This is a genomic window from Massilia sp. (assembly GCF_046293535.1).
Taxonomy (GTDB): Bacteria; Pseudomonadota; Gammaproteobacteria; order Burkholderiales; family Burkholderiaceae_D; genus Telluria.
The window spans coordinates 1-84,160 of record NZ_JBKBOV010000018.1; the positions used below are offsets into that span (position 1 = coordinate 1).

The following is an 84,160-nucleotide window of genomic DNA, read 5'->3' on the forward strand; positions in this document are numbered from 1 at the left end:
CGAGCGTGCCGCGCGCTGGCACCGCGGCGATCGTGGCGAACGTGGCGAACGTGGCGACCGTGGCGAGCGCGGCGAACTTTCCGCGGGCCGCCGCGCGCGCCCGCAGCCGGTGGTGGCCATGCCGCAGCCGGCCGCGCCGAGCATGCCGCCGCCACAGGCGGTCGCTCCCCCGCCGCCACGCGTGATGGCGCCGCCGCCTGCGCCGATGGCGGCTCCGCCCGCGGCGCCGCCGGCGCGCGCCAGGCTCGAGCACCGCGCCGACACCCTGGACCGCGGCCGGCCCCACGAGAGGGAGCGCTGACGCGAAGGGAGCGTGCGGCGGCGCCGTCCATGCCGCCGTTTGCGCCGTCCGTCACGCCAGAATGCCGTTCGTCACATGGCGCTCGCGATGTGGACGGCGGAGGAATACAGTGGCATCACTCGCTCGCAGGCAGCAGCGCTGCTCCGAGCGACCCCATGTCCCGCTATTCTTCCCATTCCAAAAAGAATAGTTCAGGCCGGCCACAGCGCCGGCCTTTTTTTTCGCCGCTGCAGCGCCATATGGGATTGGCTACAATGCCGCTTTACACAGGACAAATATCATGGACCAGAAAGAATCCCTCATCGAATACCCGAGCGACTTCCCGATCAAGGTGATGGGTGCGACGCATGCCGATTTTGCTTCGACAATTGTCGAAGTGATTACGCAACTGGATCCGACTTTCCATGCTGGCAAGATGCAAAGCCGTCCTTCGTCCAAGGGCAACTACACCGGCCTGACCGTCACCGTGCGCGCCACCAGCCGCGAGATGCTGGACGACGTTTACCGTGCACTGTCGTCCCATCACATGGTGAAAATGGTCCTGTAAGAATCGGACGGGACCGACGGCCGGCGGGCACGATGCATCGCGCTGGCTTATAATGACAGGGCTGTCCATATTCCCGCCCTATACCCACATGTCCGCTACCCGTCCCGCCACGCCGCTGATCCGTGAGCTCGGCCGCGCCGACTACGAACCGACCTTCGCCGCCATGCGCGCCTTCACCGACGCGCGGTCGCCCGATACGCAGGACGAGCTGTGGATCGTCGAACATCCCCCCGTCTATACGCTGGGCCTGGGCGCCGACCGCGCCCACGTGCTGGCGCCCCATGACATTCCCGTGGTCCAGACCGACCGCGGCGGCGAGGTGACCTACCACGGTCCCGGCCAGGTCGTGATCTACCTGCTGATGGACCTGCGCCGCAACAAGCCGGGCGGCAAGCTGTACGCCCGTCAGTTTGTGGCAAAAATCGAACAGGCGGTCATCGAGGTGCTGGCGGCGTATAATCTTGCGGGCGAACGCGTTGCCGGGGCGCCCGGCATCTATATCGCGCAAGGCCCGCGCAAGGGCGCGAAGATCGCCGCCCTCGGCCTCAAGGTGCGCGGCAACGGCTGCACCTACCATGGCGTGTCGCTGAACGTGGCGATGGACCTGGCCCCGTTCACGTGGATCAACCCGTGCGGATACTCGGGCCTGGCCACGGTCGACATGCGCACCATGGGTGTGGAAGCCCCGCTGGCGGATGTCCAGCAGGCGCTGGCGCAGGAACTCGTGCGCCAACTGGCATCGACCGAAGCGGTCGAGCTGGAACCGAACAATCTCTGAATGGAGCCCGCCAGGGCACAAGCCAATGACTACCGACACCAGCAACGTCCCTGCTCAAGCCTACGACGCCACCGAGAAGCAGAAGGGCGCCAGCAAGACCTCGCGCATCCCGATCAAGATCGTCCCGATCGCCGACACCGAGCGCCTGAAGAAGCCGGACTGGATCCGCGTGAAAGCGGCCACCGCTTCGTCGCGCTTCTACGAGATCAAGGACATCCTGCGCGCCAACAATCTGGTGACTGTGTGCGAAGAGGCGAGCTGCCCGAACATTGGCGAATGCTTCGGCAAGGGCACCGCGACCTTCATGATCATGGGCGACAAGTGCACCCGCCGCTGCCCGTTCTGCGACGTCGGCCACGGCCGTCCGGACCCACTGGACATGAACGAGCCGGGCAACCTGGCCAAGACCATCGCCGACCTGCGCCTGTCCTACGTCGTGATCACCTCGGTGGACCGCGACGACCTGCGTGACGGCGGCGCCGGCCACTTCGTCGAGTGCATCACCAAGACCCGCGCCCTGAGCCCGAACACCAAGATCGAAGTGCTGGTGCCGGACTTCCGCGGCCGCCTGGAAAAGGCGCTGAACATCTTCGCCGACGGCCTGCCGGACGTGATGAACCACAACCTGGAAACCGTGCCGCGCCTGTACAAGGAAGCGCGCCCGGGCGCCGACTACAAGCACTCGCTGGTGCTGCTGCGCGACTTCAAGAAGATGTACCCGACCGCGGTCACCAAGTCGGGCCTGATGGTGGGCCTGGGCGAGACCGACGAAGAGATCCTGGAAGTGATGCGCGACATGCGCGAGCACGACATCGACATGCTGACCATCGGCCAGTACCTGGCGCCGTCGAACTCGCACCTGCCGGTGCGCCGCTACGTGCACCCGGACACCTTCAAGATGTTCGAAGAGAAGGCCTACGAGATGGGCTTCGTGCACGCCGCCGTGGGCGCGATGGTGCGTTCCTCGTACCACGCCGACCAGCAGGCGCACGAGGCGGGCGTCGCAGCGTAAATATCTTCACACCCCGTTACGAGGGCCGGCACCGCGCAAGCGGCGCCGGCCTTTTTCATTCTCCGCACTCCCGTTTGACTTGCTGCCCCGACAATAATAGACTCTGATGATTGCGCTAACATATTAATGTTTGGCCATAACATACGGAGGGGACATGGCAGCACCAGCGAAACGCGGCAGCGGAATCGGAAAACGCATCATGGGACGGCTGCTGTGCTGCCTCGCGCTCGGCCTGAGCATGGCCCTGCCGGCTGAAGTCCACGCGCTCGGCACAGCGCGCTTCGTCGACGTGCAGGGCAAGGAAGGCGTCCAGCTCGTCGCCAATGGCCGCGCCGCCCCCATCGTGGTGGGCAAGGACGATTACCCCGGCGTGCTGCGCGCGGCGCGCGACCTGCAGCGCGACATCGAGAAGGTCACCGGCAGGGCGCCGCAGTGGCAGACCAGCGCAGCGGCGGCCAGCGACCTCATCATCGTCGGCACGCTCGGCCGCCATGCCCTCATCGACGAACTGGTGAAACAGGGCAGGATCGATACGCGCGCGCTGGCGGGCCAGTGGGAAGGTTTTCTCATCCAGGCGGTCGAGAACCCGCTGCCGGGCGTGAAGCGCGCCCTGGTCATCGCCGGCAGCGACAAGCGCGGCAGCATCTACGGCATCTACACGCTGTCCGAGCAGATCGGCGTCTCGCCCTGGCACTGGTGGGCCGACGTGCCGGTGTCCCGCCATGCCGCGCTCAGCGTCCCGCTGGGCACGCGTCTGGTGGACAAGCCCGCGGTCCAGTACCGCGGCATCTTCCTGAACGACGAGGCGCCCGCGCTCACCAACTGGGCCAAGGAACGCTTCGGCGGCTACAACCGCAAGTTCTACGAGCAGCTGTTCGAACTGATGCTGCGCATGCGCGCCAACTACCTGTGGCCCGCCATGTGGGGCTCGGCCTTCTACGACGACGACAAGGGCAACGGCGAGCTGGCCGACAGCATGGGCATCGTGATGGGCACCTCGCACCACGAGCCGATGATGCGCGCGCACCAGGAATGGGTCCGCTACGGCAAGGGCCCATGGGACTACGGCCGCAACGCCGACACACTGCGCGCGTTCTGGGCCCAGGGCCTGCGCAACACGCGGGACTACGAGAAGGTGATCACGATGGCGATGCGCGGCGACGGCGACGAGCCGATGTCGGAAAGCGCCAACGTCGAACTGCTCGAGCGCATCGTGCGCGACCAGCGTTCGATCATCAGGCAGGAACTGAACCGCGATCCGGCCACCGTCCCGCAGTTGTGGGCGCTGTACAAGGAAGTCCAGGAATACTACGAGAAGGGCATGCAGGTGCCGGACGACATGCTGCTGCTCTGGTGCGACGACAACTGGGGCAACATCCGCCGCCTGCCCACGCCTGAAGAACGCAAGCGCAGCGGCGGCGCCGGCGTGTATTACCACTTCGATTACGTGGGCGGCCCGCGCTCCTACAAGTGGCTGAACGTGACCCAGATCGCCAAGGTCTGGGAGCAGATGAACCTGGCCAACGAGTACGGCGCGAACCGGCTCTGGATCGTCAACGTGGGCGACCTCAAGCCAATGGAAGTGCCGACCGAGTTCTTCCTCGCCTACGCCTGGAATCCGCAAGCCTGGCCCGCGGAGAAACTGCCGGACTACCTGCAGGCCTGGGCCGCGCGCGAGTTCGGCGCGCAGCAGGCCGGCCGCATCGCCTCGATCGTCGAACGCAACACCCGCTACAACGCGCGCCGTCGTCCGGAACAGCTGGAGCCGACCACCTACAGCTTGAGCGCCTACGACGAAGCCGAGCGTGTGGTGAACGACTACAACGCGCTGGTGGAAGAAGCCGGCCAGGTCGGCAAGGCCCTGCCTAAGGCGATGCGGGACGCGTACTTCCAGCTGGTCGAGTATCCGGTGCGCGCTTCCGCCAATGCGCTCGACATGTGGGTTTCAAGCGGCAGGAACGCCCTGTACGCGCGCCAGGGACGCGCCACCACCAACGACATGGCCGCGCGGGTGCGCAGCCTGTTCGACCGCGACGCCGAGCTGACCCGCCAGTACCACGGCGTCAATCGCGGCAAATGGAAGCACATGATGTCGCAGAACCGCTTCGGCTACACCAACTGGGCCCAGCCCTACCGCGACGTGATGCCGGCGGTGTCGGAACTGCGCCTGCCGGAGCCGAGCGCGCCGGGCGGCATCCGCGCGGCCGATCAGATGGGCGTGGTGGTGCAGGGCAGCCAGGCCGTGTGGCCGGCCTATGGGCTGCAGCACATGAGCGTGCCGGCGCTGGACGTGTTCGACAGGCAGCCACGTTATATTGAATTGTTCAACCGCAGCAGGGAACCCTTCGACTATGCGGTCAAGGCCAGTCATCCGTGGATTCGGCTCAGCCACGCCGCAGGACGGATCGACAAGGAGCAGCGCATCCTGGTGGACGTGGACTGGAACGCCGTCCCGACCGGCAGCCTGGAGGCCGAGCTGACGGTGACCGGACCGGAAGGGGCGAAGGTGCTGGTCAAGGTGCCGGTGCACAAGCCAGCGGACCTGTCGCCGCAGTCCGCACAGGGACACGTGGAAAGTGGCGGCGTGGTGGCGATCGAGGCCGAGCATTTCAGCCGTTCGCACGCCCCGCGAGGGCGCACGTGGCTGAGGATTCCCGGCTACGGCCATACCCTGTCGGGCATGACCACGATGCCGGGCGCCGCGCCTGCCTTGTCGGTCGACGACGGCATGCGCCTCGAGTACGACGTGCACCTGTTCCGCGGCGGGGAGGTGAAACTGCACACGGTGCTGGGTCCGACGCTCAAGTTCCAGCCCGGTAAAGGCTTCCGCTTCGGGGTCTCGATCGACGACGGCCCGGTCCAGGAAGTCAACGTGCACGCCGACGAGTCCGAGCAGTACTGGAACAAGCTCGTGTCCGATGGCGTGGCCAAATTCGTCACCACGCACCGCGTGGACCGGCCGGGACGCCACACGGTCAAGTTCTGGGCCCTCGACCCGGGCTTGGTGCTGCAGCGCCTGGTGATCGATGCGGGCGGGCTGCAGCCGAGCTATCTCGGCCCGCCGGAAAGTCCCTACTATCCGGCCAAGCGCTAGCGGCCGGAGCAGGGCTTGCGCAGGGGAACGGAGCCATGGATGTTCGCGTGCTGCGATATAGTGATGGCAACATGACATCACGCAAGCAACCATGAATCCATCCCATCCTCCTTCGGACGACACCGAACACGACGACGCCTTCCTCGAACGCGAGCTCGACTTCGCCGAGCGCGGCATCGAACTGGTCAAGATGGAAGGCCGCGTCTTCCTGCGCTTCTCGGGCGAAGTACGTTACGAGGGCCTGCGCGTGCCCTACCGCCTGGTGCCCGCGCGCGGCGTGCTGGCCAAGCCGAGCAAGTGGCGCAAGATGGACATGCTGGCGCGTCGCGACCTGCTCGAGGAACGCGCCACCCCGGACGCCATCGAGGCGCTGCAGAGCGAAGCCGAAGCCTTTGTGCGCGACATCGCCGAGGAGGCCGACGATTTCGGCTGGAACCCGATGCTGTTCCTGCACGTGCTCGACGAGCTGGAGACCTCGGAGCCGGCCGAGTTCGTATTTCAGCGCATCTCGCAGCGCCTGACCCACGCCATCGAGCGCGAGCAGGAAGAACGCCATGCCGCCCGCACCAAGGAAAGCATCAACCTGGCCGAGTATCCGGAATCCTTCGAGGTGGCCAGCCGCATGGGGCGCAAGTTCATCGCCCTGCTCGGGCCGACCAACTCGGGCAAGACCCACCGTGCGATGGAAGCGCTGGCCAAGGCCGCGAGCGGCGTCTACCTGGCTCCCTTGCGCCTGCTGGCGCTGGAAAACTACGAGCGCCTGCAGAACGCCCGTCCGCATGGCAAAGAGATCAAGGTCAGCCTGATCACCGGCGAGGAGCGCCGCATCGCCGAAGACGCGACCCACGTTGCCAGCACCGTCGAGATGCTGGATACCAAGACGCAGGTCGAGGTGGCGGTGATCGACGAGATCCAGATGCTGGCCGACCGCGACCGCGGCGCCGCCTGGACCGCGGCCGTGTGCGGGGCGCCGGCCTCCACCGTGTTCCTGGTCGGCGCGCCGGAAGCGCGCCGTGCCATCGAGGCGCTGGCCGAGCGCCTGGAAGTGCTGCTCGAAGTCCACGTACTGAAACGCATGGCGCCGCTGGCGATGGAACCCTCGCCGGTGCGCAAGCTCGGCAACCTGCGGCGCGGCGACGCCGTCATCGCCTTCTCGCGGCGCGACGTCCTGATGTGGCGCGACATGATCACCGAGAAGGGCCTGTCCGTGGCCACGGTGTACGGCAACCTGTCGCCCGAAGTGCGGCGTGCCCAGGCCGAGCGCTTCCGCGAAGGGCAGGCCGACATCGTGGTCGGCACCGATGCGCTGGCCATGGGCCTGAACATGCCGATCGCGCGCATCGTGATGACCACCACCGTCAAGTACAACGGCTATGAGGAAGAAGAGATCTCGGCGGCGCTGGCCAAGCAGATCGCCGGCCGGGCAGGGCGCTACGGGGTGCACGAAGAGGGCTTCGTCGCCGGATACGACGAGGACACCCATCAGGTGATGCGCGCGCTGATGAAGGAAAAGATTCCGCCGGTGGCGGCCACCGGCTTTGCGGTGGCGCCCTCGCTCGAGCAGCTGCACCGCATCTCCTCGGTGACGGGCGAGACCTCGCTGGTGAAACTCTTGAAACGCTTCGTGCACAACATCGACGTGCCGGACGGCTTCTTCTATCCGCGCATCACCGAAGAGCAGAACGAGCGCGCCGAGTGGCTGGACACCTTGCCCCTGAGCGTGGCGGAGAAGTTCATGCTCTCGCTGGTGCCGATCTCGACCAAGGTGCCGGTGCTGCAGAGCGCCTGGGAGCACTGGTCGCTGTCGCTGGCCAAGAAGAAGGTGTGCAAGCTGCAGCCGCATCCGCAGGAGCTGTTCTACATGAACCTGCAGGAGGTGGAGGACACCTGCCGCATGTATTCGGCCTATGCCTGGCTGGGCTACCGGCAGCCGGAGTATTTCCCCAGCATCGCCGAAGCGCAGCAGCTGGCGCGCGAGGCCTCGGAACGGGTGGATGCGATCCTGCAGCAGCAGAATGCGGCGGCGAGGCAGCGTGGCGGCTCAAGCGGGGGCAAGCGCAGGCGTTAGGCTTTGTTATGAGAAATTCGGTTCCCGCCTGCGCGGGAACGACGTATCTGGGTATGTGTCCACAAGCGCGTTCGTCGTCCGCGACCTGAAAACCGTCGTACTCCCCACTGGGGCCTACGACTTCCGGCGAAGGCCGGAATCCAATTCCCAAGCACCGCCATCAGCTCCATGCCTGCACAATCGGCACGCCCAGTGTACGATGCCGCCTTTGTCACAACGGCATCGCTCATGAACCCGAAATACACCCCCGAATCCTTCAACGACTTTGGCAAGTCCTTCTTGCCCGGCCACCTCGGCATCCGGATCACCGAAGTCGCCGAAGGCCGCGTCAGCGCCGAACTTCCGGTCACGCCCCAGCTGCTGGCCCCGAACGGCTACCTGCACGCCGGCAGCGTGGTCACGCTGGCCGACACCGCGGCCGGCTACGCCTGCGTCGCCCACCTGCCGGAAGGCGCACAGAACTTCACCACCATCGAACTGAAGTCGAACCACCTGGGCACCGCGCGCCAGGGCACCATCGCCGTGGTGGCGACCGCGGTCCACCTGGGCCGCACCACGCAGGTGTGGGATGCCACGGTCACCGACAAGGACAGCGGCAAGACCATCGCCCTGTTCCGCTGCACCCAGATGATCCTTTATCCGAAATAAGCCAAGGCCTAAGAAGCCAGCTCTTTCTCGATCAGCTTGTGCAGGGTCGGGAAATCCGGCTCGCCCACGTACTGCTTGATGATCCTGCCCTGCTTGTCGATCACGAAGGTGGTCGGGGTCAGGCTGACGTCGCCGAACTGCCTGGCGATGTCGCCGGCCGAGTCGATCGCCACCTTGAAGGGCAGCTGGCGCGTCTCGGTGAAGTTCAGCACGTAGTTGGGCGGGTCGTACTGCATCGCCACCGCCACGAACTCCAGGCCTTGCGCCTTGTACTTGTTGTAGGTCTCGACCATCTGCGGCATCTCCTTGACGCAGGTGACGCAGGAGGTCGCCCAGAAGTTCACCATCACCACCTTGCCGCGCAGGGACTCGGTACTGATCTTGTCGCCGGCGATGCTGATGAAGGTGACGTTCGGCGCGGGCGGGGCGCTGGTGAAGGAGGCGTAGCCGATGCCGGCCAGGGCCAGCACCACGGCGGCAGCGGCGGCGGGCTTGATCCAGGAGCGGGAAGAAGTGGTCATGATGGGAGCGGATGAAGAAAAACGGCAGGACCGCAGTCCTGCCGTTGGCATTAACCCTGTGCCTGGAAGGGCTGGTTGGCGCGCGGGTCTTCGTCGGCAATGTATTCGAAGATCTTGACGACCTTGACCACGCCCGGCACGCCCTTGGCGACGTCGGCGGCGATATTGCCTTCACGCTGGGTGACCAGGCCCTGCAGGTAGACGATGCCGCGCTCGGTGGTTACCTTGAAGGCGGTGGCCGAGACGGTCTTCTTGTCGACCAGGCTGGCCTTGACCTTGGTGGTGATCAGGGCGTCGTTCGAGCGCGAGGTGTAGCTCGACGGGCCGGCGATTTCCAGCTCGTTGATCACCGAGACCACGTTGTCGATCGCGCGCACTTCGCGCTCGGCCGCCTGTTTCATCGTGTCGTCGCGCACTTCGCCGGTCAGCAGCACCTTGCGGTTGTAGCTGGTGACGTTGATGTGGCCGTTCTCGCCGGTGAGCTGGCGCAGCTTGAGCTCGGCCTTGACGTTGATCGCCTTGTCCTCGGTCTGCATGCCCAGGGTGCGGCGGTCGTTGGCCGACAGGACTGCCGTGGCGGCGCCGCCGACGGCCATGGCCACGCAGCCCGACAGCGATGCCGCGAGCGCGGTACCCAGGACGATTTTGGACAGCAGGCCGGCCAGCGGGCGCAGTTTGGTCATTCCTCTTCTCCTCCGAACAGTGCGACGTCGATGCCGTCGCAGATGCAGTGAATCGCGCACAGGTGGACTTCCTGGATGCGCGCGGTGCGTGCGTGAGGCACGTTGATGTGGATGTCGGCGTCGGTCAGCATCTTCGCCAGCGCGCCGCCGTCCTTGCCGGTGAAGGCGACGATGCGCATCTCGCGCTCCAGCGCCGCCTCGACCGCGGCCAGCACGTTGGCCGAGTTGCCCGAGGTCGAGATCGCCAGCAGGACGTCGCCGGCCTGGCCGAAGGCCTGCACCTGCTTCGAGAAGATGTCCTTGAAGCTGTAGTCGTTACCGACCGCCGTGATGATCGAGGTGTCGGTGGTCAGCGCAATCGCCGGCAGCGGGAAGCGCTCGCGCTCGAAGCGACCGACGAGCTCGGCAGCGAAGTGCTGGCAGTCGGCGGCGGAACCGCCATTGCCGCAGGCCAGGATCTTGTTGCCGTTGGACAGGGCGCTGAACATGAGTTCGACCGCCTGCGAAATGGGTTGTGCCAGGGCAGCAGCCGATTTCATCTTGAGATCGGCGCTCTCCTGGAAGTGAGCGAGGATGCGTTGAGTATTCATAACCGGGAATTATAGTGCAGTGGCAACCCGGGTCGGGCAACCACGGTAAAAATTGCTTACATTTAAAAATACGCGCTTAACACCACTTAGTCGATGACATTCTGCAGCCATTCGAGCTTGTCGCCATCGATGGCGACAACGTCGAAGCGGCAAGGCGGTGTGACGGGAAAGCGCAACAGGTACACCTGGGCCGCGCGCACCAGGCGGCGGATCTTGGCGGGAGTGATGCTGGCGGCAGCGCCGCCGTGTTCGCTTCTAGCGCGCTGGCGCACCTCGACGAACACCAGGGTATCGCCATCGCGCATGATCAGGTCGATTTCGCCGCCCTTGCAGCGAAAATTTTCTTCGACCGGCTGCAAGCCGTGGCGGCGCAGGTGGAGCAGGGCGACCCGCTCCCAGTCGCGGCCCTGGGCTTGCCGCGGTGACAGGCGCAGCGGCCACATGGTAGAGCCTGTTCCAGTAGAGGTTCTCAGCGCCCGAAGGCGACCGTTTCGTATATGCCGCCGCGATACACCGTACCGGTCTCGACGCGGCGGAAGCCCCCTTCGCCGGCTCCCATGTCGATCGACAGGCGGCCGGTGACGCCGTCCAGCTCGAACGGGGCGCCGCGGCGCGCGGCCAGTTCGCGGGCGATGCGGAAGGCGTCGATGCCGAGGGCGTACAGACGCTTCATGTCGTAGCCGCCGGTCTCGCCGCTCCAGCGCGGATAGCTCGCCACCAGCGGGTTGTCCGGTTGCACGGTCCAGGGCAGGTCGAGGATGCGCACGCCGGCCAGCTCCGGTCCGCCCATGGCCGGGTCCGGGCCCGGGTTGATCGAGCCGGTGCCATAGGTTGGCAGCGAGGTGCCGATGGCGCTGCGCACCTGGCGCAGCTGGACCGGGTCGAGGGCCGCGAACACCAGTTGCGGCGGGTCGACCTGCATGCGCGCGCGCAACTCGGCCAGCGCGTTGGGATCCACGTAGCCGTCGCTGCTGGGCAGTTCGACGGTGGCGTTGTTCAGGCCCAGCCGCGCCCAGCGCGCGGCGAAGGCGCCGGACAGGCGCTGCTGCCATGCGGCCTTCCCGGTCAGCACCAGGGCGCGCGCGCCCGGCTGTTCCGCGGCGGCCCAGTCGGCCACCTGGCTGGCTTCTTCTTCGAGCGACAGGCCGACCACCAGCAGCTGGCGCGGCAGCGGGCCATTGGTCTGCGGGTGATTCAGGGCAATGGTCGGCTTGCTCACGATGCCGCTGGTAGCCAGCGCGGCCACGGCGGGGCGGGTGAGAGGACCGACCACGATGTCGTTCTGTTCGCTGGCGCGCGCATAGGCATCGAGCGTGGCCTGCGCGGAATCGCTGGTGGGAACCAGGTTGACGGTCACGCCGTTGCGGTCGCGTTCGTAGCCGGCCATGAAGCCGGCGCGCAGGGCTTCGGCAGGCTGGGCGAAGGCATCGGACTGCAGGGGCAGCAGCAGGGCGATACGTACCCCTTGCACGCCCGGACGCTCGAGGCTCGATGCCAGCGGACGGCCATTCGATGGCCCCAGTTCGATCGGATTGGTGCGGACCGGGGAGGGCGCCGGCGGTGGCGTATAGCCGGGTTCGGCAGGTGGCGGGCTTGCACTCGACGCGGCGGGCGCGCAAAATCCGCCCGGTACGCCGCAGCCCGTGTCCGGCGGCAAAGGCGTGCTAGCGCAGGCCGTCAATAAACCAAGCGCGGCCGTCGCCAGCAGCGCCCTGATATTCTTCTTCTTCAACATCGGAATTCCTTATGACAGAACAGCAGACCATCGACATCGCCCGGCTTCCCGTCATGGGCGAAGCGGCCCAGCAGTCCTATCCTACCGCAACGCTGTATGTCGTGGCTACACCGATCGGCAACGTCACCGACATCACGCTGCGCGCACTGCACCTGCTGGCGCTCGCCGATGTCGTGGCCTGTGAAGACACGCGCAAGACCGGTGCGCTCCTTCAACGTTTCGGCCTGAGCAAGCAGACCATCGCCGCCCACATGCACAACGAACGCGAGGTGGCCGACAAGATCGTCGAGCGCCTGCAGGCCGGACAGCGCGTGGCGCTGGTGTCGGATGCGGGTACGCCGGCCGTCTCGGACCCGGGGGCGAAGATCGTCGATGCCGTGCGTGCGGCCGGCCTGAACGTGGTGCCGCTGCCGGGACCGTCGGCCGCGATCGCGGCCCTGTCGGCCAGCGGGCTGGTGAACGACCGCTTCCATTTCGTCGGCTTCCTGCCGGCAAAATCGAAGCAGCGCGAAAACGCGCTGGCCGAGTTGGCGCGCGAGACCTCGACCCTCGTCATCTACGAAGCGCCGCACCGCATCGTGGAGTGCGTCGAGGGTTTGGCGAGCGTCTTCGAGCCGACCCGCCAGGTGGTGTTCGCGCGCGAGCTGAGCAAGATGTTCGAGGAAGTGCACCGCTGCCCGCTGAGCGAGGCCCGAGCCTGGGTCACGGCCGACCAGCACCGCGAGCGCGGCGAATTCGTCGTGCTGGTCGAAGGGGCCCGCCTGGAAACCGAAGCGCAGGACGCCGAGGCGGAACGCATCCTCCAGATCCTCCTGAGCGAATGCTCGGTCAAGCAGGCAGCCGGCCTGGCCGCGCAGATCACCGGACGCAAGAAGAACGCGCTGTACGAGCGCGCCCTGCAGATCAAGGGCGAGTGACGCCGGCGGCCGCCCGGCCGCCACACCCACTCCGGGCTTTCTTCCTGGGCTATCCGCCCAGACATCCTCCCATATTCCTTCCTCCCACCATACCGACGGCATGGCGCGTTGTCGCATTGGCATGTTCGTAAATATTTAGTTAAGCAATTTTTGATTCAGATCAAGTAATTGGTTTGATGAGCACAAATTGCTTACTTACAATATTGCTCTAAATTCACTTAAATATCCTGTGGGAATCATGAGTTAGCTTTCAATCGCGACAACTCGCATCGCTGCCGTCGTTCACTCAAAGCCAGTGGCATTCCCGCTCGTTCGAGCACTTTTCCGGACCGATTGCTGAGTAATCAACGACATGCCTGGTGACATTGGCGTTTTCTCGTCATGCATCCGGCAGTAACAGGCTTTAATCAACGACGATGGGTATCCGCTATGGTGCAGCATGCGCAGCTTGTGAGGTCAATGCCGAACGCATTGGATGAAACGGTCGACACGATCGGACGCGAAATTGGACTCGACCAGCAGGAGGTAGCCGAACGCATGGCTTTCCTCGACCTGCGTGCGGACGACCTGCGCCTGCTGCGCGAGCTGCACGGGCTGGTGGAGGATACCGACACCTTCTCGGACGACTTCTACGAGCACATCCTCGGCTTTCCCGAGCTGCGCCAGCTTGTGAAGGACGACGCCACGATACAGCGCCTGAAGCACTCGCAGGCCGCGTACTTCCGCAGCCTGACCTCGGGCGACTACGACGGCACCTACATCCGCGACCGCCTGCGGGTCGGGCTGGTCCACCAGCGCATCGGACTGGAGCCGAAATGGTATATCGGGGCCTACCGCAAGTACGTGGCGGGCATGTTCGACCTCCTGTGGAAGCAGTTCCACGCCGAGCCGGAGCGCTTCCGGGCGATGTTCAACAGCGTGCTCAAGGTCGTTTGCCTGGACATGGGCCTGGCCCTCGACACCTATGCCCACGCCGACCAGCGCAGCGTGGTACAGAACCAGAACTATCTGGAACAGGTCATCGGCGGCATGCCCGCCGGGCTGATCGTCACGGATGCGTCGGGCCGGATCCGCTCGATCAACGCGACGATGCGGGACATGCTCGGCGTCCCGGACGATGCGCTCGAGGCGCCCCGCTGGCTGGAGTCGCTCCTGCCGTCGCCCGACCTGGCCGACCGCATGGCCGCCGCGCTGGCCTCCGGCGCGCCGCAGGACGGGGTGGTCGTCACGGTCGACGGCCATGCCGACGGGGCGCGCTACCTCGAGTTCAACATCCGCCGCACCCGTCAGGCCGACGAGAACATCCTGCTGCTGATCGGCCACGACGTCACCTTCAAGCGCCAGGCCCGCCTGCGCCTGCAGGAGAGCGAGGAATTCTTCCGCCTGACCTTCTCCCAGGCCGCGGTCGGCATCGCCCTGCTGTCGCGCGAAGGCCGCTTCGTGCGGGTCAACCGCAAGCTGACCCAGATCGTCGGCTTTACCGAGATCGAGCTGCTCCAGCGTTTCTTGTACCAGATCACCTACCAGAGCGACCTGCTGGAAGACCGCGCCCTGTTCCGCCAGCTCATCGACGGCGAAATCCGCGACTTCCAGCGCGAGACGCGCTTCATCTCCAAGCGCGGCAACCCGGTCTGGGTGACGGTCAGCGCGTCGGCGATGCGCGAAGCCGTCAGCGGCCAGCTGCGCCTGATCGTCGCGGTCGAGGACATCTCGCGCAGGAAGGAGGCCGAGGAGGCCTTGCTGCGCATGGCGAACCACGATGCGCTGACCGGCCTGCCGAACCGCATCCTGCTGCAGGACCGCCTGTCGCACGCGATTGCCCAGGCCCAGCGCAGCGGCCGCCTGGTCGGGGTGATGTTCGTCGACCTCGACCGCTTCAAGCACGTCAACGACAGCCTCGGGCACGAGGCGGGCGACCAGATGATCATCGAGATCGCGCGCCGCCTGAGCCGCAGCCTGCGCGAGAGCGATACCGTGGCGCGCCAGGGCGGCGACGAGTTCGTGGTCGTGCTGCCGGACCTGGCCAGCACCGGTGACGCCGCCCTGGTGGCCCAGAAAGTGCTGTCGGAGCTGTTCCAGCCCTTGATGCTGGCCGGGAATGAGCTGTTCCCGACGGGGAGCATCGGCATCGCGCTGTATCCGCGCGACGGGCAGGACCCGACGGCCCTGCTCAAGGCCGCCGATACCGCCATGTACCGTTCCAAGGCGAACGGCGGCAACCATTTCCATTTCTATACCGAGGACATGGGCATGCGCGCCGAGGAGCACCTGCACGTCGAAGCAAGGCTGCAGCGCGCCCTGCAGCGCAACGAACTGAGCCTGCACTACCAGCCCCAGGTCGATATCGCCAGCGGCCGCATCGTCGGGCTGGAAGCCTTGCTGCGCTGGGAGGTCGACGGCGTCGAGGTCTTGCCGGCCGCCGACTTCATCCCGCTGGCGGAAGAGACGGGCCTGATCGTACCGATCGGCGAATGGGTGCTGGCCACCGCGATGCGCCAGCTGACGCACTTCGCGCGTACGGGGCTGGCGCCGCTGCGCATGAGCGTGAACGTCTCCGCGCGCCAGTTCCACCAGCAGGACATCGCCGCGCAGGTGGCCCGGCTGCTGGAAGAGTCGGGCTGCGATCCCCACGCCCTGACGCTGGAGATCACCGAGACCCTCCTGATGGAAAGTCCGGGCGCCGCGGCCGAGGCGATGGTGCGCCTGTCGGACATGGGCATCCAGCTGGCCATCGACGATTTCTGCACCGGCTACTCGAGCCTGGCCAACCTCAAGCGCTTCCCGATCCACGGCCTGAAGATCGACCGCTCCTTCATTGCCGACATTCCGGGTGACAGCGACGCGGCCGCCATCGTGCATGCCGTGATCGCGCTGGCCGGTTCGCTGGAGCTCGACGTGGTCGCCGTGGGTGTCGAGAGCGCGGAGCAGCAGGCCTTCCTGGAAGCGCACGGCTGCCGGCACATGCAGGGCTACCGGTTCGGCAAACCGGTGCCGGCAGCCGAGATCGAGCGGCTGCTGCGGCGCGGATGCGTGGACGCGGCGGCATGAGGACACTGCTGCGCCGTATGCCGGGCGATTCGCGCCTGGTGATCCTGGCCGCCCTGCTGGCCGCGCTCGCCCTGGGGCTGGCGCTGGACTGCCCGGGCATGCTGAGCTTCGCGATCGGCGTGAGCGCCGGCGCGGCGCTGATCCTGGCGCTGCGCACGCGCCGGGCGCCGGAACCGGGCGTGGAAAGCCGGCCGGAACATGCCTTGCCGGCGCCATCTGGCGGCGCCACGCTGGCCAGCCTGCCGGACCGGCGCCATGCGCTCGACGTGCTGGCCGAAGCGATCGATGCCGCACGCCGCGACGGTGGCTCGGCGGCAGTGATCGTGCTCGACATCGACGGCTTCAGGAAGATCAACAGTCACTATGGCTGGGCCGGCGGCGACGAGGTGCTGCACGAATGCATGGCGCGCCTGTCGGCGCGGCTGGGACCGGGCGACACGCTGGCGCACCAGGGCGGCAATGAATTCATCGTCGTGTGCGGGCAGGCCGACCGCGACGGCGCGACGGCGCTCGCCCGGGGGCTGCAGGAGTGCATGGACCTTCCGTTCGCGCCGGGCGGGCACTGCGTGTTCCTGTCGGCCAGCGTCGGCATCGCGGTCCTGCCGTCCGAACCCTGCCAGGCGTCCCAACTCCTGCACATGGCGCAGGTGGCCAGCGCCTGCGCCCGCCACCAGGGGCCGGCGCACCTGTGCTTCTATACGCCCCGCATGGGCGGCGCGATCCGCGAGCGGGTCGACCTGGAAACCATGCTGTGCCATGCCATCGAGCGCAAGGAGTTCGTGCTCCAGTACCAGCCGCGCATCAGCATGAAGGATGGGCATATGGTCGGCGTCGAGGCCCTGGTGCGCTGGCGCCATCCCGAGCTCGGCCTGCTGTCGCCGGCGCGCTTCATCCCGCTGGCCGAGGAAAGCGGGCTGATCAACGAGCTCGACCTGTGGGTGCTGCGCGAAGCCTGCAGCGCCGCCGCCGCATGGCGCGCGCAGGGCCTGTTCGGCGGCCGCGTCTCGGTCAACCTGTCGGCACGCCAGTTCCAGCAGCCCGGGCTGGCAGGGCGGGTGCGCAGCGCGCTCGAGGACAGCGGCCTGGCGCCGGCCGGACTGGAGCTCGAGATCACCGAGAGCACCGTCATGCACGACACCGAGGACGCCGCCGACGTGCTGCGTTCGCTGAGGGAGCTTGGCGTGACCGTGTCCATCGACGACTTCGGCACCGGCTATTCCTCGCTGAGCTACCTGAAGCGTTTCCCGCTCGACGTGCTGAAGATCGACCGCGCCTTCGTCAGGGACATGGACGGCGATGCCACCGGCGCCGCGATCATCCGCGCCATCATCACCCTGGCCCATTCGCTCGGCCTGTCGGCGGTCGCGGAAGGCGTCGAGACGGCCGACCAGGTGGCCTTCCTGAAGGAGAACGGCTGCGACGAAATCCAGGGGTATTACTTCAGCCGGCCGGTGTGGCCCGACGAGGTGTCGCGCATGCTGGCGGAGCAAGCCCCGTCCCTGTGTTCAACCCCGTAACAGTCCATCATTCCCATGCGTCTATTCAATCAACTCAGCATCAAACTGCGCCTCCTGCTCGTGCTCTCCCTGCTCGGGATCGAACTGGTCATCGGCGCGACCGTCGGGCTGTTCAGCCTGGGGCAGGCCAACGACGAGCTGCATTCCCTGTATGCCGACCGGCTGGTGCGCCTGGGCCAGCTCGACCAGATCGTGCGCCGGCTGAACAGCAACCAGTTCCTCGCCTCCGAAGCCTTGACGGCCGATGCCGGCCAGGTGCCGGCCCTGCTCGACGACATCGAGCGCAACAAGGCCGTGATCGACGAGCAGTGGAAGGCCTACGCCGGTCCCGGCCTGGCGGGGCCGGAGCGGGAGGCCGCCGAGCGCTTCCTGCAGGCGCGCTCGGCATTCGTCGAGCGCGGCCTGCAACCCGCGGTCGCGGCGCTGCGCGCCGCGGACCTGGAGCGCGCGCGGCAGATCGTGCACGGCCCGCTGGTCGACCTGTTCCGGCCCGCCGCCACCGCCATCGATGCGCTCATCCAGCTGCAGCTGGACGAGGCCAGGAAGTCGAACGAGGCCTCGCGCTACCGCTTCGAAGTGGTGCGCGCGGTCTGCCTGGGCGGCATGGTCCTGGGCCTGCTGCTGGCCGGCGCCGTCGGTGTCTTGCTGGTGCGCGGCATCGTGGTCCCGCTCGAGCAGGCGGTGCGGATCGCCGGCGCGGTGGCCGACGGCGACCTGACCCGCGACATCGGAGGGCAGGGGCGCGACGAGACCGGGCGCCTGATGCAGGCCTTGCGCGACATGAACGAAGGACTGGCCGCGATCGTCGGACGGGTGCGCGGCGGCACCGACACCATCGCGACCGCTTCCGGCCAGATCGCGGCAGGCAACATGGACCTGTCGGCGCGCACCGAGCAGCAGGCGGCCGCACTGGAGCAGACCGCGTCCTCGATGGAAGAACTGACCTCGACCGTCAAGCAGAATGCCGACAATGCGCGCCAGGCCAACGGGCTGGCGCAGTCGGCGTCGGCGGTGGCGAACCAGGGCGGGCAGGTGGTGGCGAAGGTGGTGGACACCATGGCCGCGATCGATGCCTCGGCGGCGCGCATCGGCGACATCACGGGCGTCATCGACGGCATCGCGTTCCAGACCAATATCCTGGCCCTGAATGCCGCGGTGGAGGCCGCGCGCGCGGGCGAGCAGGGGCGCGGCTTTGCGGTGGTGGCCGGCGAAGTGCGCAACCTGGCCCAGCGCAGCGCCGCCGCCGCCAGGGAGATCAAGACCCTGGTCGACGATTCGATACGGACGGTGAGCGAAGGCTCGCAACTGGTGGAGCAGGCCGGGGCCACCATGGAAGAGATCGTGCGCAGCGTCGGCCGCGTGACCGACATCATGGCCGAGATCATGGCGGCCAGCCAGGAACAGGCAACCGGCATCGAACAGGTGAACCAGGCGATCATCCAGATGGACCGTGCCACCCAGCAGAACGCCGCCCTGGTCGAAGAGGCCTCCGCCGCAGCCCAGGCGTTGCGCGAAGAGGCAGACAGCCTGGCGCAGGCGGTCGGCGCCTTCCGCCTGCGGGCGCAGGGCTCCAAGGGCGCCGCATCGAGCGATCAGGCTGGCGAGCTCCGGCTGGATGTCCCCTTGCTGGGGCAGGCCTGACAGCTGTTAACGATCCTTCAGGCGAGCGCCTCTTTTGCCGCCTCTTCAGGCGTCAAGCCATCGTAGAACTGGTCGGTGAACCATTCGACCTGTTCTTCGATGTGGTCCTGCGCTTGCCTGAGGGTGGCGCCGCCGGCGACCAGGAATTTTTCCACTTCGGTGAGCCACTGGATGAATGCCAGCGTTTCTTCGTCCAGTTCTTCTTTCTTTGCCATCTCGATTCCAGTTCCTGCGTTGCCGGCCGGTCGGTGCGACCAGCCTCCATGGGCATTCTAACGTAGCGATCGGGCGGGCGGCCCGCGTCAAGCCCGATACCGATTCGGATATCGGGATGCGATAAAAAGTTATTGGTCCCTGGTAAGGTCTTGCCGCAGAATGTTAGCGCAACCATCGTGGTGCTCTACAAGGTGAGGACATGCGAAAAGAGAAAGCCGGGACGATGCGTCGGACGGGGATTGCACTCATCCTGGCGGCGGCAATTCCAGCCTTCGTCCAGGCCGCGGAGCTCCGTGCGGAGGCGGACGCGCGCGCGCGGGCCCTGGTGGCGCGGATGACGATGGACGAAAAAATCGGCCAGCTGCTCAACGTCGCGCCCGCCCTGCCGCGGCTGGGTATTCCGGCCTACAACTGGTGGACCGAGTCCCTGCATGGGGCGATCGGGCCGGTGCCGACCACGAACTTCCCGCAACCCATCGGGCTCGCGGCCAGCTTCGATACGCCGCTCGTGCATCAGGTCGCCGCCGCGATCAGCACCGAAGTGCGCGCGCTGCACACGCTGGGGCGCCAGACCGGGCACCTGGGACGCATCGGCACCGGGCTCAATACGTGGTCGCCGAACATCAATATCTTCCGCGATCCCCGCTGGGGGCGCGGCCAGGAAACCTATGGCGAAGATCCACACCTGACGGCGGCCATGGGCGTTGCGTATATCCGGGGCATGCAGGGACCGGATCCGGACCTGCCGCACGTGGTCGCCACGCCGAAGCATTTCGCGGTGCACAGCGGACCCGAATCGACGCGCCACTCGGCGGACGTCCACGTATCGAAACACGATCTCGAAGACAGCTACCTGCCCGCCTTCCGGGCCGCCATCGTCGACGCCCGGGCCGGCTCGATCATGTGCGCCTACAACCGCGTCAATGGCCTGCCTGCCTGCGGCAGCGAATTCCTGATGAGGGACGTCCTGCGCGGCGCCTGAGGCTTCAAGGGCTATGTCGTGTCCGACTGCGATGCCGTGACCGACATTTCGGAGCACCACAAGTTTGCGCCGGATCCCGCCGCCGCGGTCGCCGTGGCCCTCAAGGCCGGGACCGACAACGAATGCAGCACCAAGACCCTGGGCGAGCCCCAGGACCTGGGCGCGCGTTACCGGGAAGCCTGGCGGCGCGGCCTGATCGGCGTGGACGACATCGACCGGGCGCTGGTGCGGCTGTTCTCCGCCCGCTATCGCAACGGCGACCTCGCGGGACTGCCCGGACGCGACGGCAAGGCGGTTCCAGTGGGCGCGATCAACACGGCGGCGCACCAGGAACTGGCGCTGCGGGCGGCGACCAACAGCCTGGTGCTGCTGAAGAACGATGGCGTGCTGCCGCTCAAGCCGGGCTTGAAGCTGGCGGTGATCGGTCCCCTGGCCGACGCGACCCGCGTCCTGCGCGGCAATTATTCGTCGACGATCTCGGCGCCGCCCGTATCGGTCGTCGAGGGCCTGCGCCGCGCCATGCCGCAGGCACAGGTCAGGCTGGTGCACGGTGGCGCATCCATCACCGACGGCGACCTGGTTCCCAGCTCGGCCTTGCGCACGCCCGATGGCAAGCCCGGCCTGCGTGCGGAGTACTTCAACCGCAAGGGCACGACCTTCGACGGCAAGCCCATCGTCACGCGCACCGAGCATGGCCTGCACTCGCACGCGCTGGCCCTGGCCGAGGTCACGGATCACAACCGTGTGATCTGGACCGGTTACCTGGTGCCGCCGGAGAGCGGCACTTACCGCCTCGGCGCGAGCGGCGTGCAGGGCGAGCTGACGGTCGGCGGCAAGCCTGCGATCCGGGCCGCCGCGTATTCGAAGTGGGGCGAGCCCTTGGCACTGGGCGAGGTCCGGCTCGAGAAGGGGCAGCGCTATCCTCTGCGTTTCCATGCCGAGACGGGTTCTACCGGCGTGCCCGGCCTGTACTGGAAGCGTATCTCGACCGATCCCGAAGCCGACTTCAAGGCGGGCACCCTGGATGCCGACGTCATCGTGGCCGTGGTCGGCCTGACGGCGGACCTGGAAGGCGAAGAGATGGCGGTGCAGGTCGAGGGCTTCTCGGGCGGCGACAAGACCTCGCTCGACCTGCCCGCCGACCAGCGCCGCCTGCTCGAACGCGCCAGGGCCCTGGGCAAACCCCTGGTGGTGGTCTTGATGAACGGCAGCGCGATCGACCTGTCCTGGGCGAAGGACCATGCCGCCGCGATCCTGGAAGCCTGGTATCCGGGGCAGTCCGGCGGCCTGGCGGTCGCCAGGGTACTGGCGGGACAATCCGACCCGGGCGGACGCCTGCCGCTGACCTTCTACCGTGGCCTGGCCGACCTGCCGCCCTTCGACGACTATGCGATGAAGGGCCGCACCTACCGCTACTACGCGGGCACGCCCGTGTATCCCTTCGGTGCCGGCCTGAGCTACACGACGTTTCGCTACGCCCCGCTGCGGATCGAGCCCGTCGACGGCGCGTTCGAGAACGGCGTGGTCGTCAGCACCGAGATCGAGAATACGGGCAAGCGTGCCGGCGACGACATCGCCCAGCTGTACCTGACGCCGCCGGCCTTCGAGGGCGCGCCGCGCCTCGCCTTGCGCGGCTTCCAGCGCGTGTCCTTGAAGGCGGGCGAGCGCCGTTCCATCAGTTTCCGCCTGTCGCCACGCGACCTGAGCTTCGTCACGCGCGACGGTGTCCGGCAACTGATGCCCGGCCAGTATCGGCTGAGCGTCGGTTCCGGGCAGCCGGGGACGGGCGTGCCGGGACAGGAATCCCTGCTCACGCTGAACCGCACCGCAGTTCTGGCGCAATAACCACTTGGAGAGGAGAACACACATGATGAGAACAATCCGCACAGGACTTGCCGCCGCGGTCGTCGGCTTGAGCTGCGCCCTGGCGGCGCCGGCGATGGCGCAGGACGACAGGATGACGCCGATCGCGATCCCGGCGCAGCCGGACGCGATCGTGCTGGGGACCGGCGAGTTGCCGGGCGCGACCACGAAGGAAAGCTGGCACAGCCAGTACGGCAGCCTGTTCGCCCGCAACGTCACGCTGGCCACGCTGACGCCCTTCCTGCCGGATCCCGGCAAGGCGACCGGCGCCGCGGTGATCGTCGCGCCGGGCGGGGGCTTTCGCACGCTGTCGATGAACAACGAGGGCTGGGACGTGGCCCGGGCGCTTGCCGACAAGGGCGTGGCGGCTTTCGTGCTGAAGTACCGCCTGAACCAGACGCCGCAGGACATGGGCGAGTTCGCGCGCTCGATGCAGCAGATGTTCTCGGCAGGCGCCCAAGCGGCACGCCGCGCTTCGCAGCAGGATCCGGCCGTGACCCTGGCGCCGCAGATCGCCGATGCGCGCGCCGCTTTCGCGCTGGTGCGCTCGCGCGCCAAGGAGTGGCGGGTGGATCCCGGCCGCATCGGCATGGTCGGCTTCTCGGCCGGCGCCATGCTGACCATGGCGACCGCGCTGCATGGGCAGGACGCCAAGCCCGCCTTCATCGGGAACGTCTACGGACCGCTGGCGCCGATGAAGGCGCCGCTTGACGCACCGCCGCTGTTCATCGCGCTGGCCGCGGACGACCCCTTGTTCGGCAATGCCGGGTATGGCCTGGTCGACAGCTGGCGCACCGCCAAACGTCCGGTGGAGTTCCACCTCTACGAGCAGGGCGGCCACGGCTTCGGCATGTACCCGAAGACGACCACCAGTACCGGCTGGTTCGAGGCCTTCGCACGCTGGCTGGACATGCACGGCTACCTGAAACCCAAACAGGGCGCGTGATTCCTCACCACTTGCAGCCGTGGTCCTTCTTGTCCAGGGCCAGGAGCAGCGGCGCCAGCAGCCCACCCGGCACGCCGTCCTTGCAGTCGCGGCGCTTGGCCTTGCCGATGGCCTTGCCGAGCTGCGTTTCCGTTTCCAGGGGCGGGTCGGGGAACTGCGCGTTGGCATGGCCCTCGCGGCCCAGTTTGGTTTGACCTGCGAGCTGCCGCGCTGTTTGCTTGGCGGCATTCATACTGAATTGCGGCGCTTCGCCTGGCGCAGGAGCCGGTTCCTCCGCCTGTTGCACCGTGAAAGTATCCGGCGCGTCGTCTTGTTCGGGCGATACCGGAACGGCAATCACAGCTTGCGGCGTCGACTTGCGTCTGCTGTGTGTCGCTGGCGGTTCGCTACGCTGTCGCGCCGCCGGCTCGACGCGCGGCGGTTCCGGCTCCAGTTCCGGCGGCGGCGCGGGCGGCGCGATACGCACGGTGATGGAAGAGGGTGGTTCAGGCATGACGGGGGCCGGGGCTGGCCCGGTATGGCGATAGGCAAGCATCAACAGAATGTGCACGGTCAAAGACACCCCGACCCCGGCCAGGAAGCGCCTGTGCTCCCGCGACTTACCCTCGTGCAGGCTGTCCTGAACTGCAAGATTCACAATATTGTCCGCACAATCACGATCGAATAATGCGCCAGAGAATACGGTGGCCTGCTTATTTGGCCCTTAAGCCTTGACCTGGCCCGGCCGACACGCTATTATCTTCGTCTTCGGAGTGTAGCGCAGCCCGGTAGCGCACCTGGTTTGGGACCAGGGGGTCCAAGGTTCGAATCCTTGTACTCCGACCAGCATTAAGAAAAAGGCCGACAGTGAACACTGTCGGCTTTTTTCGTTGTCGGGTTGGTTTCGTAGGGTGGGCGGGTATCCCGCCCACGCGTTCAAATCACATTCGATCAGTAGCCGCGTCAGTTCATACAGGAGTTGAACGCGCGGACGGCAAAGCCGTCCACCCTACGAATTTCAACCGACGCGTTTCGCGGCGATCGCATTGCCCGCCCGGCTCGCCCCCTTGCGGCCCAGTTGCTGCGAAATGAACTGTCCCGCATCCACCACCTGGTCGAGGTCGATCCCGGTCTCGATTCCGAGGCCGTTCATCAGGTAGAGCACGTCCTCGGTGGCCACGTTGCCGGTCGCGCCCTTGGCATACGGGCAGCCGCCCAGGCCCGACACCGACGAGTGGAAGATCGCCACGCCGACTTCCATCGCCGCGTAGATGTTGGCCAGCGCCTGCCCATAGGTGTCGTGGAAGTGCCCGGACAGGCGCTCCAGGGGGAATTCCTGCGCCGCGCGCAGCATCACGGCCTGGGTCTTGCGCGGGGTCGCCACGCCGATGGTGTCGGCGATGTCGATTTCATCGGCGCCGAGGTCGCGCATGCGGCGCACCACGTCGGCCACGCTGTCCAGCGGCACCTCGCCCTGGTAGGGACAGCCGAAGGCCGTGCTGATCGAGGCGCGCAGGCGCAGCCCGTTGGCTTTGGCGGCCTTGGCGACCGGCTCGAAGCGGGCGATCGACTCGGCGATCGAGCAGTTGATGTTCTTCTGCGAGAAGGCTTCCGAGGCCGAGCCGAAGATCACCACTTCGTCGGCCCTGGCGGCCAGCGCCGCCTCGAAGCCCTGCATGTTCGGCGTCAGGGCCGAGTAGATCGTGCCCGGCAGGCGCTCGATGCCGGCCATGACTTCGCTGCTGGTGGCCATCTGCGGCACCCACTTGGGCGAGACGAAGGATGCCGCCTCGACGTTGGGAAAGCCCGCGCGCGCCAGGCGGTTCACCAGCGCGATTTTCACCTCGGCCGACAGCGCTTCCTTCTCGTTCTGCAGGCCGTCGCGCGGCCCCACTTCGACAATCCTGACCTTCTTCGGTAACGTGGGCTGCTGGTTCATTCTTTCAGTATCCTAGATCGCGGTCGACGACGTCGTCGACGGGTTGGCCGCTCTCCAGCTTCGCGATCTTCTCTAGGATCTGGAGCACGGCGTCGTGGCGCACGGTGAGCGCCGAGATATGCGGGGTGATGCTGATGCGCGGCTCGTTCCAGAACGGGTGCGGCGCCGGCAGCGGTTCGTGGCGGAACACGTCGAGCGTGGCGCCGGCGATCTGGCCGGAACGGATCAGGGTCATCAGGTCGGGCTCGGCCAGGATGGCGCCGCGCGAGACGTTGATGAGATAGGCGCCCGGCTGCAGCTTGCCCAGGTTATGGCGGTCGAGCAGGTTGGCCGTCTCGGGCGTGAGCGGCAGCATGCACACCAGCACGCGGGTGCCGCGCAGGAAAGGCTCCAGCCCTTGCTCGCCATGGAAACATTCGACGCCCGGGATGTCCTTGGGCGTGCGGCTCCAGCCGCGCACCGGAAAGCCGAACAGGCGCATCGCCTCGACCACCGGCAGGCCGAGCTTGCCGAGACCCATGATGCCGACCGCGAATTCTTCCTTGGGCGTGAGCGGCAGCGGGTCCCAGACGCCGTGCCTGGCCTGCTGTTCGTAGTCGTCGAAGTGGCGGTAGTAGCGCAGCACCGCATGGGCCACGTATTCCGCCATCTGCACGCCCATGCCGGCGTCGCCCAGGCGCACGATCGGCACCGGCGGCAAGGCCTCGCCCAGCTTGAGCAGGGCGTCGACGCCGGCGCCCATCAGGAAGATCGCGCGCACGTGCGCGAGCTGGTCCAGCAGGGCCGGCGTCGGGGTCCACACCACCGCGTAGTCGCAAGGCGGGAGCGCTTCGCCCTCTTTCCATGCGACCGTCTGCGCCTGCGGCATGAGGGCGGCGAATTCGCGCGCCCATGGCTCGATCACGCCGTCTCCACGGTACAGGAGTATGCGCATGGTCTCCCCTCTTTATTCTTGTGTTGGTGTTACGCCGCTGCCTTGAACGCCAGCAGCGGCGCGCCATCCGCCACCTGGTCGCCGACCTGGTACAGCACTTCTTCCACCAGGCCGTCGCTCGGCGCGGAAATCGTGTGTTCCATCTTCATTGCTTCCATGATGACCAGCGGCTCGCCCTTCTTCACTTCCTGGCCGGACGAGGCCAGCACCGCCACCACTTTACCCGGCATCGGCGCGGTCAGGCGCCCGCCCGCAGCCTCGAGCTCGCCGGCATGCGCCATCGGGTCATTGTACGACAGGCTGTAATGACGGCCGCCGGTGAACACGTGGAACAGGTCTCCGTCGCGGCGCACGCTGCCGTGCAGCGAGGTCTCGCCCAGGCGGATGCTCAGCTCCGCGCCTTCGTGGCGAACCAGCGCCAGGGGCTGGCGCTCGCCGCCGGCATCGATTTCCCAGCCATGGGCGCCATAGGTCAGGCCGACCTGGTAGCCCTTGTCGCCGCTGAATTCGTCGGCAAACGAGAGCACGCGGCGGTAGGCGCTGTTCATGCGCCAGCCTTGCGCCTGGGCCCACGGGTCGGCCGGGTTGCCGCCTTTTTCCAATCCTCCACGCACCGTTTCGCCCCTGCTGAGCGCGAGCGCGGCCAGGGCCAGGGCGCCCAGCGGGGCGCTAGCGGGCGCCGGGAACAGGGATGCTCCGTGGCGGTCGATCAGGCCGGTGTCCAGGTCGGCCGTCGAGAAGGCTTCGCCCTCGACCAGGCGTTTCAGGAAGGCGATGTTGGTGGCCAGGCCGACGATCTGGAATTCGCTGAGCGCCTGCGACAGGCGCGCCAGGGCTTGCGTGCGGTCGGCGCCCCAGACGATCAGCTTGGCGATCATCGGGTCGTAGAAGGGAGAAATCGCGTCGCCTTCGCGCACGCCCGAGTCGACGCGCACCGCGGCCGGGTTGGTGCCGTCTGCGCCGAGCTGGAATTCGACCGCCGCCGGCGTGTCCATGTGCCGCAGCGTGCCGATCGACGGCAGGAAGCCCTTTTCCGGGTTCTCGGCGTAGATGCGCGCCTCGATCGCATGGCCGTGGATCGCCAGTTCGTGCTGCTTCTTCGGCAGCGGCTGGCCGTTTGCCACGCGCAGCTGCCACTCGACCAGGTCGGTGCCGGTGATCATCTCGGTGACCGGGTGCTCCACCTGCAGGCGGGTGTTCATCTCCATGAAGTAGAAGGAGCCGTCCTGGTTGGCGATGAATTCCACCGTGCCGGCGCCCACGTAGCCGACCGCGCGCGCGGCGTTCACGGCCGCTTCGCCCATGGCGGCGCGGCGGTCGTGGGTCATGCCCGGGGCCGGCGCTTCTTCCAGTACCTTCTGGTGGCGGCGCTGCACCGAGCAGTCGCGCTCGTGCAGGTAGACGCAATTGCCATGGGTGTCGGCGAATACCTGGATCTCGATGTGGCGCGGGCGGATCAGGTATTTCTCGACCAGCACCTTGTCGTCGCCGAAGGAGCTGATCGCTTCGCGCTTGCACGAGGCCAGCGCGGCTTCGAAGTCTTCCGAACGCTCGACCACGCGCATGCCCTTGCCGCCGCCGCCGGCGCTGGCCTTGAGCAGCACCGGATAGCCGATGCGGTCGGCCTGCTCGCGCAGGAATACCGGGTCCTGGTTGTCGCCGTGGTAGCCCGGCACCAGCGGTACGTTGGCGCCTTCCATCAGCTGCTTGGCGGCCGACTTCGAGCCCATTGCGCGCATCGAGGAACCCGGCGGGCCGATGAAGACCAGGCCGGCGGCGTGCACGGCCTCCGCGAACTCCGCGTTCTCCGACAGGAAGCCGTAGCCCGGATGGATCGCCTGCGCGCCGGTGGCTTTCGCTACCTCGATGATCTTCTGGCCGCGCAGGTAGCTGTCCTTGGCGGCTGCTGCGCCGATCAGGACCGCCTCATCGCAGACCGCCACGTGCTTCGAGCCCGCGTCGGCTTCCGAATACACGGCGACGGTGCGGATACCCATGCGGCGCGCGGTGGCGGCGACACGGCAGGCGATTTCGCCACGGTTGGCGATGAGGATTTTGGTGAACATGCGTTTGTCTTTCGCTTCTGGTTGTTCGAATTGGTGGATTGCGGCCGTGTCTCCCCGGCCGCATTGCAGCTTGATACGATCAGCAGCCGCAGGCCGCCTTCGGCGCCGACTCCAGCGTCGCGGCGCGCGTCTTCAGGCCCAGCTTCTCGAGCAGCACGCGGTCGTCGTCCGCTTCCGGATTGCCGGTGGTGAGCAGCTTGTCGCCGTAGAAGATCGAGTTGGCGCCGGCCATGAAGCACATCGCCTGCACGGCTTCGCCCAGCTCGCGGCGGCCGGCCGACAGGCGCACGCGCGCCTGCGGCATGGTGATGCGCGCCACCGCGATGGTGCGCACGAATTCGATCGGGTCGAGCTTCTCGACGCCGTGCAGCGGCGTGCCCTCGACCTGCACCAGGTGATTCACCGGCACCGATTCCGGATACGGGTTCAGGTTCGCCAGCTGGGCGATCAGGCCGGCGCGCTGCTCGCGCGTTTCGCCCATGCCCACGATGCCGCCGCAGCAGACCTTCAGGCCGGCGCTGCGCACGCGGCCCAGCGTGTCCAGGCGGTCCTGGTACTCGCGCGTGGAAATCACGTTGTTATAAAAATCCGGCGCGGTGTCGATGTTGTGGTTGTAGTAGTCCAGGCCCGCTTTTTTCAGCTGTTCGGCTTGTCCCTCTTCCAGCATGCCGAGGGTGGCGCAGGTTTCCATGCCGAGCGCCTTCACTTCGCGCACCATGGTTTCGACCTTCTCCATGTCGCGCTCCTTCGGGCTGCGCCATGCCGCGCCCATGCAGAAACGCGTCGCGCCATTGGCCTTGGCTTCGCGCGCGGCGTCCAGCACGGTGTCGAGGTCGAGGATCTTCTTGGCTTCGACGCCGGTGTCGTAGCGCGCCGCCTGCGGGCAGTAGCCGCAGTCTTCCTCGCAGCCGCCGGTCTTGATCGACAGCAGGGTGGCCAGCTCGACGTCGCCGTCCGGGAAGTTGGCGCGGTGCGCCTGTTGCGCGCGGAACATCAGCTCATTGAAGGGCAGCTCGAACAGGGCCAGCACATCGGCCAGCGGCCAGGTGACGTTTTCCGGCTGCTTGATGGCGACGGGACGATGCAGAGCGACGGTATTCGTTTGGGACATCTCGGTTTTCCTTAGGTCTGGACGCGCGCGGAATGCCAGCCCGGCAGTCCCGCGAGGTCGATGTATTCTGCGGCGGCTTGCGCCGTCGGGTTCTCCAGGCGGGGCACGTGGCCCAGCAGCGGCGCCGGAATGCGTTGTTCCAGCGCGTCGATGTTCTCGCGTTCGAAGCGCATCTCCGGATCGACCGTGTTGGCGACCCAGCCGGCCAGCACCAGGCCTCGGGATACGATGGCCTCCACGGTCAGCAGCGCGTGGCTGATGCAGCCCAGGCGCAGGCCCACCACCAGGATCACCGGCAGGTTGAGCTGCGCGGCCAGGTCGGCGCTGTCGAACTCGTCGTTGAAGGGCACGCGAAAGCCCCCCACGCCTTCGACCACGACGGCGTCCGAGGCCGCGTGGATCTCGGTATAGGCGGCCAGGATCGGCACCGCTTCGATGCGCACGCCCTCCAAGGCGGCGGCGATGTGCGGCGCCGCCGGCTCCTTCAGCATGAAGGGTGTGGTGATGCTGGACGGCAGGTGCACGTTGCCGGCAGCGCGCAGCATGTCGGCGTCCTCGTTGTGCAGCTCGCCGTCACGCATGTCGGCGCCGGCCGCGACCGGCTTCATGCCGCAGGCACGGCGGCCGCCTTCCACCAGTTTATGGAGGATGGCGCTCGACACCAGGGTCTTGCCGATTTCGGTATCGGTGCCGGTGACGAAGCAGCAGAAACGCGAAGGCACGCCGTCCACGGGCAGCGCTTCCGGCTGCGGCTCGGCGGGCGCTTCCGCCGCGACCGTGGCGCCGGCGCTTCCCGGCACCGTGAGCACGGGCGTCAAGGCGACCGGCTGGTCTGGTTCGTTCAGGTTCTTCATGCGGTGGCCCTTTCCAGTTCGTTCAGTGCGCGTGCCAGCAGCGCCACTTCGTCGTGGGTGTGCGCGGCCGACAAGGTGACGCGCAGGCGCGCGGTGCCCGGCGCCACGGTCGGCGGACGGATCGCCGGCACCCACAGGCCCTGCTCGTGCAGGCCGGCCGCCACGCGCAGCGCATCCTCGTTGCTGCCGATGATGAGCGGCTGGATCGCGGTGCTTGAGGCCAGCAGTTGCCAGCGCCGCGGGCGCAGCGCATCCTGCAGGTGCGCGACGAGCGCGGCCAGGTGGGCGCGGCGTGCGCCCCCTTCGTCGCCACCGATGATATCAAGGCTGGCCTGCAGCGCATGCGCCAGCGCCGGCGGCGCGGCCGTGGTGTAGATGTAGGGGCGGGCACGCTGCACCAGCAGTTCGATCACGCTGGCATGCGCGGCGATGAAGGCGCCGCCCACGCCGGCCGCCTTGCCGAGCGTGCCGATGTAGACCAGGTTCGGCGACTGCAGTTTGAGATGCTCGAGGGCGCCGCGGCCCGTTTCTCCCAGCACGCCGAAGCCGTGGGCGTCGTCCACCACCAGCCAGGCGCCATGGCGTTCGCACAGGGCCAGCAACTGCGGCAGCGGCGCCAGGTTGCCGTCCATGCTGAACACGCTGTCGGTGACGACGATTTTCGTGCCGGCGGTGCTGGCGCCCAGTTGCTGGGCCAGTGCCTCCACGTCGCCGTGCGGATAGACGCTGACGCCGGCCCTGGCCAGGCGGGCGCCGTCGATCAGCGAGGCGTGGTTCAGCGCCTCCGAGAAGATCTGCGCATCGGCGTCCGCTCCCAGCGCCGTGAGCACCGCGAGGTTGGCCATGTAGCCGGTGCAGAGATACAGCGCGCGCGCCTGCGGGATGAAGGGCGCCATCCATGCGCCGAAGCGTTCTTCCAGCAGCGCATGCGCGCGGCTGTGGCCGCTGACCAGGTGGGACGCGCCGCTGCCGGCGCCATAGCGCGCGGCGCCTTCCTGCAGCGCCGCGATCACGGCCGGGTGCGAGGCCAGGCCCAGGTAGTCGTTGCTGCAGAAGGCCAGCAGCGCGCGGCCGTCGACCACCTGGCGCGGCGCACAGGGGCTGTCGGCCACGCGCAAGCGGCGGATCAGGCTTTGCGCGGCCAGTGCGTCCAGTTTGCGGTCGATTCCTGCGATCAGGTCCATCATGTTCACCCTGCGATCACCGATTCGAACACCTTCTGCGTGCGCGCGGCCAGGCCGGCCACGTCCTCGTCGCCCAGCACATAGGGCGGCATCAGGTAGACCGTGCGGCCGATCGGGCGCAGCAGCAGTTCGTTTTCCACCGCCGTGGTGAAGAAGCGGCGCGCGAAGCTCGAGGCGCGCCCAGGATCCGGCTCCACCGCGTCGAAGGCGAAGATCATGCCGCGCTGGCGGAAGTGGCGCACGCGCTCGTGCTCGGCCAGCGGCGCCAGGGCGATGGTCAGCTTGGTGGCCAGCTCGCGGTTGCGGTTCAACACGTCGTCTTCCTCGAAGATGTCGAGCGTGGCCAGCGCCGCGCGGCAGGCCAGCGGGTTGCCGGTATAGGAATGCGAGTGCAGGAAGCCGCGCGTGATGTCTTCGCTGTAGAAGGCCTGGTAGATGGCATCGCTGGTGAGCACCAGCGAGAGCGGCAGGTAGCCGCCGCTGATGCCCTTCGACAGGCACAGGAAGTCCGGCCAGATGGCCGCCTGCTCGCAGGCGAAGAAGGTGCCGGTGCGCCCGCAGCCGACCGCGATCTCGTCGGCGATCAGGTGCACGTGGTGCTGGTCGCACAGTTCGCGCAGCAGTTCCAGGTAGAGCGGGTCGTACATGGCCATGCCGGTTGCGCACTGCACCAGCGGCTCGACGATGATGGCGGCGATCTTGTCGCCGCGCTCCTCGAACAGGGTCCGTACGTCAGCGATGGCGCGTCTGGCGACGTCCTGCGCGGATTCACCCTCCTGGGCGTTGCGCGCATCCGGCGCCGGCACCACGTGCGAGGCACGCAGCAGCGGGCCATAGGCATCCTTGAACAGCGGCACGTCGGTGACGGAGAGCGCGCCGATGGTCTCGCCGTGGTAGCTGCCCTGCAGGCAGACGAATTCCTGCTTGGCGGAGTAGCCGGCATTGCGCCAGGCGTGAAAACTCATCTTCATCGCGATCTCGACCGCCGATGCGCCGTCGGAGGCATAGAAGGCATGGCCGAGGTTGTGGGCGGTGAGGGCGGCCAGCTTTTCCGACAGCTCGATCACCGGCTCGTGGGTGAAGCCGGCCAGCATCGCGTGTTCCAGCTTGTCCAGCTGGTCCTTCAGCGCCGCATTGATGCGCAGGTTGGCGTGGCCGAACAGGTTGACCCACCAGGAGCTGATGCCGTCCAGGTAGCGCCGGCCTTCGTGGTCATACAGCCACGGCCCCTTGCCATGGCTGACCGCGATCAGCGGCACCTCTTCGTGGTGCTGCATCTGGGTGCAGGGGTGCCACACGCTGCGCAGGCTGCGTGCGATCCAGTCGGAAGAGGTTTGCTGCTTCACAATCGATCCAATACGTAATACTTAAACTCAATTCAGCCAGGTCGGCTTGCGCTTCTCGAGGAAGGAGGCCACGCCTTCGCGGCCTTCGAGCGACGCGCGGATTTCCGCGATGCGGTTGGCCGTGTCCGCCAGCAGCGCGTCGTCGACCGGCTGGCCCACGACCTCGCGCACCAGCCGTTTCGCTTCACGCACGGCATTCGGGCTGTTACTCACCAGGGACTTCACGATGCCGGCCACGGTGGCGTCCAGCGCGTCAAGCGCCACGACTTCGTGGGCGAAGCCGATGCGGCGCGCTTCATTCGCATCGAAACGCTCGGCGGTGAGGAAGTAGCGGCGCGAAGCCTGCTCGCCCATGGCCTTGACGACGTAAGGCGAAATGGTCGCCGGGATCAGGCCCAGCTTCACTTCGGACAGGCAGAAGTGCGCCACGTCGCTGGCGACCACGATGTCGCAGGCCGCCACCAGGCCCATGCCGCCGGCGTAGCAGTCGCCCTGCACCTTGGCCACCGTCGGCTTCGGGCACAGGTAGATGGTGCGCAGCATGTCGGCCAGGCGCGCGGCGTCCTGCTGGTTCTCGCCGTGCGAGTAGCCGGCCATCTTCTTCATCCAGTTCAGGTCGGCGCCGGCGCAGAAGGCCGGGCCGTTCGCCCCCAGGACGATGGCGCGCACCTGCTCGTTGCGTCCGAGTTCGTCGAAGGCCAGCGCCAGCTCGGCAATGGCGTGCTCGTTGAAGGCATTGCGCAGGTCGGGGCGGTTCAGGGTGACGGCAGCCACCTTGTCGTCGATCGCGACGGTGAGAGTCTGGTATTCCATTGTCAAGTGTCCTTTACATCCGCGCTTTACATCCGGAATACGCCGAACTTCGTCTCCTCGATCGGCGCGTTGAGCGCGGCCGACAGGCCCAGGCCCAGCACGGTGCGGGTATCGGCCGGGTCGATCACGCCGTCGTCCCACAGGCGCGCCGAGGCGTAATAGGGGTGGCCCTGGTGCTCGTACTGCTCCTTGATCGGCTGCTTGAAGGCGGCTTCTTCTTCTTGCGACCATTGGCCGCCCTTGCCTTCGATGCCGTCGCGTTTCACCGTGGCCAGCACGGATGCCGCCTGGTCGCCGCCCATCACCGAGATGCGCGCGTTCGGCCACATCCACAGGAAGCGCGGCGAGAAGGCGCGGCCGCACATGCCGTAGTTGCCGGCGCCGAAGGAGCCACCGATGATCACGGTGAACTTCGGCACCGAGGCGGTGGCCACCGCGGTGACCATCTTGGCGCCGTTGCGGGCGATGCCCTCGTTCTCGTACTTGCGGCCGACCATGAAACCGGTGATGTTCTGCAGGAACACCAGCGGGATCTTGCGCTGGCAGCACAGCTCGATGAAGTGGGCGCCCTTGAGCGCCGACTCCGAGAACAGGATGCCGTTGTTGGCGATGATGCCGACCTTCATGCCGTAGATGTGGGCGAAGCCGCACACCAGCGTGGTGCCGTAGCGCGCCTTGAACTCGTCGAATTCACTGCCGTCGACCACGCGCGCGATGACCTCGCGCACGTCGAAGGGCTTGCGGGTGTCGACCGGAATCACGCCGTACAGCTCTTCCGGCGCGTACTTGGGCTCGACGCTTTCACGGAGCGCGCCCTGGACCGGCTTGACGCGGTTCAGGTTCGACACGATGGTGCGGGCCAGCGACAGTGCATGCAGGTCGTTCTGGGCCAGGTGGTCGGCCACGCCAGACAAGCGGGTGTGGACGTCGCCACCGCCCAGGTCTTCGGCGGTGACGACCTCGCCGGTGGCCGCTTTCACCAGGGGCGGGCCGCCCAGGAAGATGGTGCCCTGTTCCTTGACGATGATCGATTCGTCGCTCATGGCCGGCACGTAGGCGCCGCCGGCCGTGCAGGAACCCATCACCACCGCGATCTGCGGGATGCCTTTTGCCGACAGGTTGGCCTGGTTATAGAAAATGCGGCCGAAGTGGTCGCGGTCCGGGAACACGTCGTCCTGGTTCGGCAGGTTGGCGCCGCCCGAGTCGACCAGGTAGATGCAGGGCAGGTGGTTCTGCTCGGCGATTTCCTGGGCGCGCAGGTGCTTTTTCACCGTCATCGGGTAATAGGTGCCGCCCTTGACGGTGGCGTCGTTGCAGACGATCACGACTTCCTGGCCGGCAACGCGGCCGATGCCGGTGATGATGCCGGCGCTCGGTGCGGCGCCGTCGTACATCTCGTAGGCCGCCAGTTGGGAGAACTCGAGGAAGGGCGTGCCCGGGTCCAGCAGCATTTGCACGCGGTCACGCGGCAGCAGTTTGCCGCGGGCGACGTGCTTGGCCGATGCGGCCTCGCCGCCGCCCTGCGCCATTTGCGCGACTTTTGCGCGCAAATCGTCGACGATGGCTTGCATGGCCGCGGCGTTGGCCTTGAAATCCTCGCCGCGCGGGTTCAGTTTGCTCTCGATCTGGGGCATTGCCGTCCTCTGTTGTCTCGCTGTTTTGCTTATTTAGGGAAACTGCCGTCCAGATAGAACCAGCGCGGCGTCCCGGTGTCCGGGTCGGGCTCGCGCAGGAAACGGCTCACTTCGTGCAGCCGGTGCGCACGTCCGCCCACCTTGAAGCGGGCGACGAATTCGACCGTGTCACTGTCTGGATCGTCCGGTGAATTTACTTTACGTTGACGTAAACGTAAAGCAGATTTTACCTCAAGCCCGAGCCAGCGGATTGGTTCCTCGTCATCGATGATCGGTTCAGTCGGGCGGGTGGTCGGATGCCACGTAGCAAGCAGATAAGGCTCGTTTTTCTGCGTATACGCCGTGTAGCGCGAGCGCATCAGGGCCTCGGCCGTGGGCGGCAGGGCTTCGCCGGCAATGAACGGGCCGCAGCAGGCGCTAAGGGACGGCCCGCCGCAGGGGCAGGCGCCAGGAGTGGTCGTTTTGGACATGGCCGCCATTATCCGCCATTTTACTAAGCAAGGCGGACCGGCTGTCTCCACATATCAGGAGCTACATATTCACTAGATGAGCACGTTAGTCACCTCCTGTACAAAAAGTCCCTTTGCCCTACCTGAAGGTGAATGCGTTAGTTCTATCGCTTTTTGTAGATTGCTGTAACTACCTGTAGTCAAGTAAGGTCTTTGTCGTAGGATAATGATTCAACACAACACGACATAAGGGACCGCGAAATGGATACTATTGTTGCAGACATGGACATGAATGTTTCTTACGAGGTATCGCCTTTGACTAATTATGTTGGCGAGTATCGTGACCGTCGCAGAGTAATCTTGGACGCAATCGAAAGAATGCCGTCAAGCACCCCTATAAGTGAAAGATTAGCAACATATGATCTCGAAATGAAGAAGCTTCGAGAATCTTTTGTAGCTGCTCGTCGTGCAGAATATGAATCAAAGTCTTACGAAGGTTCAGTTTCGCATTCTTGCACAAGTGGTAGTAGCGGAGGCAAGAAGGATTGCGGTTGGAAATGGGTCGATAGCCCATCTTCTGATCTTGAAACAGTTCCTTCCTCTCTAAGGGTTGTCGGGACGAATAAAGGGACAACCGTTGAGACTTCACGTGCTGGGCTAAAGATGACCGTAGCTGGAAGTGGGCGGAATGCAGGGACGCTTTATATTACTTTTAAGTACAAACAAGGCGTTATTGAACGACGCCTCAATGATGAAGTTGCTCAGCTGTTCGACTTAATTGGCCGAGCGGGATAAGACCTGGATTGTGTAAGGTTACCAAACCGTAGCCTTACCAAAAACTTTTTAGAGATTGCAAGCGTTCTCAAACGATCTAAAATTTATGCTGTCTAAAAGCCGTGACTGCTGCGCTAATCAGTACTCACCGGTCTGAGATAAATTCTCGCAATATGCGGCCCACGTCATATCGCCGCTCATCCATTACCTTAATAAAGGTTACGTATGGCTACTGGAAAAGCCATCTAGTACCTTGCGATATTGTGTTCCTTATCGCCGATTCAATTTCGCAGCGTTAGCCCGTCCAGCGCGAACGGCGGCGCTTCGCCCTTCATCGCGCCGGCCAGCAGGCTGGCGCTGCCGCAGGCGAAGGTGAAGCCGAGCGGCCCGTGGCCCACGTTCAGCCACAGGTTGTCATAGGGCGTGGCGCCGATGATCGGGGCGCTGCTCGGGGTGGCGGGGCGCAGGCCGGCCCAGACCGAGGTCTGCGAATAGTCGGCCGCGCGCGGCATGGTTTCCTTCACCTGGCGGATCAATCCGTCGACGCGCTTCGGAGTGTGGCTCAGGTCTTCGCCCACCATGTCGACCATGGCCGCCACGCGCAGCTTGCTGCCGATGCGGGCGTACAGCACCTTGCGCTCGAAGTCGGTGACGCTGATTTCCGGCGCCACGTCGTCCGCGCGGATCGGCGCGGTCAGGCTGTAGCCCTTGAGCGGGTACAGCGGCAGCGAGATCCCGACCGTGTCGGACAGCATGCGGCTCTGGATGCCGGCCGCCAGCACGTAGCTGTCGGCCTGGATCATGCCCTGGTCCGTTTCGACGCCGGTGATGCGGCCCTTGTGGGCTGTCAGGCGGCGCGCTTCGGCATGGACGAATCCCTCGAAACGCGGATGCTCGCGCAGGCGCGCGGCCAGCGCCAGGCAGAAGGCATGGCAGTCGGCCACCGCTTCGCCGCCGTTATAGATGCCGCCGGCCAGCAGCGGCTCGGCCGCCGCCAGGGCGGGCTCGCGCGCGGCGCACTCGCTGGCGGACCAGATCTCGCCGGCGCCTGGTTTACCGGCCGCCTTCTCGAATACCTCGCGCGAGCGGTAGACCACCAGCTTGCCGGCGTCGCGCCAGTCGAATTCTTCGAGCGGGACGGTGACCTCGAGCTGCTTCATGCCCTGGCGCGACAGCTCGCCCAGTTCGAGCAGCTTGGCCGTGGTCTTGCGGTTGACGTCGGCGCGGCAGTGCGCGAGGAAGCTGGCCAGCCAGCGGTACTGGCGCAGGTCGGCCTCAGGCCGGAAGTGCAGCGGCCCGGCGTCCTGGAACATCCATTGCAGGGCCTTCAGCGGCACGCCTTCGTCGGCCAGCGGCGACACGTAGCGGTAGCTGAGCTGCCCGCCATTGCCGTAGCTGGAGCCGCTGCCGACGCCAGGGGCACGTTCGAGGAGGCTGACGCGGTAGCCGGCTTCGGCCAGCCACCAGGCCGAGGTCAGGCCGACCACGCCGCCGCCGATGACGAGGACTTGCTCATTTGCTTGCGCTCTTGCTTGCACTACTTGCTGCTGCATCCTGCACTCTTCTTCTTTTTGAACTGGGGTGACGAGCTTAGGCGCTCGGCCGGATGGCGGCCAATGAAACTCGCGCCAAGCGCCATAACCGGCATATATGTACGCATTGGCCTCATGTTGCTGCCTGTTGCGCGAGGTTTGTGACCATGGCATGACGGTGCAGCGCACTCAGGATGCGTTCCTCGAAGCGCGCGCGCGCCGAATAGCGGCCTTTCTGCAGTTCCGGATCGGCCGAGCAGCCGCCGGCCAGCATGATCAGGCCGTTGCCGCGCGCCAGGTCCGCCGCGAACACCGAAATCAGGCCATATGCGTCGCCCGAGTGGCCCACCGCGTCGAAGCCGCCGCCTTCGACCAGTCCGGTGCCGGATCGGTCCGGGAAATGGGCGTTGCCCAGGCCCCAGGCAGGGAAGAAACCGTTCAGCGAATCGCCGTTGCCGCCTTTGTCGTCGATGGTCCAGTGGCGCGCGAACATGCGCTCGAGCGTGGCGCGCTGGAACAGCCGCGTGTTGCCATGCACGCCGCCGTTCATCAGCATCCGCATGACCACGCCCATGTCGCGCGCGGAGATGCGCAGGCCGCCGGTCGGGCTGAAGGGTGTGGCGTTGGCGCCGGGGACGTATCCGGCGATGCCGGCGGGAGGCATCGGCGGCTTGGTCGAATAATCGTCGACTTGCGGGATCCAGGGGCCGTCCGCATTCCAGATCTCGGTGTCGACCGTGCGCTTGCGGTACAGCGTCGCCAGGTTCTCGAGCGCCGGCGGCGGCAGCGCCGACGGGCTGTAGCCCCCCTCGATGCCGAGCGGCTGCAGCAGCAGGCGCTGCATCAAGAGGTCGAAGCGCTCGCCCGTCACACGTTCCATCGCGGTGCCGATCACGCCCCAGCCGAGGTTACAGTAGGTGAAGTACTCGCCCGGGCCGGCACGGGTGGCCCACATCTTGCCTCCGCCGTACAGGGGCGCTCCCGGCACCAGCACGTCTTTCAGGGAGGTCGAGAGCGGCCACGAATAGCCGCTTTCGTCGCGCAACGAAGAGGTGTGGGTGAGCAGGGTGCGCAGCGTGACGACGCGTTGCGGGAAATGCGGGTTGCGCAGGCTGAAGCCCAGGTAGCCGGACACGTCGGCATCGAGGTCGATGCGGCCCGCTTCGCTAAGTCGCATCAGGCCCAGCGTGGTCATCATCTTGGAGATCGACGCGATCCGGTACAGGGTCGCGGGCGTGGCCGGCTTGTCGGGCAGGGCGCCGTTGCCGATGAAACGGCGTCCGAATGCCTGTTCATACACCGGCTGGCCGGCGCGGACGGCGACCACCGACAGGCTGGCCAGCTGCATCGCCGGATCGGCGACGATGGCCGCCAGCTCGGCGTCGAGCGTCCGGCGCGCCGCGGCTGTGAGGAGCGGGACGGCAGCGGAAGAGGGCGGCGCCGCGAACAGCGGCTCGACCGCGCCCAGCAGGGCCATGCCAAGCAAGCTACGCCTGCGCTCGTTCATCCCGGTCTCCTTTGTCCTTGCGACTTGTTATTTGTAAAATATGTGAACCTTTGGTTGAGCATACGGAGTGACAGGAAGGATTGCCAAATGAATAGCCGTCACCGTGGCATAACCGTTTTATATTGGTTTCAAGTGGTATGCCCATAAACAAGGAGCATGCATAGACAATGCTTTTTCATGGCCTGCAATGTGTCGGCAATGAATGTTGCCATTACACTTTGTTTAACTCCCTGAGCATGCTGCCGATGACGACAAGCACCCCCGCCTTCCAGGTCGACCTGACCGACAATTCTCCGCTCTACATGCAACTGGCGCGCAGGCTCGCACAAGACGTGCGCGAGGGCCGCTACCAGGCCGACCAGGCCCTGCCTTCCGAACGCACGCTGTCCGAACAGCTCGACGTCTCGCGCGTCACCGCGCGCAAGGCGATCGACCAACTGGTCGACCAGGGCCTGGTGGTGCGCCGGCGCGGCTCCGGTAATTACATCGCGCCGCGCATCGAGCAGCCGCTGTCGGACCTGTCGAGCTTTTCCGAGCAGCTCCAGCAGCGCGGCTATACGCCCAGCAGCCACTGGCTGCGCCGCGAGCTCGTGCTGGCCAGCGCCGACGAGCAGCTGTCGCTCGGCCTGTCCCCGAATACGCGGGTGGCGCGCCTGGAGCGCCTGCGCCTGGCCGACGAGGTGGTGATGGCGTATGAAGTCAGCGTGATCCCGGCCACCGTGCTGCAGCGCCCCGAGAACGTCGGCGGCTCGCTGTATGCCCACCTGGCCAAGACCGGGCACATGCCGGTGCGCGCGCTGCAGCACCTGCGCGCGATGAACGCGCCGGCCGAACTGGCGGCGCGCCTGAACGTGCCGGAAGGCCGCGCGGTCCTGTTCATCACCCGCGTCGGCTACCTCGAATCGGGCGAACCGGTGGAACTGACCCATTCCTACTGCCTGAGCGATCATTACGACTTCGTCGCCGAACTGCGCCGCCCGAGCGCCTGACAAGCCCTCGAGGCGGCCTTTCACCGTCTTGCCCTGTTGGCTTGTCTGACGCGTGTGCAGCATAACTTTTCGGCATGATGGAAGGCGCAGCATTCATAAGCCACCTGGCGTAATTGGTATTACACTGGTTTCATCGACTACTTTGCACCAAGAAGGCACGGCATGCTGAAAACCGAAACCCCGGCCCAGGACCACGCTTCCCTCGACCAGTACCCGACCGTGGAACTGGTCAACGTGCTGGTCGACGACCAGCTCAACGCGGTCAATGCCGTGCGCGCCGCCGCGCCGCGCATCGCCGCCGCCGTCACCGCCGCGCTGCCGCGCGTGGAAGCGGGCGGACGCCTGATCTACGTCGGCGCCGGTACCTCGGGCCGCCTGGGCGTGCTCGACAGCGTGGAACTGTACCCGACCTTCTCCTGGCCGCACGATCGCGCGGTGGCGCTGCTGGCCGGCGGCCTGGAAGCGATGTTCGTCGCGGTCGAAGGCGCCGAGGACGACTTCGAGCAGGGTGCGGCCGACCTCAAGAAGCTCACTGTTAGCGCCAACGACGTGGTGCTCCTGATCGCCGCCTCCGGCTTCACCCCCTACGTGCTGGGCGCATTGCAAGCCGCGCGCGAGGCGGGCGCGCTGACGATCGGCTTCGCCAACAACCCCGAGGCGCCGGTGGCCAAGGATGCCGAAATCGGCATCACCCTGGACACCGGCCCGGAAATCATCTCCGGCTCCACCCGCCTGAAGGCCGGCACTTCGCAGAAGATCGCGCTGAACACCTTCTCCAGCGCCCTGATGGTTCGTTTACACAAGGTGTATGGCAACCTGATGGTAGACTTGAAGGCTACCAACGCCAAGCTGGTGCGACGCGCCATCCGCCTGACCGTGTTCGCCACCGGCGCCGACGAAGCCGCCGCGCAGGCGGTGCTGGAGCAGTGCGGCTACCACGTCAAGACCGCGGTGGTGGCCTTGATCAAACAAACCAGTGTCGAGCAGGCGCAAGCCCTTCTGGAAGCGGCGCACGGCAGCGTGCGCGCAGCCATCGCCTAGTGCGCGCCTGAGTCCTGCCTGGCGCGCACCCGAGGCGCGCCGCACCTGCCGACCACGAAAGACCTATGCAGACTTCGCTCGACAAACCTTCGTCCACCGCCAGCCCGTCGCAGTCCAATCCGTGGTCCTGGATCCCGTCCCTGTACTTCTCGCAGGCCATCCCCTACGTGGTGGTGATGAGCCTGTCGGTCATCATGTACAAGGACATGGGCGTGTCGAACTCCGACATCGCGTTTTATACCAGCCTGCTGTACCTGCCCTGGGTGATCAAGCCCCTGTGGTCGCCGATCGTCGACATGTTCGGCACCAAGCGCCGCTGGACCGTGCTGCTGCAGCTGGGCGTGGCCGCCTCGTTGGTGGCGGTGGGCCTGTCGCTGCACCTGCCGAACTTCTTCATCGCCAGCCTCGCCGTGATGTGGGTGATGGCCTTCAGTTCGGCCACCCATGACATCTCGGCCGACGGCTTCTACATGCTCGGCCTGCGCCAGCAGCAGCAGGCGGCCTTCGTGGGCGTGCGCTCCACCTTCTACCGCCTGGCGACGCTGTCGATTCAGGGGCCGCTGGTGGTGCTGGCCGGCTACCTGGCGCACCGGCTGGGCAGCGTCAACCAGGCCTGGGCTATCGTGTTCTTCGTGCTCGCCGCCTTCTTCTTCGTGGCCTTCCTGTGGCACGGCTTCATCCTGCCCAAGCCGGACAGCGACCGCAAGGTGCCGCGCACCAGCAACCCGCTGCGCGACTTCTTCACCACCTTCGCGCTGTTCTTCCGCAAGCGCGACATCTGGCTGATCCTCGGCTTCATCCTGACCTTCCGCCTGGGCGAGGCCCAGCTCCTGAAGCTGGTGGCGCCCTTCCTGAAAGACCCGCTGTCCGCGGGCGGCCTGGGCCTGACCACCGAGCAGTACGGCATCGCCTACGGCACCATCGGCATCGCCTTCCTCACCCTGGGCGGCCTGGCCGGCGGCTACCTGATCTCGCGCCTGGGCCTGAAGCGCTGCCTGTGGGTGATGGTGTTCGCGATCCACCTGCCGGACCTGGTGTTCGTCTACCTGTCGCAGACCCAGCCGACCAGCTTCGCCGTGGTCTGCGCCGCGCTGGCGATCGAGCAATTCGGCTACGGCTTCGGCTTCACCGCGATGATGCTGTACATGATCATGGTCTGCGAGGGCGAGCACAAGACCGCCCACTACGCGATCTGCACCGGCTTCATGGCGCTGGGGATGATGGTGCCGGGCATGTGGAGCGGCGACCTGCAGGAATACCTCGGCTACAAGAACTTCTTCATCTGGGCCTGCCTGTCGACGATCCCCGCTTTCGTCATGGCCGCTCTGGTGAAGATCGACCCGGAATTCGGCAAGAAGTAGGGTGGACGGCTTTGCCGTCCGCGCGTTCAACCGACGTATGAATGGAAGCTGGGTTTATTCATGCCATGTTTGAACGCGCGGGCGGGAGACCGTGATCTGGTCCACTGGACCAGATCACCCCTACGAAAGACACCAACGTACAACCATGAAAGAGACCCCGCAGCAATGCCCGACGCACCCGTGCGCCTGACCTCGCTCGACGCCTTCCGCGGCTTCACCATCGCCGCCATGGTCCTCGTGAACAATCCAGGCGACTGGGGCAACCTGCATGCGCAGCTGGCCCACGCCAAGTGGCACGGCTGGACCTTCACCGACTGCATTTTCCCCTTCTTCCTGTTCATCGGCGGCGTCGCCATGACGCTGTCGCTGGGGCGCCTGGCGGAAAACGGCGCCGACAAGCCACGCCTGCTGCTCAAGCTGGCGAAACGCTCCGCGCTGATCTTCCTGATCGGCTTCCTGCTCAACCTGATCCCGCGCTTCGACTTCGAGACCGTGCGCATTCCGGGTGTCCTGCAGCGCATCGCCCTGTGCACGCTGCTGGCCGCGCCGGTCGTGGTCTACCTCGGCTGGCGCGCGCAGCTGGCCGTGATCACCGGCCTGCTGGCGCTGTACACGGTGCTGATGCTGTGGGTGCCGGTGCCGGGCATCGGCGCCGGCGTGCTCGAGCCGGGCCAGGACTTCGGCGCCTGGGTCGACCGCATGGTCCTGGACGGCCATATGTGGGTGCAATCGAAGACCTGGGACCCGGAAGGCCTGGTCAGCACCATCCCGGCCCTGTGCAGCCAGCTGTTCGGCGTGCTCGCCGGCCGCGTGCTGGCGGCGAACCTGCCGCGCGTCGAGCAGACCGTATGGATGCTGTTCGCCGGCCTGGTGCTGCTGGGCCTGGGCTCGAGCCTGGATGCGGTGCTCATGCCGATCAATAAAAGCCTGTGGACGGTATCCTATTGCCTGTGGATGAGCGGCTGGTCGCTGCTGGCCTTCGGCATGTTCTATTGGCTGCTCGACGCCAATCCCTACGCAGCGGTGCGCGAACGCGCGGGCGTGTGGGCCAGGCCTTTCGTCATCTATGGCATGAACGCGCTGTTCATTTTCGCGTTCTCGGGTTTCGTGGCCAAGATGCTGGGGTTTATCAAGCTGGCGCAGCCGGACGGCAGCCAGCTCGCGCTCGGCCGCATGCTGTACGCGCCGATCAAGGCCTTGCCGCTGGGCGCCGCCAATACCTCGCTGTTATATGCCATCCTCTTCAACGCCTGCATGTTCGCGATCGCGTACGGCATGTGGCGCAAGCGGTGGTTCGTCAAAGTCTGAGAAAAGTACAAAGGAGCGGAATGAAGCCGGATCTGAAAAAACGTGCGTTTACCCTGGCCGGGATGGCCGGCATGACTGGTGCGCTGACCATGGGCGGTTTGCTCACCGCCTGCACCACGCAGCCGACCGTTCCCGGCGGCGGCGCGGGCACTGCCGACCAGCCGCCGCCGGCCCCGCGCGAGTTCCGCGCCGCCTGGGTGTCCACCGTGGCCAACATCGACTGGCCGAGCAAACCAGGCTTGCCGGCTGCCCAGCAGCAGGCCGAGGCGATCGCCATCCTGGACCGCGCGGTGGGCCTCAACCTGAACGCCATCGTGCTGCAGGTGCGCCCGTCGGCCGATGCGATCTATCCTTCGAAGATCGAACCCTGGACGGAGTACCTGACCGGCGCCCAGGGCAAGCCCCCGATGCCGTGGTACGACCCGCTCAAGTTCTGGATCGACCAGGCGCACGCGCGCGGCCTCGAGCTGCACGCCTGGTTCAACCCTTACCGCGCGCGCCACGACAACGCCCGTTCGCCGGCGGCGCCGAACCACATCACCAACACCATTCCGTCCGCGGTCAAGCGCTACGGGAAGTTCATGTGGATGGACCCGGGCGAGGAAGCCGCGTCGAAGCAGACCATGGACGTGATCCTCGACGTGGTGCGCCGCTACGACATCGACGGCGTGCACATCGACGACTACTTCTACCCCTATCCGATCGCGGCGCCGGAAGTGGCGGGCAACGCGCAGGCGCTGGACGGCAACGGCAAGCCCGCCGCGAAGGAACTCGATTTCCCGGACGGCCCGGCCTGGGAGCGCTACCTCGCCGCCGGCGGCAAGCTCGATCGCCCGTCCTGGCGGCGCGACAACGTCAACCGCCTGATCGAAGCCATGTACCAGGGCATCCACAAGGAAAAGAGCTGGGTGCGCTTCGGCATCAGCCCCTTCGGCATGGGCCGCCCGGACCGCCGCCCGCCCGGCATCTCGGGCTTCTCGCAGTACGACAAGCTGTACGCGGACGCCGAACTGTGGCTGGAGAAGGGCTGGCTCGACTATTTCGTACCCCAGCTGTACTGGCCGATCGCCCAGACCGCGCAGTCCTATCCGGTGCTGCTCGACTACTGGATCTCGCAGAACCCGCAGAACCGCCACATGTGGCCGGGCCTGTTCACCAGCCGCATCGGCGCGCCCGCGCCGACCCTGAGCTACGAGCCGAAAGAGGTGCTGGACCAGATCGCGCTGACCCGCCAGCGTCCGCTGTCGACCGGCCACGTCCATTTCAGCATGGTGGCCCTGACCCAGAACCGCAAGGGCATCAGCGACCAGCTGCGCGCCACCGCCTACCAGGGCCAGGCGCTGGTGCCGGCCACGCCCTGGCTGGCCAGCGAAGCCCCCGGCACCCCGCTGGTTTCCGCCACGCGCGCCAAGGACGGCGTGGCGCTGCGGCTCAAGGCCGGCCGGGCCAACATGCTGTATGCGATCTGGGCGCGTCATGGCGCCGAGTGGCGCTTCTCGGTGGCCCCGGCCGCGCGCGTCGACTGGACCGTGCCGGACGACGCCAGGCTGGGCGCCGCCGACCTGGTGCTGGTGAGCGCGGTGAACCGCCTCGGCAAGGAAGGCGCACGCGTGCAGGCATGGCGCAAGCCGGCATAATATGGAACACTCGCAGTCCATGTCCCCACACGAAGCGCACGACCATCTCGGCCTCGGCATCGATGCCGGCGGCACCCAGACCCGCTGGGCCCTCGCGGCGCCGGGCGGGCGTATCGTCGCCGAAGGCACGGCCGGGGGCCTGTCGGCCTTGCAGATGAGCAGCCTCGAAGGGCGCGAAAGCGTGCAGGCGACCTTCGGCGCCATCGCGCAGGCCGTGCTGGCGCACGGCCGCCCGGTGGCGGTGCGCGCCGGCGTGACCGGTTACGGCGGCGACGGCGGTCCCCTGCAGCAAGCCCTGGGCGAGGTGCTCGGCCTCGACCCGAAGGCGGTCGTGCTGAGCAACGACATCGAAATCGCCTACCTCGCCAGTTTCAAGCCGGGCGAGGGCTACCTCGTGTATTCCGGCACCGGCTCGATCGGCGCCTTCATCGACGCGGGCGGCGGTTTCCACCGCGCCGGCGGGCGCGGGGTGGTGCTGGACGACGGCGGCGGCGGCTTCTGGATCGCCCGCGAGGCGCTGCGCCACATCTGGCGCCTCGAGGACGAGCGTCCCGGCGCCTGGGAATCCTCGCCGATGGCGCACGCCGTGTTCCAGCACGTGGGCGGCTCGGACTGGTCGTTCTCGCGCCAGTTCATCTATGGCCGCGAGCGCGGCGAAGTCGGCAAGCTGGCGATCGCGGTCGCCGCCACCGCCGAGCGCGATCCGGCCGCCGCCGCCATCCTGCGCGAAGCGGGCCGCGAACTGGCCCGGCTGGCGCAGGCGCTCGTCAAGCGTTTCGGCCCGCGCCCGGTGGCGCTGGCCGGCCGCGCCGCCGAGCTGCACCCGGCGATCGTCGAAACCATGCGCGCGGCGCTGTCGCCCGATACCATACTGAGCCAGACCGGCATGCGCGCCCATTACGCGGCCGCACGCCTTGCCGCTGCGCCATCCCACTAGATGCAAACCACCAGGATTCCACGCCGATGAAACACCTGAACCTTCTCGCCGTTCCAATCATTCTTTCCGTGCTGGCCGGCTGTACCACCGCGCCGGTCGCGCCAAGCGGCCCGAAGATCGATACCACCTACACCGCCAAGGGCCAGTCGAGCCGCGCGCGCTTCCTGGTGCTGCACTACACGGTGTCGGACAACCCGACCTCGATCAAGATCCTGACCGAGCAGCAAGTGAGCTCTCACTATCTCGTCACGAACCATGCCGAGCCGATCATCTACCGCCTGGTCGACGAGAACCGCGCCGCCTACCATGCCGGCGTGTCGAGCTGGAAGAACTACACGCAGCTGAACAACAGCTCGATCGGCATCGAGATCGTGAACCCCGGCTGGACTCCCGCGCCCAATGGCGGCCGGCAGTTCTACCCCTTCCCGCAGTCGCAGATGGATGTCCTCATCCCGCTGCTGAAGGACATCGTCCAGCGCCACGGCATCGCGCCCGAGAACGTGCTGGGCCACAGCGACATCGCGCCGCAGCGCAAGCAGGACCCGGGTCCGCTGTTCCCGTGGGCGCGCCTGGCCCAGGAAGGCCTGGTGCTGTGGCCGGATGCCAACCGCGTCGCCCTGGTGCGCCCGATCTTCGATGCGACCCTGCCGGACATGTTCTGGTTCCAGCGCAAGCTGGCCACCCACGGCTTCGCGATCCAGCAGACCGGGATGCTCGACCAGCAGACCCGCACCGTGCTGCAGGCCTTCCAGATGAAATACCGTCCGGCGGACATCGCCGGCAACCCGGACGCGGAGACCGCGGCCCTGCTCGAGGTGCTGACCACGCCGGCCAATGCGCCGCTGCCGGTGGTCGAGACGCCGGTGACCACCTCGCCGGTGCCGATGCTGCCGCCAGCCACGCCGCCGGCCCCGGTGATCCCGGAAACGGCGCCAGCACCGGCCGCGCCGCTGCCCGTGCCGACGCCGGCCGTCCCGACGCCGGTGCCGACGCCGGTTACGCCGCCGGTCCCGGCGCCGGCGCCAGCACCAGCGCCGGCACCGGCGCCGGCGGCTCCGGCCACGCCGGCCGCACCTGCCGCACCGGCCAACCCAGCTGTCGTGAACACGCCGTGACGGTCGCCGCAGCCGGGTTTTCCCTGTATCCTTCGGAAAATTCGCGTCATGTGTGCGAGTTTTCTACAGAAGGATGAAGCGATGCGCTTGCGCCATATCGAAGTTTTCCACGCCATCATGCAGGTCGGTACCATCAGCGGTGCCGCCCAGGTTCTCCATATCTCGCAGCCGGCGGTGACGAAGGTCCTGCAGCACGCCGAGCTGCAGCTGGGCATGCCGCTGTTCGAGCGGGTGCGCGGCAAGCTGTACCCGAAGCCGGAAGCGCACCGCCTGTTCGCCGAAACCGAGAAGCTCAACCGCGACCTGCAGGGCATCCGCCGCCTGGCCGCCAGCCTGAAGAGCCGCGCGGTGGAGACCGTGCGCCTGGTCTCGACGCCGACCATCGCGATCGGCGTGCTGCCGCAGGCGATGACGGTGTGGCGGCGCGACTTCCCGCAGGCACGCTGCGAGCTGTCCACCCACCACACCAGCGAGATCGTGAACGCGCTGCGCCTGGGCGAAGCCGACCTGGCGCTGTCGCTGCAGGATCCGCGCCATCCGGGCATCGTGGCCGAGCCGATCGCCCACGGTTATCTCACCGTGATGGCGCCGCGCGGCACCTGGAGCGAGGAAGAACTGTCCAAGCCCTTCGGCGCCGAAGGCCTCAGCGGCGAGCTGATCGGCCTGACGGACGGCGACCCGCTGGGCGAGATCGTGGTCGCGGCCTGCGAGGCCCAGGGCGTGCAGCCGGTCTACCATACCGTGGTGCAGACCTACCAGATCGCCCGTTCGCTGGTGGAAGCCGGCGCCGGCCTGGCCGTGCTCGACCCCTTCACCGCCGCCTCGGCCGACCCGGCCAAGGTGCAGTGCCGCCAGTGGTCGCCGGCGATGCCGGTGCACCTGTATCTCCTGAGCGCCAGCCATTCCCCCTTGTCGCATGGGGCGCGGGAGCTGGCCAACTGTATCGGCGCGACCGCGCGCGCCTGTCTCGAAAAAGGCTGTGCATGACCAAGGATGGGCAACTGAGCGTGGCCAGCGAGGATATCGCCGGCAGCCCTGAATTCCGCCATCTCGCCAGCATCGCAGGGATCGCGATCGACCTGCGCTACGCCACGTCCAACAACTTCGTCGGACGCGACCTGTATTCGCCCTTCGATTGCGCCTGGCTGCACCGCGACGCCGCCGAGGCGCTGGAGAAGGTCGTGGCCTGGCTGAAGCAGCGCCGGCCCGGATATACCGCCCTGGTGCTCGACGCCCTGCGTCCGCAGCGGGTGCAGCAGCAACTATGGGACGCGCTCGAGGGCACCGGCTTGCAGATGTACCTGGCCAACCCGGCACGCGGCTCGATCCACTCGTATGGCATGGCGCTCGACATCACCCTGCTCGACGAACAGGGCCGCGAACTCGACATGGGCACCGGCTTCGACGACATGACCAACCTGTCGCACCCGGCGCTGGAAGAAGGTTTCCTCATCACCGGCGAACTCAGCGACGAGCAGGTGGCCAACCGCCGCCTGCTGCGCGAGGCCATGTTGCAGGCGGGCTTCTTCGGCATCAACACCGAATGGTGGCATTTCGACTGCGGCGACCGCGAACTGGTGCGCGCCACCTACCGCCGCGTGCTCTGACATGTCCGGCCTCCTGCGCGCACGCCGACTGCGCGGCGCGATCGCGGTAGCCTGCATCATCCTGACGCCACAACTGCAAGCCCAGTCGGTCGCCTTCACCTTCGACGATGGCCCGGTCCTGGCCGCTACCCCGCACCTGGGGCCAGGCCGGCCACGCGCTCGCCTGCTGCTGGCCATGGGACGCAGCCTGGGACTGTCGCCGGCGGAACTGGGACTGCGCCTGATGGACGACGGCGACTTCGAGATCGAGACCCTCGCGCAGCAGGGTCTTTGAGCCGGCGCGGCCTTGCGCCGGGCCGTTGCGCTGGCTCATAGGAAGCGGGCTGGACAGTACTAAAGTTAGTTCATACGAAGCCGAAAGGAGCGCTCCCATGCCTGCCTTCGATCGCGTACGCCGCCTGTGCGGCGCGCTTGCCGCAAGCTGCTGCTTCCTGTCTTCACCGCTGCATGCGCAGTCGGTGGCCCTGACCTTCGACGACGGCCCCTCGCTGGCCGCGACCCCCCTGCTGTCGCCCCAGGCCCGCAACGACGCGATGCTGGCGGCGCTGGCCAAACACGGCGTGCAGGCGGCGCTGTTCGTCACCGCCGGCTTCGGCACCCACCGGCCCGAAGGGATGGCGATGGCGATGGCATGGGGCCTGGCCGGGCATGCCATCGCCAACCATACGGTGACCCATCCGGACCTGGACGATCCCGCGGTCACCCTGGCGCAGTACCAGCAGGAAGTGCTCGACTGCGACCGCGTCATCTCGGCGCTGCCCGGCTACCGGAAATGGTTCCGCTTTCCCTACCTGCGCGAAGGCGGCACACCTGAAAAGCGCGAGGGCATGCGCGCCTTTCTGAGCGAGCACGGCTACCGCAATGCGCGCGTGACCCTCGACACCGCCGACTGGCGCCTGAACGGCGAACTGCTCGAGGCGCTCGCAAAGGACCCGCGGACCGACCTCGAACCGTTCCGCCAGGCCTACCTGGCGCAGGTCCGCGAGCGCGCGCAGACCTACCGTGACCTGGCGCGGCGCCTCCAGGGGCGCGACATACCCCATGTGGCCCTGCTGCACCATAACTTGATCAATGCCTTGTGGCTGGACGACGTGATCAGCTTGTTCCAGGACATGGGCTGGACCATCACGAACCCGGCGTATGCGTATGGCGGCAGGGTCCATCACCTGGCGCCGAAGCCTCCGGCGCCGGCCCAGACGATGCTCTAGGGCAGGGCTGGCGCGGGCAGCGGCGCCGGCGCCGGCGTTCCTGAACGCGCCACCCAGTCCACCAGCGCATCGAGCACCGCGCGCCCGCGGCCGTTGCCGGCCTGTTCGCTGTTGACCATCGCGACGAACACGTTCTGCACCCCGTCCGCATCCGGCACATAGCCAGCCAGCGCCACCACGTTGCGCAGCGTGCCGGTCTTCAGGCGCGCGCGTCCGGCCGCCGCGGTGCCCTGCAGGCGGCGACGCAGGGTGCCGTCGATGCCGGCGATCGGCATGCTGGCCTGGAACTCGGGAGCCCAGTTGCTGCGCAGGCCGGCCTGCAGCAGGTAGGCCATCTGCTGGGGCGTGACGCGTTCGAGGCGCGACAGGCCCGAGCCGTTCTCCATCACCAGGCCGGTGTCGTCGATGCGCTGGCCGCGCATCCATTCGCGCACGGCGGCATCGGCGCGGGCGCTGGTCGGCTCGCCGGTGGCGGGAAGCGCGAAACTGCCCGCCACCGGATCCGCCTGCAGGCTGCCCAGGCTCAGGAACAGGATGCGCGCCAGCGCGTTGTCCGAAGGCTTGTTGGTGTCGCGGACCAGTTCCGGCAGCATGCGCGAGGTATGCTCGGCCAGCAGCGTCGACGCCGGCGGCGCCGTGCCCTCGACGGCCTTGCCGCTGAATTTCCCGCCCAGCTCCTTCCACTTCTGGCGGAACAGGCGCTCGATGTAGTCGTTCCGGTCCAGCACGTTGATGCTGTAGCTGCGTGCGCAGTCCTTCGGGAAGGTCCCGCGCAGCAGCACCTTGATGCGGCCATCCTTCTGGCGCACCGCTTCCGGCAGCTTCCAGCCGTCTTCCCATTTCGAGCAGTCGGCGTCGACCAGGGTCATGCTCGAGCCGATCGACACGCGGTCGAGCGCCGGTTGCATCTCCAGCTTCAGGCGCTTGGCGGTCGAGCGCATGTCGATCTGGATCATGTTCTTGTTGACCAGCAGCGCATCCGGGATCACGTTGTAATAGGCCTCGGGCGACTCGTCGAAGGGCGGGAGGCCGACGTCCGCGCGCGTCGGTTGCCACAGGCTGCGGTCCAGCACCAGGTCGCCCTCGATGCGGCGGATGCCCTGGTAGTGCAGGGCGCGCAGCATGTTTTCCAGGTCTTCGCCGGACAGGTCGGCGTCGGCGCCGCCCTTCAGGATCAGGTTCCCGCGCAGGACGCCTTTCTCGATCTCGCCCGTGGTGCGCAGTTCGGTGCGGCCGCGGAAGGCGGGACCGAGGCGCTCCAGGCTGACCATGGTCGTCACCAGCTTCATGATCGATGCCGGCTGCATCGGCCGGTCGGCCTGGTGCGACAGCACCACGGCGTCGCCCTTGAGCACCAGCACGCCGAGGGAATCTTCCGGCAGGCCCTGCTGCGCCAGCACCTGGGACACCGGCGCCGGCAGCTGGGCGTGGGCGCTGCCGACAACGGCGACGAAGAGGGTGGCGAGGGCAAAGGTCGGGCAAAACCGGCGCAGCATGATGACTCCCTGATTAACCGAAGAACAGATAGGCGACGAAGATGGCGCCGATGACGCCGGCCAGGTCGGCCAGCAGGCCGTAGCCGATCGCATAGCGGGACTTGCGGATGCCGACCGAGCCGAAATACAGCGCGACGATGTAGAAGGTGGTGTCGGCGGCGCCCTGCAGAATGCTGGCCAGGCGGCCCACGAAGGAGTCGACGCCGTAGGTGGTCATGGCGTCGATCATCATGGCGCGCGAGCCGCTGCCCGACAGCGGTTTCATGAGCGCGGTCGGCAGCGCGCCGACGAAGTCGGTCGGCAGGCCGAGGGCGGTGAAGATCCAGGCGAAGCCGCTCACGATCAGGCCCAGGATGCCCGAGTTACGCACCACGCTGATCGCCACCAGCATGCCGACCAGGTAGGGAATGATCCGCAGCGAGGTCTCGATGCCGCCCTTGGCCCCCTCGATGAAGGCTTCGAACACGTTCACCTTCTTCGCCAGCGCGCCGACCATGAAGGCGGCGATGATCGAGAACAGGATCAGGTTGGCGGTGACCACCGAAACCAGCTGGATCTGCGATTTGTCGAGGAAGACCGTGAAGTACCAGACCAGCAGGGCGATGAGGGCGGTCAGGCCGCCGATCCAGCCGAACACGGCCGGGTGCAGCAGGTTGATGCGCTGGCGCAGGCTGACCGCGATGATTCCGGTCATGGTCGAGCAGTAGGTTGCGATCAGGGTCGGGATGAAGATGTCGGCCGGATTCGCAGCCCCTAAAACTGCGCGCTGGGCCATGATCGCCAGCGGGATGATGGTCAGGCCCGAGGTCTGGATCACCAGGAACATGATCTGCGCGTCGCTGGCCTCGTCCTTGCTCGGGTTCAGCGTCTGCAGGCTTTCCATGGCCTTCAGGCCGAAGGGGGTGGCGGCATTGTCCAGGCCGAGCATGTTGGCCGAGAAGTTCATCACCATGTGGCCGTTGGCCGGATGGTCCTTCGGCACGCCAGGGAAGATGCGCGAGAAGAAGGGCGCGATGATGCGGGCGAACAGGTTGATGGCGCCGGCCTTTTCGCCGACGTTCATGATGCCCAGCCAGAGCGTCATGACGCCGGCCAGCGGCAGGGCGATGTCCATCACCGCCATCTTGGCCGACGAGAAGGTGCCGTCGATGATGCGCTTGAAGATCTCGGTGTCGCCCATGAACAGCCACTGCGCGAGTGCCGCGATGAAGCCGACGAGGAAGAAACCGGTCCAGATGTAATTGAGTGCCATGTGAATGCCGCTGCTGAGATCGTACGATTGTGCAGCGAAGAGTATAGGCCGGGAAACAGCTGCGCAGATGAAAGAATGCGCCTGCGCCATGTGAAAAAGTTATGCCTATTGCTCCCGCAAAGCGGGCGCGCATATGATAGGCAGGCCTTCCACGCACCTCCCTCCCCATGAGATTTCGCCTGACCGCCGCCGTCCTCCTGTTCTCCCTGCTGTGTGCCGGCAGCGCGGGCGCGCAGGAAAAAGTCCTGCGCATGTTCCTGTCGACCAGCGAAACCGGTCTGGATCCGGCCGTGGCCTCGGACAATGCCACCCTCTCGCTGCTGGAAAACCTGTTCGACCCCCTGCTGCGCTACGACTACCTGGCGCGCCCGGCCAAGCTGCGCCCGAACACGGCCGCCGCCATGCCGGAGGTGAGCGCCGACGGCCTGACCTACACCTTCCGCATCCGCCCCGGCATCCATTTCACACCGGACCCGGCTTTCAAAGGGGTGAAGCGCGAGATGACGGCCCAGGACTACGTCTACAGCATCGGGCGCCTGCTCGACCCGGCGACCCGGTCGCCCTGGGCCGCCACCTTCGAAGGCGTGGCCGAGCTGCGCGCGCTCGACCGCCATACCTTGCGCATCCGCCTCAAGGCGCCGGACAACAACTTCCTGTTCTACCTGGCGATGCCCGCATCGAGCGCGGTGGCGCGCGAAGTGATCGACGCCTATCCGGGCCAGGCCGGCAACCACCCGGTCGGCACCGGACCCTTCATGGTGGGTGAATGGAAGCGCAGCGACCGCATCGTCCTGCTGGCCAATCCCGATTCGAGCGCGGTGTTCCATGCCACCCCCGGCGAAGAAGGGAAGTACAGCGCCGAAGACCAGGCCATCGCCGCCGCCCTCGAGGGCAAGCGCCTGCCGCGCGTGGACCGGGTCGAGGTGCGCATCGCCGAGGAATTCCAGGGCCGCATGCTGGGCTTCCTGAACGGCGAATATGACTACCTGGAGCAGATCCCGGAGTCGATGACCGACATGGTGGTGCGCGACGGACAACTGAAGCCGGAACTGGCGGCGCGCGGCATCGTGCTGTCGCGCTTCCCGGTGCTGCAGACCTATTACATGTGGATGAACATGAACGACCCGGTGGTCGGCGGCTATGGGAAGGACAAGGTGGCGCTGCGCCGAGCGATCTCGATGGCCTACAACAACGCCGAGGACATCGCCCTGCTGAAGAAGGGCTTCGCGATCAAGGCCGAGTCGCCGCTGCCGCCCAACGTGCTGGGCTACGACCCGCACTACCGCAGCCCGGTGCCCTACGATCCTGCCCTGGCCAATGCGCTGCTGGACCGCTACGGCTATACCCGGCGCGACCCGGACGGGTTTCGGCGAACGCCCGACGGCAAGCCGTTGACCTTGACCATGCACAGCGAAGCCACGGTCGGCGGCCGCCTGCGCGACGAGTTCTGGCGCAAGTGCCTGAACGCGATCGGCCTGCGGGTCGTGTTCAAGTCCGACAAGAAAACCGAGATCATCAAGGCCTCGCGCCTGGGCACGGTCCAGATGTTCGAGAGCAACTGGATCGCCGACTTCCCCGACGGCGACAACTTCTACCAGCTGCTGTACGGCCCCAACGCCGGCCGCGCCAATTATTCCCGCTTCAACCTGCCGGCGTATAACGAGCGCTACGAACAGGCGCGCCTGCTGGGCGACGGACCGGCGCGCCAGAAGCTGTATTTCGAGATGAACCAGTTGATCCACGCCTATAACCCGTGGGTGCCGCTGACCCAGGTCTTGTCGGGCGATTTGCGCCATCCGTGGCTGAAAAACTACAAACGCCACCCGGTCGAACTCACGACCTGGCGTTATCTGGATGTCGATGTTGCGCAAAGGGCACGCTCTGGCAGAGGCGGGCGCTAGATTTGGTGAGTTTTTCCTAAATAAAACATTCCCCTTAGTTATACTGGCCGCCGGATATTTCATTGGATAGCTGTAAATAAGAAGGCTTACCCTGAAATCGAACGATAACGTAATGCCAAGACATTACAACGAGAAGATCGGCCAGGATGTCAGGGCCGCCAAGGGAAAACGTTAGGAGAAACGCGTGAAGGTAAAAAAGCTCGCTCAATTGATCGCCCTGATGGGCGCGGTCAGCCCGGCCATCGCACAGAACGTGCAGATTTCCGGTCCGGTCCAGCGTGTCGAGATCACCGGCAGTAGCATCAAGCGCATCGCCAAGGAAGGCGCGCTGCCGGTCGAAGTGATCACGGCCAAGCAATTGGAGTCGCAAGGTATCGTCACCGCGGAGCAACTGATCGCGACGCTGAACGTCAACGGCAACGGTTCCGACAACCTGGCTTCGAATGCCGACGTCACCTCGGGTGCGCAGCGCGGCAACAACGGCGCCTCCTCGGCCAACCTGCGCGGCCAGGGCGCCGATTCGACCCTGGTGCTGCTGAACGGCCGCCGCGTGGCGACCCACGGCATGAAGGGCTCGGCCGTCGACCTGAACTCGATCCCGATGGCGGCGGTGGAGCGCGTCGAGGTGCTGAAGGACGGCGCCTCCGCGATCTACGGCACCGACGCGATCGGCGGCGTGATCAACTTCATCCTGAAAAAGAACTACCAGGGACTGGAAACCCAGGCCTTCGTCGACGTCACCGAGGCGGGCGGCAGCGAGATCGGCCGCGCGTCGATCACCGGCGGCTGGGGCGACCTGCAGGCCGACGGCTGGAACGTGCTGGCGACCTTCGCGCACAGCCAGAACAAGGCCCTGCGCGGCAACCAGCGCGACTTCGTGAACACCTTCCAGCCGGACCGCGGCGTCTCGGTCGATACCCGCGGTTCGCCGAGCGCCAACGTGTTCGCCACCACGCTCGCCCCGACCCTGCTGTCGCGCACCGGCACCGGCCCGACCCTGCCGGGCGGCGGCACCACGACCTATAACGGCATCAGCCTGCTCGACCTGCCGGGCGGCGCGGGCTGCAACAGCATCGACGGCATGGGCCCGTACGACGAAAAGCTGTGGAACAGCGCCGGCTCGGCCTATGGCTGCGCCTGGGACACCGGCCGCGCGGCCGTGCTGCAGCAGCCGGTCAAGAACAGCAACGCGCTGGCGCGCGCCACCTTCCAGTCGGGCGAGCACCAGTTCTTCGTCGAAGGCGTGGCCTCGAACGTCGAAGTATCCAAGAGCTTCTCCCCGAACCAGGTTTCGCCGTCCAGCTCGACCTTCGGCCCGACCTCGTTCTACCCGCGCACCGGCGCCGCCTACGACAGCGTGTACAACGCGCTGGTCAAGGTGTTCCCGAGCATCTCGGCCAACTACGGCCTGCCGATCGCCTACCGCTGGCGCTGCATGGAGTGCGGCAACCGCGAGATCGTGACCGAATCCAAGGCCGCCCGCCTGCTGGTCGGCGCCGACGGCCCGGTCAACCTGTTTGGCCGCACCTATGACTACCGGGTCGGCCTGTCGCGCGCCTTCAGCGAATCGGAATCGCGCCTGGGCACCGGCTACAACTACACCGTTGCGCTGGCCAACGTGCTGGGCTCGGGCATCGTCAATCCCTTCCTGCTGCCGGGCCAGAGCCAGTCGCAGGCGGCGATCGACGCGATCCAGGCCACCTCGGCCGCGGGCGTCACCCTGTACGGCGGCAAGACCATCCTGACCCAGCTCGACGGCGCGCTGTCGGGCGAGCTGTTCAACCTGCCGGCCGGCGCGGTGATGGGCGCGGTCGGCTTCGACCTGCGCCGCGAAGAGTACAAGTTCAACGGCGACAAGCGTGCCGCGGCCGCCCGCCCGGCGATCCTGAACGCGCCCTTCGACGACGCCAACGCCCTGGACAACGTGCACCGCGACATCAAGGCCGTGTACGCCGAACTGCTGGTGCCGGTCATCAAGAACCTCGACCTGACCTTCGCCATCCGCCGCGACAACTACAGCGGCATCGGCAGCACCACCAATCCGAAGGTCTCGTTCCGCTACCAGCCGATCCCGCAGCTGCTGTTCCGCGGTTCGTACAACGAGGGCTTCCGCGCCCCGTCGTTCAACCAGCTGTTCAACGGCATCACCGAGTCGCCGTACGCCGGCAAGGACCTGGTCGACCCGGCCAAGTGCCCGACCGGCCTGGTCGATGCCACCAAGCCTGGCTGCGAATCGATCACCCCGAACTACATCACTGGCGGCAAGTCGAACCTGGGTCCGGAAACCGCGAAGCAGGGCACCGTCGGTGTCGTGATCGAGCCGTTCAACTGGTTCTCGGCCAACGCCGACCTGTGGGAGATCCGCAAGCAGAACACCATCGATTCGTTCAGCACGTCGACCATGGTGGCGAACTACAACCTGTTCCAGGATCAGTTCATCCGTGACGCGGCGGGCAACATCGCCATCATCGACCAGCGCTGGGTCAACGCCGGCGAGCGCATCACCCGCGGCCTCGAGCTGGGCGCCCGTTTCAACGGCAAGTTCAGCACCGGTTCGCAGTGGACCCTCGGCATCGACGGTTCGCGCCTGCTGGAGAAGAAGTCGCGCGCCACCACCAATGCCGAATTCGGCAAGAGCGAAGTGGGCCGTTTCGTCTTCACCGGCGACCTGGGCCTGAAGTGGAAGCACAGCGCCTACGCGACCTACAAGCACGGCAACTGGAGCACCATGCTGCAGAACATCTACCGTTCGGGCTATGACGACCAGGTGCTGCCGGGCGTGGCCAACGGCCTGGTGAAGCCGGCCAACTGGAATCCGAAAGTGGACGCCTATTCGATCTTCCACCTGACGACCACCTACACCGGCTTCAAGAACCTGTCGCTGACCGCCGGCATCAAAAACCTGCTGGACGAAGATCCGCCGTTCGCCGTCACCTATGACAGCAACACCGGCGCGGGCAGCACCTGGGAGCCGCGCGTGGCCGACCCGCGTGGCCGCTCGTTCACCCTGATGGCGACCTACAAGTTCTTCTAAGTTGATCGTCTACAGCGGCCCGTTGTCGATGGAGGCGCAAGCTTCCACGGCGCGGGCCGTTTTCTTTGGGTGCTTGAACAGACGATGCATTGTTCCACCCCGTACCCTTTGAGCCGTCATCCGGGCGAAGGCCGGGATCCAGTTCTGCGCGCGCACCGACAGCGCATGCAGAACTTGGGTCCCGGCCTTCGCCGGGACGACGTTAATGAAGGTCGCATATGAACATCAGCCGACGCGGCTTCGGCGCTTCCGTCGCAGCCGCTCTCTCCGCCCCCGGCCTGGCCGCCGCCGCCCCGCGGCGCTCCGCCAGGCGCCTCATCACACCCCCGCGCCTGCGCCCCGGTGACCTGGTCGGCCTGATCGCCCCCGGCGGCTACGCCGACGACCGCCTGATCGAGAAGGCCGTGCGCAATATCGAAGCCCTCGGCCTGCGCGTAAAAGTGGGCACTTACATCAGGGCCGTGCACGGCAACTATGCCGGCTCAAGCCAGCAGCGCCTGGCCGACCTGCATGCGATGTTCCTCGACCCCGAGGTCAAGATGATCTGGCCGATCCGCGGCGGCTCGGGCTGCATCTCGCTGCTGTCGAAACTCGACTACGGGATGATCCGCCGCCATCCGAAAATCCTGCTCGGCTACTCGGACATCACCGCGCTGCACCTGGCGATCTACAACAAAACCGGCCTGGTCACCTTCCACGGTCCGGTGGCCTCGTCGACGCTGGCCGACTACCCGCGCGAGCACATGATGGCGGTGCTGTGCGATCCTCAGCCCAGCTACACGATCCCGATGGCGCCGGAAAACGCCCTGAAGGCCGAGACCATGCCCCACTTCGGCATCCGCACCCTGACCTCGGGCACGGCCACCGGCCCGCTCCTGGGCGGCAACCTGTCGATCGTGGCGGCCCTGTGCGGCACGCCCTACGCGGCGGACTTCCGCGACGGCCTGCTGTTCCTGGAAGAGGTGGACGAGGCGCCCTACCGCCTGGACCGCTGGATGACCCAGCTCGATCTTTCCTTTGGTTTCGCCAACGCGGCCGGGGTCATGATGGGGATCTGCGAGGATTGCGCGCCGCAGGAGGGCAGGCGTTCGCTGAGCCTGGACGAGACTTTCGACCAGCACCTCAAGCCCCTGACCATTCCGGCGGTGACGGGCTATTCGATCGGCCACATCCGCCACCAGTTCACGCTGCCGGTGGGCGTGCGCGCCACCCTCGATACCGAGGCCCGGACGGTGACGCTGCTCGAACCGGCCGTTTCATGATCACTCACGACCGAAACTGAACCTGAGCGGGAAAATCATCGGGCAGGGCTTGCCGGCACACAGCGCCGGCTTGAAGCGCTGCATCATGGCGAGCATGGACAAGTAGCGGGCGAACTCGCGATGACTGACGCCGTAGGTGCTGGCGCTGGTCGGGACGCCGTCGGCGCCGACCGACACATGGAGCAGAACATCGCCGCGATAGTCGGTAAATTGGCCGTACAGCCCGGCGACTCCCTTGAAGAATGCGCGCGTGCCCTTGAGCGGATAGGGCGGTTCATCGCCGTCATCAAGGGCAGGGTACCAGTTCCGTACTTTCGCCTTCTGCGCGGGCGTCAGGGCTTCCCACGTGGCGTCCAGGGGTGTGAAACCGATGGCGACGTTGTGCAGCATGTTGGAGCCGGTGAGGGGCTGGTCGGCCTTCAGTCCGAAACGCTCGGGCTCGCCTTCGGGCGGCGGTGGCGGTGCGGCGCCGAGTGCACGACCGTCCCGGAACCCGCCGGCATACGTGCGGCCACCGTTGTAGACGATCTTTCCACTGCCGTGCATTTTCCCGTTGCGCCATTCGCCTTCATAGCTGCCGCCGAGGGCGAAGCTCGCCTTGCCGCGACCGTGGCGTTTGTCCGTCTGCCATTCGCCCTCGTAGGTGGAGCCGTCCACTGCAACGTACAGGCCGCTGCCTTCATGCAGCCCGTTCGCGACGCCGCCCTCGTACATGTCGCCGCTGGGGTACTTGAAGAAGCCGGTGCCATGCGGCATGCCCTGCCGGAAGGTACCGGTATAGATGCCGGCGCGGTAGGTCAGGGTGCCCGGGCCGGCGACTTCGCCACGGACGAGCACGGCCTCCAGCCGGCGTGTACCCTCGCCCTCGACATGCCATGTGAGTTCGCCCTTGCCGTCCGCATAGCCGTCCTTGCAGCCGCCGTACCAGACGACGTCACCTTTCGGGGCCGGCGCTAAGGGCGCAATGCGGCAATCGGGCTTGCCGAGGAAAGCGGCGGGCTCGGCAGCCCGCGCCGTCGCCGGGATGATCGAGCAGAGCAGCAGCACGTATGGCAGGCGCGTGATCGTCATGACTGGTCCTCGATGCGATGGTCGTGGCCGAAACGGGATCCAGTATGAAAAGAGAAGGCGGCGCTGGTCTGTCGCAGCTCAAACGAACGCCTGGCCGGCGGCGATCAGGCCAGTTGCAGGCTCATCGATACCGCGCCGACCGATTGTCCCTCGATGCGGTACAGGTCCGGCACTTCGCCGGTCTCGTGGAAGCCGCAGCGCACGTAGAGCGCGCGCGCCTTGTGGTTCTGCGACAGCACCTCCAGGTCGACCCAGGCGAAGCCGCCGGCGCGCGCCCAGGCCAGGGCTTCCCGCACCAGGCGCGTGCCAAGCCCCGCGCGGCGCAGGTTGTGGCGCACGCCCATGCCGAGCAGGATGCGGTGGGTCGATGCCGGCTCGGGCCGGCCGCGCAGGTCGATGTGGCCGGCGACCTGGCCGTTTTCGTCGAGCGCGATCCACACCTGGCGCCAGCCCGGCTGGCCGACCGGCGTCGCCATGCCGGCCGTGAAGCGTTCGCGCATGGCCGGCGGCACGCCGCCGGGCGTCGGCGCCATCGGCTGGAACAGCACGCCGTCGCGGCCGTTCTCCGCCAGCTGCTCGCCCAGGTAGGCGAACAGCGCCTGCAGGTCGGCTGCCCGGGCCGGACGGATCGAGAGCAAGGCCTGAGTCAAAGCGCGCGCGCGATCAGGATCTTCTGGATGTCGCTGGTGCCTTCATAGATCTGGCACACGCGCACGTCGCGGTAGATGCGCTCGACCGGGAAGTCTGCCACGTAGCCGTAGCCGCCGAACACCTGCATGGCGCTGGAGACCACGCGCTCGGCCATCTCGGAGGCGAACAGCTTGGCCATCGCGGCTTCCTTCAGGCAGGGCAGGCCGGCGTCCTTCATCGAGGCCGCATGCAGGATCAGCTGGCGCGCGGCCTCGATCTGCATCGCCATCTCTGCCAGGCGGAACTGCACCGACTGGTGCTCGAAGATCGGCTTGCCGAAGCTGGTCCGGTCTTTCGCATAGGCCAGCGCGGCCTCGTAGGCGGCGCGCGCCATGCCGACCGACTGCGAGGCGATGCCGATGCGGCCGCCCTCGAGACCCGACAGGGCGATCTTGTAGCCCATGCCTTCCTCGCCGATCAGGTTCTGCGCCGGGACGCGGCAATTGTCGAACACGATCTGCGCCGTGTCGGACGAATGCTGGCCCATCTTCTGTTCCAGGCCGGCGACGACATAGCCGGGCGTGTTCGTCTCGACCCAGAAGGCGCTGATGCCCTTCTTGCCGGCGGCTTTATCGGTGACGGCCATGACGATGGCCACGTCGCCGTACTTGCCGCTGGTGATGAACTGCTTGGTGCCGTTCAGGACATAATGGTCGCCGTCTTTCACGGCCGTGGTGCGCAGGGCCGACGCGTCGCTGCCGGTATGCGGTTCGGTCAGGGCAAAGGCGCCCAGCATCTCGCCCCGGGCCAGCGGGACCAGGTAGCGCTGTTTCTGTTCCTCGTTCGCGTACATCATGGCGATCGAGCAGACCGGGCAGTTGTTGACCGAGATGATGGTCGAGGTGCCGCCGTCGCCGGCCGCGATCTCTTCCAGCACCAGCGCCAGCGACACGTAGTCGAGGCCCGCGCCGCCGTACTGCTCGGGCACCGCGACGCCGAAGGCGCCCAGTCCGGCCAGTTCCTTCAGCTCGTCCTTCGGAAAATAGTGCTCGCGGTCCCAGCGCGCGGCGTTCGGGGCCAGGCGCTCCTGCGCGTAGCTGCGCAGGGCGTCGCGGATCATCTGGTGTTCTTCGCTCAGAATCATTGTGTCTCGTGTTTGTTATGCGTTATCTGGAATTACCACGGAATCGGGGTGCCGTCGTGGTTCAGGAAGGCGCCGTTGGACGATGCGTCCAGCTTGTCCAGGGTGGCGCGCAGGTCGCTCACGCTTTGCTCCACCGTCAAGGTGGCGCCACTGCCGCCCATGTCGGTCTGGACCCAGCCCGGGTGGAAGGACAGGCAGGTGACGCCTTGCGCGCCGTAGGTGATGGCGGCATCGGCCAGCACCGAGTTGAGCGCGGCCTTGCTGGCGCGGTACAGGGTGCCTTCGGTCGAGTTGCGCGCGCCGATCGACCCCATTTTTGACGACAGCACGGCGAGTTTACCGCGCGTGTCGGCCAGCAGCGGGCCGACGATCGGGATCAGGCGCATGGCCGACAGCACGTTGGTGCGCATGACCGTGTCGAATTCGGGGCCGGTCGGGAAGCTCGAGCCCGAAGGGCCGTAGACGCCGGCCACCAGCCAGGCCACGTCGATCTTCTCGTCGTCGAGCCGCCAGCCCAGCGCGGCGATCGAATCGGCGCTGGTGACGTCGAGCTGGTGGGCGGTCGCGCCCATCCGGGTCAGTTCGTCGCAGTCTTCCTGCTTGCGGGCGGTGGCGATCACGCGCCAGCCGTCCGCGCGGTATTGGCGCGCCATCTCGTGGCCGATGCCGCGCGAGGCGCCGATGATCAGGGCAGTGGGCATAGCAGCTCCTTGTGAATGGCTGTCGTAGGGTGGACGGTGTGTGATTCACGCCACTGGCCTGAATCACTGCCGTCCGCGCGTTCAACTATATCCGGCATATCGTTAACGCATCGGCCGTTTGAACGCGCGGTCGGCAGAGCCGACCACCCTACAATTCGTGATTAATACAGGCCAAATTGGCCGTATTAACCACATTTCGTCATCAAACCAGCTCGATTGCCATGGCAGTGGCTTCACCGCCGCCGATGCACAGCGATGCCACGCCGCGCTTTCCGCCGGTGCGCTTCAGCGCGCCCAGCAGGGTGACGATGATGCGCGCGCCCGAGGCGCCGATCGGGTGGCCCAGGGCGCAGGCGCCGCCGTGGATGTTGACCTTGCTGTGCGGGATGTCGAGGTCGCGCATGGCGGCCATCGGCACCGCGGCAAAGGCTTCGTTGATCTCGAACAGATCCACGTCGCCAGCCGTCCAGCCGGTCTTCTTGAACAGCTTCTGCATCGCGCCGATCGGGGCGGTGGTGAACAGGTTCGGTTCCTGCGCGTGCGTGGCGTGGCCGAGCACGCGGGCGATCGGGGCCAGGCCCAGCTCTTTCGCTTTCGATTCGCGCATCATCACCAGGGCGGCGGCGCCGTCGTTGATCGACGAGGACGAGGCGGCGGTCACGGTGCCGTCCTTCTTGAAGGCGGGCTTCAGGGACGGGATCTTGTCGACCTTGGCCTTCATCGGGCCTTCGTCCTTCTCGACCACCAGTTCGCCGGTGCGGGTGGCCACCGAGACCGGCGCCACTTCCCAGTTGAACCAGCCTTCGTTGTTGGCGGCCTGGGCGCGCTTGACCGATTCGATCGCGAAGTTGTCCTGGTCTTCGCGCGAGAACTGGTAAGTGGCCACGCACTCTTCGGCAAAGGTGCCCATCGAGCGGCCTTCGCCGGTCTTTTCGTTGCGCGAGTAGGCGTCTTCCAGGCCGTCGAGCATCATGTGGTCGAACATCGGCGCGTGGCCGATGCGGTAGCCGCCGCGCGCCTTCGGGATCAGGTAGGGCGCGTTGGTCATCGATTCCATGCCGCCCGCGACGACGATGTCGGCGCTGCCGGCGACCAGCTGGTCATGGGCGAAGATCGCGGCCTGCATCGCCGAGCCGCACATCTTGGAGAGAGTCACGGCGCCGGTCGACAGCGGCAGGCCGGCCTTGATCAGAGCCTGGCGCGCCGGGGCCTGGCCCTGGCCGGCCATCAGGCAGTTGCCGAAGTAGACGTGCTCGACGCTATTGGCGTCGACGCCGGCGCGCTCCACTGCGGCCTTGATCGCCACCGCGCCGAGGTCGCTCGCCGACTTCGACGAAAAATCGCCCTGGAAGGCGCCCATCGGGGTACGGGCGGCGCCAACGATAACGACTGGATCATTCATTGTGTAGGTTCTCCAAAATGGGTGGGGGTGGTGTGCTTGCGTCATGGGCGCAGAAACGGATCTGCTGGGGGTAAGGGAAGACGTCGTCGACGACGCCCGCCAGGATGCGGTCCTTGTGGGATTGCCAATACGCGCGGGTCAACAGCTCCGCGTGGTGCTTCATAAAATAGCGACGAATGGTCGGATTTCCAAGCAGGAAACGGCCGAACTGTTCCGGAAAGACGTCGTGCTTGCCGATCGGGTACCAGGGTTCCGATGCCATTTCGTCTTCTTCGTTGCGCGCTTCCGGAATGTCGCGGAAGTTGCAATCGGTGAGGTATTCGATCTCGTCGTAATCATAGAACACGACGCGGCCATGGCGGGTGACGCCGAAATTCTTGTACAGCATGTCGCCGGGGAAGATATTCGCGGCGACCAGGTCCTTGATCGCATTGCCGTATTCGATCACGCCGTGTTCGATGCGTTCCTCGTCGCCGGCAGCCTGGGCGTCGCCCAGGTAAATATTCAGCGGCACCATGCGGCGCTCGATGTAGAGGTGGCGCACGATGATGCGCTCGCCTTCGATCTCGACCAGCGAGGGCGCGAACTGCTTCAGCTCGTTTAATAACTCTTCCGAGAAGCGCGCCAGCGGGAAGGCGACGTCGGAATACTCGAGCGTGTCGGCCATGCGCCCGACCCGGTCGTGGTGCTTCACCAAGAGGTACTTTTCCTTGACCTGGGTGCGCGTGGTCTCTTTCGGCGGCGGATAGAAATCCTTGATCGCCTTGAACACATAGGGGAAGGACGGCAGCTCGAACACCAGCATCACCAGGCCGCGGATACCGGGTGCGATGCGGAACAGGTCGGAGCTGTGCTTCAGGTGCTGCAGGAAGTCGCGATAGAACAGGGTCTTGCCCTGCTTCTGCAGGCCCAGCACCGTGTAGATCTCGCTCCTCGGCTTGCGCGGCATCAGGCTGCGCAGGAAACTCACGTAGGCCGAAGGCACCTCCATGTCCACCAAAAAATAGGCGCGCGTAAAACTGAACAGCAGGGTGATGTGGTAGACGTCGAGCAGCACCGTGTCCAGCGCCAGCTTGCCCGCGCGGTCGTGCAGCACCGGGATCACGAAGGGGTAGCTGCGCGGACCGTTGATGACGCGGCCGACGAGGTAGGCGCCCTTGTTGCGGAAAAAAGGACTGGACAGCACCTGCAGTTGCAGGTTCGGCTCCGCCTGCGCCAGGCCGAAGGCCTCGCTTAGTCGCGCCTCGACGCTGGCGACGTCGCGCTCGAGGTCGGCGAAGGGCCGGTCGAACTGGAAGTTGGTGAGCACGCGGCGCAGGGCAGTGCTCAGGCCGTCGGCCGCCGGGTAGTAGACGCGGTAGGTCGGCAGCGGCTCCTCGGTCTCGATGTACTCGGTGGAGATCACCGGGCGCACGAAGATGTAGTCGTTATGGTAATAGCTGCGGTGCAGGATGATGCAGCTGACCGAGTTGAAGAAGGTTTCGGCCAGTTCCGGCTGCTTGTGGCCCGAGAGCAGGCCAATGTAGTGCAGCTTGGTTTCGCGCCAGACGCGGTCCGTCAGTTCCTCGGGCTCGTATTCGTCCTGCAGCACGTGGACGCATTCCTGCACGCGCTTGTCGTAGTAATCGATGCGTTCGCGCGCGGCCGCCTGCGCGGTGGCCCAGTCGGCGGTCTCGAAATGGCGCCGCGCGGCCTGGCTGGCCTGGCGGAACAGGCGGTAATGCTTGTCGAAGCCGTCCAGGATGGTGCGCGCGATGTCGAAGGCGATCTGGGAAGACAGCAGTTTGGGGAACGCTTGCTGGGTCATCGTTCGTCTCGCGCCTGGACCAGATAACGAATATTGTAGTGCAACGTAGCGTGGGCGGGGTCCATCGGGCCAGTGGCCTGATGGACGCCCACGCGGTGATAGTTGCTGCATGAGCGGCCGCACAGGCTGCAGCATCGAGATTTGACCGCGTGGGCGGGAGACCCGCCCACCCTACTATTACCTGGATTTACATCGTCTCGCCGAACAGCTCGCGCCCGATCAGCATGCGGCGGATCTCGCTGGTGCCGGCGCCGATTTCGTACAGCTTGGCGTCGCGCCACAGGCGGCCGACCGGGTACTCATTGATGTAGCCGTTGCCGCCCAGGGTCTGGATCGCTTCGCCGGCCATCCAGGTCGCCTTCTCGGCGCTGTACAGGATCGCGCCGGCGGCATCCTTGCGCAGGGCGCGCACCTGCTCCGGCGAGGTGGCGCGGTCGCAGGCCTGGCCCACAGCGTACACGTAGGCGCGGCAGGCCATCATGGTCGAATACATGTCGGCGATCTTGCCCTGCATGAGCTGGAACTCGCCGATCGCCTGGCCGAACTGCTTGCGCTCGTGGATGTACGGTACGACCGCGTCCATGCAGGCCGACATGATGCCCAGCGGACCGCCCGACAGCACGGTGCGCTCGAAGTCCAGGCCCGACATCAGGACGTTGACGCCCTTGCCGACGCCGCCCAGCACGTTCTCGACCGGCACTTCGCAGTCCTGGAACACCAGCTCGCCGGTGTGCGAGCCGCGCATGCCCAGCTTGTCGAGCTTCTGGGCGATCGAGAAACCTTTAAAACCTTTTTCGATCAGGAAGGCGGTCATGCCGCGCGGGCCGGCTTCCAGGTCGGTCTTGGCGTACACCACCAGGGTGTCGGCGTCCGGACCGTTGGTGATCCACATCTTGGTGCCGTTCAGGACGTAACGGTCGCCCTTCAGTTCGGCCTTGAGCTTCATGCTGACGACGTCGGAGCCGGCGTTCGGCTCGGACATGGCGAGCGCGCCCACGTGCTCGCCCGAGATCAGCTTGGGCAGGTACTTGCGCTTCTGCTCTTCGTTGCCGTTGCGCTTGATCTGGTTGACGCACAGGTTCGAGTGGGCGCCGTAGGACAGGCCGACCGAGGCCGAGGCGCGCGAGATTTCTTCCATGGCGACGATGTGCGCCAGGTAGCCCATGTTGGCGCCGCCGTATTCCTCGCCGACGGTGATGCCCAGCAGGCCCAGTTCGCCCATCTTCTTCCACAGGTCCATCGGGAACTGGTCGCTGCGGTCGATCTCGGCAGCGCGCGGTGCGATTTCGGCTTCCGCGAACTGTTGTACGGCTTCGCGCAGCGCGGCGATGTCTTCGCCATGGTCAAAGGTCAAGCCTGGGAGATGCAGCATTGTCGTCCTCATGAACGGTGGTTGAGCAGAATAAGGTGCATGATACTCGCCTCTTACGTTAACGTAAACGTCAACTAGAGGGCGAAAAAATGGGAGGGCTTGCCCTCCCGGATGCTTCAGGCAGCGTCCGTGCTTTCCGTGCTTTCCGCCAGCAGGCGGCGGCATTCTTCCTCATGGGCGGAAATTTCCTCAAGCGCCATCTCGATGTCGGCACGCTGCTGTTCCAGCGTCACGCGCTGGTGCGCCAGTACCCCGAGGAAGCGCTCGATCTGGGCCACGGTGTCGCGTGGCGACTCATACATATCGACGATGCTCTTGATTTCCGACAGGGTCAGCCCGAGGCGCTTGCCGCGCAGGGTCAGTTTCAGGCGGGTGCGGTCGCGCGGGGTGTAGACGCGGTTGCGCCCGCCCACGCCTTCGCGCTTGGGACTGAGCAGGCCCTGGTCTTCATAGAAGCGGATGGCGCGGGCAGTGATGTCGAATTCGCGGGCCAGTTCGGCGATGGTGTAGGTAACCATGGTGGGCAAGGGAAGCAAAACACGGAATGGCTTACAATCGATGTCTGCGCATTTTCCGTTTACGTTAACGTTAACGCATTGTAGCGCGCCCGCTTGTCGACGAATACGAAAGTTTTCCATGAATCCGCTCGAAGCCCAGCTCGATTATCCCTTTGGCGACACCATCCCGGCAGCGGGCACGGTGCATGAACTAGCGCCGGGGCTGGCCTGGATCCGCATGCCGCTGCCCTTCGCGCTCGACCACATCAATCTGTGGCTGCTGCGGGACGAGCAGGAAGGGCGCGACGGCTGGAGCGTGGTCGACTGCGGCGCCGCGACCGACGCCACCCGCGCGGCATGGGAGCAAGTGCTGGCCGAGGGCCTGCGCGGCGCCCCCCTGCTGCGGGTGTTCGCCACCCATTGCCATCCGGACCACGTCGGCCTGTCGGGCTGGCTGAGCGATCGCTTCGAGGCGCCGTTCTGGACCACCGCCGGGGAGTTCGCCTTCGCCCGCATGATGGCGGCGGCGCTGCCGGGCGTCGACGGCCCCTCGGCCATCCCGCACTTCGAACGCCATGGCCTGGTCGATCCAGGCATGCTGGAGCAGATGCGCAGCCGCCGCAACTACTATCCGTCCCTGGTGCCGGCGGTGCCGCAAGCGTACACCCGCCTGCAGGACGGCGACCTGGTCGAGACCGGCGGCAGGAGTTGGCGCGTGATCACCGGCTTCGGTCATTCGCCGGAACACGCCTCGCTGTATTCCGAGGAGCTGAAGGTCCTGATTTCCGGCGACATGGTGCTGCCCCGAATTTCGACCAACGTCTCGGTATTCGCGGTCGAGCCGGAAGGCAACCCGCTGGAACTCTATCTGCAGTCGCTGAAAAAGTTCACAAACTTGCCTGAGGACACGCTTGTCCTGCCTTCGCATGGCAAGCCTTTCCGCGGCCTGCATACCCGTATTTCCCAGCTACATGATCACCATGCAGCCCGGCTGGCCGAAGTACTGGCAGCCTGTGTCGAGCCGAAGTCGGCCGTCGACATCGTCCCCCTGATGTTCCGCCGCCAGCTCGATGCCCACCAGCTCAGTTTCGCTCTGGGTGAAGCGCTGGCCCATCTGCATAAACTATGGCGTGACGGGATGCTGCGCCGTAGCAAGGATAGCGACGGCATCATCCGCTTCCGTCTGGCCTGAGCTTCCACGCAGCGCCGATGGCGTTGCTCATATGTATATTTGTTGCGCGCAATCGTGCGGCAATGTCATACTTTTTCCTTTAGGATATATTGTCGATTCCCCAAATGGGGAATTGCGGGTAATATTTCTTATTCGTAAAACCTGTAAATTCTATTAAATAATCACATCTTTGTTACTTTTTAAAGGTATGATTGTCGTTGAGGCTTCTCAGCAATAGAACGCCCGGCCGTCTCGACTGGCCATCCGCACATCAAAGTAAGCATTGCAATGAATTCAACCAATGAACGGGAGAGCTTCAGTGAGCGCCTGCAGCAAGCGCTGAAGAACGCCCACTATTCCCCCGATAGCCCCACCCGCCTCGCGAGGGAATTCAATATCCGTTTCGAAGGCCGTCCGATCACCGTCCATGCCGCGCGCAAGTGGCTGGTGGGCGAAGCCATTCCGACCCAGGAAAAGCTGCGCATGATCGCCCAGTGGCTGGGCGTGCCCGCCGACTGGCTGCGTTTCGGCGGCGCCGAACATGCCGCTGCCGGCACGGACGCCAATGGCGGCAGCGCCCGCTTCGAATCGGCCGACGTGAAGCTGATTGCAGATTTGCAACGCCTGGACGAGCACCATCGCCAGCTGGCGCGCGAGTTCATCCGCATGCTGGTCAGGATGAACCACCAGAAGCCCAAGCAAAAATAATTTCGCAACTGCACTTTTCGTGATGTCAGAACGGCACAAAACGCCGGAGCTGGTTCATAATCTGTCCAGTGGCGAGCGGATCCGCCGTCACCGGGTCACGTCAAGGAGCAGCTGCCGTATGCGAAACAACTACGCCAACACCGCCCAGCTCAAGGAACTGATGACCGCACCGCCGATGACGGCGGCGCGCCATGCCGAGGTGATGCGACAACGCAATGCCCGGCGGCGGATGCTCGAGGAAGCGCGCGAGGCGAAAAAGGCCGACGAGCCGTTCGACGGCGACAAGCGCTGAACAGGCCGGCGGCAAGCCGGCACAGCGGGATTCAGCGGTCCTGCGCGTCTTTCATGCCGCCCCAGCGCGGGGCATGGGCGTTGTCGAGCCCGAGGAGGTCGACCGCCCGGTCGACGGTGTGCTCGACCATTTCTTCGATCGTCGCCGGACGGTGATAAAAGCTCGGCAGGGGCGGAAACACGATGCCGCCCATCTCGGTCACGGCCGTCATATTGCGCAGGTGCGCCAGGTTGAAGGGCGTCTCGCGCACCATCAGCACCAGCTTGCGCCTTTCCTTCAGCATCACGTCCGCGGCGCGCGTGACCAGGTTGTCCGACAGGCCATGGGCGACGGCCGCCAGGGTTTTCATCGAACAGGGAGCGATCACCATGCCGTCGGTCTGGAACGAGCCGCTGGCGATCGAGGCGCCGATGTCGCGGTTGCGGTGGACGACGTGGGCCAGGCTTTCCGCGTCACGCCGCTGCAGGCCGAGTTCCTGGTGCAGGGTGAGGGAGGCGGCGTCGGAAACCACCAGGTGGGTCTCGACGCCGGGCGTCGCGTGCAGCCGCCGCAGCAGCTGCACGCCATACGTCGCGCCGGTCGCGCCGGTGATGGCGACGATGATCCGACGCGGACGGGCGGCCATTGAATCAGCCGTTCTTCAGCAGGGTCTGCAGTTCGCCCGATTCGTACATCTCGTTCATGATGTCGGTGCCGCCGATGAATTCGCCGCGCACGTAGAGTTGCGGGATGGTCGGCCAGTTCGAGTAATCCTTGATGCCCTGGCGGACTTCCGCGTCCTCGAGCACGTTGACGGTGGCGATGTTGTCGACACCGCAGGCTTTCAGGATCTGGATGGCGCGGCCCGAGAAGCCGCATTGCGGGAATTGCGCGGTTCCCTTCATGAACAGCACGACCGGGGTGTTGGTCACGGTGTCTTTGATCCAGGTTTGAACGTCGCTCATGTGTGTGCCTTCAGTGGGAATGGATAAGATGCCGTCATTTTATAAGAATTCGGCAGGGCGGGCACGGGCCCAGGCCGCGTTCTTCCGCCTGGCGTGACAATCGGCGGATTTTTGCCGAAAAATCCCCGCTATGATGGGCTTTCATGCCACTCGAACGGGTATACCATGAGCGCCTACCGGGGTTTCGCCTCCATGCCGTCGCCGCTGCTGTGGATCATGACGGTGTTTTTCTTCGTTCCGGGTCTGTACGACGTGGCGACCGGAACCTTCCAGCAACCGCTGGAAGACCTCATGCTCGACGTTGCCGAACTGATCACCGGCGTCTTCCTGCTGTACTGCGCCGTGCAGGCTTACCGCGACCGCCGCTCCACGCTCGCGTCGCGCCGCACGACCATGGTCGGCTACGCCTGCTTCGGCCTGTTCTGCCTGTGTTTCGCGGTGAAGGTGGGTGCGACCGCGATGCGCGTCCTCGGCTGACGCGGCCGGCGTTTTTCGCCCGTGGGCGGAGCGGGGCTGGTATGATCGCGCGGATTCCTTTCGTCCGGCACGCATCATGCAACAGACACCCAAACGCTCTCCATCGGCCAACGCCAACTTCGCCATCGGCGCCCTGCTGGGCATTCCCGGCCTGATCAACCTCGTCGAGGGGCTGATGGGCCTGGGCGTCGGCCGCCTCCTGTGCGGCATCGCCGCCCTCGGCTACGGCCTGCTGCTGGTGCGCGAAGGACTGCACATCAAGAAGACGGGACGCCCGGGCCTGCCGCAAAAGCGCATGATCCTGGTCGGCTTCGGCTTCCTGAGCGTCTACATGGTCGGGCTGTTCCTCAAGCACGCGGGCTGACCGGCCCGGCGGCCGTCCCGCCCGGGCAGCCTTACTTCTTCAGCTTGGCAAAAGCCGCGGCCATCGCGCCGCCGGCGCTCGGCGCCGGTTTTTCCTGGCGCTGATGCTGGGCCAGGCGCTTGCCGTCGTTGCGGTCGCCGCGCTGTTCCGGACGCGCGCCCGGCTGCGGCGCGCTGTCGCTCAAGCGCATGGTGAGGGCGATGCGCTTGCGCTTGACGTCCACTTCCAGCACTTTCACCTTCACCACCTGGCCGGCCTTGACAACCGTGTGCGGGTCCTTCACAAACGTGTTCGACAGCGCCGAGATGTGCACCAGGCCATCCTGGTGCACGCCGATGTCCACGAAAGCCCCGAAGGCGGCCACGTTGGTCACCACGCCTTCCAGGATCATGTCCGGGCGCAGGTCCGAGATTGCTTCCACGCCTTCCTTGAAGGTCGCGGTAGTGAATTCCGGACGCGGGTCGCGGCCCGGCTTTTCCAGTTCCTTCAGGATGTCGCTCACGGTCGGCACGCCGAACTTGTCGTCGGCGTACTTGGCGGGATTGAGCGACTTGATCAGCGCGCCGTCGCCGATCACCGACTTCATGTCGCGCTTGATGTCCGCCAGGATCTTCTCGACCACCGGATAGGATTCCGGGTGGACCGCCGAGGCGTCCAGCGGGTTCTCGCCGTTCATCACGCGCAGGAAGCCCGCCGCCTGTTCGAAGGTCTTGTCGCCCAGGCGCGGCACCTTCTTCAAGGCCGCGCGCGAAGCGAACGCGCCCTGCATGTCGCGGTAGTTCACGATGCTTTGCGCCACGCTGCCAGATAAACCCGACACCCGCGCCAGCAGCGGCGCCGAGGCGGTGTTCACGTCCACGCCCACCGCGTTCACGCAATCCTCGACCACCGCGTCGAGCGAGCGCGCCAACTGCGTCTGCGACACGTCGTGCTGGTACTGGCCGACGCCGATCGATTTCGGGTCGATCTTGACCAGTTCCGCCAGCGGGTCCTGCAGGCGGCGTGCGATCGAGACCGCGCCGCGCAGCGACACGTCCAGCTCCGGCAGCTCGCGCGAGGCGAACTCGGACGCCGAGTACACCGAGGCGCCGGCCTCCGACACGACGATCTTGGTCAGCTTGAGTTCCGGGCGCAGTTTGATCAGGTCCGCGGCCAGCTTGTCGGTCTCGCGCGAGGCGGTGCCGTTGCCGATCGAGATCAGCGACACATTGTGCTTGGCCGCCAGTTGGCCGAGGACGTGCAGGGCGCCGTCCCAGTCGTTGCGCGGCTGGTGCGGGTAAACCGTGGCGGTGTCGACCACCTTGCCGGTCGGGTCGACCACCGCCACCTTGACGCCGGTGCGCAGGCCCGGGTCCAGGCCCATGGTGGCGCGCGGGCCTGCCGGCGCGGCCAGCAGCAGCGCCTTCAGGTTGCGGGCGAAGACCTGGATGGCGTCGAGTTCGGCCTTCTCGCGCAGCGCGCCCATCAGCTCGGTCTCGATGTACATGAAGCTCTTCACGCGCCAGGTCCAGCGCGCGGTATCGAGCAGCCACTTGTCGGCCGGACGCCCGAGCGCCTTGATGCCGAAGGCGGCGCAGATGCGGCTCTCGCAGGGATTGTGCGGCGCGTCCCACTTCGGTTTTTCCGGTTCCGAATCCAGGCGCAGGCTCACGTCCAGCACGCCCTCGCGGCGGCCGCGCATCAAGGCCAGCGCACGGTGCGACGGGATGGTGGACAGGGTTTCGGAATAGTCGAAGTAGTCGGCGAACTTTTCGCCTTCATCTTCTTTTCCGGCGACCACCTTCGATTCGACCACGCCGTGCTCGCGCACGTATTCGCGCAGCGACTGCAGCAGGGCGGCGTCTTCGGCGAAGCGCTCCATCAGGATCTGGCGCGCGCCGTCCAGGGCCGCCTTCGTATCCGGCACGCCCGGGTTGGCGCCGCCGTCCGCATTGGTGAAGGCGTCGACCAGGTAGCCGGCCGCCACTTCGTCCGGATTCAGGCCCGGGTCGTTCAGCAAGGCCTCGGCCAGCGGCGCCAGGCCCGCTTCGATCGCGATCTGCGCCTTGGTGCGGCGCTTCTGCTTGTAGGGCAGGTACAGGTCCTCCAGGCGGGTCTTGTCCTCGGCATGTGCGATCGCGTTCAGCAGCTCCGGCGTCATCTTGTTCTGCTCCGTGATCGACGCGATGATCGCCGCGCGCCGGTCTTCGAGCTCGCGCAGGTAGCGCAGGCGCTCTTCCAGGAGGCGCAGCTGGGTGTCGTCGAGGCCACCGGTGGCTTCCTTGCGGTAGCGCGCGATGAAGGGCACGGTGGCGCCCTCGTCGAGCAGGGCGACGGCGGCGGCCACCTGGGCCGGTTTGGCGGACAATTCGAGGGCGAGGCGTTGTTCGATGGATGGCAGCATGGTGCGGTGTCGTGCGCGATGTCGTACGCGCGTGTCTCTAAAAGGTCAAGCGAACAATGATACGCAAACGCGAGCGATACACCAGTCTTGACAGCGTCACTTGAACATGCGAGAACAGTCGGCTGCGCATCGTAATACGCATGCACCCGCGTGGTGCGGAGATGTTTTGTCCGCTACGTGCGATTCCGAACAAAACGGAAGCGTCCGTATGAAGGATAATGTTCGTTATTGTCGTTTTTAATACAGACACACGAGACCCATGCACACAGTCGATGATCAACGCGAGAACGCGACCGACGCACCCGCAGCAGCACCTGCCGTCGCCCGCGCTCCCGCACGCGCTCCCGCCCTGCCCGCACCGGTGGTGAGCTGGCTGCAAAGGGTCGAGGCGGCGGCGCACCCGCAGCCCAAGCTGACCGACGAGGTCGCCGATCCGAAGGCCGTGCAGTACAAGTTCGTCTACGTGATGGCCCCGACCAGCGGCGGCCGCCATGTCGCCATCTGCCTGTGCAAGGCGCGCCTGCGCCCGAACGGCGACGTCGCCGCCGCCAGTCCGGTGAGCGAAGTGTTCTCGCTGCTTTCGGCGCCCCCCGCCTATCTTGAAGGCGACGACGTCGACCTGGTGCGCTTCTTCATCGCCATGCGCAGCGGTTCGGCCCAGGGCACCAGCGCCACCGAACCGAAAGGTAAAGTAGGCGCGATCCTGCTGCAGATGCTTCTGGAACAAGGCAAGCTGCTGTGGGCGAACTCGTGGTCCGACATGGCCGGTGGCCTGGTCTATCCGCTGCAGGCCGGCCCGACCCGCCTGGCCAGCCTGGCCTGGCGCGACGAGGGCCGCGTGGCCAAGCTCGGATGGTCGGTGGAACCGGCCAACGGCGCCACCCACAGCGGGGCCGACCTGATCGACTACATGCTGCCGACCGACCCGCCGTGGTACATCGACAACCTGTCGATCGGCCCGCTCGAACTCAATCGCGGCGGCATCGACATCTCGCTGGCCGAGCTGCAGGCCCTGGTGGCCCAGGCCCCGGCCCTCTCGGGCACCGACAAGAAGCGCGTCTCGCAACTGCTGCTGGCGCACGGCCTGCAACAGCTGATGCCGCTGCCGCAGCCGCTCACCCAGCGCCTGAGGAACGACGTCAAGCCGATCCCGCACCTGCTGCTCGATTCGGTGCAGCTGTCCGACGGCGGCACGCCGCGCTGGCACGACTTCGCCGTGCTGGCCTTCGATTACGACGGCCAGCGCGTATCCTTCGACCCGGCCCAGCGCGTGGTGCGCCAGATCGGCGACGTCACCGAGGTCATCGAACGCGATCCGAAGGCCGAAGCCGCGGCGCTGAACAAACTCAACGAGATAGCCTTCCGCAAGCCCGCCACCGCGCCCTTCAACGCCATGGCCGGCGCCCTGGTGCTGGACAGCCAGGCGCACTGGCTGCGCTTCGCCGAGAACGACCTGGACGCGCTGTCCGACGCCGGCTGGCACGTGCAGAAGTCGGCCAAGTACCGCTACGACGTGGTGCCGGTCGAAGACTGGTATGCCGACATCGACGAACCCGAGGAAGCGGGCAATGCCTGGTTCGAGCTCGAACTGGGCATCGTGGTGGCGCGCAAGCGCGTGCCGCTGCTGCCGGTGCTGGTGCAGCTGATCCGCAGCGCCCCCGCCGACTTCGATCCGGCCGTGCTGGCCGCGCATGCCGAGGCCGACCAGATGCTGGCCACGCTGCCGGACGGCGCGCGCGTGGCGCTGCCCTGGGGCCGCCTGAAGCCCATCCTCGCCACGCTCGGCGAGCTGTACTTCAACGACAAGATCAAGGGCCGCATGCGCATGTCCACGCTGGACGCGGCGCGCCTGGAAGACCTGGCGCGCGGCCTCGAGCTGCGCTGGACCGGCGGCGAGCGCCTGCGCGAGACCGGCCGCAAGCTGAGCCAGTTCGGGGCGGTCAAGAAGGTCGAGGCCCCCAAGGGCCTGCAGGCTACCCTGCGCGACTACCAGCTCGACGGCCTGTCGTGGATGCAGTTCCTGCGCGAATACGACCTCGGCGGCATCCTGGCCGACGACATGGGTCTCGGCAAGACCGTTCAGACCCTGGCCCACATCCTCACCGAGAAGGAAGCGGGCCGTCTCACCAGCCCGGCCCTGGTGATCGCGCCGACCAGCCTGATGACCAACTGGTTCGACGAAGCCGCGCGCTTCGCCCCGAGCCTGAAGGTGCTGCTCCTGCAGGGCAAGGAGCGCATGGAGCTGTTCGACCAGATCGACAGCGCCGACATCGTGCTGACCACCTATGCGCTGCTGCCGCGCGACGAGGAAAAGCTGCGTGAGCACCACTATCACCTGGTGATCCTGGACGAATCGCACTACATCAAGAACACCCGCTCCAAGGCGGCGCAAACGGCCGGCTCGCTCAATGCGCGCCATCGCCTGTGCCTGTCCGGCACGCCCTTGGAAAACCACCTGGGCGAGCTGTGGTCGCAGTTCCACTTCCTGCTGCCGGGCCTGCTGGGCGACGAGAAGACCTTCAACAACCAGTTCCGCCACCCGATCGAACGCCAGGACGACTCGGTGCGCCGCACCCTGCTGAGCCGCCGCATCAAGCCCTTCCTGCTGCGCCGGACCAAGGACCACGTGGCCAAGGAGCTGCCGGAGAAGACCGAGATGGTGCGCCGGATCGAGCTGTCGGGTGCGCAGCGCGACCTGTACGAGACCGTGCGCCTGGCGATGGACAAGAAGGTGCGCGATGAGATCGACCGCAAGGGGGTGGCGCGCAGCCAGATCGTCATCCTGGAAGCGCTGCTCAAGCTGCGCCAGGTCTGCTGCGACCCGCGCCTGGTGAAAGTCATGCCGGGCAAGAAGAACACGGCGGCGGTGTCGGCCAAGCTGACCGACCTGATGCAGATGGTCGAAGACCTGCTGCAGGAAGGCCGCAAGATCCTGGTGTTCTCGCAGTTCACCAGCATGCTGTTCCTCATTGAGGAGGAACTGGCCGCGCGCGGCATCCACTACGCGCTGCTCACCGGCGAGACGCGCGACCGTTCGGCCCAGGTGGCCGCCTTCCAGCAGGGCGCGGTGCCGATCTTCCTGATCAGCCTGAAGGCCGGCGGCGTGGGCCTGAACCTCACCGCGGCCGATACCGTGATCCACTACGACCCGTGGTGGAACCCGGCGGCCGAGAACCAGGCCACCGACCGCGCATGGCGCATCGGGCAGGACAAGCCGGTGTTCGTGTACAAGCTGATCGCCAAGGGCACGCTGGAAGAAAAGATCCAGCTGCTGCAGCAGAAGAAGTCCGAGCTGGCGCAGTCGATCCTGTCGGAAGGCGAATCGCAGAAGATGGCGCTGACGCAGGAAGACCTGCAGGCGATCTTCGCCCCGCTGGACGACGGGGCGGGCTGATCCTCACCCTGGCGATCCGGTAAGCGCATGGATCGCCGTTCATTGCTTGCCCCATCCCATCGTGTCCGCAATCGGACGCGAGGGTCTCGCACGCCAATGCTAGACTTTCCCTGAGCGCGGAAGTCTTGCTCATCCTGCTTCGCCGGAAATCTGGAGGAATGCCAAACGATGACTGATCCTGTGCTGAAGGAAGCCGCCGCTCCGGGCCCTCGCCCGAAGATGCAGGTCAATCCTCCCGTCTTCTTCGTGTCGGCCGGGCTGATCCTGGCCTTTGCCCTGCTCGGGGCGCTGTTCCCGCAGCGCACCGGCGACGTCTTTGCGATGCTCCAGGCCGGCATCGTGCGCGATTTCGGCTGGTTCTATATCCTGGCCGTCGCCATCTTCCTGATCTTCGTGCTGTTCCTGATGATGAGCCGCTATGGCGACGTCAAGCTCGGACCGGACGATAGCGAGCCGGAGTACAGCTACATTTCCTGGTTCGCCATGCTGTTCAGCGCTGGAATGGGCATCGGCCTGCTGTTCTTCGGGGTCGCCGAACCGGTCCAGCACTACGCGCTGCCGCCGGTGGGCGAGGGGCGCACCATCGATTCGGCGCGCGAGGCCATGGTGCTGACCTTCTTCCACTGGGGCGTCCATGCCTGGGCGATCTACATCATCATCGGACTGGCGCTGGCCTATTTCGCGTTCCGGCGCGGCCTGCCGCTCACGCTGCGTTCGAGCCTGTTTCCACTGATCGGCACGCGCATCCATGGTCCGATCGGCCACGCCATCGACATCTTCGCGGTGCTGGGCACGATGTTCGGGGTCGCGACCTCGCTGGGCTTCGGCGTGCTGCAGGTGAATGCCGGCTTTTCCCACCTGTTCGGCATGCCGGTCAACCCCACGGTCCAGGTCTTGCTGATCGCCGTCATCACCGGCATGGCGACGCTGTCGGTCTTCATGGGACTCGACAAGGGCGTCAAGCGCCTGTCCGAGCTCAATATCGTCCTGGCGATCGTCTTGCTCATCTTCGTGCTGGCGGTGGGCTCGACGGTGTTCCTGCTGCAGGCCTTCGTCCAGAACATCGGCGCCTACCTGGGCGCGGTCGTGCAGCGCACCTTCCGGATGTACGCCTACGAACCGAACGCCTGGCTGGGCGACTGGACGCTGTTCTACTGGGGCTGGTGGATTTCCTGGTCGCCCTTCGTGGGCATGTTCATCGCCCGCATTTCGCGCGGGCGCACGATCCGCGAATTCATCACCGGCGTGCTACTGGTGCCGGTGCTGTTCACCTTCCTGTGGATGACCGTGTTCGGCAACACCGCCATCGCGCTCGACCTCGGCGGCGCAGCCCCGATCGCGCAGACGGTGACCGACAATCTTCCTGTGGCGCTGTTCGAAGTCCTGGCGCAACTGCCGTTCTCCGTGATCGCGTCGGGCCTGGCCACGGTGCTGGTCATTACCTTCTTCGTGACCTCGGCCGATTCCGGCGCGCTGGTGATCGACATGATCACCTCCGGCGCGGCGCCGCACTCGCCGGTCTGGCAGCGCGTCTTCTGGGCAGTCTGCGCCGGCGTCGTGGCCGCCGTGCTGCTGCTGGCCGGAGGATTGCAGGCGCTCCAGACCGCCGCGCTCGCCAGCGCGCTGCCGTTCGCGGCCATCATGCTGTTCATCTGCTACGGCCTGCTGCGCGCCCTGCAGACGGAAAAGCTGGGTTCCCCGATGGACTTGTCGGTCGACGCCAGCGCGCCGGCCGACGCAGGGCTGAGCTGGCAGCAGCGCCTGGCCAGCATCACCAACTTCTACGACAGGCAGCAGATCGCAGCCTTCCTCGACGGCACGGCACGTCCCGCACTGGATGCGGTCGCTGCGCAGATGCGCGAGAGCGGCTTCGAACCGGAAGTGTCCACTACCCAGGACCGGCTCGACCTGGACGTGCCGCACGGCGACCGTGGCGTGTTCCGCTACACGATCCGCGCGCGCAGCTTCCGCTCGCCCAGCTTTGCCTGGGCCGAGAGCGAGGCACCTGATCCGCGAAGCCGGCACTATCGCGCCATGGCCACTAGCTCGGAAGGCGACCAGGCGCACGACGTGACCGGCTACACGCGCGAGCAACTGATCAACGATCTCCTGAAACGCTATACGCGTTTCCGACATGTGCGGCGGCTCCCCTGACCGGTCGGGTCCAGCATGCGCCGCATCACCCAATTGCATCTGGAGCATATCCAGGCCCTGTTCCTCAACGAACGCTCGCGCCGTGAGGGGATACGCGGTAGCCTCAGCACTCCGGTGGCCGCCATCTCCTTTGCGGTATTCGCCTTCAGCAGTCTCTCGGTCGAGGTGGATCCGGCGCGCTGGCGCCAGTTGCCCACGCTCCTGATTTTCCTGCTCGGGGCCGCGGCGGCGGTCGCGCTGTTCGCCTCGGCCTGGCAGGTGCTGATGGCGGAATGGTTGTTCGTCTACCATGAGCCGCCCCGCCTCGTCGACCTGCTCGACGATGACGTGTTCCACAGCGAGGATGAGGAAGAACAGCACGTCCGGAACGTCCTCGCAGCCAGCTATGCCGTCGCGTACGAGCAATACCTCAAGGGCAATGCGATGAGTGCGCGCCGCCGAACCTGGGCACTTCGGCTGATCCTGCTGTCCTTGCTGTTGCAGGCGCTGGCCTTCGTGTTCCTGCCCTTTCATCGCGCAGGGTGGTGAGGATGGGGATCCTGGACAAATGGTTCACGAGGCGCCGCGGCATGCCGCGCTTCGACGGGCTGGCGCCGCGGGTCCAGCGCCGCCTGGTCCCGGTATGCCAGGAATTGAACGAGGCCGAAGATGAGCTGGCCACGCGCCTGGGCTTGCCGCGGGCGCCACGGCTGCTGCTGGTGGACGAGGAGGAAGCCGTCATCCTCACACCGGAGGAGCGCGCCGGGATATGCCGGCGCGACGGCGACGCCGGCCCACACCAGCCGATGCGCGCGCCATGAAAAAGGGCGGCTGGTCTGGACCAGCCGCCCCGTCGTTTCAGGTCAATACAAATTACTTGTAATAAGCCTCGACCTTGCCCTTCAGCTTGATCAGCATCGGCTTGCCCTTGCGGTCGAGCGTACGGCCGGCGGCAACCTTGATCCAGCCTTCGCTCATGCAATACTCTTCCACGTCGTGGCGGTCCTTGTCGTTGAAGCGGATGCCGATCTCGCGCTGGAAGACGTCGCGGTTATGAAAAGGGCTGCTCGGGTCGATCGAGAGCCGGTCCGGGAGTGGGGGGAGGGTAGCGGTATCGTTCATAGACGCGAATTATCCATCAACTGCGCGCGCCGTGGCGCATTTTTCATCGTGTCGACAGTGCGATCGCGTGCTTGCCCGGGCACGGCTGGGACCTCGCCTGTACAAGGAGGCGCCAGCAACGATATACTGGGTGACAACGTTCATTGTCCCATCGATAACAGAAAGTGCCCATGACCCGTAGCGCGGCTGCTGCTCCCCCTGCTCCGGCCAGTCCGGAGCGCCATGACGGCGGTGCTGCCGGCATTGCCGGTATCGATCATCATTTCCGCACCATCGCCGAACTGGCCGGCGACATCGCTTTCAGCATCGACCTGCCCGCGCACACGCTGCGCTACCTGAGCCCGGCATTTTCCGCCTTGCTGGGCCACGAGGCCGGCGCGCTGCAGGCCGCGATCGCCGGCAGCGGCGCACAGGAAGCGCTGGGCGCGCTCGGCATGCACCTGGCCGCGCACGGCGAGCTCGCGCCAGGCGAGCGCCGCGTGCAGGAAGTCGACGTGCGCCACGCGGACGGCCATCCGGTCGGCCTGCAGGTGCTCGGCACGGTGGTGCGCAACGACGACGGCAGCCGTTCGCTGGTGGGACTGCTGCGCGACCTGTCGGCGCAGCGCGCCCACCTGGCCGACCAGCGCCGTTTCGCAAGCATGCTGAACCACGAATTCCGCACGCCGCTGGCGACCATCGACGGCGCGATCCAGCGCCTGGAAGCGACCGCGCAGGGCGCCGACGAAACGGTGCGCCAGCGCTATCGCAAGATCGCGGTCGCGGCCGATCGCCTGATCGCGATGCTCGACGAATACCTGTCGCCGGACCGCATGGCCGCCATCGGCAAGGTGCGCCAGCCGAACACGATCGCCGCGCGCGACTTGCTGGACGCCGGCGTGAAGCAGTTGCGCGAAGCGGGCCGCGAAGCGATCGTCGAGGCGGACGACTTGACGCTGGGCCTGCGCGGCGAACCCGAGGGCTTGCGGCTGGCGCTGAAGGTCCTGGTCGACAATGCCCTGCTGTTCTCGCCGGCCGGCAGCAAGGTGACGCTGGGCGCGCGCCGCAGCGGCAGCGGGGTCGAGTTCATGGTGCGCGACGAGGGCGCCGGCGTCCCGCCGGAAGATGTTCCCTGCATATTCGACAAAGGCTATCGCGGCAGCAATGCCGCCGGCCTGCCGGGCAGCGGCCTGGGCTTGTATATGGCGCAATCGATCGTCGACGTCCATGGAGGCATGCTGCGCCTGGGCGACGAGGCCAGCGAATTCCGGCTTTGGCTACCCGCCCTGGATGTTAGCGGGCAACAACAGCTTGCCTCATCCTCTCTCAACAGTGATAATCGGACCGATCATTAACCTGACCAATCCATGACGCAGATACTGATTGTTGAAGACAATGGCGAATATGCCGACGACATGGCCGAGTTCCTGCGGGAACTGGACCACGACGTCACGATCGCCAAGACCGCGAGCGAGATGTGGGCGGCGCTGACGCGCACGCCGGCAGCGGTCGTCGTGCTCGACCTCGGCCTGCCGGACGAGGATGGCTTCAACGTCATTCCGCGGATGCGCCAGCTGTACCCGGAGATCGGCCTCCTGGTGCTGACCGGCCGGGTCGCCTTCGACCACCGCATCCTCGGGCTGCGCCTGGGGGCCGACCACTACCTGACCAAACCGATCAAGTTCCCGGAACTGGCAGCGCACATCGAGGCCCTGGACCGCCGCGTGCGTCCGGCCGACCCGGCGCCGGCGCCGAGCAAGTGGACCCTGCGCGTGAGCGCGCGCCAGCTCGAACTGGGCGGCAAGATGATCGACCTGACCGAAAAGGAGTGCAACTTCCTGCACCTCCTGACCATCAACACCCGTCCGGTGCCGCGCCAGGTGATCGTCGCCGGCATGGGCGGCGAAGACCCCGACGCCAGCCGCCGGGTCGACATGCTGGTCTACCGCCTGCGCAAGAAGGCCCGTTCCGGCCTCGGCCAGGACCTGCCGCTGCGCAGCGCCTATGGCGAAGGCTATAGCCTCTCCGCCGGCTTTACGCTGGCCTGACGCCGGCGCCTTTCCCGCGATTGTTCGGTCCAGGACGGCATTCCTGCCGTCTGTCGCATGGCGCCCCTCCGGCGCCTTTGCCGCTCGCTACACTGCGTCTGCGTCTTGCCTATCCAGCAAAGTTGTTGGAACCGCTTCCCCTGCTGAAGTCGGCAGCCGGGTAGTAATTCGGGACAGAGTCGGGCGCTTTTTAGCTGGCCGCACAATTAAATGGGGACAGAGTGATGCTTCTGGGCTACAATCGCTGCTCGACCCGAGTATGCGACCATGGCACGCCTTCCCCGACTCATCATCCCGCAGCAGCCGCACCATATCATCCAGCGCGGCAACAACCGCCAGCCGATCTTCCGCGACGACGAGGACTGCCGGCGCTTCCTCGCCTGGCTGAAGGAAGCCGCACGCTTCTACGAGGTGGCCATCCACGCCTATGTGCTGATGCCCAACCACCTGCACCTGCTGGCCACGCCTTCCAACGAGACCGGGCTGGCGCTGATGATGCAGAAGGTCGGCCGCTTCTACGTTCCCTGGTTCAACAACAAGTATGCGCGCACGGGCGGCCTGTTCGAAGGGCGCTTCCGTACCTCGCTGGTCGATACCGAGCAGTATTTCCTGGCCTGCAGCCGCTACATCGAGCTCAATCCGGTGCGCGCCGGGCTGGCGGCGGCGCCCGTCGACTATCCATGGTCGAGCTACGCCCACCATGCCGGCGTGCGCACCGATGGCCTCGTCACCGACCATTTGCTGTATTGGGGCCTGGGAAACACGCCCTTCCAGCGCGAAGCCGCCTATACCGAACTGGTCATGCAGGGCATCGCGCAGGAAGAGGTGGACTTCGTGACCGCCTCGGTGCTGAAGAACCAGCCTCTGGGTTCGGACGCCTTCAAGGCCGAGCTCGAGCGCCGCACCAAGCGGCAAATCCTGCCGGCCAAGCGCGGGCGGCCGTTCCGGGAACCGATCCCGCCGCTGCCGCAAGTATAAACAAGCGGTAACCGATCAAGGGCACGATGATTCGTGTCCTTTTTTTGGCGCTGTTCTCGTTAGATGTGGAAGATGCCGATTGCCGCTCTCAGGAAGCGCTCGGGCGATGCGATCCGTTCCCCATCGAGCGCCCAGCGCCAGCCGAGGTAGTTGGGCAGGTAGCGCG

The 84,160-nt window shown here is 66.2% G+C and carries 72 protein-coding genes, 1 tRNA gene and 3 pseudogenes; 42 read left to right on the top strand and 34 right to left on the bottom strand.

Annotated elements, in window-relative coordinates; genetic code table 11:
* The 7 genes and pseudogenes from ACK4S9_RS11580 to ACK4S9_RS11610 form a co-directional block, all read left to right on the top strand.
* Positions 1–301 (top strand): annotated as a pseudogene (locus tag ACK4S9_RS11580) (hypothetical protein); the annotation flags it as partial.
* A 280-nt stretch (positions 302–581) separates the two neighbouring features.
* On the top strand, positions 582–848 hold the full coding sequence (locus ACK4S9_RS11585) for a DUF493 family protein (protein ID WP_409725686.1): 267 nt from the start codon (positions 582–584) through the stop codon (positions 846–848).
* Positions 849–936: 88 nt separating this feature from the next.
* A complete protein-coding gene (lipB, locus tag ACK4S9_RS11590) occupies positions 937–1,626 on the top strand; it encodes a lipoyl(octanoyl) transferase LipB (protein ID WP_409725688.1) in 690 nt (229 codons plus the stop codon).
* Positions 1,627–1,651: 25 nt separating this feature from the next.
* Positions 1,652–2,638, top strand: a complete 987-nt coding sequence (gene lipA / locus ACK4S9_RS11595; protein ID WP_409725690.1) for a lipoyl synthase — start codon at positions 1,652–1,654, stop codon at positions 2,636–2,638.
* A 154-nt stretch (positions 2,639–2,792) separates the two neighbouring features.
* Entirely contained in the window at positions 2,793–5,732 is a 2,940-nt protein-coding gene (locus ACK4S9_RS11600) for a glycosyl hydrolase 115 family protein (protein WP_409725691.1), read from the top strand.
* Positions 5,733–5,823: 91 nt separating this feature from the next.
* A complete protein-coding gene (locus ACK4S9_RS11605) occupies positions 5,824–7,800 on the top strand; it encodes a helicase-related protein (RefSeq protein WP_409725693.1) in 1,977 nt (658 codons plus the stop codon).
* A 228-nt stretch (positions 7,801–8,028) separates the two neighbouring features.
* Positions 8,029–8,448, top strand: coding sequence for a PaaI family thioesterase (locus ACK4S9_RS11610; RefSeq protein ID WP_409725695.1), 420 nt, complete (start codon positions 8,029–8,031; stop codon positions 8,446–8,448).
* A gap of 8 nt (positions 8,449–8,456) precedes the next feature.
* On the opposite strand, the gene ACK4S9_RS11615 is transcribed toward ACK4S9_RS11610, so the two are convergent.
* From ACK4S9_RS11615 to ACK4S9_RS11635, 5 genes are all read right to left on the bottom strand, one after another.
* The gene (locus ACK4S9_RS11615; protein ID WP_409725697.1) at positions 8,457–8,969 is read right to left on the bottom strand and encodes a TlpA disulfide reductase family protein; all 513 of its coding nucleotides are present in this window, start codon (positions 8,967–8,969) and stop codon (positions 8,457–8,459) included.
* Positions 8,970–9,019: 50 nt separating this feature from the next.
* Complete coding sequence (locus ACK4S9_RS11620; RefSeq protein WP_409725699.1) at positions 9,020–9,652, bottom strand: BON domain-containing protein; 633 nt, start codon at positions 9,650–9,652, stop codon at positions 9,020–9,022.
* On the bottom strand, positions 9,649–10,242 hold the full coding sequence (locus ACK4S9_RS11625; protein ID WP_409725701.1) for a phosphoheptose isomerase: 594 nt from the start codon (positions 10,240–10,242) through the stop codon (positions 9,649–9,651). The genes ACK4S9_RS11620 and ACK4S9_RS11625 overlap by 4 nt, the downstream gene beginning before the upstream one ends.
* Before the next feature lie 86 nt (positions 10,243–10,328).
* Entirely contained in the window at positions 10,329–10,685 is a 357-nt protein-coding gene (locus tag ACK4S9_RS11630) for a YraN family protein (RefSeq protein ID WP_409725703.1), read from the bottom strand.
* 26 nt (positions 10,686–10,711) lie between these two features.
* Positions 10,712–11,977: a penicillin-binding protein activator gene (locus tag ACK4S9_RS11635; RefSeq protein WP_409725705.1), complete on the bottom strand. Its 1,266-nt coding sequence runs from the start codon at positions 11,975–11,977 to the stop codon at positions 10,712–10,714.
* An 11-nt stretch (positions 11,978–11,988) separates the two neighbouring features.
* Here ACK4S9_RS11635 and rsmI point away from each other — a divergent pair, with 11 nt between their 5' ends.
* From rsmI to ACK4S9_RS11655, 4 genes are all read left to right on the top strand, one after another.
* Positions 11,989–12,894: a 16S rRNA (cytidine(1402)-2'-O)-methyltransferase gene (rsmI, locus tag ACK4S9_RS11640; protein WP_409725707.1), complete on the top strand. Its 906-nt coding sequence runs from the start codon at positions 11,989–11,991 to the stop codon at positions 12,892–12,894.
* Positions 12,895–13,353: 459 nt separating this feature from the next.
* Entirely contained in the window at positions 13,354–15,942 is a 2,589-nt protein-coding gene (locus ACK4S9_RS11645; RefSeq protein ID WP_409725709.1) for an EAL domain-containing protein, read from the top strand.
* Positions 15,939–17,459, top strand: coding sequence for a putative bifunctional diguanylate cyclase/phosphodiesterase (locus ACK4S9_RS11650; RefSeq protein WP_409725711.1), 1,521 nt, complete (start codon positions 15,939–15,941; stop codon positions 17,457–17,459). The genes ACK4S9_RS11645 and ACK4S9_RS11650 overlap by 4 nt, the downstream gene beginning before the upstream one ends.
* A 15-nt stretch (positions 17,460–17,474) precedes the next feature.
* Entirely contained in the window at positions 17,475–19,100 is a 1,626-nt protein-coding gene (locus ACK4S9_RS11655) for a methyl-accepting chemotaxis protein (protein WP_409725713.1), read from the top strand.
* A 17-nt stretch (positions 19,101–19,117) separates the two neighbouring features.
* On the opposite strand, the gene ACK4S9_RS11660 is transcribed toward ACK4S9_RS11655, so the two are convergent.
* Positions 19,118–19,315, bottom strand: coding sequence for a hypothetical protein (locus ACK4S9_RS11660; protein WP_409725715.1), 198 nt, complete (start codon positions 19,313–19,315; stop codon positions 19,118–19,120).
* A 200-nt stretch (positions 19,316–19,515) separates the two neighbouring features.
* On the opposite strand from ACK4S9_RS11660, the gene ACK4S9_RS11665 reads away from it, so the two are divergent.
* From ACK4S9_RS11665 to ACK4S9_RS11675, 3 genes are read left to right on the top strand one after another with little or no spacing between them, the layout of a single operon-like run.
* Positions 19,516–20,298: a glycoside hydrolase family 3 protein gene (locus tag ACK4S9_RS11665; protein WP_409725717.1), complete on the top strand. Its 783-nt coding sequence runs from the start codon at positions 19,516–19,518 to the stop codon at positions 20,296–20,298.
* 36 nt (positions 20,299–20,334) lie between these two features.
* The gene (locus ACK4S9_RS11670; protein WP_409725719.1) at positions 20,335–22,143 is read left to right on the top strand and encodes a glycoside hydrolase family 3 C-terminal domain-containing protein; all 1,809 of its coding nucleotides are present in this window, start codon (positions 20,335–20,337) and stop codon (positions 22,141–22,143) included.
* 22 nt (positions 22,144–22,165) lie between these two features.
* Positions 22,166–23,107, top strand: coding sequence for an alpha/beta hydrolase (locus ACK4S9_RS11675; protein ID WP_409725721.1), 942 nt, complete (start codon positions 22,166–22,168; stop codon positions 23,105–23,107).
* A 4-nt stretch (positions 23,108–23,111) separates the two neighbouring features.
* Here the strand turns inward: ACK4S9_RS11675 and ACK4S9_RS11680 are convergent, their stop codons facing one another.
* On the bottom strand, positions 23,112–23,744 hold the full coding sequence (locus ACK4S9_RS11680; protein ID WP_409725723.1) for a hypothetical protein: 633 nt from the start codon (positions 23,742–23,744) through the stop codon (positions 23,112–23,114).
* 111 nt (positions 23,745–23,855) lie between these two features.
* On the opposite strand from ACK4S9_RS11680, the gene ACK4S9_RS11685 reads away from it, so the two are divergent.
* Positions 23,856–23,932: transfer RNA gene (locus ACK4S9_RS11685), tRNA-Pro, on the top strand.
* 172 nt (positions 23,933–24,104) lie between these two features.
* Here ACK4S9_RS11685 and ACK4S9_RS11690 read toward each other — a convergent pair.
* The 10 genes from ACK4S9_RS11690 to ACK4S9_RS11735 form a co-directional block, all read right to left on the bottom strand.
* A complete protein-coding gene (locus ACK4S9_RS11690; protein WP_409725725.1) occupies positions 24,105–25,025 on the bottom strand; it encodes a hydroxymethylglutaryl-CoA lyase in 921 nt (306 codons plus the stop codon).
* Positions 25,026–25,029: 4 nt separating this feature from the next.
* On the bottom strand, positions 25,030–25,959 hold the full coding sequence (locus ACK4S9_RS11695; RefSeq protein WP_409725727.1) for a 2-hydroxyacid dehydrogenase: 930 nt from the start codon (positions 25,957–25,959) through the stop codon (positions 25,030–25,032).
* A 29-nt stretch (positions 25,960–25,988) separates the two neighbouring features.
* A complete protein-coding gene (locus ACK4S9_RS11700) occupies positions 25,989–28,025 on the bottom strand; it encodes an acetyl/propionyl/methylcrotonyl-CoA carboxylase subunit alpha (RefSeq protein ID WP_409725729.1) in 2,037 nt (678 codons plus the stop codon).
* 79 nt (positions 28,026–28,104) lie between these two features.
* Positions 28,105–29,136, bottom strand: coding sequence for a biotin synthase BioB (gene bioB / locus ACK4S9_RS11705; protein WP_409725731.1), 1,032 nt, complete (start codon positions 29,134–29,136; stop codon positions 28,105–28,107).
* An 11-nt stretch (positions 29,137–29,147) separates the two neighbouring features.
* Positions 29,148–29,990, bottom strand: coding sequence for a dethiobiotin synthase (gene bioD, locus ACK4S9_RS11710; RefSeq protein ID WP_409725733.1), 843 nt, complete (start codon positions 29,988–29,990; stop codon positions 29,148–29,150).
* A complete protein-coding gene (bioF, locus tag ACK4S9_RS11715) occupies positions 29,987–31,174 on the bottom strand; it encodes an 8-amino-7-oxononanoate synthase (RefSeq protein WP_409725818.1) in 1,188 nt (395 codons plus the stop codon). Before bioF ends, bioD begins: the two co-directional genes overlap by 4 nt.
* A gap of 5 nt (positions 31,175–31,179) precedes the next feature.
* Positions 31,180–32,520 (bottom strand): adenosylmethionine--8-amino-7-oxononanoate transaminase, encoded by a 1,341-nt coding sequence (gene bioA / locus ACK4S9_RS11720; RefSeq protein WP_409725735.1) that lies wholly within the window; start codon positions 32,518–32,520, stop codon positions 31,180–31,182.
* A gap of 27 nt (positions 32,521–32,547) precedes the next feature.
* Positions 32,548–33,333, bottom strand: a complete 786-nt coding sequence (locus ACK4S9_RS11725) for an enoyl-CoA hydratase/isomerase family protein (RefSeq protein WP_409725737.1) — start codon at positions 33,331–33,333, stop codon at positions 32,548–32,550.
* A gap of 26 nt (positions 33,334–33,359) precedes the next feature.
* Positions 33,360–34,967: a carboxyl transferase domain-containing protein gene (locus ACK4S9_RS11730; protein WP_409725739.1), complete on the bottom strand. Its 1,608-nt coding sequence runs from the start codon at positions 34,965–34,967 to the stop codon at positions 33,360–33,362.
* Positions 34,968–34,996: 29 nt separating this feature from the next.
* Positions 34,997–35,437, bottom strand: a complete 441-nt coding sequence (locus tag ACK4S9_RS11735) for a YchJ family protein (RefSeq protein ID WP_409725741.1) — start codon at positions 35,435–35,437, stop codon at positions 34,997–34,999.
* Positions 35,438–35,677: 240 nt separating this feature from the next.
* Between ACK4S9_RS11735 and ACK4S9_RS11740 the strand changes: the two genes are divergently transcribed.
* Entirely contained in the window at positions 35,678–36,211 is a 534-nt protein-coding gene (locus ACK4S9_RS11740) for a hypothetical protein (protein WP_409725743.1), read from the top strand.
* 260 nt (positions 36,212–36,471) lie between these two features.
* On the opposite strand, the gene ACK4S9_RS11745 is transcribed toward ACK4S9_RS11740, so the two are convergent.
* A complete protein-coding gene (locus ACK4S9_RS11745) occupies positions 36,472–37,743 on the bottom strand; it encodes a D-amino acid dehydrogenase (protein WP_409725745.1) in 1,272 nt (423 codons plus the stop codon).
* 112 nt (positions 37,744–37,855) lie between these two features.
* Positions 37,856–39,229 carry a serine hydrolase domain-containing protein gene (locus ACK4S9_RS11750; protein ID WP_409725747.1) on the bottom strand — a complete coding sequence of 458 codons (1,374 nt, stop codon included), beginning with the start codon at positions 39,227–39,229 and terminating at the stop codon, positions 37,856–37,858.
* Between the two features lie 245 nt (positions 39,230–39,474).
* Between ACK4S9_RS11750 and ACK4S9_RS11755 the strand changes: the two genes are divergently transcribed.
* The 11 genes and pseudogenes from ACK4S9_RS11755 to ACK4S9_RS11805 all read left to right on the top strand — a co-directional run bounded on the left by ACK4S9_RS11755 (position 39,475) and on the right by ACK4S9_RS11805 (position 50,432).
* Entirely contained in the window at positions 39,475–40,218 is a 744-nt protein-coding gene (locus ACK4S9_RS11755) for a GntR family transcriptional regulator (protein WP_409725749.1), read from the top strand.
* Positions 40,219–40,380: 162 nt separating this feature from the next.
* On the top strand, positions 40,381–41,259 hold the full coding sequence (gene murQ / locus ACK4S9_RS11760; RefSeq protein ID WP_409725751.1) for an N-acetylmuramic acid 6-phosphate etherase: 879 nt from the start codon (positions 40,381–40,383) through the stop codon (positions 41,257–41,259).
* Between the two features lie 65 nt (positions 41,260–41,324).
* On the top strand, positions 41,325–42,620 hold the full coding sequence (locus ACK4S9_RS11765) for an MFS transporter (RefSeq protein ID WP_409725753.1): 1,296 nt from the start codon (positions 41,325–41,327) through the stop codon (positions 42,618–42,620).
* A gap of 165 nt (positions 42,621–42,785) precedes the next feature.
* Positions 42,786–43,928, top strand: a complete 1,143-nt coding sequence (locus ACK4S9_RS11770; RefSeq protein WP_409725755.1) for an acyltransferase family protein — start codon at positions 42,786–42,788, stop codon at positions 43,926–43,928.
* Positions 43,929–43,948: 20 nt separating this feature from the next.
* Positions 43,949–45,565: a glycoside hydrolase family 10 protein gene (locus ACK4S9_RS11775; protein ID WP_409725756.1), complete on the top strand. Its 1,617-nt coding sequence runs from the start codon at positions 43,949–43,951 to the stop codon at positions 45,563–45,565.
* Between the two features lie 19 nt (positions 45,566–45,584).
* Positions 45,585–46,502 (top strand): N-acetylglucosamine kinase, encoded by a 918-nt coding sequence (locus ACK4S9_RS11780; protein WP_409725758.1) that lies wholly within the window; start codon positions 45,585–45,587, stop codon positions 46,500–46,502.
* 26 nt (positions 46,503–46,528) lie between these two features.
* Positions 46,529–47,323 (top strand): annotated as a pseudogene (locus ACK4S9_RS11785) (N-acetylmuramoyl-L-alanine amidase); the annotation flags it as partial.
* 375 nt (positions 47,324–47,698) lie between these two features.
* Positions 47,699–48,604, top strand: coding sequence for a LysR family transcriptional regulator (locus ACK4S9_RS11790; RefSeq protein WP_409725760.1), 906 nt, complete (start codon positions 47,699–47,701; stop codon positions 48,602–48,604).
* Complete coding sequence (locus ACK4S9_RS11795) at positions 48,601–49,224, top strand: M15 family metallopeptidase (protein WP_409725762.1); 624 nt, start codon at positions 48,601–48,603, stop codon at positions 49,222–49,224. The genes ACK4S9_RS11790 and ACK4S9_RS11795 overlap by 4 nt, the downstream gene beginning before the upstream one ends.
* 1 nt (position 49,225) lies before the next feature.
* Entirely contained in the window at positions 49,226–49,498 is a 273-nt protein-coding gene (locus ACK4S9_RS11800; protein WP_409725764.1) for a hypothetical protein, read from the top strand.
* A gap of 97 nt (positions 49,499–49,595) precedes the next feature.
* A complete protein-coding gene (locus ACK4S9_RS11805; RefSeq protein WP_409725766.1) occupies positions 49,596–50,432 on the top strand; it encodes a polysaccharide deacetylase family protein in 837 nt (278 codons plus the stop codon).
* Here ACK4S9_RS11805 and dacB read toward each other — a convergent pair.
* Together dacB and ACK4S9_RS11815 are read right to left on the bottom strand one after the other, a co-directional pair.
* On the bottom strand, positions 50,429–51,928 hold the full coding sequence (dacB, locus tag ACK4S9_RS11810; protein WP_409725768.1) for a D-alanyl-D-alanine carboxypeptidase/D-alanyl-D-alanine-endopeptidase: 1,500 nt from the start codon (positions 51,926–51,928) through the stop codon (positions 50,429–50,431). The two genes, ACK4S9_RS11805 and dacB, sit on opposite strands and share 4 nt — an antisense overlap.
* Positions 51,929–51,941: 13 nt before the next feature.
* Positions 51,942–53,180, bottom strand: a complete 1,239-nt coding sequence (locus tag ACK4S9_RS11815; protein ID WP_409725770.1) for a nucleoside recognition domain-containing protein — start codon at positions 53,178–53,180, stop codon at positions 51,942–51,944.
* Positions 53,181–53,347: 167 nt separating this feature from the next.
* Between ACK4S9_RS11815 and ACK4S9_RS11820 the strand changes: the two genes are divergently transcribed.
* From ACK4S9_RS11820 to ACK4S9_RS11830, 3 genes are all read left to right on the top strand, one after another.
* Positions 53,348–55,081 (top strand): ABC transporter substrate-binding protein, encoded by a 1,734-nt coding sequence (locus ACK4S9_RS11820; RefSeq protein ID WP_409725772.1) that lies wholly within the window; start codon positions 53,348–53,350, stop codon positions 55,079–55,081.
* 184 nt (positions 55,082–55,265) lie between these two features.
* Entirely contained in the window at positions 55,266–58,115 is a 2,850-nt protein-coding gene (locus ACK4S9_RS11825; protein ID WP_409725774.1) for a TonB-dependent receptor domain-containing protein, read from the top strand.
* A 218-nt stretch (positions 58,116–58,333) separates the two neighbouring features.
* A complete protein-coding gene (locus ACK4S9_RS11830) occupies positions 58,334–59,377 on the top strand; it encodes an LD-carboxypeptidase (RefSeq protein ID WP_409725776.1) in 1,044 nt (347 codons plus the stop codon).
* Here the strand turns inward: ACK4S9_RS11830 and ACK4S9_RS11835 are convergent, their stop codons facing one another.
* From ACK4S9_RS11835 to ACK4S9_RS11870, 8 genes are all read right to left on the bottom strand, one after another.
* Complete coding sequence (locus ACK4S9_RS11835; RefSeq protein WP_409725778.1) at positions 59,378–60,448, bottom strand: MORN repeat-containing protein; 1,071 nt, start codon at positions 60,446–60,448, stop codon at positions 59,378–59,380.
* A gap of 104 nt (positions 60,449–60,552) precedes the next feature.
* The gene (locus tag ACK4S9_RS11840) at positions 60,553–61,086 is read right to left on the bottom strand and encodes an N-acetyltransferase family protein (protein ID WP_409725780.1); all 534 of its coding nucleotides are present in this window, start codon (positions 61,084–61,086) and stop codon (positions 60,553–60,555) included.
* A gap of 8 nt (positions 61,087–61,094) precedes the next feature.
* Positions 61,095–62,222: an acyl-CoA dehydrogenase family protein gene (locus tag ACK4S9_RS11845; RefSeq protein ID WP_409725782.1), complete on the bottom strand. Its 1,128-nt coding sequence runs from the start codon at positions 62,220–62,222 to the stop codon at positions 61,095–61,097.
* A gap of 32 nt (positions 62,223–62,254) precedes the next feature.
* On the bottom strand, positions 62,255–62,923 hold the full coding sequence (locus tag ACK4S9_RS11850; protein WP_409725784.1) for an SDR family oxidoreductase: 669 nt from the start codon (positions 62,921–62,923) through the stop codon (positions 62,255–62,257).
* A gap of 202 nt (positions 62,924–63,125) precedes the next feature.
* Positions 63,126–64,325 (bottom strand): acetyl-CoA C-acyltransferase, encoded by a 1,200-nt coding sequence (locus ACK4S9_RS11855; protein WP_409725786.1) that lies wholly within the window; start codon positions 64,323–64,325, stop codon positions 63,126–63,128.
* Positions 64,318–66,132 (bottom strand): bifunctional isocitrate dehydrogenase kinase/phosphatase, encoded by a 1,815-nt coding sequence (aceK, locus tag ACK4S9_RS11860; RefSeq protein ID WP_409725788.1) that lies wholly within the window; start codon positions 66,130–66,132, stop codon positions 64,318–64,320. Before aceK ends, ACK4S9_RS11855 begins: the two co-directional genes overlap by 8 nt.
* 187 nt (positions 66,133–66,319) lie before the next feature.
* On the bottom strand, positions 66,320–67,504 hold the full coding sequence (locus ACK4S9_RS11865) for an isovaleryl-CoA dehydrogenase (protein WP_409725790.1): 1,185 nt from the start codon (positions 67,502–67,504) through the stop codon (positions 66,320–66,322).
* Positions 67,505–67,620: 116 nt separating this feature from the next.
* A complete protein-coding gene (locus tag ACK4S9_RS11870) occupies positions 67,621–68,022 on the bottom strand; it encodes a MerR family transcriptional regulator (protein ID WP_409725792.1) in 402 nt (133 codons plus the stop codon).
* A gap of 118 nt (positions 68,023–68,140) precedes the next feature.
* On the opposite strand from ACK4S9_RS11870, the gene ACK4S9_RS11875 reads away from it, so the two are divergent.
* The 3 genes from ACK4S9_RS11875 (at position 68,141) to ACK4S9_RS11885 (ending at position 70,172) form a co-directional block, all read left to right on the top strand.
* Positions 68,141–69,193 carry an MBL fold metallo-hydrolase gene (locus ACK4S9_RS11875; RefSeq protein ID WP_409725794.1) on the top strand — a complete coding sequence of 351 codons (1,053 nt, stop codon included), beginning with the start codon at positions 68,141–68,143 and terminating at the stop codon, positions 69,191–69,193.
* A 267-nt stretch (positions 69,194–69,460) separates the two neighbouring features.
* Positions 69,461–69,880, top strand: a complete 420-nt coding sequence (locus ACK4S9_RS11880; RefSeq protein WP_409725796.1) for a hypothetical protein — start codon at positions 69,461–69,463, stop codon at positions 69,878–69,880.
* Between the two features lie 118 nt (positions 69,881–69,998).
* Complete coding sequence (locus ACK4S9_RS11885; RefSeq protein WP_169728130.1) at positions 69,999–70,172, top strand: hypothetical protein; 174 nt, start codon at positions 69,999–70,001, stop codon at positions 70,170–70,172.
* Between the two features lie 31 nt (positions 70,173–70,203).
* Here the strand turns inward: ACK4S9_RS11885 and ACK4S9_RS11890 are convergent, their stop codons facing one another.
* Together ACK4S9_RS11890 and grxD are read right to left on the bottom strand one after the other, a co-directional pair.
* On the bottom strand, positions 70,204–70,797 hold the full coding sequence (locus tag ACK4S9_RS11890; RefSeq protein WP_409725798.1) for a UbiX family flavin prenyltransferase: 594 nt from the start codon (positions 70,795–70,797) through the stop codon (positions 70,204–70,206).
* Between the two features lie 4 nt (positions 70,798–70,801).
* Positions 70,802–71,116: a Grx4 family monothiol glutaredoxin gene (gene grxD / locus ACK4S9_RS11895; protein WP_285377407.1), complete on the bottom strand. Its 315-nt coding sequence runs from the start codon at positions 71,114–71,116 to the stop codon at positions 70,802–70,804.
* A gap of 165 nt (positions 71,117–71,281) precedes the next feature.
* Between grxD and ACK4S9_RS11900 the strand changes: the two genes are divergently transcribed.
* A complete protein-coding gene (locus ACK4S9_RS11900; RefSeq protein ID WP_409725801.1) occupies positions 71,282–71,593 on the top strand; it encodes a hypothetical protein in 312 nt (103 codons plus the stop codon).
* 76 nt (positions 71,594–71,669) lie between these two features.
* Positions 71,670–71,957 carry a hypothetical protein gene (locus ACK4S9_RS11905; RefSeq protein ID WP_409725802.1) on the top strand — a complete coding sequence of 96 codons (288 nt, stop codon included), beginning with the start codon at positions 71,670–71,672 and terminating at the stop codon, positions 71,955–71,957.
* Positions 71,958–71,988: 31 nt separating this feature from the next.
* Here ACK4S9_RS11905 and ACK4S9_RS11910 read toward each other — a convergent pair whose 3' ends face one another.
* On the bottom strand, positions 71,989–74,340 hold the full coding sequence (locus tag ACK4S9_RS11910; RefSeq protein ID WP_409725804.1) for a Tex family protein: 2,352 nt from the start codon (positions 74,338–74,340) through the stop codon (positions 71,989–71,991).
* Positions 74,341–74,599: 259 nt separating this feature from the next.
* Between ACK4S9_RS11910 and ACK4S9_RS11915 the strand changes: the two genes are divergently transcribed.
* The 4 genes from ACK4S9_RS11915 to ACK4S9_RS11930 all read left to right on the top strand — a co-directional run bounded on the left by ACK4S9_RS11915 (position 74,600) and on the right by ACK4S9_RS11930 (position 80,688).
* Positions 74,600–77,734, top strand: coding sequence for a DEAD/DEAH box helicase (locus ACK4S9_RS11915; RefSeq protein WP_409725806.1), 3,135 nt, complete (start codon positions 74,600–74,602; stop codon positions 77,732–77,734).
* A 168-nt stretch (positions 77,735–77,902) separates the two neighbouring features.
* Entirely contained in the window at positions 77,903–79,888 is a 1,986-nt protein-coding gene (locus ACK4S9_RS11920; RefSeq protein ID WP_409725808.1) for a BCCT family transporter, read from the top strand.
* A gap of 15 nt (positions 79,889–79,903) precedes the next feature.
* Complete coding sequence (locus ACK4S9_RS11925; protein WP_409725810.1) at positions 79,904–80,416, top strand: hypothetical protein; 513 nt, start codon at positions 79,904–79,906, stop codon at positions 80,414–80,416.
* Positions 80,417–80,418: 2 nt separating this feature from the next.
* Positions 80,419–80,688, top strand: a complete 270-nt coding sequence (locus ACK4S9_RS11930; protein WP_409725811.1) for a hypothetical protein — start codon at positions 80,419–80,421, stop codon at positions 80,686–80,688.
* 52 nt (positions 80,689–80,740) lie between these two features.
* Here ACK4S9_RS11930 and ACK4S9_RS11935 read toward each other — a convergent pair whose 3' ends face one another.
* Positions 80,741–80,989: a DUF3297 family protein gene (locus ACK4S9_RS11935; protein WP_281911386.1), complete on the bottom strand. Its 249-nt coding sequence runs from the start codon at positions 80,987–80,989 to the stop codon at positions 80,741–80,743.
* Between the two features lie 170 nt (positions 80,990–81,159).
* Between ACK4S9_RS11935 and ACK4S9_RS11940 the strand changes: the two genes are divergently transcribed.
* The 3 genes from ACK4S9_RS11940 to ACK4S9_RS11950 all read left to right on the top strand — a co-directional run bounded on the left by ACK4S9_RS11940 (position 81,160) and on the right by ACK4S9_RS11950 (position 83,994).
* Positions 81,160–82,323: an ATP-binding protein gene (locus ACK4S9_RS11940; RefSeq protein ID WP_409725814.1), complete on the top strand. Its 1,164-nt coding sequence runs from the start codon at positions 81,160–81,162 to the stop codon at positions 82,321–82,323.
* 12 nt (positions 82,324–82,335) lie between these two features.
* Positions 82,336–83,016 (top strand): response regulator transcription factor, encoded by a 681-nt coding sequence (locus tag ACK4S9_RS11945; RefSeq protein ID WP_281911383.1) that lies wholly within the window; start codon positions 82,336–82,338, stop codon positions 83,014–83,016.
* A gap of 267 nt (positions 83,017–83,283) precedes the next feature.
* Entirely contained in the window at positions 83,284–83,994 is a 711-nt protein-coding gene (locus ACK4S9_RS11950) for a transposase (protein WP_409725816.1), read from the top strand.
* A 59-nt stretch (positions 83,995–84,053) separates the two neighbouring features.
* Here ACK4S9_RS11950 and ACK4S9_RS11955 read toward each other — a convergent pair.
* Positions 84,054–84,160 (bottom strand): annotated as a pseudogene (locus tag ACK4S9_RS11955) (IS1595 family transposase); the annotation flags it as partial.

Excerpts from the sequence above, each read along its gene's own strand:
- ACK4S9_RS11805 (WP_409725766.1), top strand. The coding sequence starts at position 49,596 with ATGCCTGCCTTCGATCGCGTACGCCGCCTGTGCGGCGCGCTTGCCGCA.
- ACK4S9_RS11865 (WP_409725790.1), bottom strand. The coding sequence starts at position 67,504 with ATGCTGCATCTCCCAGGCTTGACCTTTGACCATGGCGAAGACATCGCC.
- ACK4S9_RS11765 (WP_409725753.1), top strand. The coding sequence starts at position 41,325 with ATGCAGACTTCGCTCGACAAACCTTCGTCCACCGCCAGCCCGTCGCAG.
- grxD (WP_285377407.1), bottom strand. The coding sequence starts at position 71,116 with ATGAGCGACGTTCAAACCTGGATCAAAGACACCGTGACCAACACCCCG.
- ACK4S9_RS11725 (WP_409725737.1), bottom strand. The coding sequence starts at position 33,333 with ATGGAATACCAGACTCTCACCGTCGCGATCGACGACAAGGTGGCTGCC.
- ACK4S9_RS11650 (WP_409725711.1), top strand. The coding sequence starts at position 15,939 with ATGAGGACACTGCTGCGCCGTATGCCGGGCGATTCGCGCCTGGTGATC.
- ACK4S9_RS11630 (WP_409725703.1), bottom strand. The coding sequence starts at position 10,685 with ATGTGGCCGCTGCGCCTGTCACCGCGGCAAGCCCAGGGCCGCGACTGG.
- ACK4S9_RS11950 (WP_409725816.1), top strand. The coding sequence starts at position 83,284 with ATGGCACGCCTTCCCCGACTCATCATCCCGCAGCAGCCGCACCATATC.
- ACK4S9_RS11735 (WP_409725741.1), bottom strand. The coding sequence starts at position 35,437 with ATGTCCAAAACGACCACTCCTGGCGCCTGCCCCTGCGGCGGGCCGTCC.
- ACK4S9_RS11820 (WP_409725772.1), top strand. The coding sequence starts at position 53,348 with ATGAGATTTCGCCTGACCGCCGCCGTCCTCCTGTTCTCCCTGCTGTGT.
- ACK4S9_RS11845 (WP_409725782.1), bottom strand. The coding sequence starts at position 62,222 with ATGATTCTGAGCGAAGAACACCAGATGATCCGCGACGCCCTGCGCAGC.
- aceK (WP_409725788.1), bottom strand. The coding sequence starts at position 66,132 with ATGACCCAGCAAGCGTTCCCCAAACTGCTGTCTTCCCAGATCGCCTTC.
- ACK4S9_RS11675 (WP_409725721.1), top strand. The coding sequence starts at position 22,166 with ATGATGAGAACAATCCGCACAGGACTTGCCGCCGCGGTCGTCGGCTTG.
- bioB (WP_409725731.1), bottom strand. The coding sequence starts at position 29,136 with ATGTCCCAAACGAATACCGTCGCTCTGCATCGTCCCGTCGCCATCAAG.
- ACK4S9_RS11910 (WP_409725804.1), bottom strand. The coding sequence starts at position 74,340 with ATGCTGCCATCCATCGAACAACGCCTCGCCCTCGAATTGTCCGCCAAA.
- ACK4S9_RS11695 (WP_409725727.1), bottom strand. The coding sequence starts at position 25,959 with ATGCGCATACTCCTGTACCGTGGAGACGGCGTGATCGAGCCATGGGCG.
- ACK4S9_RS11610 (WP_409725695.1), top strand. The coding sequence starts at position 8,029 with ATGAACCCGAAATACACCCCCGAATCCTTCAACGACTTTGGCAAGTCC.
- ACK4S9_RS11795 (WP_409725762.1), top strand. The coding sequence starts at position 48,601 with ATGACCAAGGATGGGCAACTGAGCGTGGCCAGCGAGGATATCGCCGGC.
- ACK4S9_RS11880 (WP_409725796.1), top strand. The coding sequence starts at position 69,461 with ATGAATTCAACCAATGAACGGGAGAGCTTCAGTGAGCGCCTGCAGCAA.
- ACK4S9_RS11775 (WP_409725756.1), top strand. The coding sequence starts at position 43,949 with ATGAAGCCGGATCTGAAAAAACGTGCGTTTACCCTGGCCGGGATGGCC.
- ACK4S9_RS11915 (WP_409725806.1), top strand. The coding sequence starts at position 74,600 with ATGCACACAGTCGATGATCAACGCGAGAACGCGACCGACGCACCCGCA.
- ACK4S9_RS11730 (WP_409725739.1), bottom strand. The coding sequence starts at position 34,967 with ATGCCCCAGATCGAGAGCAAACTGAACCCGCGCGGCGAGGATTTCAAG.
- ACK4S9_RS11615 (WP_409725697.1), bottom strand. The coding sequence starts at position 8,969 with ATGACCACTTCTTCCCGCTCCTGGATCAAGCCCGCCGCCGCTGCCGCC.
- ACK4S9_RS11850 (WP_409725784.1), bottom strand. The coding sequence starts at position 62,923 with ATGCCCACTGCCCTGATCATCGGCGCCTCGCGCGGCATCGGCCACGAG.
- bioD (WP_409725733.1), bottom strand. The coding sequence starts at position 29,990 with ATGAAGAACCTGAACGAACCAGACCAGCCGGTCGCCTTGACGCCCGTG.
- ACK4S9_RS11920 (WP_409725808.1), top strand. The coding sequence starts at position 77,903 with ATGACTGATCCTGTGCTGAAGGAAGCCGCCGCTCCGGGCCCTCGCCCG.
- ACK4S9_RS11755 (WP_409725749.1), top strand. The coding sequence starts at position 39,475 with ATGACGACAAGCACCCCCGCCTTCCAGGTCGACCTGACCGACAATTCT.
- ACK4S9_RS11925 (WP_409725810.1), top strand. The coding sequence starts at position 79,904 with ATGCGCCGCATCACCCAATTGCATCTGGAGCATATCCAGGCCCTGTTC.
- bioF (WP_409725818.1), bottom strand. The coding sequence starts at position 31,174 with ATGGACCTGATCGCAGGAATCGACCGCAAACTGGACGCACTGGCCGCG.
- ACK4S9_RS11905 (WP_409725802.1), top strand. The coding sequence starts at position 71,670 with ATGCAACAGACACCCAAACGCTCTCCATCGGCCAACGCCAACTTCGCC.
- ACK4S9_RS11665 (WP_409725717.1), top strand. The coding sequence starts at position 19,516 with ATGCGAAAAGAGAAAGCCGGGACGATGCGTCGGACGGGGATTGCACTC.
- ACK4S9_RS11625 (WP_409725701.1), bottom strand. The coding sequence starts at position 10,242 with ATGAATACTCAACGCATCCTCGCTCACTTCCAGGAGAGCGCCGATCTC.
- ACK4S9_RS11635 (WP_409725705.1), bottom strand. The coding sequence starts at position 11,977 with ATGTTGAAGAAGAAGAATATCAGGGCGCTGCTGGCGACGGCCGCGCTT.
- ACK4S9_RS11605 (WP_409725693.1), top strand. The coding sequence starts at position 5,824 with ATGAATCCATCCCATCCTCCTTCGGACGACACCGAACACGACGACGCC.
- ACK4S9_RS11655 (WP_409725713.1), top strand. The coding sequence starts at position 17,475 with ATGCGTCTATTCAATCAACTCAGCATCAAACTGCGCCTCCTGCTCGTG.
- ACK4S9_RS11830 (WP_409725776.1), top strand. The coding sequence starts at position 58,334 with ATGAACATCAGCCGACGCGGCTTCGGCGCTTCCGTCGCAGCCGCTCTC.
- ACK4S9_RS11700 (WP_409725729.1), bottom strand. The coding sequence starts at position 28,025 with ATGTTCACCAAAATCCTCATCGCCAACCGTGGCGAAATCGCCTGCCGT.
- ACK4S9_RS11815 (WP_409725770.1), bottom strand. The coding sequence starts at position 53,180 with ATGGCACTCAATTACATCTGGACCGGTTTCTTCCTCGTCGGCTTCATC.
- lipA (WP_409725690.1), top strand. The coding sequence starts at position 1,652 with ATGACTACCGACACCAGCAACGTCCCTGCTCAAGCCTACGACGCCACC.
- lipB (WP_409725688.1), top strand. The coding sequence starts at position 937 with ATGTCCGCTACCCGTCCCGCCACGCCGCTGATCCGTGAGCTCGGCCGC.
- ACK4S9_RS11780 (WP_409725758.1), top strand. The coding sequence starts at position 45,585 with ATGTCCCCACACGAAGCGCACGACCATCTCGGCCTCGGCATCGATGCC.
- ACK4S9_RS11855 (WP_409725786.1), bottom strand. The coding sequence starts at position 64,325 with ATGAATGATCCAGTCGTTATCGTTGGCGCCGCCCGTACCCCGATGGGC.
- ACK4S9_RS11690 (WP_409725725.1), bottom strand. The coding sequence starts at position 25,025 with ATGAACCAGCAGCCCACGTTACCGAAGAAGGTCAGGATTGTCGAAGTG.
- ACK4S9_RS11645 (WP_409725709.1), top strand. The coding sequence starts at position 13,354 with ATGCCGAACGCATTGGATGAAACGGTCGACACGATCGGACGCGAAATT.
- ACK4S9_RS11900 (WP_409725801.1), top strand. The coding sequence starts at position 71,282 with ATGAGCGCCTACCGGGGTTTCGCCTCCATGCCGTCGCCGCTGCTGTGG.
- ACK4S9_RS11890 (WP_409725798.1), bottom strand. The coding sequence starts at position 70,797 with ATGGCCGCCCGTCCGCGTCGGATCATCGTCGCCATCACCGGCGCGACC.
- dacB (WP_409725768.1), bottom strand. The coding sequence starts at position 51,928 with ATGCTGCGCCGGTTTTGCCCGACCTTTGCCCTCGCCACCCTCTTCGTC.
- ACK4S9_RS11790 (WP_409725760.1), top strand. The coding sequence starts at position 47,699 with ATGCGCTTGCGCCATATCGAAGTTTTCCACGCCATCATGCAGGTCGGT.
- ACK4S9_RS11870 (WP_409725792.1), bottom strand. The coding sequence starts at position 68,022 with ATGGTTACCTACACCATCGCCGAACTGGCCCGCGAATTCGACATCACT.
- ACK4S9_RS11740 (WP_409725743.1), top strand. The coding sequence starts at position 35,678 with ATGGATACTATTGTTGCAGACATGGACATGAATGTTTCTTACGAGGTA.
- murQ (WP_409725751.1), top strand. The coding sequence starts at position 40,381 with ATGCTGAAAACCGAAACCCCGGCCCAGGACCACGCTTCCCTCGACCAG.
- ACK4S9_RS11885 (WP_169728130.1), top strand. The coding sequence starts at position 69,999 with ATGCGAAACAACTACGCCAACACCGCCCAGCTCAAGGAACTGATGACC.
- ACK4S9_RS11660 (WP_409725715.1), bottom strand. The coding sequence starts at position 19,315 with ATGGCAAAGAAAGAAGAACTGGACGAAGAAACGCTGGCATTCATCCAG.
- ACK4S9_RS11620 (WP_409725699.1), bottom strand. The coding sequence starts at position 9,652 with ATGACCAAACTGCGCCCGCTGGCCGGCCTGCTGTCCAAAATCGTCCTG.
- ACK4S9_RS11935 (WP_281911386.1), bottom strand. The coding sequence starts at position 80,989 with ATGAACGATACCGCTACCCTCCCCCCACTCCCGGACCGGCTCTCGATC.
- ACK4S9_RS11745 (WP_409725745.1), bottom strand. The coding sequence starts at position 37,743 with ATGCAGCAGCAAGTAGTGCAAGCAAGAGCGCAAGCAAATGAGCAAGTC.
- ACK4S9_RS11940 (WP_409725814.1), top strand. The coding sequence starts at position 81,160 with ATGACCCGTAGCGCGGCTGCTGCTCCCCCTGCTCCGGCCAGTCCGGAG.
- ACK4S9_RS11750 (WP_409725747.1), bottom strand. The coding sequence starts at position 39,229 with ATGAACGAGCGCAGGCGTAGCTTGCTTGGCATGGCCCTGCTGGGCGCG.
- ACK4S9_RS11875 (WP_409725794.1), top strand. The coding sequence starts at position 68,141 with ATGAATCCGCTCGAAGCCCAGCTCGATTATCCCTTTGGCGACACCATC.
- ACK4S9_RS11600 (WP_409725691.1), top strand. The coding sequence starts at position 2,793 with ATGGCAGCACCAGCGAAACGCGGCAGCGGAATCGGAAAACGCATCATG.
- rsmI (WP_409725707.1), top strand. The coding sequence starts at position 11,989 with ATGACAGAACAGCAGACCATCGACATCGCCCGGCTTCCCGTCATGGGC.
- ACK4S9_RS11945 (WP_281911383.1), top strand. The coding sequence starts at position 82,336 with ATGACGCAGATACTGATTGTTGAAGACAATGGCGAATATGCCGACGAC.
- ACK4S9_RS11800 (WP_409725764.1), top strand. The coding sequence starts at position 49,226 with ATGTCCGGCCTCCTGCGCGCACGCCGACTGCGCGGCGCGATCGCGGTA.
- ACK4S9_RS11930 (WP_409725811.1), top strand. The coding sequence starts at position 80,419 with ATGGGGATCCTGGACAAATGGTTCACGAGGCGCCGCGGCATGCCGCGC.
- ACK4S9_RS11770 (WP_409725755.1), top strand. The coding sequence starts at position 42,786 with ATGCCCGACGCACCCGTGCGCCTGACCTCGCTCGACGCCTTCCGCGGC.
- ACK4S9_RS11835 (WP_409725778.1), bottom strand. The coding sequence starts at position 60,448 with ATGACGATCACGCGCCTGCCATACGTGCTGCTGCTCTGCTCGATCATC.
- ACK4S9_RS11585 (WP_409725686.1), top strand. The coding sequence starts at position 582 with ATGGACCAGAAAGAATCCCTCATCGAATACCCGAGCGACTTCCCGATC.